Genomic DNA, 91,142 nt, shown 5'->3' on the forward strand with positions numbered 1-91,142 from the left:
CACTTCAAGATGAGATTTCCCATCACTTCGAGTGAGTAAGATTCCTTGTAGACGACAAGGTTGATAGGTCGGAGGTGGAAGCGTGGTGACACGTGCAGCTGACCGATACTAATAAATCGAGGGCTTAACTAACAAAAACGCAAGCGACTGCCCAGACCCGTACGGATAAGACAGATTTTCGGAAAAGGCGATTAGCCTTTGGAGAAAAGATGACTTATACGCTAGGGTCTAGGAGCTGGAGTTAGACGTGATCAGGCACGATGTCTTAATTCTTATCTAGTTTTGAAGGTACTCCTTCAAACAAAACAATAGTATGGCGGTTTTGGCGAAGAGGTCACACCTGTTCCCATGCCGAACACAGAAGTTAAGCTCTTCAGCGCCGATGGTAGTCGGGGTTTCACCCCCGCAAGAGTAGGACGCCGCCATGCACTTAAAAAATAAACCCAGAAGATTTAATCTTCTGGGTTTATTTTTCGTCTAAAGACTTAATTTTAATTTTGTTCCGTTTTCCTTCTTCTTGAATCATACGATGTAGTTGGATAACGACAATGCCATTGCGGTAAGTTGCCTGCATGCGATCTCCTCGTACAGGGTAAGGAAGCTCTACTTTTCGTTCAAACGTGCCCTGGAGGATTTCTTCTTGTATACACTGTTTCTGAGAAGTTTGTAGAGAAATGAGGCCCTTAATTTCTAGTATAGAGTAATCAACAAAGATATCTAGGTCATCTAGGTTTTCTAATCCTGGCACATTAACCAGTAGCAAAAGTTCATTGTCCGATTTGTACATATTGATTTGAGGTATGGTTGGTTTTAGAATGCCTTCAAATTCTCCCCAAAAATCTTCACCAAAAAATCGGTCCATGTTCTGACGCCAGTTAATCATGTTTTGGAAAGGGTCCATCTTAACTCGCTCCTTTTGGATATACTAATGATGCTTTACGTGCTCCTTCTCTGTCCTTTTTCCATTTATAACAAAAAGAAAGTAGAAATTAATTGAGAATTATTAATGGATTGCGCTATAGTGTATGCATAAGATGTAATGTGGGTGAATGTCCCGTATTTGGGGAATAAACAATTATTAGTTCCAAGAGAGGAGTCGGTCTCGTTTTTATGGAGAATCTATTAGAGAACAGCTGGGCAATGGTGTTGATTATTTTAGTAGTCAATATCGTATATGTATCGTTTTTAACGATTCGAACGATTTTTACTCTAAAAGGTCAGCGTTATTGGGCAGCCTTTATTAGTGTATTTGAAATTACAGTTTATATTGTAGGACTTGGTCTTGTGCTTGATAACCTCGACCAAATTCAAAATGTCGTTGCCTATGCTTTAGGATTTGGTTTAGGTGTTATTGTAGGAATGAAAATTGAAGAAAAGCTTGCTCTGGGGTATATTACGGTAAATGTCATTTCATCTAATCCGGATATTGAGTTTACTAAACAATTGAGAGACAAAGGATATGGTGTAACGAGTTGGTTTGCTTACGGTATGGAAGGCGATCGTCTGGCCATGCAAATCCTTACACCTCGTAAGTATGAATTGTCCTTATATGAAACCATTAAAAATATTGACTCTAAAGCCTTTATTGTCGCTTACGAACCAAAGCAAATTCGGGGCGGTTTCTGGGTGAAACAAGTAAGGAAAGGAAAGCTGAACAAAGATGGGTAAACAAAAGAAACGGTTTACAGTAGAAGAAGGCGATACTATTGATTCTGTGCTCAATACAATGAAAGAAGAAGGCTATACACCTATTCGCCGTGTAGAAGAGCCGATCTTTCAGGAACATATTGAAAATGGTGAGAAGAAAGTAGAGCCGATCGGAAGCAAGATCGTGTTCGATGCTGTAAAACAAAACTAATGCGAACAATAAAACAACAATTGAATAAAACGTTCGGGAAATGTTGCTTTTTTCCCTGACTATTGGTACTATACGAATAGACAGTCATGGTTTGTCCGGGAGGTAGGACAAGCTGAGAACGTGACAAGTGAGCCTATTATCTTTTTATCTATGGATAATAGGCGCTTTTATTTAATGGGAGGATGATGATTGTGATCGAACGTTATACACGACCTGAAATGGGTGCCATTTGGACGGATGAAAATAAGTATAAAGCATGGTTAGAAGTAGAAATCTTAGCATGTGAAGCATGGAGTGAACTAGGGTACATACCATCAGAAGATGTTCAACGACTTCGAGAAAATGCCTCATTTGATACGAACCGTATACTAGAAATTGAACAGGAAACTCGTCACGATGTTGTGGCCTTTACACGTGCTGTTTCCGAGACTCTTGGCGAAGAGCGTAAATGGGTTCATTATGGTCTAACTTCGACGGATGTTGTTGATACCGCCTTATCTTATTTGTTAAAACAGGCGAATGATATTATACGTCATGATCTACAGACTTTTATTGATATCTTAGCTGATAAAGCGAAAGAGCATAAGTATACTGTTATGATGGGACGAACTCACGGGGTTCATGCAGAGCCTACTACATTTGGATTAAAGCTTGCTCTATGGTACGAAGAGATGAAACGCAATCTAGAACGCTTTGAGATGGCTGCTCATAATATTGAATTTGGGAAGCTCTCAGGTGCTGTTGGAACTTATGCGAACATTGACCCATTTGTTGAGGAATACGTTTGTGAGAAGCTTGGATTGACGCCTGCCCCTGTCTCAACTCAAACACTTCAGCGAGATCGTCATGCACACTATCTATCTACGCTATCCTTAATTGCGACATCTATTGAGAAATTTGCAGTCGAAATACGTGGTTTACAAAAATCTGAAACCCGAGAAGTTGAGGAGTTCTTTGCTAAAGGACAAAAAGGATCCTCTGCAATGCCTCACAAGCGAAATCCAATTGGTTCTGAGAACATGACGGGCCTTGCAAGAGTAGTGAGAGGTCATATGCTTACAGCTTACGAGAACGTTCCTCTTTGGCACGAAAGAGATATCTCGCATTCATCAGCTGAGCGCATTATCCTTCCTGATTCTACAATCGCACTTAATTATATGTTGAATCGTTTTAGTAAGATCGTGAAGAACCTAACCGTTTATGAAGACAATATGAAAAAGAACATGGACAAGACATACGGGTTAATCTTCTCTCAACGAGTCTTGTTATCTCTTATTGATACAGGGATGTCTAGAGAAGAGGCCTATGACATTGTACAACCAAAGGCTATGGATGCTTGGGAAAGAGGTGTGCAGTTCCGTGAACTTGTTGAAGAGGATGAACGGATTACTAGCGCTTTAAGCGAAGAGAAGTTGGATGAGTGTTTTGATGCAACCTATCATTTGAAAAATGTTGACCATGTATTTGAGCGAATTGGCTTAAGCTAAAACTCCATAAAAGCCAAAATAGATACAAAAAAGCTATGGCAGTTGCCATAGCTTTTTTTGTACTTATTTTTTGATTTTGGCTTCTTTTGCATCCTGATTTAAGGCTATCAGTAGGGACCAGCACATAAACAGGAGTATAAAGGCGAACGGGAAGGCGGAAACAATAGCGGCTGTTTGTAGCGCACCGAGGCCTCCTGCTCCTAGTAGTACTGCTGCAGTAGCTGCTTGGATAACACCCCAGCTTAATTTCACAACGTTTGGTGGGTTTAAGCTACCATTTGTTGTTTGCATTCCTAGAACGAATGTTGCTGAGTCAGCAGATGTGATGAAGAATGTGCTGATTAAAAGAATAGCAACGATTGTCAGGATAATACCCATTGGCATTGTTTCAAAAGTACCGAACAGTGCTTGTTCTGTGCTTAAGTCTGTTAAGCCGGTGTTCTGCCCGCTTAGTTCTTGTTTAAGGCTTGTACCACCAAATACTGCGAACCAGAAAGCACTGAAGATACTTGGTCCAAGTAAAACACCCATGATAAATTCACGGATTGTACGTCCTTTTGAAACACGTGCAATAAATGTACCTACGAATGGAGACCAGGAAATAAACCAAGCCCAGTAGAATACGGTCCAACCTTGGATCCACTCATTCTGATCCGTGCTAAGTGGTGCCATTTGGAAAGTCATCATTGGTAAGTTCTGAACGTAAGAACCTAAAGTTGATGTAAATGTATTCATGATAAATACAGTAGGTCCTAATATAAGGGTCATTGCAATTAAACCAATTGCTAGAACGATATTCGTATTACTTAAATACTTAATACCTTTACTTAAGCCACTCCATGCGGAAATCATGAAGAGTACCGTTACAACTGCAATAATGACAAACTGAGTTAATTTATTATTTTCTATTGGTGTGATGAAAGCAAGTCCACCAGCGATTTGTGTTGCTCCAAGTCCAAGAGATGTGGCAACACCGAAAATTGTTGCAAATACAGCGATTACGTCAATCGCGGTACCAAGTGCGCCTTTTGTTGCTTTCTCCCCTAATAAAGGTTCAAAGGTAGCACTGATTACACCTGGTGCTTTACGACGGAATTTGAAGTAACCGATCGCAAGAGCAATTACAGTGTAGATGGCCCATACGTGGAAGCCCCAGTGGAAGAATGCGTAGCGAAGAGCTTTCTTAGCTGCTTCTGCTGTTTCAGCATCCCCTGTAGGCGGAGTTGCATAGTGTGCTAATGGTTCAGCTGATCCCCAGAATACAAGACCAATCCCCATACCAGCACTAAATAACATAGCAAACCATGTAATAGTTTTATATTCTGGCTTTTCGTTCGGTTGCCCTAACTTTAGTTTCCCAAATGGGCTGACTACTAAGTAAATTGAGAAGATGAGAAATATAGCTACAGTTAGTAAGTAGAACCAACCGAATTTGTCGGTAAGAAATCCTTGGATCTCTCCAGAAACAGCTTGTAAGTTACTTGGCGAAATCGTTCCCCAAAGAACAAAGACGGCTGAAATAGCGAGTGATATCCAAAAAACAGGAGTTACCTTATTCATCGAATCCCCTTCCTGATACAAATGTAATTATTTGTTTAGTTTAAACTGTACATTTGGTATAAACGTTTTGTTCCGAATATAAGTGTAACATTTTTTTAAGAATCGTCAATAAATAATTACTTTGCTGGTAGTCTACTATTAAAAATTGAAAGAATTGGAAGTTGCCTTTGCGGGTCAGGGATGGCTGTATGATAAACATACCCCGCCCCAGAGAATGTAAACCCCCACTATCAATATTATTAAACGTTACGCTCAACTAAACCTCACGGATCACAGTGTCTCAGTCTTGAGCATTAAAACCTGTCATATTTTTAACCACAATATAATGAGATAACTAAATAAAGTAAGGATGTAATGAAAGCGAACGAAAAGGTGTTATTTAATTTAAATGTTCGTGTATTGTTGATTTATTTGAGGAGTATTGTTAGAGTATAAGTATAAATGAAAAGAACGACGTACCTCATATAATCTCGGGGATAAGGCCCGTAAGTTTCTACCTGACTACCTTAAATGGTCGGACTATGAGGGAAGATTGGACACAAGTGTACCTATTACATATAGATGTGATTGGACCCATTCGTGCGCCTATTATCTTCTCTCAAGTTGAGATGAGATAATAGGCGCTTTTTTTATAGGTGAAAACTAGAGAGCAGAAGTAATAGTTACTTTTATATAGGAAAGGGAGATTAGAGATGGCTGATGTCGGCGTAGTGATGGGCAGTTTATCAGACTGGGAAACGATGAAACATACTTGCTTCATGTTAGAACATCTTGGTGTGTCGTATGAGAAAGGAATTCTGTCAGCTCACCGTACTCCAGAAGATATGTTCGAATACGCGGAAGGGGCGCGGAGTAAGGGACTAAAGGTTATTATTGCTGGGGCTGGGGGAGCGGCGCATTTGCCAGGCATGGTAGCTTCTAAAACGACCCTGCCGGTTATTGGAGTGCCTGTTCAATCGAAGTTAGATGGTTGGGATTCGTTGTTGTCGATTGTTCAAATGCCAGGAGGAATCCCTGTAGCTACTGTGGCTGTAGGTACGGCTGGAGCAAAAAATGCAGGCATTCTGGCCGCTGAAATATTAGCGGTATTTGACCATGGACTAGCGAACCGATTGAAAGCTTATCGGGATGAATTAAAAGAAAACGTTGAAGAGATGAGGGGGCAACTCTATGAATCAAGCAATCTTACCTAACGCTACTATTGGCATACTTGGAGGAGGACAGCTTGGCCGTATGATGGCTGTGGCTGCAAAGCAAATGGGGTATAGAATTGCGGTGCAAGATCCTGCAAAGAATGGTCCTTGTGCTCAGGTTGCAGATATCCATATTCCTTATGCATTAGATAGTCTTGAAGGAGCAAAGAAGCTTGCTGAAGTGAGTGAGGTTATTACGTATGAATTTGAAAACGTCGACCTTTCGTTAGCCAAGTATTTAGTTGAGCAGGGAAAGCTTCCTCAAGGTGTTGAAGCACTAGAAGTTACACAGAATCGTGGGAGGGAGAAGAAGCGGCTTGAACAAGCAGGCGTTCCTGTAGCTCCGTATCGACTACTTGATGAAACCGATGATCTCCAAGAAGCGGTCGATTCGATTGGTTTTCCTTGTGTAATTAAAACCGTTGAAGGTGGTTACGATGGCAAGGGGCAGTTTCGTATAAGGACCAAGGAAGCCGTGAGTGAAGCACAACGATTCCTTGAAGATCATGGAAGTTGCATATTGGAAAGCTGGTTACCGTTCGATCAAGAAGTTTCTGTCATTATGACAAGAGGGATGGACGGTGGTATTGCCGTATTCCCTATGCCCGCTAATCTTCATGAAGATCATATGCTCAGGGAAAGCATAGTACCTGCGTCTGTCTCAAGCGAAGTGTTGGATAAAGCAAGGACGTACGCGGTGCGTATAGCTGCCTACTTAGGTGTAGTCGGAACGTTTGCTGTCGAGATGTTTGTAGTGGGAGAGGATGTTTACGTTAATGAGATGGCACCTCGCCCTCACAACTCGGGGCACTTTACGATAGAAGCATGTAATGTATCTCAGTTTGAACAACATATTCGGGCTATATGTGGATTGCCTCTTCTAAACATAGACACACCCTATGCGGCAGTGATGAGAAATATTATTGGGACAGAGGCAGAAGGTTATGGGAAGAATACTCATCTCTTTTTAGATTGTCACGTTCATTTGTACGGGAAAGACCAGGTTAAACCGATGCGAAAGATGGGTCACGTGACAGCGATCGGTAAAACGGTTGAAGAAGCTAAAGAAAAATTAGACCAAGACCAGGTTGTTCCTGGCACCAGGGGGTAGCGAAATGAAGGGTTCATTGCTATACGAGGGAAAAGCGAAGAAAGTGTATTCCTTAATCGGAGAAGAGTATGAATTGATTCTAGAGTATAAAGATGAAGCAACGGCATTTAATGGGAAGAAACATCAGACATTTCGAGGAAAAGGTCGTCTCAACAATTTAATATCAGCCCATGTATTTTCCTATTTAAAATTAGCTGGAATTCCGACACATTTTATCCAAACGCTTTCAGACACAGAACAGCTTGTGAAGCAGTCGCAAATTATACCGCTAGAGGTCGTGGTCAGAAATGTTGCAGCTGGTAGCATGACGCGTCGACTTGGTTTAGAGGAAGGGACGGAACTCCCTGAGCCCATTGTAGAATTTTATTATAAAAGTGATGACCTCGATGATCCATTTATAAATGATGAACATGCACGCTTCTTAGCGAAAGTAGACCAAAGTGATTTGGACCATATCAAAGCAGCTGCCCATAAGATTAACAACCATTTGCAAGTCATGTTCGGTGAGATTGAGCTTCGATTAATCGACTTTAAATTGGAGTTTGGCCGCCTGCATGACGGTTCCATTGTGTTATCTGACGAAATTTCGCCTGACACGTGCCGCCTATGGGATCAGGATACGAACCGAAAAATGGATAAAGATGTGTTCCGCAATGATATAGAGGATCTTGTTGAAATCTATGAAATTATTTTAAAGCGTTTGGAGGCGATCGTTCATGTATAAAGTGTATGTTTACGTAACGTTGAAAGAGGGAGTTCTCGATCCGCAGGGGAAGGCAATCCAGGAGTCGATGCATTCATTAGCTTATGATGAAGTTGAGAGCGTTCGAGTTGGGAAGTATTTTGAACTGACAGTAAAGGATACAGGGGAGATAGACAAACGTGTAAATGAGCTATGTGATCGATTGCTTGCCAATCCTGTCATTGAAGAATACCGCTATACCTTAGAGGAGGTCGTTCCCAATTGAAGTTCGCCGTAATCGTGTTTCCAGGATCAAACTGTGACCGAGATATGTTTGATGCAGTACGGTCTCATTTAAAAGAAGATGTAGAGATGGTTTCCTCTTCTACAACTGACTTGTCCAACTTCGACGCGATCCTTTTGCCGGGTGGATTCTCTCATGGAGATTACTTACGCTCAGGTGCAATGGCGAGTGTTGCTCCGGTTGTTCGGGCAATTAAAGAAGAAGCAGATAAAGGAACCTTTATTCTAGGCGTATGCAACGGATTTCAGATCCTTTTAGAAGCTGGACTACTTCCTGGAGCCATGCTTCCAAATCGTGACCTAGCTTTCATATGTAAAACAGACCTTGTTCGTGTAGCGAACAACAATACCGTATTCACGAACCTTTATGAAGAAGGAGCGGCTCTGAAACTACCGATTGCTCACGGGGAAGGCAACTATTATTGCGATGAAGCTACTTACCGTTGTCTCGTAGATCATCATCAAATTCTATTTACTTATGAAAACAATCCAAATGGCTCCGCCTATGATATAGCCGGTATTTGCAATGAAAGAGGAAACGTTCTTGGTATGATGCCACACCCGGAGCGTGCGGTTGAAGCACTTCTTGGTTCAGAAGATGGTTTGAAGTTATTTCAATCAATGGTAGCGAATTGGAGGGGATCCCATGTACAACACACTTGATTTGAGTCCATCACGCATTGAAGAAGAACAGCTTTATAAGGAAATGGGACTAAGTGATTCTGAGTTTGCCCTAATGAAAAACGTGCTTGGGCGTGTACCGAACTACACCGAAACAGGTCTTTTCTCTGTCATGTGGTCGGAACATTGCAGTTACAAAAACTCAAAGCCATTATTGAAACACTTCCCAACGAAAGGTCCACACGTTTTACAAGGGCCTGGTGAAGGAGCCGGTGTCGTTGATATTGGTGATAATCAGGCTGTTGTGTTTAAGATGGAAAGCCACAATCACCCTTCTGCTATTGAGCCTTATCAGGGGGCAGCAACAGGTGTTGGTGGTATCTTGCGTGATGTGTTCTCCATGGGAGCTCGTCCGATTGCCCTACTGAATTCTCTCCGGTTCGGAGAACTAACAACAGAGCGGATGAAGTATTTATTTAAGGAAGTTGTGCACGGTATAGCTGGGTATGGAAACTGTGTTGGGGTTCCTACTGTCGGTGGAGAGGTTCAGTTTGATCGCTGTTACGAAGGCAACCCACTTGTGAATGCGATGTGTGTTGGATTAATTGATCAACAAGACGTTCAGAAAGGGATTGCGGCAGGAGTTGGAAATACGGTGATGTACGCCGGTGCGCCAACGGGTCGAGATGGTATTCACGGAGCAACGTTTGCTTCAGAGGAATTATCGGATGCTTCAGCTAGTAAACGCCCATCTGTTCAGGTCGGTGACCCTTTTATGGAAAAGTTACTCATTGAAGCGTGTCTAGACGTCATCCACTGTGATGCTCTTGTCGGTATACAGGATATGGGCGCAGCTGGGTTAACGTCTTCTGCTAGTGAGATGGCTAGTAAAGCTGGTACTGGAATCCGAATGAATTTAGACGACGTTCCACAGCGCGAGGAAAATATGACGGCTTATGAAATGATGCTCTCAGAATCTCAGGAAAGAATGCTTCTCGTCGTTGAGAAGGGACGTGAAGAAGAGATAGCGGAGATCTTTGAACGGTACAGCTTACATGCAGTTTCGATTGGTGAAGTCATTGAAGAGCGTGTGTTACGTCTAGAACATGAAGGTAGAGTCGTAGCTGATGTTCCTGTAGATGCGCTAGCTGAAGAAGCTCCGGTCTATGTGCAAGAAGAGGTTGAGCCTGCTTATATTGAAGAATACAGAAATATCATGTATCGCCCTGAAGTAGAAGATATGGGCGAAACACTAATGACGCTACTCAAGCAGCCTACGATTGCAAGCAAGGAATGGGTGTATGAGCAGTATGACCATATGGTTCAAACGAATACGGTTGTCGCGCCAGGATCTGATGCAGCCGTGGTTCGTGTGAAAGGGACAGGGAAGGCCTTAGCGATGACAACGGACTGTAACTCTCGCTATATTCATTTAGATCCGCACCTTGGAGGACAAATTGCAGTGGCTGAAGCGGCCAGGAATATCATTTGCTCAGGCGGCCGTCCGTTGGCACTAACAGATTGCTTGAATTTCGGCAGTCCAGAGATTCCAGAAACGTACTGGAAGATGAAGCAATCCGTACTTGGTATGAGCGAAGCGTGTACGACGCTCTCTACACCTGTCATTAGCGGAAATGTATCCTTGTACAACGAATCAAATGGCGTATCTGTTTACCCTACTCCTGTTGTTGGAATGGTTGGATTAATTGAAGATCTTTCGCACATTACGCGTCAAAGTTTTCAAGAGCGTGGAGATCTGATCTATGTAATTGGTGAGGCAAATCTAGAGTTTAGCGGAAGCGAACTGCAAAAGGTGTTAGAAGACGATTACTTTGGACCTTGTCCGAAGCTTGATTTAGAAGTGGAGAAGAGAAGGCAAGAAGAAGTGCTATCTGCTATTCAACAAGGACTCATTCGTTCTGCTCATGATGTTGCTGAAGGGGGACTTGGCGTGGCACTTGCTGAATCATTATTTGAACACGACCTTGGTTGTGACGTCTCAATAAATGGAGATCCGCTTACGGAACTCTTTAGTGAAACGCAATCTCGTTACGTCGTATCTGTACCTGGAGAACATCAGAAGGCGTTTGAATCAGTAGTTAGTGATGCAGTCTATCTCGGTGTTGTAACGGATCATCAACATTACTGTGTGAAACGTGAGGGAGAAGACGTGATCTCTTTATTTACGCCTGATCTTAAGAAAGCCTGGAAGGAGGCTATTCCGTGCCAACTGAAATCAAAGGATTAAACGAAGAGTGCGGTGTATTTGGTGTATGGGGCCATGAAGATGCTGCGCATTTGACTTATTACGGCCTTCACAGCCTTCAACACCGTGGACAGGAAGGTGCTGGCATCATTGCTACAGATGGTGAGCAACTTCGTCTCGAGAAAGGGCTTGGCTTGATTACAGAGGTGTTTGAAGAGAAGCAATTCGATCGCCTAGAAGGTCATGGTGCGATTGGCCATGTTCGCTACGCGACACAAGGGGGCGGTGGATATGATAATGTCCAGCCTCTTGTTTTCCGATCTCAGACAGGGAGCCTTGCTTTGGCGCATAATGGCAATCTCGTTAACGCTCATGCTTTAAAGCACCAGCTAGAAGCTCAAGGCAGTATTCTGCAGACGACATCTGATACAGAAGTCGTTGCCCACCTTATTAAGAGGAGCGGTCATTTGCCATTAAAAGAGCGCATCATGCAAGCTCTTGCCATGTTAAAAGGTGCCTATGCGTTCGTGATGATGACTGAAGAGAAGCTATTTGTTGCTCTAGATCCAAAGGGATTGCGACCTTTATCAATAGGCAAACTTGGAGATGCTTATGTTGTGTCTTCTGAAACTTGCGCTCTTGATGTGGTTGGAGCTGAGTATATAAGAGAAGTCGATCCTGGTGAATTGATTACGATTGATAAAGATGGACTTCACTCCGATCGTTTCTCAGAGCCCCTTCAGCGGACGCTTTGTTCAATGGAATATGTCTACTTCTCTCGACCTGACAGCAACTTAGATGGTGTGAATGTACACTCAGCGAGAAAGAGGATGGGCAAGGAACTTGCGAAAGAAGCCCCCATCGAAGCAGATGTTGTGACAGGAGTACCTGATTCTAGTATCTCTGCAGCGATTGGATTTGCTGAACAGTCAGGGATCCCTTATGAACTAGGACTGATCAAGAATCGATACGTAGGTCGCACATTTATTCAACCGTCTCAGGAATTGAGAGAGCAAGGTGTGAAGATGAAACTGTCCCCGGTGAGAGGGATTGTAGAAGGGAAGCGCGTCGTCATGGTGGATGACTCGATCGTGAGAGGAACAACGAGTCGTCGTATCATTCAAATGTTGAAAGACGCAGGCGCTAAAGAGGTCCACGTGCGAATCGGTGCTCCTCCACTTAAGAATCCTTGTTATTACGGCATTGATACGTCCACGAAAGCTGAGCTTATTGCAGGGCACCACAGTGTAGAAGAGATCCGTGAGATGATTGGTGCAGATAGCCTTGCCTTTTTGTCAGTAGAGGGGCTGCAGGAAGCGATTGGATCGCCTAAAGATTCTCTTCGACACGGACAATGTCAGGCGTGCTTTACCGGAAGTTATCCGACTGAGATCTTTCCAAATACGGTTCATCCATATGAGAAAGTATAACGAGGTGATGAAATGAGAGAGTTATACAAAGAAGCGGGCGTTAATGTGGAAGCGGGATATGAGGCTGTAGAAGGAATGAAGCAACATGTAGCCAGAACGAAACGTGCTGGTGTAATGGGAGACGTTGGTGGATTTGGTGGACTGTTTGACTTAGCCAAGACGTCTTATCAGAATCCTGTTCTCGTCTCAGGCACAGACGGAGTGGGCACAAAGTTAAAACTAGCGATAGATTTAAAGCGACATGATACGATAGGAATAGACGCGGTGGCAATGTGTGTAAATGACATTATCGTGCAAGGTGCTGAACCATTATTCTTCTTGGATTATATCGCCTGTGGTAAGAACGTTCCTGAGCGGATTGAGGCTATTGTAAAAGGAATTGCAGATGGGTGCGAACAAGCTGGGTGTGCACTGATTGGCGGTGAGACTGCCGAAATGCCAGGCATGTATAAAGAAGAGGACTATGATGTGGCAGGATTTGTTGTAGGTGCAGTAGAGAAAGAAGAACTTATTACAGGTGAAGCGATTCAAGAGGGGGACCGGATCATTGGCCTTGCTTCGAGTGGAATTCATTCGAATGGTTACTCCCTCATAAGAAAGTGGATCGAGAATCATGACTTAGACCTTTCCGACCACTATGGGGTTTTTCCAGTGTCCCTTGGGGAAACACTGCTTACTCCGACAAAAATCTATGCTAAAGCGATCAAGTCTTTGAACACTGCAATTGAGGTTAAAGGGATGGCTCATATTACAGGTGGAGGCTTTGAAGAGAACATACCAAGAATGCTTCCTGAAGGGTTTGGTGTATCTATTCAAAGAGGATCTTGGACGCCTCCGGTGATTTTTGATTTCCTAATGGATAAGACCTCTGTATCGTCTGAAGAAATGTACAGTGTATTTAATATGGGAATCGGGATGGCTGTTGTAGTAGGTGAGGGTGATGAAGAGACGGCTCTTGCGCAATTAGAGGAAGCCGGAGAAGAAGCTTGGGTGATTGGGAGCGTGACCAAGGGAGAAGGAGTGGCTTACAGATGATGGAGGGACCAATTTCAATAGCAGTATTCGCTTCTGGAAGCGGCTCGAACTTTGAAGCGCTTGTTGAGCGTGCTGGTGAAGACTCTATCTATGAAGTGGGCCTGCTTGTATGTGATCAACCTGAAGCAGCCGTTATCGAGAAAGCTAGACGATTTGGCATAGACGTATTCTCTTTTTGTTCCAAAGATTATCCTGATAAAGCTGCATTTGAATCGGTGATCTTGCAGAAGCTGAGGGGTCAATCGATTGAGTGGTGTGTGTTAGCTGGATATATGAGATTAATTGGACCTACTCTTCTGAGAGCATACGAAGGGAAGATTCTCAACATCCATCCATCACTGCTTCCGGCATTTCCAGGGAAAGATGCGATTGGGCAAGCCCTAGATGCAAAGGTGAAAGTAACCGGTGTAACCGTGCATGTTGTCGATGAAGGGATGGACACGGGCCCGGTTATTGAGCAGATTCCTGTGCGAATAGAGGGTGATCGAACACGGCTTCAACATGATATCCAGCGCGTTGAACACGAATTGTACCCAACCGTCGTCAAACAATGTATTAAAGGGGAGAAAGCAACATGACAGAGAAAAAGCGTGCATTATTAAGTGTATCGAATAAAAAGGGAATCGTAGAATTTGCAAACCAACTTGCAACTATTGGGTATGAACTTGTATCGACAGGAGGCACGAAGCGTGCGTTAGAAGAAGCGGGGCTGTCTGTTCGTTCTATATCCGAAATTACCGATTTCCCTGAAATTATGGATGGAAGAGTGAAAACCCTTCATCCAAATGTCCATGCTGGTCTGTTAGCGAAACGGAACCAACGAGAGCATCTCGAGCAGCTGGATGATTTACATATTGGTTTAATTGATCTTGTCGTTGTGAACCTTTATCCCTTTAAAGAAACGATTTCGAAAGAAGGGATAACAGAAGAAGAGGCGATCGAAAATATTGATATTGGCGGACCAACCATGCTTCGTGCTGCTGCGAAGAATTTCGAAGGGGTTACCGTTCTTGTGAATCCAGATGATTATGTTGAAGTACTGCCTTATCTAAAAGAGGATGAAGTTCCATACAATGTGCGCAAAAGTTTGGCTGCCAAGGTGTTTAATCATACGGCAAGTTACGATACGTACATCGCGAACTATTTCAATGAATTATTGGAAGATGAAACGCCAGCTCAACAAACGAATACGTATGAACTTGTTCAATCGCTTCGATACGGAGAGAACCCTCACCAAGATGCCTCCTTCTATAGAGACCCTCTTTATAAAGGTGCATCCATTGCTAACGCCGAACAGCTGAATGGAAAAGAACTTTCCTACAACAACATACAAGATGCCAATGCTGCATTATCTATGGTTCTCGATTTCACGCAACCGGCTGCCATTGCTGTGAAGCATATGAATCCTTGTGGAGTTGGGGAAGGTGACACCATTTATTCTGCGTTTGAGCGTGCTTATGAAGCAGACCCAATTTCCATTTTCGGTGGAATTATCGCGGTTAACCGTGAAGTTGATCGGGATACAGCGCTACGTATGAAAGAAATCTTCCTCGAAATCATTATCGCTCCTTCTTTCTCGGAAGAAGCACTAGAGGTATTAAAAGAGAAGAAAAACTTACGCTTGTTGAAACTTGATCTTAATCAAGAAAGTGGAGCATCGAAACTTGTCACAAGCGTTCGCGGCGGTGTGCTCGTACAAGATACGGATGAGGGAACTCTTAATGATGTATCCATCTCCATTCCAACTGATCGTCGCCCGACAGATCAAGAATGGGAAGACTTGCAGCTTGCTTGGAAAGTTGTGAAACACGTGAAGTCAAACGCGATTGTTCTTGCCAGAAATCACCGTACCGTTGGTGTTGGAGCGGGTCAGATGAATAGGGTTGGAGCAGCGAACATAGCGATTGAGCAAGCTGGCGAGCACTGTCACGGTGCAGCACTTGGGAGCGATGCATTCTTCCCGATGCCGGATACGGTAGAGGCTGCGGCTAAAGCTGGTGTAACAGCGATTATTCAGCCTGGTGGATCTAAACGAGATCAGGATTCCATTGATGCCTGTAATGAGCATGGCATTACGATGGTCTTAACAGGCATGCGCCATTTCAAACACTAAAGAGGGGTGAGGTCATGAATGTATTGGTTATTGGTCGTGGTGGAAGAGAACATAGTATTGTTCGGAAGTTAGCGGAGAGTGAACGAGTGGATACAATCTTTGCAGCCCCTGGAAATGCCGGGATGACAGAAGCTACGCCTGTATCGATCTCTGAACAAGACAGTGAAGCTCTTATAGCGTTTGCTAAGCAAAATGAAGTAGCTTGGACAATCGTAGGCCCTGAAGTTCCTTTGCTAGAAGGTGTGGTCAACGCTTTTAGGAAAGAGGGGCTTACCATTTTCGGCCCGACGAAAGAGGCGGCGCTTATCGAGGGAAGTAAGGCATTCGCGAAAGAAGTTATGGCGAGTAGCGGTACACCGACTGGAGCTTACCGCACGTTCTCTGATGAAGAGGAAGCCATTTCATATCTTGAGTCAGTAGATTTCCCAATTGTAATTAAAGCCAATGGACTTGCTGCTGGTAAGGGAGTCGTCATTGCAGGAGATGAACAAGAGGCTCAACAAGCCATTCGCGGAATGCTTGGAGGAGAGCAGTTTGGTGATGCTGGGAAAACGGTCGTTATTGAGGAGTTTCTAGAAGGCGAAGAGTTTTCACTAATGGCATTTGTAGATGGTCGAGATGTGTACCCGATGATTCCTGCTCAAGATTATAAGCGGGCATTTGACGATGACCAAGGGCCTAACACAGGTGGAATGGGAGCTTATGCCCCTTCTGAGAACATCCCCGCGAGTGAGGTGGAACGTGCGGTTGAATCCATTCTCAAACCCGTAGCTGAAGCTCTGGTTGACATGGGTCGTTCTTTTACGGGGATCCTTTATGCAGGTTGTATCCTGACCGACGAGGGTGCAAAAGTCATTGAATTTAACGCCAGATTCGGTGATCCTGAAACCCAAGTCGTTTTGCCGCTATTAGAGAATGACTTGATCCAGGTGATGGAGGATGTCGCTGGTGGACGTGATCCAAAGATTCGATGGAAGCAAGCAACTTGTGCTGGAGTGGTTGTAGCGTCTTCTGGGTACCCAGGTTCTTATGAAAAAGGGCATCCTCTGCCAGAATTTAAAGAAGACCCCGCTTCTTTCTCCATTTATGCAGGGGTAAAAGAGGGTCAAGGCAACCTCGTTTCAGATGGGGGACGCGTTATGCTCGTTGGGTCTGTTCAACCTACCCTAGAGGAAGCCGCGGCTCATGTATACAAAAGTCTCAAACCGGTCACAAGTCCGTATTTCTTTTACCGAACAGATATAGCACGACATAAATCTATGTCTTCTTCTTCTTCTTCTGAATATAAATAAAGAGAATGGCGACAATACTGCCGATAATCGTGGCGATTACAAACGTCATATCGGTTAGGTATTCCATGATATTCATGACACTTCATTCCTTTCAATAGTGTATATTGGTTAGCCCAGGCGTCTTTTTAGCCTGGGCTTTTTGTATGAAAAGCGCAGGCGGGGTGGTTAGGGCCGTACGGATAAGACAGCTTTTCGGAAAAGGCGTTTAGCCTTTGGAGAGAAGATGACTTATCTCGCTAGGCCCTCCCCGCCGGAGCTGGATCTGGACGTGAGCGCCTAGGATCTGTCCGTAGTAGAGCAGAATTTGGCCGTTAGGGCTCAGGATTCGGCCGTAGCAGAGCAGAATCTGGCCGTTAGGGCTCAGGATTCGGCTGTAGTAGAGCAGAATCTGGCCGTTAGAGCTCAGGATTGGGCCGTAGTAGAGCAGAATTTGGCCGTTAGGGCTCAGGATTCGGCCGTAGCAGAGCAGAATCTGGCCGTTAGGGCTCAGGATTGGGCCGTAGTAGAGCAGAATCTAGCCGTAAGCACCCCCCTGCGCTTTTCATGAGATCTAGCTCCGGCGGGGAAGGGCTAGCGAGATAAGCAATCTACCTCCAGTCTGCTACGCAGACTTACAGTAGCTTGCTTATCCGGCCCCACACGAGGTGGGGTCGTTCGACGTTGCCACAGGACGTGGCGAACTTAGTCGAACTTCCTCTTTTACTTGACCAACCCGCCTACGCTTTTCATGACGGATTGAAAGTGCTCTCTTCATCTTCTTTATCCTGCTGGTTGTTCTTTGTTTCTTCCATCATGGCTACGACTGGGCAGTAGCGGACGATGCCTTCGGCTACTTTCATGGATGCTAACATGATCATCATCCAGTTGCCGTCTCTCCATGGTTTTCGTACCATTTTTGCAGTGGAGAAAGAGAGTAGTGTTAAGCCGAGAGTGATGCGAATCATTGCGTTGATAATGCCGATGTTTGGACGTACCATTTTTTTACTCATTCCCTTCAAAACGTTAATGCAGTAAATGTTTGCGTGTGTTACGATAGTAAAAAAGATGACAAGCTAATACATTCAAATAGATGGAGTGATGCACGATGAATGAACACCGTTACCGATGGCGCAATCGACAACTCCGTGAACATGTAGCAGTAGTAGATGGTGCGCATGCTCCGTCGATCGTGTTAACCAATGCCACGTATTTAAACGTTTACTTAAAACAATGGATGGAAGCAAATATATGGATTTACGACGATCGCATTGTCTATGTGGGTGATGCACTTCCTGAGTCTGATGAAGCTACCGAAGTCGTGGACTGCACTGGGCAGTATCTCGTTCCGGGCTACATCGAACCACATGCCCATCCTTTTCAGTTATATAATCCCCACCGTTTAGCTCAATATGCATTACAAACTGGAACAACCACGTTAATCAACGATAACTTAGTGTTGCTTTTTTTATTACACAAAAAGAAAGCGTTTTCTTTATTAGAGGACTTGAATGATGTGCCGGCTTCGATGTACTGGTGGAGCCGTTTTGACTCTCAGTCAGCTCTTCAACGAGAGGATCATTTCCTTAGTGATGAGGATGTTCAGGATTGGCTTGAGCATGATGCTGTTATACAGGGCGGCGAACTAACGGGTTGGCCGAGTGTATTAAAAGATGATGATCGTGTATTGCATTGGATGCAAGAGGCCAAGCGCAAACGAAAGCCTATAGAGGGGCATTTTCCTGGAGCATCAGAGAAGACGCTTACGAAAATGAAGCTCCTTGGAACCGATTCCGATCATGAATCAATGACTGGGGAAGAGGTATGGAATCGAATTCGGCTTGGGTATATGACGGCTCTTCGCTATTCTTCCATTCGTCCTGATCTTCCACAGTTGTTAAAAGAAATGAAAGACTGGAACATCCGTGTTTATGACCGTCTTATGATGACAACCGATGGTGCGACGCCATCCTTTTACGAACAAGGAATTATGGATCGCTGTATCGAAATTGCTTTAGAAAACGATGTGCCTGATTATGAAGCCTATAGTATGACTTCCTATAATGCTGCTAAACACTTTGGGATCGATCATCGTGTGGGGAGCATCTCACCTGGGTGTGTGGCTCACATTAATATCCTTAGCGATAAACATACGCCAACCCCAACCTCGGTTATAGCAAAAGGGGCATGGGTAAAGAGGGATGGGCAAACGGTTGAACAGTCTAATCCATTCGATTGGGATAAGCATGACTTAAGTCCTTTAGAGATTGACTGGGATTTAACAGAACGGGATTTACAATTCTCGATTCCTCTTGGTTTGGAGATGGTTAATGAAGTGATTCTGAAGCCATACGCCGTTCAGTCTGAACGATCAGGAGACCGGGCAGGTACGGAAGATGAAGCGTTCTTAATGCTAATGGACAGGGAAGGCAAGTGGAAGGTGAATTCAATGATTAAAGGATTTACGAAGACACTTGGCGGACTTGTGAGTTCTTACTCAAATACAGGGGACTTCATCTTTATAGGAAAGAACAAGCCAGATATGGAGATGGCTTTTAACCGTATGAAAGAGATTGGGGGAGGGATCGTGCTAGCTCACGAAGGTGAAATTGTGTATGAACTTCCTCTACCTGTTGCTGGAATGATGTCTGACGAAGAGATGGGGACAATCATTTCACATGAGCAACAAGTGAAGCGCATTTTAGGGGAACACGGATATCCGTTTCAAGACCCCATCTACACACTATTGTTTCTCTCATCTATGCATCTTCCTTTCATACGAATTACACCTAAAGGAATTATGGACGTTAAGAAGAAAGAGGTACTCTTTCCTGCAATAATGCGTTAAAATGTAAATAGGGTAAAGTAATAAAGCAGTTTAGGAAAAAGGTGTGTATGAACATGCGTAAGTCGTTAGGCTGGGTGTTTTTACTCATGCTCTTTATCGTCTCGGCTTGTTCCGTCGATCAGATTGCGAACAAAGCCAGCGCAGAAAAGCCTGCAGAAGGTGACGTCAAAGAGCATTCAAAGAAAGAAATGGAACAACCAAAGGAAGAAACGCCTGTAGTGGAACAAGAACCGGAATTTAAGAATATGTATCCCTTAACAGGTGAGAAAACGAATGACGATGTCAGTCATCGTATCATGGCCGTTATGGTCAATAACCATTCCTACGCCAGACCGCAATCAGGCTTAAACGATGCGGATCTCGTTTACGAAGTACTGGCTGAAGGAAGCATCACAAGATTTGTAGCGTTTTATCATAGTAACCAACCTGAAGTGGTCGGCCCTGTTAGAAGTGCTCGCGAGTACTACTATACGATTGCAAAAGGGTACAATGCGATTTACTTGTATCACGGAGCTGCTGAGTATATTGAGAATCAGCTAAAAGCAGGCGCAATTGATCATTTGAATGGGATGTACTATGATAATGATCGGAATTTATTTAAACGGGAAAGTTTCCGTAGTGCACCACATAATTCGTATATTCTTCTTGATGCTGTCTATGATATAGCCAAACAGAAAGGCTATGAGGTAACGAACAACCATGAGCCTCTTCCATTTTTAACAGAAGACGAGATCCAATCCTTAGATGGCCAAGAGGCATCGAGCGTAAAGATTACGTATTCGGACACACCACAAGAAACGGTTACGTTCAAGTACAATCCAGAAGAAGAAACCTACGCGAGGTTTAACGACGGAGAAGCAACTGTAGATTATCATACAAAAGAAGCCACTACGGTGGATAATATCTTTATTGTAGAAACAGGTCACCGTGTAATTGATAGTAAGTTACGCCGTGACATCGATTTAAATTCTGGTGGGAACGGGTACTTGATTCAAAAAGGACAAGTACAACAAGTGACATGGAAGAATGAAGATGGCAGAACCTATCCTTTCAAAGATGGCAAAAAGCTAGGCTTCGTTCCAGGGAAAACGTGGGTCAACGTCGTCCCTGAACAACCAGGCATCAGCCAGTCCGTTTCAATCAACCCGCAATAATAAAAGGAGTGTCACACATGCAAATTGATAAACTAAGGGGTAAAGAATTAGATCAGCTATTTAAAGCAATCCTTACAATGGAATCAGTAGAAGAATGCTACAAACTATTTGATGACCTGGCAACCATGAACGAGGTTCAATCCCTTGCCCAGCGCTTAGAAGTAGCCCGCATGCTTCGTGAAGGATTCACGTATCACAAAATCGAAAACGACACAGGCGCATCAACAGCCACAATCTCGCGCGTGAAACGTAGCCTAAACTACGGAAACGACGCCTATGCAATGGCTCTAGATCGCATTCAAGAGTCTGAAAAAGAAGACTAATTTTAAGTGAGAAGACTGCCCTTGTGGGGCGGTCTTTTTTTATGGAATTTTTAGGGGGAGGTCAGGTTGAACTGTAAAACCACTGCTTCTTAATTCTTTGTGGGGGGAGCGCTTGAGTCGCTTTCTTTTAACTTGAGCGAGCCACTTCGGCAGCACTCGAGCCAGTCTCGGCGAACTTGAGCCAGAAAGTCGAGACCCGTTCACATCTAGGAGGGAACTTGAGTCAGTATTTCTGAAACTTGAGTCAGAACCACGTGACTCGAGTCGGTTTTGCTAAACTTGAGCCACTTTCCCATGGACTTGAGCCGTAAATTTGGCCACTTGAGCCAGTAAACGGAAAACTAGAGCCACTTCAGCTAAGACACGAGTCGATTTTCTTTAACTTGAGCCAGTACGCCAGCGCTTGAGCCGGTCCGGGCGCACTTGAGCCAGAAAGCCGGAATCCCTCCACATCCAAGAGGAACTTGAGTCAGTATTTCTGAAACTTGAGTCAGAACCACGCGACTCGAGTCGGTTTTGCTAAACTTGAGCCGCTTTCCCATGGACTTGAGCCGTAAATTTGGCCACTTGAGCCAGTAAACGGAAAACTAGAGCCACTTCAGCTAAGACATGAGTCGATTTTCTTTAACTTGAGCCAGTACGCCAGCGCTTGAGCCGGTCCGGGCGCACTTGAGCCAGAAATTCGAAATCCGGTCGCATCTGGGAGGAACTTGAGTCAAAACCGCGCGACTCGAGTCGGTATTGCTACACTAGAGCCGCTTTCCCACGGACTTGAGCCGTGAATTTGGCCGCTTGAGCCAGTAAACGGAAAACTAGAGTCACTTCAGCTTAGACTTGAGCCGCTTTCCTTTAACTTGAGCCACTCCGGCAGCACTCGAGCCAGTCTGGGTGAACTTGAGCCACTCCGGCAGCACTCGAGCCACTCTTCCAAAACCTCCACCCACTAAGTAGACAACCTACCAACCTAACCCATCTCACTGGAAATTGTTTCACGTGTAACTTTTTTAACATTCAAAATATCAATGAAAGCAAGAAACTAAGAACATTTTGACAAAAATAGTTAATACCTGATCGTATTCGATTATCTAAACAAAAGAAACCCACATGTCGACTTCAATCGTCAGCATGTGGGTTTCTGAATGCATTTTAGTACGTTAATTGATCTTCAATGAAGCTGCGTAGGTCGCTGATGTTTAAGCGAGTCTGTTCCATTGTGTCACGGTTACGTACGGTAACTTGACCGTCTTCTTTGGAATCGAAGTCGTATGTGATACAGAATGGTGTACCGATCTCGTCGTGACGGCGGTAACGTTTACCGATGGAACCAGCGTCGTCATAGTCGACCATGAAGTGCTTGGATAATTCAGCGAATACTTCTTTCGCTTCGTCACCTAGCTTCTTCGAAAGTGGGAAGATCGCTGCTTTGTATGGTGCAACAGAAGGGTGGAACTTCATTACGGTACGGGAAGACCCATCTTCTAATTCTTCTTCTTCGTATGCGTCAGCTAGGAATGCTAGAGCTAAACGGTCTGCACCAAGGGCAGGCTCGATTACATAAGGAATGTAGCGCTCGTTTGTTTCCTGATCGATGTACTTAAAGTCTTCGCCAGAGTGCTCAGCGTGTTGGTTCAGGTCGAAGTCTGTACGGGAAGCGATGCCCCAAAGTTCGCCCCAGCCCATTGGGAACTGATACTCAATGTCTGTTGTTGCATTACTGTAGTGAGACAATTCATCTTCACCGTGCTCACGAAGGCGTAGGTTTTCGCCATCAATGCCAAGTGACATTAACCAGTTGTGGCAGAAGTTCTTCCAGTAATCGTACCATTCTAGTTCTTCGCCAGGCTTACAGAAGAATTCCATTTCCATTTGCTCGAATTCACGCGTACGGAAGATGAAGTTACCAGGTGTGATTTCGTTACGGAAACTCTTACCGATTTGGCCGATTCCGAATGGAAGCTTCTTACGCATAGAGCGTTGAACGTTTTTGAAGTTCACGAAGATTCCTTGTGCCGTTTCAGGGCGAAGGTAGATGTCATCTGTTGCGCCTTCTGTAACACCTTGTTGCGTTTGGAACATAAGGTTGAACTGGCGAATGCCTGTGAAGTTCTTCTCGCCACATGTTGGGCAAGCGATGTCGTGTTGCTCAATTAGTTTTTCCATTTCTTCAAATGGAAGGCCATCAACGACTAGTTCATTTCCTTCCGCTTCTAGCTTGTTCTCGATTAGTTTGTCTGCGCGGTGACGAGACTTACATTCTTTACAGTCGATCATCGGGTCGTTGAAGTTGCCTAGGTGACCAGATGCTTCCCACGTTTTCGGGTTCATTAAGATCGCTGCGTCAAGACCAACGTTAAGCGGGTTTTCTTGGATGAACTTTTGCCACCAAGCGCGCTTTAAGTTGTTCTTTAACTCAACGCCAAGTGGACCGTAATCCCATGTGTTCGCAAGGCCGCCGTAAATTTCAGAACCTTGGAAGATAAAGCCGCGATGCTTTGAGTGTGATACCAATTGATCCATTGTTGCTTTCTTAGACATTTGAATGTCCTCCTTTATCACTTGAACTTTACTAAACAGATTGTGAAGTAGCCCCAAAAGCCATAAAAAAATCTCGCCACTGGGACTATGCCCAGGGACGAGATTATAACCCGCGGTTCCACCCTGATTGATGACTTGCTCGGTTGGCAAGCATCCACTTTATGTGTGCATACTCAGGAACGCCGTTTCTTTAAACCATTCTCTGAGCTCGCACCGTCCTCAGATCGCTAGGGGGAAGGGGGTTTAAATACTATTTTTCCGTCATCATATGATATAAACTTTTTGTTTTCTAATAGTAGCATAGCTTGTTTTTGTTCACAAGTCTACCCGGAAAAAGCCGAACTCCCTTTCGATTTGAAGGGGGTTTTTTGCTATAATGGATAAATGGAATATGGTAAACGGAGGCTAGTGCCATGTACGATATGAAAAAGTGGGAGCATGTGTTTAAGCTCGACCCTAACAAAGAGATTTCAGATGAAGATTTAGAACGAATATGTGAATCGGGAACAGATGCTGTCATTGTAGGTGGGACAGATGGTGTGACGTTAGATCAAGTCTTGTCACTACTTGCAAGCATTCGCCGTTATTCGGTTCCTTGTATTTTAGAGATATCCAATTTAGAAGCCATTACACCTGGATATGACTATTATTTTATTCCGATGGTGTTAAATAGTTCTGAAAAACGCTGGATGATGGATGTTCATCATGAAGCTGTGAAAGAATATGGAGATATAACAGATTGGGATGAGATGCTAGCTGAGGGGTATTGTATCTTAAACCCTGAGTCGAAGGCGTTTCAGGCTACGAACAGTGTCATGCCTGATGAAGAAGACGTGATTGCTTATGCCAGAATGGCTGAGCACTTGTTCCGCCTGCCGATCTTTTACCTTGAATATAGCGGTATATATGGTGATCCAGCGTTAGTTAAGAAAGTTGATCAAACGCTTGATCAAACCTTGTTATTCTACGGAGGCGGTATTGAGACGCCAGAACAAGCCAAGGAAATGAAAGCTTTTGCCGATGTCATTGTTGTAGGGAATGTCATTTACGATAATATGAAACAAGCTTTAAAAACGGTAGCAGCCGTAAAAGAACGAGAATAAAGGAGTGTCGCTCTCTTGAGCCCGTTAACAAACGACTTGCTAAAAGGATTGAACGAACAACAACGTGAAGCTGTAAAAACGACAGATGGTCCCTTGCTTCTAATGGCCGGAGCAGGTAGTGGGAAGACGCGTGTGTTAACCCATCGTATTGCTTACTTATTAGGAGAGAAAGAGATTGCACCGCGTAACGTATTAGCGATTACGTTTACGAATAAAGCAGCGCGTGAGATGAAGGATCGTGTAGGTGACCTAGTGGGTCCGGAAGCACGCGATATGTGGATCTCCACGTTCCACTCGATGTGTGTGCGCATTTTGCGTCGTGATATTGATCGCATTGGGATTAACCGTAACTTCTCCATTTTAGATACCACGGACCAGCTTTCTGTCATTAAGCAAGTACTGAAGGACTTGAACTTAGATCCGAAGAAGTTTGACCCTCGTGCCATGCTTGGAGCTATTAGCACGGCGAAGAACGAACTGAAAACGCCTGAAGATTTTAGTAAAACAACAGGCAACTACTATGAGCAACAAACAGCGGCAGTTTATGAGAAATACCAGAAGACGCTTCGTAAGAACCAGTCTCTAGATTTCGATGACTTAATTATGCAGACACTAACGCTTTTTGATCGTCTCCCTGAAGTATTGGAGTATTACCAGCGCCGTTTCCAATACATTCATGTTGATGAGTATCAGGATACAAACCATGCGCAGTATCAGCTTGTCAAAATGCTTGCGAATCGTTTTGAGAACTTGTGCGTAGTTGGAGACTCTGACCAATCGATTTATCGTTGGCGCGGAGCGGACATTGCGAACATTATGTCATTTGAGAAAGATTATCCAACGGCGAAAGTGATTATGCTTGAACAAAACTATCGTTCCACGAAGCGTATACTAGATGCGGCGAACGAAGTGATCCAGAATAACTCTGGTCGTAAGCCGAAGAACTTATGGACAGACAATGATGATGGCGAGTCGATCTTCTATTACCAGGCACCGACTGAACGTGATGAGGGTCTTTTTGTAACGAACAAGATTGAAGACATGGTGCGTGCAACGAAGTTTAAATATAAAGACTGCGCTGTTCTGTATCGTACGAATGCTCAGTCCCGTACGATTGAGGAAACGTTTGTCAAAGCGAATATTCCGTATCAAATCGTCGGAGGCACGAAGTTCTACGACCGCAAAGAAATTAAAGATATGCTTGCGTACTTGCGCCTTATTGCGAATCCAGATGATGACATTAGCTTTGGGCGAATTGTAAACGAACCGAAGCGAGGCGTAGGCCGTACGTCCCTTGATAACTTACAGATGTATGCCGCTCGTCATGATCTTTCCTTATATGAAGCAGCTGGTGAAGTCGAGCAGGTTGGACTTAGTAAGCGTGCAACGAATGCGATTCGTGATTTCCACAAAATGATCCGTAACTGGACGCAGCAACAAGATTTCCTATCGGCAACAGATCTTGTAGAAGATGTGCTAAAGATTACTGGATATGAGGATATGTTAAAGAACGAGAATAGCTTAGAAGCACAGAGCCGCCTTGAGAACATTAATGAATTCTTATCTGTTACGAAGAACTTTGAAGAACAAAATGAAGACAAGAGTCTGATTGCTTTCTTAACGGACCTCGCGCTTGTTGCGGATATTAACTCGGCTGATGAAGACCCGTTCGCTGATGACAAGGTTACTCTTATGACGCTTCACTCAGCTAAGGGACTTGAATTCCCGGTTGTCTTCTTAATTGGCATGGAGGAGAGTGTCTTCCCTCACAGTCGTTCCCTTCAAGATGAAGAAGAAATGGAAGAGGAACGTCGCCTTGCTTATGTAGGGATTACTCGTGCAGAGCAGCAGTTATTCTTAACAAATGCGAAGATGCGTACGCTGTTTGGGCGTACCAATATGAATCCTGAGAGTCGATTTATTTCTGAGATCCCAGCTGAATTGATTGAAGGGCGAGGGAACCAAGGTGGTGGATCTCCGTTTGGCGGAGGATTCCAGGACCCTGCACCATCTGGATTCAGTACAGGACAACCGAAACCACCGAAGCGTAAAGCGACAACAATGAAACAAAAAGCAGCGTCTGGTGGAGATGGGGCCGATTTTGCCGTAGGTGATAAGGTATCCCATAAGAAATGGGGCGAAGGGACCGTCGTCAAAGTTCAAGGAGAAGGGGATTCCAAAGAGCTAGACATCGCATTCCCTGCGCCAAATGGCATTAAGCGTGTCCTGGCCAAATTTGCTCCTATTACTAAGCAATAGCTTTGAGGTGAACGTATGAATAAGGAAGAAGCAAAGAAAAGAATTGAAGAACTTCGTCGTGAGTTAGAACAGTACAACTATGAGTACCATACACTCGATCAGCCGTCTGTATCTGACTACGAATACGATAAGAAGACGCGGGAGCTCATTGACTTAGAAGAAGAGCACCCAGAACTTGTCACACCAGATTCACCCTCCCAGCGTGTCGGTGGGGCGCCGCTTGATGCATTCCAAAAGGTGCAGCATGAAATTCCAATGCTAAGCTTAGGCAACGCCTTTGATGAACAGGAACTTCGAGATTTTGACCGTCGTGTGCGCGAGGGTGTAGACGGTGAAGATGTGAACTATGTATGTGAACTTAAGATTGATGGACTGGCGATTTCGTTAAAGTATGAAGATGGACTTCTCGTGCGCGGTGCGACACGTGGTGACGGGACAACAGGTGAAGACATTACACAGAACCTGAAAACCATCAAGAGTATCCCTCTTCGTATTGAGCAGCAGGAGCCAATAGAAGTACGAGGAGAAGCCTTTATGCCTCATCGTTCATTCTTAGCTATGAACGAAAAGCGCGAAGCGAACGGGGAAGAACCTTTTGCTAACCCGCGTAATGCGGCAGCAGGTTCTCTTCGTCAGCTTGATCCAAAGATTGCAGCGAAGCGTAATTTAGATATTTTCCTATATGGTGTTGGACAGTGGGAAGCTGGTGAGCTTGAGTCTCATAGCGAGCGACTTGAGTATATGAAGACACTTGGATTTAAAACAAATCCAGAATGGAAAAAGTGTAACGATATTGAGGAAGTCATCGACTATGTTACCAAGTGGACAGAAGAGCGTCCTAATTTGAACTATGAAATTGACGGGATAGTGATTAAAGTAGACAGTCTCGACCAGCAGGAAACGCTTGGCTTTACAGCTAAAAGCCCTCGCTGGGCGACTGCCTTTAAGTTCCCCGCTGAAGAAGCGATTACGAAACTAACGGACATTGAATTAAGTGTAGGACGTACAGGTGCCGTAACTCCAACAGCGATTTTGAATCCTGTTCAGGTAGCGGGCACAACGGTAGGGCGCGCTTCTCTTCATAATGAAGATTTAATCCGTGAGAAAGATATCCGTATCGGGGATACCGTCGTGATTAAGAAAGCGGGAGATATTATCCCGGAAGTAGTACGCGTTGTGACGGATGAGCGCTCAGGAGATGAAGAACCTTTTTATATGCCTGATGTGTGTCCGGAATGTGGAAGTGATTTAGAACGGTTAGAGGAAGAAGTGGCGCTTCGCTGTATTAATCCGAACTGCCCGGCTCAGCTTCGCGAGGGTCTGATCCACTTTGTATCTAGAAATGCGATGAACATTGATGGACTCGGCGAAAAGGTGATTGCTCAACTTTTCCGTGAGAATCTGGTTCATACCATTGCTGATTTGTATAAGTTGGATAAGGATGAATTATTGCAGCTTGAGCGTATGGGGGAGAAGTCAGCAGATAACCTTCTCTCATCCATTAATGTATCGAAAGAAAACTCGTTAGAGCGCTTGTTATTTGGACTTGGTATCCGATTTGTCGGCTCAAAAGGTGCCCAAACGCTTGCTGAAGAGTTTGAAACGATGGAACGCTTAATGAAGGTAACCTATGATGAATTGGTGGCTATTCACGACATTGGGGAAAAGATGGCCGATTCGATTGTTCGTTACTTCGAGAAAGAACCGGTTGTTGAATTAATTGAGGAATTAAGAGACCTCGGTCTGAATATGGAGTATAAAGGCCAGAAGAGAAGCGAGCAGCCTGAAGATTCTCCGTTTGCAGGAAAGACCGTTGTGATTACGGGGAAAATGGAAAACTATAGCCGAGGCGACGTAAAAGCACATGTGGAAGCGTTAGGCGGTAAAGTGACAGGAAGCGTGAGTAAGAACACAGATATGCTAATCGCAGGGGAAGATGCCGGTTCGAAATATGAGAAGGCAGAGAAGCTTGGCATTGATATCTGGGATGAAGCGCGCTTCCAATCTGCGTTACAAGAATAGGGAGAGTGGAGACGGATGAAACGGATCGCATGGATAGTAGGCCTTGCCATTCTATTGGCAGGGTGCGCTCCGGCCTATGATAAGCAGGAAGAAGAATTAATGAAAGAGACGCAGGAGAACACTCAGAAGGAAAAGGCGATTGTGCCGAAGCATAGCATCTCTGATGAGTATTATCGTCCTCTTGTAAATAAGCAGGATAAGTATGAGCCGAGTGAAGCGCGAGGCATCATCGTGCGTCAAGTTGATAATCGCTTGGATATTGAAGAGATGGAAATGGGGTTACGACGTCATTCGAAGGAGGTTTATGATCCTAACGAATACTTCTTTCAGGACGGTCAGTACTTATCAACGGATATTCTGAATGATTGGCTCGATCGAAAAGTGAATGCTGAGGAATCGGATGGAACGCCGAATGGTCTAAATCCTTCCCTTCCTTTAGGGGCAACTGAAGAGCAATATAGAGAGAACCCTGTTTATCTATCTCATATTCTCGAGCAGAATTTCTTTAAGAAGACGGATGAGGACTCTGTTGAATTAAGCGGAATCTCTATAAGTCTTGCGATGAAATCAGAATATGAATTCCAAGTAGAGAAGTGGGGAGCTTCGTACTATGAAGAGATTAGTCGGGATGAAATGCTCACCCAAGGAAAGAAAATGGCCCAAACGGTATTAGAGCGTCTTCGTGGAATGGAGAAGCTTGGGGATATCCCGATTATGATCACGATCTATCAACAAGAAGCCAAGTCTTCTGTAGTGCCAGGTAATTTCTTGGCGAAAACGACCGTTGAGGGAAAAAATAATCAGATTAATGAATGGGAAACCATTGATGAGAAGTACGTACTCTTCCCTTCAGATGAAGCGGAACAGAACTATAAGAAAGAGTCTGAAGACATGGTGGACTTCCAAAACGATGTTGCCAACTACTTCCCGAACTACATTGGGGTTGTTGGAAAAGGGTTCTATAAAGATGATGAATTAGTCAATATGGAAGTTACCATTCCTATTGAATTCAAAGGGAAAGCCGAAATCGTCTCTTTAACTCAGTATGTCTACTCGCTCATTATGGAAAACTTCCCGAACTACTTCGGAATTGAAGTGAAAATTGAATCACACGAAGGGCAGGAAAGTCTCATCGTCCGTAAACCAGGCGAAGACAAACCATACGTCCACATCTACGACAAATAAACAAAAGGACAGCGCTAACTGCGCTGTCCTTTTTTGCGCTTTAAAGGAACAACGCGTGCCAGACACCCTTAAGTGCTGTGCAGTAGAGCAGGGTGCCAGACACCCTTCAGTGCTGTGCAGTAGAGCAGGGTGCCAGACACCCTTCAGTGCTGTGCAGTAGAGCAGGGTGCCAGACACCCTTCAGTGCTGTGCAGTAGAGCAGGGTGCCAGACACCCTTTAGTGCTGTGCTGTAATACAGGGTGTCTGGTACGCTTTACTTCTTTAATTTGGCCACGTCCAGCTGCAGCGCCCGCTTTTGAAATTGGGTGTATGCCCATTTACTTTACTTCTACAAATGTGTTAGAATTTTTTATACAACTAAAACCTGAGTAAACTGATGAGGATTGTCTATTTTAACACCACGAGGTGAAGGGTATGGGAAGAGAGTTTATAGATTTATTTGATGGTTGGGCATCGTCTTATGATCAGACCGTGTCTGGTGAGGACGTTGAATATAAAGAAGTATTTGCGCATTATGACGTGATCTTAAACGCTGTAGTTGATTATACAAAGGGGCCAAATGTTATTGAGTTTGGTGTTGGAACGGGAAATTTAACGAAGAAGTTAATTAACCGTGGGCATTCGGTAATGGGTATTGAGCCTTCGTCAGAAATGCTGAAGATTGCTCAGATTAAAGTGCCAGACGTTAAAGTACATGATGGAGATTTTATTGATTTTCCAAAGCCACAGGTTCCGGTTCAATCGATTGTGAGCAGTTACGCATTTCATCACCTTACAGACGAGGAAAAGGATATGGCGATTGGTAAATATAGCAGTATTCTAGAAAAAGGAGGCCGGATTGTTTTCGCGGATACCGTTTTTGAAACAAAAGCTTCAAAGCGGAGAGCAATTGAAACAGCCATTGCTTCGCACTATAACAATCTAGCTGATGATTTATCAGTAGAATACTATTCCGACATTCCAACCCTGCAAGCAATCTGTAAGAAATATAACTTTGAAGTACTGTTTGAGCAGAAGAATAAATATGTTTGGGTAATGGTAGCAGAGAAAAAATAATTTAAGAAAAAAGGGAGAGGGTTATCCATGCCAATGAACGTAGAAAGTTTTAACTTAGATCACACAAAAGTTGCAGCACCATATGTACGACTGGTTGGAATTACAGAGGGATCAAAGGGAGATAAAGTTTACAAATATGACCTTCGTATTAAACAGCCAAATAAGGATCACATGAACATGCCGGCTCTTCACTCATTAGAGCACATGTTGGCAGAATTCAGCCGTAATCATCACGATCATATCTTAGACATTGGCCCGATGGGATGCCAAACCGGTTTTTACATTGCCGTATTAAATGATGACAGTTACGAAAACATTTTATCTGTTATTGAAAATGCGCTGAAAGATGTCTTAGAAGCGACAGAAGTACCTGCTTGCAATGAAGTGCAATGTGGCTTCGCAGCTAGTCACAGCTTAGAAGGGGCGAAGGAGCTAGCTCAAGAACTGCTAGACAAACGAGACGAATGGACAGAGGTTTTCGCTGAACAACAATAAGGAGCGAACGATATGCAGTACGTGACAAACATTCAGCAACTGATCGGCCACACCCCTCTAATGGAACTCCAGAATGTTGGAGTTCCTGAGGGAGTGCGCCTTTTTGCGAAACTAGAATATTTTAACCCAGGAGGCAGCATTAAAGATCGACTTGGGCAAAAGCTTCTTGACGACGCCATTCAGTCTGGACATTTGAAGCCCGGAGGAACCATTGTTGAGCCAACTGCTGGGAATACAGGAATTGGATTAGCTCTCGCCGCTATAGGTCGAGGGTTTCGAGTGATGTTCGTTGTACCTCAAAAATTCAGCATGGAAAAACAAACACTTATGAAAGCGCTCGGTGCTGAAATTATAAATACCCCCACAGAAGAAGGCATGCAGGGAGCGATTGATAAAGCGACTGACCTTGCCAAAGAGTTAAACGCTTTTTGTCCTCAACAATTTGATAACGAAGCCAATCCACAGACCTATTACGAAACGCTTGGCCCTGAAATCTATGAATCTCTAGAAGGTGGAGTGGATGTGTTCGTAGCAGGTGGCGGAACGGGTGGTACATTTATGGGAACCGCACGCTATCTGAAAGAGAAGAATCCCTCTATTAAAACTGTCATTGTCGAGCCAGAGGGTTCGATTTTAAACGGGGGTGCAGCGGGCCCTCATAAAACAGAAGGTATCGGGATGGAGTTCTTGCCGAAGTATATGGATACGGATTATTTTGATGGGATTCATACCATCTCAGACCAAGATGCGTTCTGTGCGGTAAAGCTTTTAGCGGAGAAAGAAGGATTGCTTGTCGCAAGTTCCTCAGGTGCTGCGTTTGTGGCAGCGATGAAGGAAGCGAAGCAAGCTAAGCCAGGCACAAACATTGTTACCATTTTCCCAGATAGTAGCGAACGATATTTAAGCCAAGGAATCTACGAGGAGTGAAAATATGAGAAGGAAAACACAGCTAATACACGGTGGCATAACAGGTGATGAACAGACTGGAGCGGTTTCTGTCCCGATCTATCAAGTAAGTACTTATAAACAAGATGGTGTTGGTAAGCACAAAGGCTATGAATATTCTAGAACAGGCAATCCAACTCGTCATGCGCTAGAAGAATTGATTAAAGATCTAGAAGGCGGCTATGCTGGCTTTGCCTTTGGATCAGGCATGGCTGCAATTACATCCATTCTCATGATGTATAAGAGTGGTGATCACCTTATCATTACAGATGACGTGTATGGAGGCACCTATCGTCTTCTTTCTGGTGTGCTTAGTCGCTTTAATCTTGATGTAACGTTCGTGGATACGTCTGATGTTGATAACATTGAAGAGGCGATTCGCCCAAATACAAAGGCTGTTTATGTTGAAACGCCTACAAATCCTTTGCTAAAGATCACAGACCTTGAAGCTGTAGCTCGTCTAACGAAAGAAAAAGGATTCACATTTATCGTAGATAACACGTTTAGTACCCCGTATTGGCAAAATCCAATCGAACAAGGAGCTGACATCGTGCTTCACAGTGCGACGAAGTACTTAGGTGGGCATAGTGATGTGGTGGCAGGACTCGTTGTTGTGAACTCACAAAGCTTGGCAGAAGAACTCCACTATGTTCAAAATTCGGCAGGAGCTGTATTAGGACCGCAGGATTCTTGGCTTCTAATGAGAGGGATTAAGACACTTGGGATCCGTATGGAAGAAATCGAATCGAATACTCATTCATTTGTGTCGTTCCTTCAGGAGCATCCGGAAGTCACTACCATCTATTACCCTGGCTTAAACGATCATGCAGGTCACGATATACATGCGTTGCAGGCAAGGGGAGCAGGTGGCATGATCTCCTTTGATGTCGGAAGTGATGAGAATGCAGAGAAACTATTGAAGAATTTAAAGTACTTTACGTTAGCTGAGAGTTTAGGAGCTGTAGAGAGTCTGATTTCAGTTCCGGCGAAAATGACCCATGCTTCAATTCCAAGTGATCGCAGAGCGGAATTAGGGATTACAGAAGGACTTGTCCGAGTATCGATTGGTCTTGAAGACGTAGAAGACCTTAAAGAAGATTTCGTTCAGGCGCTAAAAGGGGAATAAATAGGAAAGAGGCTCAGAGATTTCTCTGGGCTTCTTTGTATATAAAAAGAAGTTTAGTTTTATTTGAAATGGGTAATAAAAATAGTTGTGAGAAATACACATGCTAATGTTAGGATTTTTTTCTAAAAAAAGTTAAAAATGACAAAAGTTCTAGATTTAATTTTATAAATTATGATGAATACATATAGGCGATTCTATTTATATTATTACAAATGCAACATTTTGATGTATAATAATACAAAATAATACGAAGAAATTAAATTACACAATGTTCTGATAATTTCTTTATGTTATAGTACTTGTTGTATATCAAATGCAAATCTTTAATACGTACCATACATAACTTGTCAGAATTATAAGAAAAATGTATGGTATTGTATATATAATGCATCGAAAAGGAGGGGGCGTCGAATGTTAACAACTGCAACATGGATGTGGCTCTTTATTCCCATGCCATTATTAATTATCCTATCAACCATCACTTTATTTACTGGAAGGAGAGAGTAGAACTTAATGAGTATAGCTACGTTAATTACGTTTATCGTTTATTTACTTGGAATGCTTTTAATTGGTGTTATTGCTTCAAGAATGACAAATGACCTATCAGATTATGTGTTAGGTGGTCGACGCTTAGGACCAGGTGTTGCTGCGTTAAGTGCAGGGGCTTCTGATATGAGTGGTTGGCTATTACTTGGTTTACCAGGTGCTGTTTATGCTTCAGGTCTATCTGCAGCATGGATTGGAATCGGGCTAGCGATAGGTGCCTATTTAAACTGGCAATTCGTAGCACGTCGTCTTCGTGTTTACACAGAGGTTGCGAATGATTCCATTACAGTACCAGACTTCTTAGAAAATCGCTTCCATGATACATCACATATTTTACGTGTGATCTCCGCACTTGTAATCTTATTCTTCTTCACCTTCTACACATCCTCAGGTATGGTAGGTGGAGCGAAATTATTCGCGGCATCATTTGATATGGGGTATAACCAAGCCCTTTGGATTGGTGCTATTGTTATTATTTCTTATACATTCCTAGGTGGTTTCCTAGCAGTAAGCTGGACGGACTTCTTCCAAGGAATTCTGATGTTCGTTGCATTACTTGCTGTACCACTCGTTGCGATTAGCGAACTTGGTGGCTGGAATGAAGTCGTTACCATGGTTAGTGAAATCGACGCAACTCGTCTTGATATGGTCAAAGGTGTTGGAGTCTTAAGTGTTATATCATCCCTCGCGTGGGGACTTGGTTACTTCGGACAACCGCACATCCTAACCCGTTTCATGGCGCTTCGTTCTCCGAAAGACGTGCCGAAAGCTCGTTTCATCGGTATGACATGGATGATTCTTGGTCTTTACGGTGCAATCTTCACAGGTCTTGTTGGTGTCGCTTATGTAGCTAACGGCGGTACGGCGGGAGAACTTGCTGACTTAGGTGTGAAGATTGTTCAGCAAGGTGGCTACAATGTAATTCCGGATTCTACAGAAGCTGAGAAGATCTTTATTGCGTTCTCTCAGATTTTGTTCCACCCAATTATTGCAGGTATCTTACTAGCAGCGATTCTATCTGCGATTATGAGTACAATTGACTCTCAGCTACTTGTATCATCTTCTGCAGTAGCGGAGGACTTCTACAAAGCAATCCTACGCAAAAACGCTTCAGAGCGTGAACTTGTATGGGTTGGTCGTTTCTCAGTAGCGGCGATTGCTCTACTAGCGATTGCACTTGCATACGGTGCACAAAGCTCTGTACTTGAACTTGTAAGTTACGCTTGGGCAGGATTTGGTGCCGCATTCGGACCAATCATCATTTTGAGTCTATTCTGGAAACGCCTTAGTCGTAATGGCGCAGTAGCAGGAATTATTGTAGGTGCTGTTACAGTCGTCATTTGGGGCGATCTGTTAAAACCTACAGAAGGTCAAGATTGGACGAATATCTTCGGTTTATATGAAATCGTACCAGGCTTTATCCTTTGTACAATTGCAGCGGTTGTTGTAAGTATGATTGGCAAAGGCCCTTCTAAAGAAATTCAAGCTGAATTTGATAAAGCGAATAGCTAAGATTTGATGAGAGCCTCTTCTTTTACGAAGGGGCTCTTTTGTATAGCTCTTTCCTTTATGGTGGGGGATGTAAACGTTTTGGGCTCACACGAGGTGGGGGCGTTCGACGTTGGCTATTGACGTGGTGAACTTAGTTGAACTTCCTCAACCCACTTGTACTTTTATGAGATCTAGCTCTGGCGGGGAGGGCCTAGCGCGATAAGCAATCTACCTCCAGTCTGCTATGCAGACTTACAGTAGCTTTCTTATCCGTACGGCCCTGGGCACCCCGCCTGCGCTTTTCTTGGTGTCTAGCTCCGGCGGGTAAGGGCTAGCGAGATAAGCAATCTACTTCCAGTCTGCTGCGCAGACTTACAGTAGCTTACTTATCCGTACGGCCCTGGGCACCCCGCCTGCGCTTTTCTTGTCTAGCTCCGGCGGGTAAGGGCTAGCGAGATAAGCAATCTACTTCCAGTCTGCTGCGCAGACTTACAGTAGCTTACTTATCCGTACGCCCTTGACCAACCCGCCTGCGCTTTTCGAGTTGCTTTTCTTTGCACCAACGTTGATTATATCCCTTGTTTTTTGGTATTATCATTATTATGTGATGTTCGATACGAATGGAGGTTAAAGGATGTCTAGAATTAGTGAAGAGCAAGTGAAGCATGTGGCTCATTTGGCGCGTTTGCACGTGTCTGATGAAGAAGCAGAGCGTTTTACGAAACAGTTGGATGATATTATCTCGTTTGCGGAGCAGTTGAACGAGTTGGATACAGAGGGTGTTGAGCCTACGACACACGTTCAGGATCTTAAGAATGTGATGCGTAAGGACGAACCGAAGAAGTGGATTACACAAGAAGATGCGCTTAAGAATGCGCCGGAAACGCAAGATGGTCAAATCCGTGTACCATCTATTTTGGAATAGGAGGGTGACGAATGTCTCTTTTTGATTATAAATTATCAGATCTTCAAGAAATGCTACATAAGAAAGAGATCAGCGTAAATGATCTTTTAGATGAAGCATATAATCGAATCAGCGAAGTAGACGGAGACGTGAAAGCCTTCATTACATTAAATGAAGAAACTGCTCGTGCTCGTGCGAAAGAATTAGATGAACTACGAGGTACGCCTGAAGGACGCGGCCTGTTATTCGGTATGCCAATTGGTGTGAAGGATAATATTGTAACAAAAGGCCTTCGTACAACGGCTGCCAGCCAAATTTTAGACAATCTAACAGATCCGCTATATGACGCAACGGTTGTGCAGAAGCTTGATGCAGCTGAAGCGATCAACGTTGGTAAGTTAAATATGGACGAGTTCGCAATGGGCTCTTCTAACGAAAACTCAAGTTACTATGCAACACGTAACCCGTGGAACACTGACTATGTACCAGGTGGTTCTAGTGGTGGTTCGGCAGCGGCAGTTGCAGCAGGCGAAGTACCGTTCTCATTAGGTTCTGACACAGGTGGTTCCATCCGCCAGCCAGCAGCTTACTGTGGTGTTGTTGGACTAAAACCTACTTATGGTCGTGTATCTCGTTTCGGTCTAATTGCCTTTGCATCTTCTTTAGACCAAATTGGTCCATTAACTCGTACGGTTGAAGATAATGCGTACATCTTAGAGACGATTGCAGGCCTTGATCAGATGGACTCTACATCTGCAGACATTGAAGTGCCGAAATACACAGAAGCTCTTACAGGTGATGTGAAAGGTCTTAAAATCGCTGTGCCGAAAGAATACCTTGCTGAAGGTGTGTCTGACGAAGTAAAAGAAGCCGTTCAGAAGGCTCTTAAAGTATACGAAGATATGGGCGCGACGTGGGATGAAGTAACGCTTCCTCACTCTAAATACGCATTATCAACGTATTACCTACTATCTTCTTCTGAAGCGTCTGCTAACCTTGCACGCTTCGACGGTGTACGCTATGGTCGTCGTTCTCCGAATGCTGAGAACATGCTAGACATGTTCAAGCTATCCCGTAGTGAAGGCTTTGGTGACGAAGTGAAGCGTCGTATTATGCTTGGTACATTTGCGCTTAGCTCTGGTTACTACGATGCGTATTATAAGAAAGCGCAGCAAGCTCGTACACTAATCAAGAAAGACTTTGATGATGTACTAGCGGATTACGATGTGATTATCGGACCAACAACTCCAACTCCTGCCTTTAAAGTAGGCGAGAAGACAGAAGATCCACTAACGATGTATGCGAACGATATCCTGACAATCCCTGTAAACCTTGCAGGAGTGCCAGGAATCTCAGTGCCATGTGGATTCTCAGGAGAAGGACTTCCAATTGGTCTACAGATCATTGGTAAGCACTTTGATGAAGCAACGGTTTACCGTGCAGCACATGCTTACGAACAGGCGACTGATTTCCATACACAAAAGCCAAGCCTGGGAGGTGCGAAGTAATGAACTTTGAAACAGTTATTGGTATTGAGGTACACGTTGAGCTAAAGACGGCGTCTAAAATCTTCAGCCCGAGTCCGAATATGTTCGGTGACCAGCCGAATACGAACGTGAACCCGATCGACTTAGGGTACCCAGGTGTACTACCTGTCCTAAACGAAGAGGTTGTCAATTACGCAATGAAAGCTGCGATGGCACTAAACTGTGACATTGCTACACATACAAAGTTTGACCGTAAGAACTACTTCTACCCGGACAACCCGAAAGCGTATCAAATCTCTCAATTTGACCAGCCAATCGGTGAGAATGGGTATATCGACATTGAAGTAGACGGCAAGACGAAGCGCATTGGAATTACTCGTCTTCACATCGAGGAAGATGCGGGTAAATTAACGCACAGTGACGACGGCTATTCTCTAGTCGACTACAACCGTCAAGGTACGCCACTTGTTGAGATCGTTTCTGAGCCTGACATCGCTTCTCCAGAAGAAGCATACAAATATCTTGAGAAACTGAAGAATATCATTCAGTACACAGGCGTATCTGATTGTAAGATGGAAGAAGGTTCTCTTCGTGCCGATGCGAACATCTCGATCCGTCCAATCGGTCAGGAAGAATTCGGTACGAAAACAGAGCTTAAGAACTTAAACTCCTTCTCCTTCGTTCAAAAGGGGCTAGAGTTTGAAGAGAAGCGCCAGCAAAAAGTACTAGAAGCAGGTGGCGAGATCCTTCAGGAAACGCGTCGTTTCGATGAAGCTACGAAAGAAACGCTTCTTATGCGTGTTAAAGAAGGTTCTGATGACTACCGTTACTTCCCAGAGCCAGATCTTGTACCACTATACGTGAGTGAAGACTGGAAAGAGCGCGTTCGTGCTGAAATTCCAGAGCTTCCAGATGCTCGTAAAGCTCGTTACATTAACGACCTTGGTTTACCTGAGTACGATGCAATGGTTCTTACAAATAACAAAGAGCTATCTGACTTCTTCCAGGAAACAATCGATGCAGGTGCTGATGTGAAGCAGGCATCAAACTGGATGATGGGCGAAGTATCGGCTTACTTGAACAAGCAGCAAAAAGAACTAGCAGACGTTGCGTTAACACCTGCCAATCTTGCAAAAGTGATCAAGCTTATTGAAGACGGTACGATTTCTTCTAAGATTGCGAAGAAAGTATTCGCTGAAACAGTTGAGAATGGTACAGAGCCAGAACAATACGTGAAAGATCAAGGCATGGGTCAGATTTCTGATGAAGGACAGCTTCGTGAGATTATTACAGGCATTCTTGATCAGAACCAACAATCCATCGAAGACTACAAGAACGGTAAAGACCGTGCACTAGGCTTCCTAGTTGGTCAAACGATGAAAGCTACTAAAGGACAAGCGAACCCACCAATGGTAAACAAGATTATCGTTGAAGAAATGGATAAGCGCTAAAGAGATAGAACCTTGCATGAAAGCACGCTGCTACAGCGTGCTTTTGTGTGGGTTATAAAATGGAAAAAGAGCCTAATAGGAAAAACTTTTCAAATGGATGAAAAAGGTTTATGATGATGTAAGGAAAAACAGGCTTGGATGGGGGAAGGACCTATGAAACGTGCTCGAATTATTTACAATCCCACGTCAGGCAGGGAGGCTGTAAGGAAAGAGCTCCCTGATATCATGCAACGCTTTGAACAAGCAGGATATGAAACATCTACACACGCAACGACGTGCGCTGGAGATGCAACCAATGCAGCCAAAATCGCCGTAGAGCGAGAGTTTGATGTGGTGGTTGCAGCAGGTGGGGACGGGACGATTAATGAAGTCATTAATGGTCTCGCCGAACATGAATATCGCCCGAAACTGGGGATTATTCCAGTTGGAACGACGAATGATTTCGCTAGAGCACTTTGCGTGCCGCGGAATGTGAAAAAAGCTGTTGATGTGATTCTGGATGGATTTTCAAAAGAGCTTGATATTGGCCGGGTGAACGACCAGTACTTTATGAATATCGCCGGTGGCGGTAAATTAACGGAACTAACGTATGAAGTTCCGAGTAAATTAAAAACGATGCTGGGCCAGCTTGCTTATTATCTGAAGGGCGTTGAAATGATCCCTTCCATCCGTCCAACGACTGTTGAGATCGAATATGACGGGAAGTATTTTGAAGGCGAAGTGATGGTATTTCTAGTGTCGAACACGAACTCTGTGGGCGGATTAGAGAAGCTAGCACCAGATGCTGAGATGGATGACGGCATGTTTGACCTGCTTATTATTAAGCGCGTCAACTTGGCTGAACTCATTCGTCTTGCTTCACTCGCGATGAAAGGGAATCACATCAGTGACCCAAACGTCATTTATACGAAAGCAAATCGCATCAAGGTTCATACGAACGAGAAGATGCAGTTAAATATTGACGGGGAATATGGCGGATTATTGCCCGGGGAATTTGTCAATTTATATCGCCACCTGGAATTCTTTCTCCCAAGAGATCGATGGGACGAGAAATAAGGAATGAGAACGGCTCGGATTTTGTCACAGAGGCAAGATTCAGAGTCGTTTGTTATTCTGTTTAGGAAATGGCAACACTACTAGAAAAAGAGCTGATTTCACTCAGCAATCTGAACGGCAAAGGAAGATGTGAATGTCTAAGCCAGCACCACCGGTCCAGAAGAATGACACAATTGAAGTGACATTTGAAGACTTAACGCACGAAGGGAACGGCGTCGGTAAAGTCGATGGTTACCCATTATTTGTCCCTTATGCATTACCGGGCGAAACAGGAAAAGTCAAAGTCATTAAGGTAAAGAAGAACTTCGGATTTGGAAAACTACTAGATGTTACAGAAGCAAGCCAAGACCGCGTAGACCCTCCATGCCCTGTTTACGTGCAATGCGGAGGCTGCCAGCTTCAACACATGAGCTACCAAATGCAGCTAGATATGAAACAGAATCAAGTGAAAAACGCCATGCATAAAATCGCCCACTTAAGCGATGTGCCTGTCCACCCGACAATCGGCATGGAAGATCCATGGTACTACCGCAACAAAGTCCAGATCCCAGTCGGACAAGACGGCGATCGCCTGAAGGCCGGATTCTACCGCAAGCGCAGCCATGACATAATTGAGATGGACACGTGCATGATCCAGGACGAGCACAACAACCGCATGGTCGAAGCTGTTCGCCGCATTGCGGAGAAGTACGGCATTGAAGCGTATAATGAAGAAAAACACCGCGGCGTCCTTCGTCACATTATGGTCCGCACTGGTCAAACAACAGGCGACGTTATGGTCGTGATGGTAACCCGTACAAAGCAGTTGCCACACGCCGAACAAATTGTCGAAGAGATACGAGAGACATATCCGAATGTGAAGTCAATCGTCCACAACGTCAATTCAAAGAAAACAAACGTCATCTTAGGTGATAAAACCACCGTTCTTTACGGAGACGACTACATCGTCGACCGCATTGGCGATATCGAGTTCAAGATATCACCAAAATCGTTCTACCAGGTCAACCCTGTTCAGACGAAGAAGCTATACGATCAAGCTCTAGCTTATGCAGATCTAAAAGGTCACGAAACAGTCATCGACGCCTACAGCGGCATCGGCACGATCTCGCTATTTTTAGCCCAACAAGCGAAGAAAGTATATGGCGTTGAGATTGTGGCCCCAGCTGTGACGGACGCGAAGAAAAACGCGAAGCTAAACGGCATGGACAACGCTGAATTCTTCGTCGGTGAAGCTGAAAAAGTATTCCCATGGTGGAAGAGCCAGGGCCTCGACCCTGATGTCATCGTCGTCGACCCTCCACGTAAAGGGTGCGACGAAGAGTTATTGAAGGCTATGATTGAGATGCAACCAGAGAAAATTGTGTATGTATCCTGCAGCCCATCAACGCTAGCCCGCGACCTTCGTATTTTAGAAGACGGCGGTTTTGAGACACAAGAAGTACAGCCAGTGGACATGTTCCCACAAACCGGCCACATTGAGAATGTAGCCTGGTTAAAAAGAAAATAATACAAAAGACAAGAGTCCCGAGAGTTTGTCCTAATTCTCGGGACTTTGCTTTATAAACGAAGGTGGTCCATATAAATGATAAATAACGATCGATTAATCCGATTACGATACGCACTTGATTTAAAGAATGACGAAATGGTCGAGATCTTTGAACTCGGCGGTATGACGGTAACAAAAGAAGAAGTGGGCGAAATGCTCACTAAACCAAATGACAGTTACAGCGATGACCTAGAGGAAGCGGAAGAGACGGTCGATGATGAAACGGTAGAGCGCTTTTTAAATGGATTGATTATTTATAAAAGAGGTAAGCAAGAGCCGAAGCCAGGACAGCCTGAGCGCCCAGAGCTCTCTGGTGATGAGTGGATTAATAATGTCTTGTTGAAGAAGTTGAGGATTGCTCTTAAGTTGACGAGTGAAGATATGCTTGAGGTGTTTGATCAGGCGGGAGTTCATGTGACGAAAGGTCAGTTGAGTGCTTTGCTTAGGAAGAAGGGGCATAAGCATTATAAGGATTGTGGGGATAAGTTTGCTAGGAGTTTTTTGAAGGGGTTGACGGTTAGGTATAGGGGATAGGTTGTGAAATGATGATTCTTTCTCTAACGGCTCATGGAGGAACTTAAGTCCTCTAAGTGTATAAGACAAGACACATCATATTTAAAGGATAATGCAGAGACTCTTTGAGGGTGTCTGCTTTTTTTATGCTTATCAAATCAAACTTTATAAGAGCCTCTCAAAATACAAAACAATGTAAATAGGTGGTAAAATGAAACTAATTATAACAAATTACGTTACAAGGGGCCTATTAGATGAAAAAAATGATAGAGAAGATTATAGAGTTTAGAAACGAAAGAGGTTGGGAGTTATATCATAATGAAAAAGATTTAGCTATTTCTATTTCGCTAGAAGCAAACGAGTTACTAGAGAACTTTCAATGGAAAAGTAGTCAAGAGGCGTTGCTAGATAAGAATCAGAATACCAGTGAAGAAATGGCAGATATCTTGATCTATCTTGTTCAAATGGCTGACAAAATGAATGTTGATTTAGAAGAGGAAGTTTACAGGAAGCTTGATAAAAACGCACTTAAATATCCAGTTAAAGGGGATGGGTAATAACTATGATTATCTATAATGAGACTTCCTCAAGCTTTGTTAATCATATAAAAGAGAATAAAATTGGATATGTCTTAAAGGAAAACGTTTTAAACAGAATGAATAAAGCAGTGTCATCCAACGAGTTAAGATCATGGGAAAACTCTTTGCCTCAAATGGCTAAAGTTATAAGAGACTCTGGATTAGAAAAAGATGCCCATGTTCTATTAGAATATAAGCTTCCCTCTACAGAGAAAAGAATTGACTTTATCATAGCAGGCCGTGATAAAGAGAATAAAAAGAACGCTATGATTATTGAGTTAAAACAATGGCAGAAAGCTAATCTCGCAGATGGCAATGGTATTGTCACAACTTTTTTAGGAGGGCGTGATCGAGAAACGGTTCATCCCTCGTATCAAGCATCTTCTTACAAAAAGTTTTTACTTAATTTCAATGAATCACTCTACACAGATGATTCGATTCAGTTGTCTTCTTGTGCTTACTTACATAATTATATCCAGAACCCAGACAATGAACCTTTGTTAGATCTGCGATACAAAGGGTATTTAGATGAATCTCCTTTGTTTTTTCAATTTAGTGACCGAGACCTTGCTAAGAGAATTAACTATACTGTTTCAGAAGGTGGCGGAGGTGAGATTGCTGAGGCAATCGAACATGGAAAGATAAAACCTTCTAAGAAACTAGTAGAAACAGTAGAATCCTTAATAGATGGTAATGAGGAGTTTGTGTTGTTAGACGAACAAAAGGTCGCTTTTGAGAAAGTATTAAGTATATATAATCGAATCAGTCCAGAAACGAATCAAAAGCATTCAATCCTTATTAAAGGCGGACCCGGTACTGGTAAGTCTGTTATAGGATTGAACCTTATGAGTCAGTTATTAAAGCAAAACGCATACGCCGAGTATATTACACCCAATCAGGCATTCAGAGAAATCCTCCGTAAAAAACTAATTGGTTCAACTAGTCATGTAGAAGTGCGAGATTTATTCAAAGGCTCGGCTTCTTACGTTCACACACCGGTAGATTATTTTGATGTGTTAATTTGCGATGAGGCTCACCGTTTAAAAGAACAAGGCCATATGAAGAAAAAGATTGAAGGGGAGAATCAGGCTACCCAAATTATTCGGTCTTCTAAAGTGAGTGTCTTTTTTGTAGATGACGAGCAAGTAATTTCTAAAAAGGATATTGGAAGTGAAAAGGTCATTAGAGAAGAAGCTGCTAAACAAGGTGCTACAATGCATACCGTAGAACTCGATTCACAGTATCGGTGTTCGGGTTCAGGGAATTACATTGAATGGTTGAATAGTGTATTAGGTTACACCGATGGAGAGGTTGATCTAGAAGGTGATTTTGACTTTAAAGTGGTTTCGAATCCCCATGAATTAACAGAAGAGATTGTCAATAAACGTTCAGGAAGGTTATTGGCAGGATATGCGTGGGATTGGGATAAGAACTCAAAAGGGGGAGAACTTCCACTTGATGTAACGATACCTGAACACAACTTTGCTCTTCCTTGGAACGACCCAAATCGTATCGATTGGGCAATTCACCCTGACTGCGCGGAGCAGGTTGGGTGTATTCATACTGTCCAGGGGTTAGAGATGGATTATGTAGGTGTCATTATTGGAAAAGACCTAGGATATGACCCGGAAACGGACTCCCTTATTGTGCGAAGGGAAGAATTTAAAGATAAAGGCGCCAGACCTCGGAAGCCTAAAAAAGGAGAAGATGATCCCTTGTTTGATTTGGTGCGGAATACGTATAAGACGCTTATGACTCGGGGGATGAAAGGGTGTTACGTTTATTGTTGTGATGAAGAGTTAGGTGATTATCTTAGAAGGAAGTTGTGAAAAGAAAGGGGATTAGGCTGATTACTTAATTTAATCATACAAAAAGAAGCAGCTAAAAGCTGCTTCTTTTTTATTGTATGGCCCATTCCATTCTACTTGTTAATGTACTTCTGTTTAGCTCACCTGTTAGATTAAAGACTTGAAGATTGAACTTTGGATCTTTCATGTTTGAATACTCTGTCCATGTTTCAGCTACGTATTTCAAATCTGCTGCGTGAATAATAGCTACATCAGTATCTTCTTCTGAGAACGCTTTGAGTTTTTGAGCTTTGGATATAGCTTCGTTGGTATAATCAGAAGTTATAATAAGGAATAGTGTTACTCTGGTTTTATCCGACCTAATATATCCTAAGAATTGATCGAAGTGGGAATCAGGGAAATTATAGGGTTTCTCAACACTCTTATTATCCCAGAGAATTGTGTCTTTCTGATTTAAGTATAATTTCCCGTCAGCATGCTTACTGCCATCCATATCAACAAGTTCTAGACCTAGCTTCTTTTCAAAAATATATTGGGTAGCTTCTTCAAAATACTTTTCTATGTCTAAATCTTTATCAATTATTTTATTCACCCTCAGAGGTTTATAGTTTCTTGAAGCTAATTCTTCATAAAAATCATATAGACGAGAACGTGGGTCGGTAGGATCAGAATCATTTACTGATGTAAGATTTTCATAGTAGTCAACGATGTTTCTGATTCTTTCTTCTTTTGTGCCACTTATCCGAGCTCCATCTAAGGAACGAAGCACATCTTTTAGTTCAGAGTTATTCAAAAAGTTTAAAGCCTTTGTGGGTAGAATGTTATGTTTGATAATACGTTCAATTAGTGTGCTTTTGGTACCGCTGATATTGAGGCCAATAGGTTGTAAGATATTCTTTAATTGATTTACATTTAAATCATTCAATAGACTCATGTATGTTTCATTTCGTAATTCACTACCTAATTCGTATCTGATGATGCTTGCGATTTCACCTGGGATAATATAATATGCTTCGTTTTCCTTAAAGCGTAGGATTAGACCTCTGGATTGAAGGTCCTTTAAAGATTTTTCTATCTGTCTTACAGTATGTAGTTTGTTGCCCTTTTGAGGAAAGCGTCCTAAAATACTTTCAAGTAAATAATGGTCTCTATTATTTAATCCTAATTCCTGCCTTAAAACATTCAACATATTAATCTCGTGTGCATTAAGGGAGTCGTCTTTTTTCCAAGCGGCTTTGAGTACTGATGTATAGATTCTATATGCATCTTCAGGAATGGATATCTTGATAAAATCTGCGTCATTACTTTCATCTAAAATTTGCTTCTCCAAACTCTCCACCCAAGTGAAAATATCTTCCTCAGATAAAACATAACCTTCACGTTCCATAAGAGACATTAATATCATTTCATTAACTAATGCAACATCTCGATCAGCTTCTAAAAAGTTCAAGTTACGCTTTACTCTCTCGCTATTTTGAAATTCTTCAATGTTTTTTAGAATTACTTCTCGCATCTCTTCTTCAGTTTTTAACCTCACATCTTTTAAAAAACTTTCTACAACTCTTGATAGATAAAGTTTAGACATCTTTGGAAGGACGTCGGCCATTTTCATATATAGCACTCCCTTATATAGGTGATAACAACTAATCGTTAACTAAATGTAATTTTATAGCAAATTACTCTTATGCGCCATTAATTATTCTAAACTTTCTAAAATCACAATATTGACTATAACCGCATTTGTTATTAGAAACGAATAAAAAGTGAGTAAAAGGTCTGCTATCTAGCTAAGTGATGGTCTAACATGGTTAGAGAAAGTTGTAACGTAAAAATCGATGAGTTTAAGCCACGCTCATTATTGAGAGCATTGTTCTAATACTGTTGCCGAAACATATAGGTATATAAGGGTTTACATAAATTAAAGAGGAATTAAAAATTTATCTAAGGATCTAAATTAATCAGAAATTTTGGACAGATAAAGAGGAGATAAAGAATGGTATTAAAACCTTTACACTATGCTGCTATTATAATGGGTACTATTGTCGTCATTTTTTTGGTGCTTGGATTTGATAAATTGACTCAGTATAATAATCCAAATAGTGATGAATTATTCTCGGTTGATGGTGAGGCAGTAAATGCTTATGTAGGTGGGGACGCTTATAACTATATTATCAATGGGACGAGGGCTACTGCTTATTTTGTAGTAAGTGGCTCAGCGCTTATTGCAATGGTCCTCTTACTGATGCTCCAAGCTCAATTTGATACCCAACAACTAATACGAAAGCGGTTAGAAGATGATGAAAATAAAAGGATAGAAGATATAGTACACTCTTAAAAGTCCTCGATTATTTAGAGGGCTTTTTGGTTTGTGCACTTTCCATACTCAAGGGTCATTTATTATGATGATTTGGAAGCAAACTATATGTGATCTCCCCCTAATTCCAAAAACTCTATTTAACAATTGGGAGGATTTGGTTATAATTAACTATAGTACAAAGAAAAGAATTAACCCAAATTCACCACATAATTAAATACGGGGGAGAAAGTATTGAAAATTTTATATAGTGGTATTACTATTTTGATGATTGTAGCTGTGATGTTTGTCTTTCAGAATCACAAAACTACTAAAGCAAAAGAAGTTGTTGTCTATCAAGCGTCCTCACATAGCAGCAAACCTACTATTTCTTCAAGTCCTCTAACACCAAAACTAGAATCAAAAGTACTCGTAGATGCCCCTCATATTCAACAATTACCAGAGTTACCAAGGGGATGTGAAATGACATCTCTCGCGATGTTACTGCAGTATGCAGATGTTGATGTAGATAAAATGAAGCTAGCTGAAGAAATCCCGAAGGTACCTTACATAGCAAATGGAGTAAACGGGAATCCGAATGACGGGTTTGTGGGTGATATGTATGATTACTCAAATCCTGGTCTTTCTGTCTTTGCAGAGCCTGTTGTAAACTTGGCCGAAACGTATTTGCCAGGTGAGATTCACAATTTAACGGGTGGCTCATTTTATCAAATTCAGATGGCGCTCGATAATCAGAAGCCAGTATGGGTCATTGTAGCGAGTACATTTGGAGACATTGATCCTGAGCACTGGGAAACATGGATCACTAATGAAGGAGAGCTACGTATTACGAACAAGATTCATTCTGTTCTCATTACGGGCTATGATGAAGACCACGTCTATATAAACGATCCACTCTATGAGGAAAAGGATCGTAAACTACCCTTATCAGATTTCGTAGCTGCTTGGGATACATTTGGTAGACAAGCTATTACATTAAACTAATCTCATCACTTATAGATGGGGGCACAGGAGTCTGTCTGTGACCTTTTCATAGATTTGAAACGACAAAAGGTAAGAGATGCGCCTAGTCTCTTACCTTTTGGTAGTTTGAGAGGCCTAAAGGGTAAGAGATACTCTTAATCTGTGCCCTTTTCCTAGTAAAAATTCATCAAAAGGTCAGAGATTCACCGCCTGCACCAGCTCTATTCAAAGTATGTCCACTGATTGTGACTTTTCATTGTAAAATGCTTCTGAAGTACTCTACGAATTCTTTTATCACTTCCAAGCTTCCCACACCACTCATAAACGAGTTGAGTCTTGAGCTTCTCTTCGGGAAACAGCAACTTGAATTCATCAACACTTCGTAGAACCGCGTCGCCATAGGCCTCAATGGCCCCGCAACTTCCGCATAAACAATGGTGACCTTGCACTTGAATAGAAAAGGAGAAGCATTCCAAGCAGTTTATTCCTTTTTTCAAAGAATCAAATGCATAGGTTGGTATTTCAGTTGAGTGGGATTCGGTGAGGTGCAGGGCATTTAACTCCTCTGCTAGTCTTTCATGGTAAGGGGTAAGTGGGAAGGAAGGTTTGAGTTGATCTAGAAACGGCTTAATTTGTGTAGGAAATATGAGCGGAGGTGTCAGCGGAGCCTGATAAAGGTGAAAGTGGGGGTGTATGAAGACGACGTATCCTTCAATCGGTAAAGTGTGTCCCAGGGGTTTCAGTAGTTGACCGAGTAATGCAGTAGCTCGTTCTAATTGATGGAGAGGGTTGAGAATTTCTGTGTTCGGTAATCGATAAAATTTATCTTCTTTGTAGAGGAAATCACCTTCATAGTTTTTGATTTCAAAAAGGTAGATCTTCTCAGATGTGATCATAAGCGTGTCGATTTGAAAAGTTGTATTTTGCTTTTTTAACAACAGGTCGTTAAGGATGTACGATTCTTCGGCGAGTAGCTCGATCAATTGATCAAAGCGTTGTTCTCCTTCATAGCCTTTAAGCCAACGGGTATAATCGTTACTTGATTTCGAGGGGATGAGCATTCGTTTTTGCAGGTTTTCTAGAATGGCTAAGTGGGGCGGCTTTGTTCGAGGTTTGTATAGCGGCATAGCTTCATTCCTTTCTTTTCTTGAGGATAATTAGAGTATAGCATAAGGTTTCGGGTGTGCAATCTGTGACGTTTTGGCTGATTGATACTCCAGAAAGGTAAGAGATCTGGGTGATCTGTGACCTTTTCATAGATAAAATTGTTCAAAACGTAAGAGAACCAGACTATCTCTGACGTTTTACTACATAAAGCCATACAAAAGGTAAGAGAAGACCCTAATCTCTGACCTTTTCCTAGCAAAAAGCAATCAAAATGTCAGAGATCCACTTGCCCCTGCCAACCTTTATAAAAAATTGATCAAACGTTTGATCAAGACGACCTATCCTTTGATTGCAGACGCCGCGCTATTCCGTTATAGTCAAACTAAAGAATCACGAAACATTTCTTACTCTCAATCGTATAGTTAGGTATAGAGAAAAAGGAGGCGTTGGTTTGGATAACGAGACGAGTAACGTCAGAGGGTTTCCCTCTGGTGGAAATAAAAAGATGAAAAAGTATGGAGGATGGTTTGGGAAGATAGGGTTTGTTGTCATTGCCTTGTTGGTTCTCACTCTTTTGTCCTTAAACTGGATTACGGAATACATATGGATGGGGACAGTGGGATACCAGGATTCCTACATGACGATTCTGACGAGCAAGTTTATGCTTGGGATTGTTGGCTTTATCCTCTTCGCCGTTTGTACCTATATTACGTTTAGTTGGGTGCGGAAATCTTATCTAAGACACTTTAATGAAGGGCAGTTACCAACCCTTGTGACGAGTAAGAAGTGGAGTCGATCGTTGGTACTTCTTTTGGCTCTATTCATTGGACTGATCGGAAGTACAATCGTACAAGGAGTGGGCTGGGAGCCATGGCTTAAGTTCTTGAATTATGAGCCTTTCGGTGTAAGTGATCCACACTTTGATCGCGATGTATCCTTCTATATGTTCGTACTACCATTTATAGAGTTCGCGCTATCGACTGTACTAGGTCTTGCGATTTTCTTCTTGTTTGTGGAAATTGGATTGTATTCCGTTTTCACGATGTATCGCACAAGTCGTACGGCACAATTGCATCTAGGTACGACGCTAGCGATTATTGGGATATTATTAGCAGCGCAACATGTACTTGAACCGTTTTATTCACTACTTACCAATCAGGTCAATGTGGCGCAACAAAGTGTTGTACATGGCTTGAGCTATACGGATGATGTGATTAATAACCCAGCCTCATACGTTCTGGCTGGTGTCGCTTTACTCGGTACAATCTGGGTGATCATTTCTTTATTCCGTGGTAATTGGAAGAGCATGATTCTGCCGATTATTCTTTATATTGTCGTGGGGATTGTGGCACAAGGTGCATCCATGATTGTACAAAACTTCGTTGTGTCGCCAAATGAATTTTCTAAAGAACGTCCTTATTTGGAAGAGAACCTCTCTATGACAAGAACTGCCTATGAGCTTGAGGATATGACAGAGGCTCAGCATCCTGGAGCGGATACGCTTGATCGTGAGATGGTAGAACGAAACCAGGATACGATTAATAATGTACGCATTAATGATAGTCGACCAATTCTTGATGTGTACAATCAGCTGCAAACGTTCCGTACGTATTATGAATTTAATGATATTGATATTGATCGTTACAACATTGATGGTGAGTACCAACAAGTCTTCTTGGGAGCTCGTGAATTGAATACGTCTGACTTACCTTCACAAGCACAGACGTGGGTGAACCAGAACCTTCGTTATACGCACGGTTACGGGCTTGCGATGAGTAACGTTCATGAGATTACACCACAAGGACAACCGGAGTATATGGTTCAGAACTTGCCTCCTCAAGGAGAACTGGAGATCACACGACCGCAAGTTTACTTCGGTGAAGAGCAGTATGACACGGTTGTTGTAAATAGTGGAGTCGACGAGTTTGATTATCCTTCTGGGGATGAGAATAAGTCGAACCGTTTTGAAGCGGATACCGGCATTCCGCTATCTGGCATTAACCGGGCACTTTTTGCTCTTGATGAAGGGTCGTTCCGATTATTTGTTTCGGACCAGGTAACGGGGGATAGCCAAATGCTTCAGACACGAAACATTATGGATCGTGTTGAGCGCATTGCGCCATTCCTTTCGTATGACGAAGATCCATATATTTTCGTCAGAGATGATGGTACAATGGCTTGGATGATTGATGCGTATGTAACAGAGAGTAATTATCCTTACTCTGAGGCCTATGAAGGAAATAAAAACTACATCCGCAACTCGGTGAAAGTAACCGTAGATGCGTATACAGGGGAAACAACATTTTATGTGGTAGACCCTGAAGAGCCATTGCTTGGGACGTACCGCAATATCTTCCCGGAACTGTTCACAGAAGAAGTACCTGAAGATGTTCGCAGTCACTTCCGTTATCCGATCGATCTGTTCAAGATCCAGTCTAATCTGTATCAGACGTATCACATGACGAATCTTGAAGTCTTCTATAATCGTGAGGACTACTGGGAGATTCCAACGGAGAAATACTTTAACGACGATGTTACGATGGAACCCTATTATGTGACCATGCGTCTGCCTGAAGCAGAGGAAGAAGAATTCGTCCTCATGACTCCATTCACTCCGCGTAATCGTCAAAATATGATCGCCTGGATGGGCGTTCGAAACGATGGCGACAACTACGGGGAGATGATGGTGTACGAATTCCCTAAACAGGAAAACGTATACGGTCCGCAACAAATCGAGAACCGAATTAACCAGGACAGCGACATTTCGCAGCAATTGAACCTGTGGTCTCAAGGTGGATCTGAGGTTATCCGAGGAAACTTACTCGTTCTTCCTATTGAGGATACGATCCTTTATGCGGAACCAATTTATATTAAATCTTCTAATGAAACATCTTTACCAGAAGTCAAACAGGTCATTGTTGCCTATCAGAACCAGATTGTGATGGAACCGACCTTTGACCGTGCTTTAGAAGTCTTGCTATCCCGCATTGATCCTGATAGCGAAGCGCCAGAAGGAGATGGAGAAGGAGAGCAAGGCGAGACACCTGATACAGGAGAAATGCTTGAATCAAGTCAAGTGCTTCAAGAAGTATCCGATCTATTTGATCAGTATCAGGAACAAACGTCAGAAGGAAACTATCAAGAAGCCGGACGTATTATGGAGGAGATTCAGTCCTTGTTGGAAGAAGCTCAACAAGAACAACAACCTTCCCAGCCGGAGCTTGAAGGGGAAGAGGAGTCTGAAAATTCCTCTTCTGATACTGAAGAATAAATATTAATCTGCCCGCCCTTAATTGGGGCGGGCTTTTTGTTTGTGGGAAGGGGGGACAGGTACCTTGTCCCACTTTTTCGGATAGGGAGAGTACAGGTGACTGTATCTGTGACGTTATGAGGTAGGAGAAATGAAAAAAGGTCACTGATTCAACCGATCAGTGACCTTTTAATAGATTTTTGTACTTAAAAGGTAAGAGAGCGAGGCTATCAGTTACCTTTTTACAAGTTGTAAAGCTTGAAAGGTAAGAGAGTGTCGCTTTCTGTGACCTTTTGCCGTGAGAAAGGATGCAAAAGGTAGTAGATGCCCCCATGGGGACAAGGTACCTGTCCCCCCGGCCCACTAAATACTCCACAAATCTTCCGCGCCCCATTCGTAAGGAGTCTCCTGATAAACGCAGTAATTCAGCCAATTCGAGAACAGCAGATAGGCTTGCGATCGCCAGCGATTGAGAGGTTTCTGGTCAGGGTCATCGTCTGGATAGTAGCCGGATGGAACGTTAACATCGAGTCCTTTTGCTACATCGCGCTCATACTCTTCTGCTAGTGTGGTGGATTCATACTCAATATGACCTGTAATCATTACATGCTTCTCATCGTTAGACATCATCAATAGTGCCCCGGCTTCTTTTGATGAAGCCAGTAGTGTTAATCGGTCGTTCGCAAGAATCTCTTCTTCTGATACATCGGTGTAGCGCGAATGAGGGGCCAGGAACGCATCATCCATTCCGCGAACTAACTTATTCGTCTCATTCATAATACGATGTTGAAAAACACCCGATATTTTTTCAGGCAGTTCATACTTCTCAATCCCGTAATGATGATACAGAGCCGCTTGTGCACCCCAACAAATATGAAGCACAGAGGTGACGTTTGTTTTCGTCCATTCCATAATTTCCGTTAGTTCTTCCCAGTAGGCAACTTCTTCAAATGGCAGCTGCTCAACAGGGGCGCCCGTAATGATCATCCCGTCATAATTTTTTCCTTTTATTTCATCATACGTTTTGTAGAACTGACTTAAGTGAGATTTGCTAATATTTTTCGATTCGTATGTAGACGTATGGATGAATTCTACGTTGACTTGTAATGGTGAATTGCTTAGCAGACGAAGCAATTGGCGTTCGGTTTTCTCTTTCTCTGGCATTAAATTGAGAATGAGGATATTCAGTGGACGAATATCTTGGTTATTGGCGCGCGGATCTTCCATGAGAAAGATGTTTTCTTTCTCCAAAATGTCTTTAGCCGGAAGTTGCTCAGGTATATTAATAGGCATTCACATTCACCCCTTTTAAACTTTTTCAATATTTTATCTATTATAACAAAAGTTTACGATCAAACCACCCGAAAAATTTTAAATATATCCAGGAAAAGGATGATAGGGAGGAGGGATTGATCAAACGTTTGATCAATAAAGAATAAGAAAAAGGATACCAGAGGAGCAGTTAGGGACAAGGTACCTGTCCCCCCAGTCCCACTATAAACTCTCACAAGCTAGTCCGTCTTCATCTGATCCGTCTAAGCGATGGGGATCCTCTTCTGGCCCTCCAGCAGCTTCAAAGAATGCCTGGGCCGTTTCGTGAGAGTCGAAATCGCCACAGTCACGATCGGGTCCATCCGGGTCATAGGGTAAGCCAGTTGTTCGGTTTTGTTCTTTAGTTGTTTCTTGTTGTTGCGTTTGTTCTTCGGCACTTTCTGAAACTAGTACTTCCTGATGGAATCCATCATCTTGAACATAGTTTCCTTCTACACTCCAAATGCCTAGGTTTTGAGATTTGGCCTGATTCTGTGCTTTCATGAACGTCTCGTAATGGGTATAGGGAGGATCATACCTGTAAGCTAATCGGGCATACCCATTTTCAAGTAACGCTTTATTAAAGTTTTGTCCATCTACCCAAATGTAAGCAAGCAGTCGGTCATATTTATCGCGTTTCGGACCGTCAAACTCTAGCTCTACCTTTGTTCCCGGTGTTAACATTTTCTTCGCATAGGTAGATGCCTCTGGCCCGAACTCTTGCACAGGCTTTGATGGGTGTTTCACTTCAGGAGTGTCAACAAGCAATAGGCGTACGTCTTCTGTTGTACCATTGTATGTCACTTCGATGGTGTCTCCGTCCACTACCCTTGAGACCGTTGCTTGTTCATAAGGGGAGTCTTCTTTTTCTTTGGAGTCGTTCTCTTTAGAAGGAGCCTTATCTTCTTCTGAGCTTTTTGGTTCTTTATCGTTTTCTTCTCTACTAGCCACGTTTACTTCTTCAGAGGAGTCCTTACTCTCTGTTTGCTCAGAGTCCTCTGAACTTTTCTTCTCGTTATTCTGATTCTCTTTAGACTCTTCGCCGCTACTAGTAGGCTTTTCTTCTGTCTTTTCAGATGCCTCTTCTTCCACTGTATCCACTTCGTCAGAGACAGCAGGCTGCTCTTTCTCCTCTTCAAGGGGAGGAGCGGTAAGGGCACCCAGAATAAAGCTTATGGCGAAAATGGCTGGATAAATCTTTAATATTTTTTTGCGACTCGCCTGATTCTTGTTCCAGAAGATTGCTAGTTTAGGTGCAATTAAACCTACTATCAATCCAAACAAAGACAAGAGCACGAGTATGATGAATACATTATTCAAAAAAATCCTCCAAACGTTTTTTTACATTAGCATTTATTATAAAACACATGACGTTGACGGATCAAAACCCATTGAGGCAATGGAAGAGTTTCTGAGGACTTAATCGATGACATTTAAAAGAATACATAATAAAAAGGTCACTGATTTAGCAGATCAGTGACCTTTTCTTAGCATGAGCGAGGAAACAACATCAGCTATGTTGCTGTCTCTTGGACACAATGAATAGATACGTACCTACCAATACAAGAGGGAGGATGCCTGAAACGATGAGCTTTGTATTGTCTTCAATACTTGTCATATTAATAAATATCCTTGGCAGGAACAGAAGAATTGGAATAATAATCGTTACCCATGACTTACTCCATAGAGTGATTCCGATAAGGGTAGCTATGGCAAAAGCGACTGCTACCGTGACACCAACGTTTCCAAATTCGATCGAAGGGGTTTGAAAAGAGCGATCTACGTAATAAATAACGATAAATAGGGATGTAGGGACCATTCCAACCAGGGATAATAATAGCCATTGCTTGGTTTCGGATAAGGAGGAGATTGCTAAATATCTAAAAGCGATTCTGAACATAATAAAAAGGTTGATAAAGAAAATGAAGGGATAGCCGATGAGTTCAAGCAAGGAATATTCCATAGTCCCGCGAATCGCGTCATCTATTAAAATAAATGAAAAGGCACCTATTAAGATAATCGGGATATACTTTAACACTCCTTTAAGATCAAGCGGCATTTCATCCGCTACCTGATTCATGTACTCTTTTGGGGATTGACCGATAATATCTTCTACATCTTTTCCGTTTCTCTCAGCCTCATATAAATGATCTTCTAGCTCTTCAACGATTTCATTAATTTCTTGTTCATTCTTCCCGCTGGATAATAAGTAGATTCTTAGGTTATCTAGAAATTGCTGACTTTCTTTAGACACTTTCATTTCATTACCCTTCCTTTCTTAATAAAGAATCAACACTACCTGAAATAGCACTCCATCTCTTCTTAAACTCTTTTAGTTCTTCCTCGCCCTTTGGGGTTAACGAGTAATATTTACGTTTCGGTCCACCTGAGGGCACTTGTTTTTGAGTCGTTGCTACAAGCCCTTCTTTTTTCATTCGGAGTAATAGGGGATAAATGCTACCTTCCTTAACCATAGTGAACCCAGAGGCATGTAGTTTTTCCATCATTTCATAGCCATAAGTTTCTCCTTTACCAATAATCGAGAGAAGACACCCTTCTAGAATGCCTTTTAAAATTTGACTTGAAGACAATCATGTTCCTCCTTTTAACAGGTTAGAATTCGGCAACTAACTTGTAATGCAATATAGTTGGCCAAAAAAATAACCAGAAAACTCAACTACTTTGTTATACAATGTAGTTTAAAGGTAATATACAGTAGATGGAAAATCAAGTGTTTTGTTAATTTATGGGACAAGGGACCTGTCCCTAAGTCCCTTAGTACTTTGAATGTTACAATGTGGATAACAGATGAATAAAAGGGTAGGGGGTGATCTAATTGAAATCAAATGTGGTTTATATAAGGTCTTTTACAATGGAGGATATAGAAAGCTTGCTTCATCTCCAACAAGAAAATCGAGCTTTTTTTGAATCCACCTCGATGGCGAGAGAGCCTGATTTCTATACATATGATCATCAACGTAACAGGATTAAGAAGTTTATAGAATACCAAAAGCAGGATCAAAGTTATAAGTTTGGTATTTTCTTAAGAGAGAATGATGAGCTAATTGGAGAGGTGAGCTTATTTGAGGTGAAGCGTGGTGCCTTACAAAGCGCCATGATCGGTTACTCTTTGGCGCATGCTCATAACGGAAAGGGATATGCAACAGAAGCAGTGGAGTTAGTCGTTGCATATGCGTTTACTGTTTTGGGACTCCATCGTATTGAAGCAGGTGTCATGCCTCGGAACAAAGCTTCTTGTCGTGTGTTAGAGAAAGCAGGTTTTCACAAAGAGGGATTGGCAATTAAAAATGTAAAAATTAATGGGACATGGGAAGATCATCACATGTATGCGGTAATTAATCCGAATGACCCATGATTGAGGTGGGTTCCTTTAAGGGATGTTCTCTGACATTGTAATGTAGTTATGGACTAAAAAGGTCACTGATCCATCTGATCAGTGACCTTTTTCCAGTTTAATGGGTACAAAAGGTAACAGATGCGCCCAGCGGGACAAGGGACCTGTCCCCTAGTCCCGGTTATTTATAAGTGAGGTTCTCTTTCAATAGAAACTCTTCAACCACTTGTGCAACGCCATGGTTCACATTCGTATCTGTTACAAAATCAGCAACCTCTTTAATATCCTCAGGTGCATTTCCCATTGCGACGCCAAGACCTGCGAATTCAATCATTTCCTGGTCGTTATAGCTGTCGCCAACGGCAATAATTTCTTCGCGCTTCACGCCAACTTCTTGAATTAGTTTCTCAATGCTCGTTCCTTTAGTAACGCCTTTATCTGTGAATTCAAGGAAGAATGGCTTAGAGCGCATGACGCTAAATTCGTCCCCTAGTTCTTCTTGGAGTTTCTTTTCAACGACTTTAAGATGCTCAGGTTCTCCCACCATTAGCACTTTCACAACGGGTTCAGTCACACCATCTATAAAGGAATCGACTAGTTTAATCGGAAGACCTGTAAGATCGGATTCGATTGATGTGTAAGGGTTGTCCTCTGCTGTGACAATCTCGTCCCCGACGTACGTGTGGATCTGAACGCCTTCTCGCTGGCTGATTTCGTTTAGTCGACGAACGGCGTCTACACTTAACGTCTGACTAAAGAACTCTTCATTGGTTTGGCAGTTAATAATCTTTCCGCCATTAAAGGAAAGAATGAAGCTTCCGTATTCGGCAAGGGAAAGCTCCTTGGCGAAAGGAACCATGCCATAAGTCGGTCGCCCTGATGCGAGTACTACTTTTCCTCCTTGATCTTGTACTTTCATTAAGGCCTCTTTATTTCGTTCTGATATCTTGTGGTCATTGCCAAGTAATGTATCGTCTAAGTCTAGAATGATCATTTTGTAAGACATGCGTGCATAATCCTCTCTTTATCTAGCTTCTTTTTATATCTATTGTCATTTTACTAGAATTCTTAACAAATGGGGAAGGGTCTTTCATATGAAGTAGAGGGATATTGTGGATAAGGACTTATTTAACAGCTCTGGTTCCCTTAATAAAATATTGAGGTTGGCGATTATTTCGCATTTCGAAACAAATAAATTGACCATACTTTACTAGAAGCGTATCTTTATATGCACGCTCCATTCTTTGAATAATAGAAGCAACGAATCTAGAAAATTTATTAAATAGAATACTCATTTTGATTGAGACTTGATAAAGGAGAATCAATGATGGAAAACTATCAAGAACTAACGCAAAAGCAGAAGTCATTTTTCCGTACTGGGGAGACGAAACATACACAATACCGTATCGATACTTTAAATAAATTGAAAGATCTTATGACAACCCATGAACAGGATATTCTAGACGCTCTTAAAGCGGATCTGAATAAACCAGAAGGGGAAACAAAGCGTGCCGAGATTGGTCTTGTCGTAGCGGAAATCAATTATATGGTTGAGAACCTAGTGAATTGGTCCACACCGGAAGAAGTAGACACGCCATCAACACATGAGGGGGCTACAAGCTTTATAACACCTGAGCCTTATGGTTCCGCCCTAGTCATTGCCCCGTGGAACTATCCGGTTCAGCTTGCGCTTCTTCCGTTAGCAGGGGCAGTGGCGGCTGGAAACACAGCGGTCTTAAAACCATCTGAATTAACGCCAAACACATCCAATCTATTAGCAAATATGATCAATGACAATTTCTCAAGAGAGTATTTATGTGTCGTTGAAGGGGAAGTCGAAACAAGTACAGCTCTCTTAAAAGAGGACTTTGACTATATCTTCTTCACAGGTAGTACAGGTGTAGGGAGAATCGTTGCAGAAGCGGCGGCTAAGAACTTAACCCCTACAACACTTGAGCTAGGAGGAAAAAGCCCTGCCATTGTGCATGAAGATGCGGATCTTAATGAAGCAGCAAAACGTATTGCTGGCGGTAAATTCGCCAATGCGGGTCAGACTTGCGTAGCGCCAGACTATGTTCTTGCTCATAGCCGTATTAAAGATTCATTAATCGCTAAAATCAAAGAAGCAATCACAAACACGTATGGAGAAAATGTCTCTGCAAGTGACTATAATCACGTTGTGAGTGAACGACATTTCGATCGTCTGTACAACTTCTTGGATAATGGAGACATGGCTGTAGGAGGAAGATCAGATCGATCTCAGCTGTTTATTGAGCCAACGGTGTTAGACAATGTTTCTTTTGAAGATCCTGTCATGCAAGATGAAATCTTTGGCCCGATCCTTCCAGTGTTGACGTACGAAGAGACTTCGCAAGCGATTGATACAGTTGCGAATCGTCCAAAACCATTAGCGCTATATCTTTTCTCTGATGATCAAGAGGTGCAAGATGATGTACTGAACAACATTTCCTTTGGTGGTGGTGCGATTAATGACACCATTAATCACATGACGACGCACTACCTGCCATTTGGCGGTGTGGGTGATAGCGGCATGGGCGCTTACCATGGTAAAGCGAGCTTTGACACATTCACACACTTTAAGAGCATTCTTAAGCGTTCAAATAAATAAGGTATAAAAAGGGCTAGGAGATCCTCCGTATCAAGGGGAACTCCTAGCCTTTATTTTTTGAAAAAGTTCTATTCTATTGCTCTTTTGCCATCATCTTATAATACTTATAAAGCGCATGAGTCCCGTCATTGTCCCCGCCAGCTTCACTCAAACGGTCATATAGGTCCTTAGCGAGTTTTAAGCCTGGTACGGGTAACTCCATTTTATCAGCTGAGTCGATGGCAAGGTTCATGTCTTTAATGAAGTGCTTCACGTAGAAGCCCGGTTCAAAGTTTCCGTCGATCATACGAGGGGCTAGATTGGATAGGGAGAAGCTGCCTGCTGCTCCGTATTGAATACTCTCTAGAACCGTTTTGGGATCGAGTCCTGCTTTTTCTGCATACGTAATGGCTTCAACAACGCCCATCATCGTAGAGGCAATAGCAATCTGGTTACACATCTTCGTATGTTGCCCTGAGCCTGCTGGGCCTTGCAAGACAACATTTTGGCCCATCGCTTCAAAAGCCGGGAGAACGTCTTTGAAGTATTTCTTATCTCCGCCAACCATAATCGTTAATTTCCCTTGCTCTGCGTAAATGTCGCTACCTGATACAGGAGCGTCGAACGCGTGAAGGTTATGTTCTTTTGCTGTGTCGGAGATTTGTTGAGCCAGCTGAGGTGAGGAGGTGGTCATATCAATGAGATGAGAACCGGATTTGGCATGTTGGATAATACCGTTGTCCCCAAGATATACTTCTTCCACATCACTTGGGTATCCCACGATTGTGATCATAATATCTGAGCTTTCAGCGAGTTGTGCCACATCGTCTTTCCACGAAGCACCCTCAGCAATTAGGTCTTCTGCCTTCGCTTTTGTCCTGGTATACACGTTGACGGAAAACCCTGTTTTCATTAAGTTTCGTGCCATGCTTTTCCCCATAACGCCCGTTCCGATAAAGCCAATTGTTTTGTTCATATGTATTCACCATCCCACTTTTTAATCTACGTTTAGTATAGCAGGTAGGCGGTGGGGGTTACAGGAAATGGGGCTGTGGCATACGTACTCTACTGTTTTACATAAGACTTCCCATAATCTCTAATTCGAATGTACTTCCGTATTGAAAACATAACCACCGTTAACCAAGCTGCAACAAGAATACCGTAAATCATATAAATTAAAGTTGTATCTAAATCAACCGTTAAGAGTAACGTCCGTAGGTTGGTTAAAACGATAAACCCACCTGCTAACACACCCAAGATTAATGCTGGAATCACTTGAACAAGCCAGGCTGCAAGGGGAGCGGCGATTACGCCTCCAATCACAAAAGCCGTAACCCATAACCAGTTAAATTCCTCCCATCCGAGAAATAAAATAAATCCCAGTGTCGCTGAGGTTGTAATGGCGAACTCTGTTGTGTCGACTGTACCGATTACTTTCCTTGGGGTGGCTCCTTTTTGGGACAATAAGATCGGAGTGTTTACAGGTCCCCAACCACCTCCACCGATGGCATCTAGGAATCCAGCTACGAACCCAAGCGGATAGATGAAACGCTTTTTAGGGGAAAGGGTTGGTCTTGGTTTCGAACGCTCAACATTAAGTAGTAAGAAGCGCACGAGTATATAGACTCCGAGTAGGAGCAGGAAGAATGAGACAAATGGCTTAATAACATCACCAGGGAGACTGCTTAAGAAAGCCGCCCCACAAAAGGCGCTAATCGAGCCAGGTATGATGAGTGGCAGGATTAATGACTTATCAATGTTCTTAAATTTGTAATGGGAATAACCAGATACGGCCGTTGTGGCAATTTCAGACATATGTATAGATGAAGACGCCACTGCAGGAGCTACTCCATAAGCTAGCAAAAGCGAAGAAGAGCTTAATCCGTAAGACATACCTAAAGCACCATCAATTAACTGAGCAAAAAAACCTACAAAAGCAAAGATTAATAGTTTCCTCAAAGTTCGTTCACCCCTAAATGTATTATTCTTATCTTTTTACTCGGGATTAAAATAAAAAAATAAAGCTAAGCGAGTATAGACATAAAAAAATCCCCTTATGTAAGAAGAGGTGAATAGTACCTTCTCCTTATCTTTCAGAACTGTTTCTGCTGGACTGAGCACCTTCTTCATAAGTAAGAGGTTGCTGCGGGATCGTAAGACCAGTTTCCTCCCCCGGCTCTGTATAAGGACTTATTTAAATTTGAATAGTTCCTAATGTAAAATACGCCCAGTAAATTGTCAAGATATTAATAAAATTATAAAAATTTAAATAAATCGTTGACATATTCTTCTATGGAGCATAGTATTTTGGATAATAAAATATTCAGCAAACGATAACCGAATTTCTTATCCTGAGAGGTGGAGGGACTGGCCCTTTGAAGCCTCGGCAACGGGTCTGATCATCAGATACTGTGCCAACTCCAGCAAGTGAAGTACTTGGAAGATAAGAAGATGGGTCACTGTATAGAGTGAACCTCTCTTCTTGTCTTCAAGAAGAGAGGTTTTTGTATCGATTGAAGCAAGGAGGGAGGAGCTTATGACACAAGAAGTCGTAACGTATGAGCAGTTCACAGGCGATCCATTCGCCTCTTATCGGCCAGATAATGAAGTAGAAGGTGCTTTAACCGTGTTGAAATGGGCATATGAAACCTACGGGGATTCGATCGTGTATGCTTGTAGTTTTGGAGCTGAGGGGATCGTGTTGATTGACTTGATTTCCAAAGTAAAACCCGATGCGAAGGTTGTTTTCTTAGATACAGGTATTCATTTTCAAGAAACGTATGAACTAATCGATAAGGTGAAGGCCAGGTACCCTCAGTTGAATATTGAAATGAGAAAGCCAGATTTAACACTAGATGAGCAAGCTGAAGAATATGGATCAGCTTTGTGGAACAAAAATCCGAATCAGTGCTGTTACATTCGAAAGATTAAGCCACTTGAAGATACGCTAAGCGGTGCCACAGCCTGGGTTTCTGGGTTGAGGCGTGAACAATCAGCAAGTCGTAAGAACACAAACTTTGTTAATAAAGATGAACGATTCCAGTCTGTAAAGGTATGTCCTTTAATTTATTGGACGTGGGATTTTGTATGGCAATATATCCGACTAAACGACTTGGATTACAATGTTTTGCATGATCAAGGCTATCCGAGTATTGGATGTATGCCGTGCACATCTCCTGATGAAGGAGACGGACGATCAGGCAGGTGGAAAGGATTTAATAAGACAGAGTGTGGACTTCACACGACAGGAAACCAAGATTAATCAATTTTTGGGAGGAATGAATATGACAGTTATTGCACCGCACGGAGGAACATTAGTGAATCAGTGGAGTACGAAAGAGGATGCCCCAGAAGCAAATGTGAGCATCTCGATCGATAAGATGGCGTTAAGTGACTTGGAGCTATTGGCCAATGGCGCTTATAGTCCGTTAACAGGGTTCTTGAGTAAAGAAGATTATGAATCCGTTGTGGACCGGATGAGGTTATCAGATGGAACACCTTGGAGCATTCCGATTACGCTACCAGTTGATGAGGAGAAAGCAAAACAGTTGAGTAAAGGCGATGTAGCCGAGCTGAATTTAGAAGACACGGTGTATGGCTATATTGAGGTCTCAGAGGTGTACCAGCCGAATAAGACAAAAGAGGCAGAGCAAGTGTACTTAACGACTGAACTTGAGCACCCAGGAGTGAAGAAGCTCTTCGCACGCCCTGATTATTATGTAGCTGGTGAGATTGTTCTTATAGAACGCTCAGAGCGCGAGCACGATGAAGGGTTTTATTTAGATCCAGCCCAGTCTAGACAACGCTTTGAAGAGCTCGGCTGGAGCAAAGTCGTCGGTTTCCAAACGCGTAATCCTGTGCACAGAGCGCATGAATATATTCAAAAGGCGGCACTTGAAACAGTGGATGGCCTTTTCCTAAATCCTTTAGTCGGAGAGACAAAGAGTGATGATGTTCCAGCAGACGTACGGATGGAGAGTTATCAAGTGTTACTGAAGCATTACTATCCTGACAACCGAGTCGTCTTAGCGGTCTTCAGTGCTGCGATGAGATACGCAGGGCCTCGGGAAGCCATATTCCATGCTCTTGTCCGTAAGAACTTTGGCTGCTCTCACTTTATTGTTGGCAGAGATCACGCTGGTGTTGGTGACTATTATGGTACGTACGACGCTCAGAAGATCTTCTCCCATTTTGATGAAGAAGAGTTAGGAATTACACCTTTATTCTTTGAACATAGTTTCTATTGCAAGGCTTGTGAAGCGATGGTATCTGGCAAGACTTGTCCTCATGGAAAAGAAGAACATGTCATTCTTTCTGGAACTAAGGTCCGGGAACTGCTTCGAAATGGAGAGCGACCGCCTAAAACCATTAGTCGTCCAGAAATTGCAGATGTGCTTATAGAAGGACTTAGAGCAGATTCTTCTGTTCAATCTTAAACGGAAAGGGTGATGGATATGGGTTCAAATCTTACATGGCACGACGCCTCCTTGCAGGTTGATCATTACCGAAAGCGAAACGGGCACCATAGTGGAGTGATCTGGTTTACCGGTCTATCTGGTTCTGGAAAGTCGAGTGTGGCTAACCGCGTGAATGAGAAGTTATATGAGAAGCACCTCCAATCGTATTTGCTAGACGGAGATAACGTAAGGCACGGATTAAATCAAGACCTTGGCTTTGCAACTCAAGATCGAGAAGAGAATATTCGTAGAATTGGAGAAGTTGCGAAATTGTTTACGGACAGTGGCACGATCGTGTTAACGGCGTTTATCTCTCCCTATCAGGAGGATCGCGACCGAGTTCGGAATCTGCTTCCTGAAGGGGATTTTATTGAAGTCTTTATCGACTGTCCTTTAGCAGAGTGTGAGAAGCGAGATCCAAAAGGGTTATATGAGAAAGCGAGAAGCGGTGAAATTAAAGGATTCACAGGAATTGATGCCCCCTACGAAGCGCCAACTTCCCCAGAGTTGGTTCTACATACACACGAGCGGGATATTGAAACCTGTGCAAATCAAGTGATCGACTATTTAGAAGAAAAAGGCTGGGTGTAGAAGAAAACGTCCACTACATGAAGGAGTGAGAGCTGATGGCGAAGGTGTATATCGTAGGTGCAGGTCCAGGGGATGCTGAACTTATTACGGTGAAAGGATTACGAGCGATACAAGAAGCAGATGTGGTCTTATATGATCGTCTTATAAATGCAGATTTACTGAAAGAAGCGCGTCCGCATGCGGAACTCATATACTGTGGCAAAAGCCCTGATCATCCTTCTTTATCACAGGAGTCGATTAATGACTTGATGTGCAAGTATGCTTCTAAAGGGAGGACGGTAACCCGGTTAAAAGGGGGAGACCCGTTTATCTTTGGAAGAGGCGGTGAGGAAGCAGAGGCGTTAGCATCTTCACGTATTCCGTATGAAATTGTGCCAGGCATAACGTCAGGGGTGGCTGCTCCTGCCTATGCAGGGATTCCATTAACTCATCGGGATTACAGTTCTTCTGTTTCCTTTATCACAGGCGTCACGAATCTCGAGGAAGATGAGTACTGGGAGCATGTGGCAAAGAGTTCTGATACATTGTGCATTTATATGGGCGTGCGGAATCTTCCAAAGATCTGTAATAAGCTAATCCGTCATGGTCGACCTGCTGATACACCGATCGCTCTCGTGCACTGGGGCACAACAGAAGAGCAGCAAACGGTAACGGGGACGCTTCAAGATATTGTCGACGCGGCTAAAAGTATGCAAAATCCTTCCATGATCGTGGTTGGAGAGGTCGTAAAATTACGAGAAGAGTTGAAATGGCTTGAAAGCCTGCCAGCTATTGAACCTCTTGTTGTGGGATAGAAAGGAAGAAGATGATGGAAGCTGTTCTGTACGTTAGTCACGGAAGTAGAGTAGAGGAAACGAAAGAAGAAGCAGTTTCCTACATTCATCAAGTGCATCAAGAAGTGGCTACTCCGTTATTTGAAATCTGCTTTTTGGAACTAGCCGAACCAACGATGGCTCAAGGGATCAAGCGTCTTGTGGAGAAGGGGGCAACAGACATCACAATTGTCCCTGTCTTATTGCTAAGTGCTGGTCATTACTATCACGATATACCGGATGAAATACAAGCAGGTGTAGCTCTTTATCCGAACATTCGCTTCAAGTACGGGAAGCCCCTTGGCATACAGAAGCGGATAACGAGAGTTCTAGTCGACCGGATTCAGGAGGTCGCATCTTTACAAGAAGATCTTCACCTTGTCCTTGTTGGAAGAGGCAGTCGAAATCCTGAAACAAAGGCATCTATTGAACAGATTGCGAGCTGGCTAGGTGAAGGAATAGGCGGAGCATCTGTTGATGTATGCTATCTGGCTGCCTGTTCTCCTACTTTTGAGGAGGGAATCCGTCGGGCCGTCCTCTCAAATAAGAGAACGGTTGTGATCCCATATTTATGGTTTACTGGGAAGCTCATTCAAACCATGAACAAGAGAGTGGAAAGTCTTCAACAAGAAGGGGTCCCGATTACAATGACACATTACCTCGGTGACCATCCGATTATGATTAAGGCACTGGCAGACCGTGTTCACGAAGCTCTTGTCAGTGAGGAATGGGACCAACAAATGAGAGTGACATAGGAGGGAGCACACGATGAGTCAACTTCCTTTAATGGTCGAAATGACAGGCCTTTGTGCTGTCGTTATTGGGGGAGGAAAAGTCGCTTGGAAACGTGCTAAAGCCCTTGTTGAAAATGGGGCTATGGTTACCATCGTCAGCCCGCACTTGACGGACTCCCTTCAAGAGTTGGTTAGCCTTGGGAAGATTAAGTGGCTTGATAAGCTGTTTGAAGCAAGCGATGCTCGCGAGGCGTTTCTATTGGTTGTGGCGACAGATGACGAAGAGGTGAATGAGAGAGTACTTCAGGTCGCTGCTCATATTCCACTTATTAATGACGCAACAAATGCTGAGCGAGGGAATATCACCTTTCCGGGATTATTTAGGAGAGGGAAGCTCACCATATCCGTCTCAACGGCTGGGGCAAGTCCTGGACTCACCTCATCGATTTTATCAAAAATCAGGGAGCATTATGACGACTACGGACCGTATGTGGATTTTCTATATGAATGCAGGCAACAGATTAAGCATTCCTCTATGGATGAAGGGGAAAAAAGAAGGCTTCTTCGCGAGATTGTAGAGGAACGGTACAAGGATGAAGAAGAACAGCATCAATTTAAAGAAGCAATAGATCGAAGGTGGTGAGAACGTGTCGGGATTAAAGGGTAAGGTCGTTGGCGTCGCAGCTGATCGACAATCAGAAGCAATATGTACGCTCCTTCAAAAGAAAGGAGCGGAAGCGGTGGCTTACCCATCACAAGGGAAGCAGCAGTTAAACCAAGATATTAGCGCGGAAAACGTACGTGATTATATCCAGCTAGAATTTGACTGGGTCATCTTAACGACCGGTATAGGAGCTAAAACGTTAGAAGGTGCTTCGATTGAACATGGTTTCAAACAACACTTTATACAGAAGCTACAGAAAGAATCCCTTGCTATACGTGGGAGTAAAACGTTGCGGTGGTTACAAGAAAAAGAGCTACAACCAGCGCTAGTCTCAGAAGATGGAACGATGGAAAATCTCGTCGCAGCTCTTCCAAGAGGCGAGGAGACTTCACGTGTCTTTCTCCAGGCCTATCATCAAGATGACGCCTTGTGGCAAGAGACGTTAGAGGGGTTAGGGTACGACGTATACGTATCAAAGCCTTATGCTTTTGACCCTCCGGAACAAAGCGTCACGGATCGGCTACGTGAATCCATCATCGCTCAGTCACTTGATGCTGTTGTATTCACTAGTAAAACACAAGTTCTTAACGTTTTCGCTGAGCAAAATCATGAAATGGTGCAATCGTTTAACAGTGGCGTTATAGCGGTGGCAGTTGGTAAGGTCACTGCCGGTCAATTACGAGAGCAAGGAATTACATATGTCGTTGAACCTGAGGTACAGAAGATGGGGGCAATGGTCGTTGAATTAGAACGCTATTATCGAACGTCTCAAGAACAACGTTTGGAGGTGACAACAAGTGTCATTAAAGGTAACGAATAGTCCATTTAACCAGGAACAAATAGATCTACTAAATCGCCTTTTTCCTACGCTTACGGAAAGTCAAAAGATTTGGCTCAGCGGGTACTTAGCCTCAGCTCAAGTCGGCAATCAAGAAGGAACAGTAGAGGCGAAAGATACCACCAAAGGAAACACACCACAAACTCGAAAAGTCACGATTCTTTATGGTTCTCACACAGGAAACTGTGAGGCGCTTGCTAAAGAATTTACGGAACAACTGCAAGCCGTCCATTTAGAGGTAGAATGCTTATCAATGGATGATATAAAACCAAAAAATATCAAGAAAGTAGAAGACCTCCTGATCGTTACAAGTACTCATGGAGACGGAGATCCGCCCGACAACGCTCTTTCTCTGTACGATTTCCTTCATAGTAAGCGAGCGCCAAGCCTTGAAGGTGTTCGTTTCTCTGTCCTTTCTCTAGGTGACAGCTCTTATGAATTCTTCTGTCAGACGGGGAAGGACTTGGATAAACGTTTGGAAGAATTGGGAGCTAGTCGGCTCTATAACCGGGTAGACTGTGATTTAGATTATGAGGAACCAGCGCAAGAATGGATCCAAGCAGTGAAACAGGAATTAGGCCAGGAAGCCGTTTCCTCATCCGCCCCTGCCTCTGCTGTGATTGAAGAGCAAACAACGTATTCTAAGAAAAACCCATTCAAGGCTGAAATTTTAGAGAATCTAGATCTGAACGGTCGAGGTTCCAATAAAGAAACGCGTCATCTTGAACTTGATTTAGAAGGGTCCGGGATTACCTATGAACCTGGGGATAGTCTTGGCATCTATCCTGAGAATGACCCGGCACTCGTAGAGCAGTTGCTTCAAGTTCTGGAGTGGGATGGGGACTTAACTGTTCCAGTTAATAAGCAAGGTGAGGAACTGTCGCTCAGAGAAGCTCTTCGCTCAATCTATGACATTACCACTTTATCAAAACCCCTTCTTGAGAAGACATCTTCCTTAAGTGATTCATTGCAAAAGTGGTTAGAAGAGAATGACTCTAAAGCGATACAAGACTATGTTTATGGAAGAGATTTGGTTGATCTTGTTACCGATTTCGCGCCTTGGAAAGGGGAGGTCAGCGACTTTGTAGCACTACTCCGGAAAATTCCGGTTCGCCTTTATTCTATAGCTAGTAGTCAAAATGCGAATCCTGATGAAGTTCACCTGACAATCGGAGCCCTTCGTTATGAAGCACATGGAAGGAAAAGATCAGGTGTTTGTTCTGTACAGTGCTCGGAGAGATCAAGTATTGGAGATCACCTGCCTGTCTTTGTCCAGAAGAACTCCAACTTTAAGCTGCCTGAACAGAAAGATACGCCTATTATTATGATTGGCGCCGGAACAGGGGTTGCGCCTTATCGGGCTTTCTTGCAAGAGAGAGAAGAAACCGAAGACAAGGGGCCATCATGGCTCTTCTTTGGCGAACAGCATTTCGTTAGTGATTTCTTGTACCAGACAGAATGGCAGAGCTGGTTGAGTGATGGTGTACTAACCAAGATGGATGTCGCCTTCTCAAGAGATACCGAGGAGAAAGTGTACGTTCAGCATCGCTTACTAGAGAACAGTAAGGAAGTCTATGAATGGTTAAAAGGTGGCGCATATGTATACGTATGTGGGGATGAGACGTATATGGCGAAAGATGTTCAAAATGCCCTTTTAGAAATCATTCAAAAAGAAGGAAACTATACGGCTGAAGAAGCAGAAACGTACTTAAATCAGCTTCGTAAGGAAAAGCGATACCAGCGAGATGTCTATTAATAGAAGAGAAAGGGGAGGAGATCATGGGAAGAGATGAAGGGAAGCAGTCAGGAGGCGCCCCTAGTGCAATGGAACGGATTAAGCAGGATAGTAACTTCTTAAGGGGATCTCTAGTTGAAGAGTTCGGTAATCGGATTACAGCCAGTATCCCAGAAGAAGAAACGAAGATCCTTAAGTTTCATGGTAGCTATATGCAGGATGATCGAGATGTTCGTCAGGAACGAAAGCATAAGAAATTAGAACCCGCCTATCAATTTATGATACGCGTTCGCTTGCCTGGGGGAGTGGCGACACCAGAACAATGGCTGAAGATGGATGAACTAGCCAATACGAATGGCAATGGAACAATGAAACTGACGACTAGGCAGACATTTCAACTGCACGGCATTTTGAAATGGAATATGAAACAAACGATTCAAGAAATGGATCAGGCGTTAATGGATTCCATTGCAGCGTGTGGAGATGTGAACCGGAATGTCATGTCGACAGCGAACCCTTATCAGTCATCTGTACATAGCCAAGTCTATGATACAGCTAATCGAGTGAGCGAGCACTTGTTACCAAAGACAAAAGCTTATCATGAAATTTGGCTAGATGAAGAGATGGTGTTAGACGGACGTGATGAGGACGAACCGATTTACGGCCCATTCTACTTACCGCGGAAGTTTAAGATTGGCGTAGCAGTACCTCCTTCGAATGATGTGGATGTCTTCAGCCAAGACTTAGGTTTCATTGGAATTGTCGAAGATGGGGAGCTTGTTGGTTACAACGTGTCTGTTGGCGGAGGTATGGGCATGACCCATGGAGATACTACTACGTATCCTCAACTTGGACGCGTAATAGGATTCTGTAAAGTGGACCAAGCGACAGATGTTGCTGAGAAGGTCGTTACGATTCAACGGGACTACGGAAATCGATCTGAGCGTAAGAATGCCAGGTTTAAATACACAATCGATAAGAGAGGACTCGATTGGTTAAAGAACGAGTTAAACGATCGACTAGGATGGTCTTTAGAAGAAGCTCGCTCTTATTCATTTGATCATAACGGCGACCGGTACGGCTGGGTTAAAGGAGATGGGAAGTGGCACCTGACTCTATTTGTGGAAAACGGTAGAATCAAGGATGAAGAGAACCATCAGCTTATGACAGGGTTAAGAGAGATTGCTAATGTGCATAAAGGTGAATTCCGCCTCACTGCAAGTCAGAACTTAATTATTTCTGGTGTAGAAGAGAATGAGAAAGAAACGATTGAGCAACTTGTGGAGCAATACGGATTGTCTGATGGACGGTATAATTCTGCGCTTAGAAGGAATTCGATGGCGTGCGTGGCCTTCCCTACATGTGGCTTAGCGATGGCCGAGTCTGAACGCTACCTTCCGTCTCTTGTGGATCGGCTTGAGGATATTATAGAAGATGCGGGATTAAGAGATGAAGAGATTGTGATACGGATGTCTGGCTGCCCGAATGGATGCTCTCGCCCTGCGCTAAGTGAAATCGGATTTATTGGCAAAGCCCCTGGTAAGTACAATATGTATTTAGGAGGCGGGTTTAAGGGAGAACGTTTAAATAAGCTGTATAAGGAAAATATCGGTGAGGATGAGATTTTAGCATCGCTTAAACCAATCATTCACAGCTATGCAAAAGAACGCTTAGAAGGGGAGCATTTCGGAGACTATGTCGTTCGAGCGGGATACATTGCTCCTGTCGAATCAGGGCTTGATTTTCATAATTAGTACAACGTGCGGAAGGGGCCAAGTAGCGTCCCTTCCGCTATTTATATGGGTTAAAGGGCGGGGGAATAAAGACTTATGAGATCGGCCTCATGTAAAATTATGTCGAAAAAATTCACTTGAAAGGATCGGAATCTATGATACTATTAAAGCAATTAGAAACCGCTTTCATAGTTATTAATTCGAAACCGCTTTCGAATGTTCGGTTTGCTTTAATGAATCCATTGAAAGTATTTTTTATGCGAAAAACGAAACCGGTTTCGTAATCGAATGCGAGTGGTTTTCAAAATCTATAGGAGGCTGAATGTATGAAGAAACTTTTCGTGTTTTGTCTATTGGTAGCTTTAGTAGTAAGCGGTACAGTTCAAGTAGAAGCAGCCAAAAGCAAAGACGTTGAGGTAGAGTGGCTGGAGCAAAAAGACTTTCACCCTACTAACGTTGAAGCAGCAACATCAAGACTAGCTTTTGCAAATGTGTTAAACCAAATGGTCGGTTATTCTGATGAAGAAGAGGAGATCTTGAACCTAGCAGGAAAACTAGGCTATTGGCAAGATGATGAGGGAGATGCGGATTCAGCTATTAAGCACGGGGAAGCTGTGAAATTATTAGCGTATTTCTTCCCAAATCAAACATGGGATGAGAACGATAAGTCTAACAAGCCTGTGAAATGGGGACAAGCCGTTACTTACATTCAGTCTCTTGCAGATACGGTGTTTACCTCAGGTACATACGCCGACGAGACGGTTGAGGGCTCAGCTCTAATTACTCAATCGGACGTTACTCTTGAGAATGTCACGATTAAAGGGGACTTACTCTTAACAAAAGGCGCTAGTGATGCGGAACTGAACAATACGAAAGTAGAAGGCAACGTTTATATCGAAGCGTCTATACAAAATACCGTCAAATTTATTGAGTCTGATATTAATAAAGCGATTGTCTATACTTTCGGACAAGAAGCATCTGACTGGACGCTTGTTTGGAACGATGAGTTCTTAACAGACGATATAGATCCAGACAAATGGACGTACGACATTGGGAACTGGATTGTGGATGAGGATGGAGAAGGAATTGCTGCTGGTTGGGGCAACAATGAGAAAGAGTACTATACCGATTCTTCAGAGAACTCTTATATTGAAGATGGAAATCTAGTTATAGAAGCTAAGAAAGAAGAGGAGCCTATTACAGACCAATTTGGCTCTTACGACTATACGTCAGCTAAGTTAAAAACAAAAGGCTTATTTAGCAAGAAGTACGGCAAATTTGAAGCGCGTATGAAGCTTCCTGAAGGACAGGGCTATTGGCCAGCATTTTGGATGATGCCAGAAGATAGCGTTTATGGCAACTGGCCTGTTTCAGGTGAAATTGACATTATGGAAGCAGCAGGTAATGACACAAGTACGGTTGGCGGAACGATTCACTATGGTGAAGAATGGCCGAACAATACGTATACGGGTGATGAATATCACTTCCCAGAAGGGGAGGATTACACTGGTTACCACACTTACTCTCTAGAATGGGAGCCTGGTGAACTGCGCTGGTATGTAGATGGTGAACTGTACCAGACGTTAAACAAGTGGTTTAGTAAAGGGACAAACGAAGCAGCGAACTACACATTCCCTGCACCATTTGATCAGGAATTCTACATGATCCTAAATCTGGCTGTTGGTGGCTGGTATGGCGGTGACCCGGATGAGACAACAGAATTCCCTGGCCAGATGGAAGTAGACTATGTGAGGGTGTATGAACTCACAGGCCGTGATTATAAGGAAGCTGTAGAACCAAGCGTTGACATTGAGCCACTTCCTGAAGATGCGAAGCAACCGCAAGAAGATGGAAACCTTATTTATGATCAGGCGTATGAAAAAGAGATTACAATTGTTGATGAAGTTACAGATGCAATGGATGAAACGTACTGGAACTTCCTTACTCTCCCAGACTTTGCTGGAGAAGGTAATATTTCAAAAGAAACCTTAGATGGTACAACCTTTGCCAAGACAGATATAAAGAATGCTGGTAATGCACTATGGGCTATCCAATTGATTCAAAAACTATCAATTGGAGAAGGTCGAACCTATAAGGTGAGCTTTGATGCTAAATCGAATGCGAATCGTACAATGATGACGAAAGTATCTGGTGGTGCTGAACGAGGATATGCGAACTATTCAGGTGAAAAGACGATGGACTTGACTGATGAAGTTCAATCATACGAATATACGTTTACTCACAACCAAGATACAGATCTTGCGGCACGATTAGAATTCAATCTGGGTGCTGCGTCAGCAAACCCTGTTTGGATTGGTAATGTAAGAGTAGAAGACATTACAGGACAAGTTGATGAATCAAATCAAAAAGAACCGCTAGCCGATGGAAACCATGTGTATAATGGAACATTTGACCAAGGCGACTTCAGCCGACTTGTTTACTGGGAAACCGTAACGCAAAACGGTGCAGAAGCTGAAGCTTATGTTACAGAAGAAGAGCGTTTTATGCATATGAATATTGCAGATGGCGGATCTGATATGAAAGATATTCAGTTTAAGCAAAACGGTCTCCAATTCTTGAAAGGAAGTACCTATGACCTCACATTCCGAGCGAAGGCTGATCAAGATAGAGAAATGTCCGTTAGCTTTGTGAATGAGGATGGATCAATGGTCTATCAAGAAGCTGAGGAGGTATCCTTAGGAAGTGATTGGAATACGTATACCGTTTCCTTTGAAATGACGAAAGATATGGCTGATTTAAATGGCCAGCTAATCTTTAACATCGGTGGAGCTGCGGCAAACGTTTATATGGATGACGTTCGTCTAGATCAAACTTCTACTTATGTTGATTACAGCGATGTTGATTTGAGTCCGTTAACGAATGGAGATTTCTCAGAGGGTATGGATGGATGGGGAGCTTACATTCACTTTGATGCTACTGCAACTGCAGAGGTAGTAAATGAAGCATTACTTGTTGATATTGAAAATGCAGGTAATGAAACATGGAGTGTCCTTCCAGAATATGCAGGGTTGGAATTAATTAAAGGTCTAAAGTACGAGCTGTCCTTTGATGCTAAATCCTCTGTACCACGCGATATCGAGGTTACGTTAGAGAATGGCGGTTATTACCGTTATCTTAGTGAGAAAGTTTCGTTAACGGAAGACTATAACACTTTTACGTATCAATTTGAAATGACAGCTGATGACACAGTTTCTCTAAAATATTTAATGGGCCAATTCGCTGAGGCTCATGCCATTGAAATTGATAACGTAAGTCTAGAAGTCGTTATACCAGAAGACGCAAATTAATAATAAGACATCCCATGATATTAGGGTGAGAATCAAAAAAGGCAGGAATCGCAAATCGATTCCTGCCTGTTTTTTTATGTCTACTGTTAATTGTTATACATTAACTAGAACAGTTTTGTTATAATAGTAGTAGAACAGAATGGAGGTGGGAGGATGTATATTCAGATTGAGCCAGACTCGGATATACCGATCTATTCCCAGGTGAGCACTCAGGTAATGGAAGGGATCATTCGCGGAGAGCTAGAAGCTGGTGAAGTGTTGCCTTCTGTACGTGGCCTCGCTTCAGACCTTGGTGTGAACATGCATACAATTAATAAGAGTTATCATGATTTGGAGGCAAAAGGGGTTATTACGATCGTTCCGAAATCAGGTGCTGTTATAAGCGTAGACCCATCAAAAGGTGTCCCTAAAGAGCAAACAGATCTATTGTCTGAGAAGCTACGACCTACTGTTGTTGAGGCTATGGTTTCAGGGATGGATGATGATCATATTCACGCGCTTGTTGACTCAATTATGAGAAATGTAAGGGAGATGAAGTAAATGGAAGGGATCATTTTATTCTTATCGACGCTGATCGTGAGTGTGATTCAAGTTTCTATTCCTTTCTTGGTTAAACGGACTGTTGTGTTTGGTGTGACGGTACCGATGGAACATACGAATCACGCGGTGATTAAGCGATCGAAAAAATTATATTCTATTATTACCGGGGTTTTGGTCCTTGGTGTTCTCATAACATTCTTAGTCTGGAGCATGAGAACCACACCAACGGATGTCCAAATGGCTCTTATGGGGCTGATGCTGCCGCTTCTTGTTATTGTTACCTCACTTGTCCTTTACTTCTATTTCCACATTAAGATCTCTAAATTGAAGAAGGAACAGCGCTGGTTTGAGGGGAAAAAGCAAGTGAAAATCTCTGACCTTAACATCAGGGCCAAAGACGAAATGCTACCTTGGTATGTGGTCTCTTTACCAATCCTATTAACGATCGGATTAATGGTTTTTACAGTAGCGAACTATAGTCAGTTCCCAGATCAAATACCGGTCCATTGGGGAGCAGATGGAAAGCCAGATGCTTATACAGATAAAAGTGCCTTGTCTGTATTATCTCTTCCGCTCATATTGCTCGTCCTTCAGGGCATGTTTCTTGGTATCATAGAACTAACGAAACGTTCAGGTTTTAAGATCCGTCCAACGAACACACAAGCCTCCAAAAAGAGGCAAATGAACTTACGTAAATACACAAGCTGGTTACTGCTGCTCGTCTCTTTGTTACTGACCATGCTATTCTCGTTTCTGCAAGTCATGACGCTGTACGGAAACATGTTTAGTGACATGATGGTTATGCTGGTACCTCTAATCTTTATGTTTCTTACATTAGCAGGGGCTGTAGTCTTTGCCATTAAGGTTGGGAAAGTAGATTCTGACTTAGATGAAGTTGTGGTGACGGATCAAGATGATAAAGTAGAGGAGTATGATGAAGACAGGTACTGGATCGGTGGCATGATCTACTTTAATAAACAAGATCCTTCTGTCTTAGTAGAGAAGCGGTTTGGTATAGGAATGACGGTAAACTTTGCTCGTCCAATGGCCTACATGGTTTTAGTGGTTCCAATTCTGCTGATTTTATTACTATCTTTCCTTTAAGAGTATCTCATCAATACTCTCTAAAACCCCTTGATATCGAAGGTGATGAGCCATTGATCAAACGTTTGATCAATAAGATATCGCTAAAAAATAAGACAGGGACCTAGAGCCCTGTCTTATTTTTGTATATTTCAACTCTTAATTAGATGTCGCATCCTTCATCTGTGCATACTTCTGTGTCTTTACCACTGATCGATTCGAAAGCAGGTGCTTGTTTCTCTTCTTCATAAGCTTTCTGCAAGCCTTGTAAGAAGACCTCTTTCGGCTGGGCGCCTGATATAGCAAATTTGCGGTTGAATACGAAGAATGGAACGCCTTGAACACCGATTTGTCCCGCTTCTTGTTCATCGCTTCTTACAGCTGTTGCATATTTCTCATCCGTAAAGGCAGCTTTTACGTCTTCTTCTGATAGACCAGCTTCAAGGGCGATCTCTTTCAAGATGGAACGGTCGCCGACGTGTTTGCCTGCTTCAAAGTAAGCGTGGAATAAGTGCTCAGATACTTTGTTGCCGATTCCTTTTTCAGAAGCACGTTGGAATAAGCGATGAGCATCGAACGTATTTGTTGGAATCGTGCGATCGAAGTCAAAATCAAGTCCCTCTGCAGCAGCTTGCTGAGTCATATTGGCTGTCATTTCTTTTGCTTCATCTAACGTCTTACCGTATTTTTCAGCGAGTTTTTCATTTGTGGTCTGATTGCTATTTACAGGAGCATTCGGATCTAATTCAAAGCTTTTAAACTGTATATCAATCTCTACTTGATCCGCTTGTTCAAATTCTTTAAGAGCCGACTCTAAGCGACGTTTTCCAATATAGCAAAACGGGCAGACTACATCTGACCATACTTCAATTCTCATGATACATACCTCCATGTCTCTTTCGTGCCTCTATTATAACATCGGAAAGACTTGTAGGCATGTGAGGTGATTAGGGCTAACTTAATTCCCCCCAAGGAGAAATTACACTTATCTAGAAATAAGGTATACATAAGGTAAAATAAAACCTCATCTAGGAGGAACGCGCATGGGTGTAGAACTGATCGTAGATTCAAAATCAAGGTTAGGAGAAGGACCAAGCTGGGATCGTGAAAAGGGAGTCCTTTATTGGGTGGATATTTTGCAGCAACAACTCCATTGTTATAATCCTGTCGAGCATAAGAATATAACGGTAGAGCTTGACCAAGCCCCTGGAGCGGTTGCGCCAAAAAGCTCTGATGAAGTCGTGCTTGCGCTTGAGAATGGGTTTTACTTTTATAATTGGAAGCTAAATAAACTGGATCCGATTATGAATCCAGAGGAACATTTACCTCGTAACCGTTTTAATGACGGGAAGTGCGATCCTGCGGGAAGATTCTTTGCAGGAACGATGGATAAGGAAGAGGAAGAGAGAAGTGGAACACTCTATTGCCTTGAGGAGAACTTGTCTGTAAAAGAGAAAGTGACGGGTGTTGGGATTTCTAATGGGATCGCTTGGTCAGTAGACCATACACACATGTACTATATTGATACCTTTGAAAATCAGGTCTATCGGTATGACTACAATCGAGACACAGGGGACATTAGTCACCCTGCTTCTGTCATTTTCTTTTGAAAATGAAGAGGGGGCTCCTGATGGGATGACGATTGATGACGAAGGGATGCTTTGGATTGCGCACTTTGGAGGTGCGAAAGTGTCTAGATGGAATCCTGATACAGGTGAAAAAGTAGAAGAAATCCCGGTCCCCGCCCTGAATGTAACATGCTGTGTCTTTGGCGGCGTAAACATGAATGAATTATTCATTACCACAGCTAGGAAAGATATGAGTGAAGAAGACTTGCAGCGCTATCCACATGCAGGCGGCCTCTTTAAGGTAACAATGAACGTTAGCGGATGTGAATCATACCGTTTTAATGGAACGTTTAAATAAAAAAGCTTACATTAAATAAACTAGTAACATATAAATGATAGGCGAAAAAGCAAATGAGAAAGGAATGAACCGTGTGAGAGTTAACCTTCAAACCATTGCAGACAATGCTGAAATAAACGATGGGGATTGGAATATATACCTCGACAAGGAAACAGGACAGATCATCACAATTACTCATGATGAGATCCGCGATGCAAAAGAAGGAAAACCGATTGGTGACTTACCAACCAGGCAGAAAGAAAACCGTAAATGGGCCGATCTATTTGTCGCGGATGAGAGTAGTCGTTTCGTGGAATTGCCAACGCCACGCGACTTGGACGAGTATAGAGTAATGGAATCATTCGCTCATTCGTTAGAGGATGAAGAAAAGGGAAATAAGTTACTCCGGGCGATCCGGGGACGAGGAGCTTTCCGCCGTTTTAAAGATATGGTGGGAGACTTGGGTCTCGCAGAAGATTGGTACGCTTATCGAGAAACTCAATTTCTTAAAGTCGCCAAGAGATGGTGCGAGGATAAAGAAATTCCTTACGAATCATAAATTGATCAAACGTTTGATCAAGGAAAAGAGGGAGACCGTTAATGGTCTCCCTCTTCTTCATTTTCTTCTGCTTTTGTGGCACCGCCAAAGGCTTCAGGCAACATCTTAAAGCCTTCGATCTCCGCGTCTTCTTCTAGCTCAATCATAAGATAACGTCTGCCGTCGAAATTAACTTGTTTGACGTGTTCTAAGTCTTGCGGGCTAATCGAAATGTTGGCGAGCTTCGTGTTGATCTTAATGGATTTTGACTTATATTTCGGTACGATACTACTTGCTTTTAGTTCGTAATTATCGTTTTCTGTGTACCTTTTAAAGGATTCTTTGATTTTCTCGGAATCAATTTTCTCCTGTTCTACACCGCTCATTGTCAGTACACGTTCAACGTCTCTGTAATCAAGCTTCGGCGGTTCTTCGCCTTCTTCATGGTCCTCGACAACTTGATTGACCTCACGATAGACGTTACCGAGTGTTGAGGGGTTCATTTGGTCACCTACAACATCCCGAATCACTTCTTCAAAAACGGCTTTATCTTCCATAGCTGTCATTGGCTCTTCACCGTTCAGCACTTCTTCTACAAAATGAAGGTCTGGCTCATGGGCTTTCCCAGAGGCGTAAAGAATATGGTTCACATCGGCTGAGTGATTGGTGAACGTAGGGAAAAGGAAGCCGCCCATTGGCGTATTCAGATCTACAACAGGGTCGACTTCAATGTTGTATTTAAACTCTTTCTGCACATAATCGAATTGATATTCCTTCTTCGGATCTTGTGTTTTATTCACGCTGCAGAGAATGAAGGGGTGGGAGTAAACGGTATCCCGGTCGCTTTCTTCACATTCTGAACTTCCTCTACGCGTTGGTTTCAGATATTCTGCGCGGACGAATGTAATAACGACATCGTGTTCATAAGGGCGTTCTGCAATCATTTTCTCCGTCATATAGAGCATTTCTTGCATCCAGTCCTGAACATTATTGGTTAACAGGCCTTTATGTAAAATAAGCTGCGTGTGATTCTCGGCCTCTCGTTGGAACTTTAGTTCAAATAACTTCTCATCGAGCTTTCCTGTTAGCAATTTCTTGAAGTTGTTCATAAACAGTTCTTGCTGTTCTCGTTCAAGCAATTCAAATGGCTGGCTCTGATGGTGGTAGATCTCTGTTGTTTCTTTCATGATATAGACGTTAAAGATGTTCTGGATTTTTAATAGATCGTTATCAACTTTTAGCTGCCGGCGAATTCCGGCGATATCCTTCTTATCCATCGGTCGTTCACTCCTACGTGGTTGTGCTTATAATAGTTTATTTTAACATAGCTTTCCATCTTAAAAGAGGTAGAATATCATAGAGATAGAAGATATAATACGAGTAGGACACAGGCAGAGTCATGTCATGAAAGAAGAATAGATGGAAGAGGGGTGCTCGGACCTTCTTCCATCTATTTTTGTTCTGTCGATCGATAAGGAAAGGGAGAGGCTTTAATGGATTTCTTTACAAGAATGGAAGAGGCGACAGGGGTTCGGTTGAATGAGGTGCAGCAACAGGCTGTGTTGCATACGGATGGGCCGCTCTTGTTGCTAGCTTCACCGGGTTCAGGGAAGACCACAACACTTAATATGAAGATCGGATACTTGTTGTTAGAGAAGAAGGTTAGACCGGATCGTATTATGGCGATTACCTTTAGTAAGCAATCTGCTCAAGATATGTCCGAGAGGTTTGATGAATTCTTCTCTGACCTCACGAGTGATAAAGTTCATTTCTCAACCATTCACAGCTTTGCCTTTAAGGTTGTTCGTGAGGCTTTAAGGAAAGAAGGCCAAGACTTTCAGCTCATCGAAGGACAAATTAATGAGGATGAGTGGAAGAAAGGATTCCAGGGGGAGCATGTGCCTCTTCACAAGAAGTTTATTTTAAAGAAGCTCTTTGAAGATGAGAACGGGACGCAAATCTCAGATGATGAGATGGACGAACTGATGACGTATATCAGTTTCGTGAAGAACCGGATGCTTAGTGGGAAAGAGCTTCATAAAGTGAAGGCGAATGTAAAGAATGCAGCATCAATTTATCAGTCCTATGAACGTTTTAAGAAAGAGTATACCAACTCTTTACTGCTCGATTTTGACGATATGTTGACCTATTGCCATCAGAGCTTGTTGGATGACCCTCAAATTCTGCATCGATATCAGCAGCAGTTTGAGTATATATTAACGGATGAGAGTCAAGACAACTCCGTCGTTCAGCATGAGATTGTTGAGCTTCTTGCTAAGCCTCAGAATAATTTGTGTGTCGTAGCCGATGATGACCAGTCGATCTTTATGTGGCGCGGCTCTGATGTGACGAAGCTTCTTAAGTTTGAGGGTACGTACCCGGACGCGACTGTCCTCACAATGTCGCAGAATTACCGGTCCTCAGTTGAGATTGTTGAAGTCTCCAATCAGTTTATTAAGCGAAACCAGAACCGATTTCATAAGGAAATGTTCACCGAAAATCCCTCATCCAATCCGATCGCCATTAAAGCTATGCGAAGCTATGAGGATCAGTTAAAGTACGTGACGGATCAGGTGAAGCAAAGTGGTCCAAAGGAAGAGGTAGCTGTTCTGTACCGGAATAATGCCTCAGCCGTGCCGCTTGCGGATAAGCTCAGTAAAGCAGGAATTGACTTTTACATGAAAGATATTGATGCAAAGTTCTTCAAACACTGGATTGTTGAGGATGTTTTGAATTTTATGAGGCTCACTTACAATGATCGGCGCGTGGATATATTAGAGAGAATTCATACGAAGTTTAATGCGTATATCACGAAAAGTCAGATCGCGTTTCTAAGAAGTCGTCCATCTCAAGAATCAGTCTTTGATCTTCTCCTTGAAACCGATCTTCCTTCTTATCAGAAGAAAAACGTGACTCAGGCAAAGAAGCTATTCGCTGAGATGAATAAGATGGAACCAGCGAGAGCGATCCGTGTCATACGAGATCGGCTTGGATACGACAAAGCAATTCAGAAGATGGTAGAGAAATTCGGCTTTAATGGTGAACATTTGTTTACAGTTTTAAACACACTTGAAGAGATTGCAGAAGGACTCGGTTCGTTAAAAGGTTTTGCAGACCGGCTGAAGGAACTTGAGCAATTGGTTCAAACGTCTAAATATAACAAGCAATCGTGTTCCCTTACCTTAACAACGTTCCACAGCGCCAAAGGCCTTGAGTATGACAAGGTATATATGATTGATCTAATCAATGGTGTTGTGCCTTCGAAGGAAGACATGGACAGTTATCGGAAGAAAGAATATGGCCCGATGGAAGAAGCGGTGCGCCTCTTTTACGTAGGGATGACTCGGGCGCGCACTCATTTAGAACTGTTGACTTATGGATACAAAGGGGATGAACGTGTGTCTGAGTCACAGTTCGTCACGAATGTGCGCAGAATTGCCAAGTTCCCTGATGAGAAGAGAGCCGTAACACGACGTAAACGGCCGGCTCCCGATTTATCTGATGAGAGTTTGCTCGGATGGGATGAGATTGAGGTTGGACGAGAAGTGGAGCATCAAAAGTTTGGTGTTGGCGTTATTAAAGAGTATGGGGGCGCAGCGATCGCCATCGAGTTTGAAGAAGTGGGTTATAAAGAGTTTAATGCGGAGATCTGTATTGATAATGGGATCTTGCGTAAGAAAGAGTAGGACTTCCTTATGAGGAAGTCCTTTTTTTAGTTTTGTTCAGGATTCTTGGATTTGCGAGCGCGTTTAGCTGATTCTTTGTGCGCTTTGTTCGCAGCGGCACTTCCGAATTCGCCTGTTACTTCTTGTCCAAATTCAACGTCCATCTTCTTTGGATCAAATCCTTTTTTGTGCTTTTGTTCTGCGTCGTTTTTCTTTGTTTTCTTTGCCATGTGAATCCCTCCTTCTTATCAAGTTTAGTATGTTTCTGCTCGGAAACATTTATTCCATTTCCATTTCGTTATCCGAGCTTGGAAAGGCTTGATGTTTTTCATATCAATAATTAGCTTACGTATTGCTTAAGATTATTCATTTCGGGGTATGAGTTTATTAGAAACGATTGACTGGAAATGATTTAACGGAGGGTGAAGAGATGAAGAAAATGAATCGAGGCATTCTAACAGCTTTAACATCAATAGGAATCGCACAAGGACTAAAGATCTTAACCCATAAGAAACTTTCAGGTAATTGGGACTGGAAGCAGGTTGCGACGACAGGCGGTATGCCAAGTTCGCACTCCGCTGGTGTATGTGCATTAGCTACATACTTAGCCTCTCATAAGGGAGCGCGTCACACAGAAACAGCGCTCGCTACGGTTTTTGGAGCTATTGTGATGTATGATGCTCAAGGCATAAGGCGTCATACCGGTGAGATCGCACGACTTGTAAATGAGTTAGAAGACAGTTTTGCCTCTTTAGCTGGTGATTTCCCAAGTTTTGAATTTGTGGAACGGGAGAAAGAATTAAAGGAACTACTTGGACACCAGCCAGTGGAAGTATTAGGCGGAGCCATATTTGGTTGTGCTCTAGGGTTTGCTTCAGCGAAGCTCGAGAATAACTAAGGAGTATCCATTGTTTAGAAACCCCTCTTGAATTAAGAGGGGTTTCTTTACTGGTAAGAACCTTATTACATCATGTTGTCAACTTAAATTTAGAACGTAAACGTTACCAATTTCTATATATTACAAATTAGTGATAAAGGTTGCGATCCTTCCAAGACAGGCATATGATTAAATGTGAAAAGGTTCACAAAAGAGGACGGATGGTGATTAAGTTGGAGGAAAACACAATAAACCAAACTGTACAAAAAGCTTTAGGGAAGAAGGAAATGGTTGAAGCGAACCCAGGCCATTACCTGATTCGAGCTGCTTTAGCTGGGATTTATATTGGATTTGCTATTATATTATCTTTTAAACTTGCACAACCTTTTTACGAGCAACATGCAGTGTCAACCTATCTCTTGAATGCTTTGTTCTTTGGAGTTGCCTTTTGTTTAATTATTTATGGTGGATCTGAACTCTTTACGTCAAACACGATGTATTTGACTGTATCCTCTTTAAGGAAAGAGACAACCTGGTTGGATACCGTGAAGGTATGGAGCTATTGCTATGCAGGTAATGTAGTAGGAATCTTATTTTTTACAGGAATCATTTATCTCACCGGTCTTCTTCAAGCCATTATTCCTGAAGAGTCGTTTCTTATTGCTGCTGCGGAGAAAAAGATGAATGTGCCGACTTCACAGCTTTTCTTTCGAGCCATCCTAGCAAACTGGCTCGTATGTTTGGCAGTATGGATTCCTATGCAAGTGAAGGAGGATATCTCGAAGATCATGCTAATGATGCTTCTTGTGTTCACATTCTTCATTTCAGGCTATGAACATAGTATTGCAAACGTCGCTTTGTTCTCACTAGCATTATCCTCGCCTCACACAGCTTTAGTGAGTCTGGAAGGATTCATGCACAACATCATTCCTGTTACACTTGGCAATATTATCGGCGGAGGCTTCTTTGTAGGAGCTGTCTATGTTTACTTAAACCAGAAAAAGCAAGCTTCACCTGTTTCAGTGAAAGGACTAAAGCCATTGAAAGGTCAATCCTCTAAGACTTCTCAAATATAAGTGTGACTTTTGATTTCGGACTAACTCAAAATAACGGAAACATTTAACATTATTATTTAAAAATAATGTCAGACGCGTTATAATTACCGTGGGATAGATGAATAAACTTCTTTCCTACAATAGAAACCACAATTACTGTCTACCGAAGCCATCGAAGGTCAGCCTTCTTTGGCTTTTTTGAACGCTTCTTAAACGATTTGTTTAGCTTGTTTTCTTAAGTGGTAAGTATATCTATCAGATGATAGTAGAAACTGCGAGAGAAAAGGGTTGAGAGATATGGAAGAGAAGTCCGTTCAAGCTGAATTAGCGAGTTATACAGGAAAGCTTTTACGAGAGCATTATGGCAAAGGGCCAGCTTCTGTCTATGTGTCGATTAAGCATCCGTTTATAACATTTTATCTTCGTGATTTCCTCACACCCACAGAGAGTGTCCTTCGTAGCCAAGGTCACGATCAGAAGGTGGAAGAGACACGGGACCTTTTAATGAAAGACGTTTTACATGAACTGAAGGCCACGTTAACGGTTGTGGCGGACCTTCAAGTTGATAACTTATATTATGACTGGTCGTTAGAAAACCGTACGGGTATCATTCTCGGCGTCCTGTCAGAAGATCAAGCAAACAAGGATGAACAATTTTATGAATATCCGGCCAAAGGGAAGCTGCATGAAGAGATTAACCGTGTAAGCCGACAGGTGGAGAAAGAGCCGGAAGAAACGAATTCACTTTATTTGAATGATCGAACCCTCGTTATTCAGCGTAAAGGAATCCTAGTTGATATTGAGAAAGAACTGATTCGATCAGGGTATGAGCAACCGCTGCGCTTAAGTAAGCGAAGGTTAGAGAAAGACATGCTCGACCGTCGACTCTATGAATCTATATTAGGTGTCTCGATTACCGATCTTTTTGTAGACTGGGATTTTCAGTTGGATCAGAGTTTTATAGTATTAATAATTCAAAAGAATAAACCGATGTAGGTGGAAATGGGCTAGACTATAGAGCTAGACATAAGCCGAAAAGACGTCATGTGACGTCTTTTCGGCTTTTTTTTGTGGATAAAAGCGAAATGAAAGAAAAGGAGAAAGAAAACATGTTTGGATTTGCAGGTGTAATTAAACTTATTCTATCAGCATTTATCATATTGCCCGTTGTATCCATTATAAGGGAAGGGGGCTATTTAATTGCGAGTCATTTATTGGGGGCTAGCAGTTCTAAGGTAACAGTAGGATGTGGTCCGAAGGTATTTAATATAGGAGTCTTTGAAGTGCGACGTTATTATTTTATGTACAGCTGGTGTAGTTACGATTCTTTAAAGTTTGATAAGAAATGGGCTCATATCATCATATATTCTGCGCCCATATTAAGTAATATCATCGTAGCAATTGGAGTCAATGCGCTTCTTGCCGTAGATGGTATTCCTATGGAATCGTTTTGGACCCAATTTATCTTCTATGCGTTTTACTTTGTCTTATTTGATTTTCTTCCTGTGTATTACCCTGATGGTCAGCCTAGCAATGGAAGGGTAATCTATGACCTGGTTCGTCATAATAAATTCCCCGATTTCGAAAAAGAAGGGGAATAAGACATTTTTTCAATGGACGACCTCTAATCCTCACTTCTTGGGCATATCATGTATAGATGAGTTGAGATAGGAGGGACATCAATGTGGAATCAGAATGGATATCATATGTATCCTTATTATCCTTTTCAAACTCCTTATTACGATGATGCCCGATTTGCTGGACAGGGAGGCTATGGAAACGAGCAGCAACCTGTATATTATGATGCGGCGCAAGTTCCATTATCATATGCCGATCAGCCTATAGTACAAGATGGGATTGAACCAGCCTATCGAGCCAGTTGGAAGTCATGGGAAGACCTTGACTCTCCACCGGGGGGAATGAAGGGAGCGCCAGCAGTGGCTTCTTGGCAGGCCAATCGATTGGATTGTTTCGTACGTGGGGACGATAACGCGATGTGGCATAAATGGTGGGATGGTTCCCGATGGAGAGAGTGGGAGAATCTTGGTGCACCGCGAGGAGGTCTTAGAAGCTATCCAGCTGCTGTTTCATGGGGGCAGAATCGCATTGACTGTTTTGTTCGGGGCCGTAATGAGCGAATGTGGCATAAGTGGTGGGACGGTTCACGCTGGAGCAACTGGGAGGACCTTGGGACGCCACCAAGAGGCATGAAAGGTGCTCCGGCTGTAGCATCATGGCAATCGAACCGATTAGATTGTTTTGTTCAAGGTGAAGACAACAACATGTGGCATAAGTGGTGGGATGGTTCTAGGTGGAGTGGGTGGGAAGATCTTGGTTCTCCTCAAGGCGGCCTACGCGATGCCCCTGGTGCTGTGTCATGGGGGCCAAATCGAATTGACTGTTTCGTACGTGGTCGCACGGATCAGCTATGGCATAAATGGTGGGATGGTTCCCGCTGGAGCAATTGGGAGAACCTTGGTGCTCCTCGTGGTGGATTTGAAAATGCACCAGCAGCTTCATCATGGTCTCCTAACCGAATCGATTGCTTCGTTCGAGGTGATAACAATAGTTTATGGAAGAAAACATGGAAAGGGACGAAGTGGAGTAATTGGAAAGACCTTGGTGCCCCCCAAGGTGGTGTCCGCTCAAGCCCGGCGGCCGTCTCCTGGGCAAGGAAGCGGGTGGATTGTTTCGTAAGAGGGCGAAACGACAACATGTGGCATAAGTGGTATTCATAGAAAAAGCCTGCATCTCTTATAAGAGGTGCAGGCTTTTCGTTGTTGTAATTTGGCCATAGGTCAATAGGGATGAGCATTGCTCAAAAGCAGATGCGGACGGGTAGAAAGTGAGCGAGCACGGCTAGGAAGCCATTGAGCACGGCCAGAAAATGAGCGAGCACGGCTCAAAAGCGTGCGGGCACGGCCAGAAAGCGATCGATCACGGCTCAAAAGCGATTGAGCACGGCTAGAAAGCGATCGAGCACGGCTAGAAAATGAGCGAGCATGGCTCAAAAGCAGATACGCACGGCCAGAAAACTTATTTTGCTTTTCTAGATCTGCCTCAAATCGTCTATGGATGATTAGTTATCATGTATAGGGATGATTTGTCCCCTGATCTCACCTGCAAGGTTTTGTTCTGTATGCACATTTACATACGTTAATTCCTTTTTCATGCAATCGAGAAGGTCAGCAATGGAGTGAATGCCGACGTCGTTCTTCACAATGTCTTCATCTCTTAGAATGCCAGTTACTACACCTTTATGAGTTGAGATACCGTTTTGGTTTGGTAATGTATCAAGATCTGCTCCGAACAAGAAAGCTACAACAGGACCATTCTGGTCACGATTGCCAAAGTGGATATGGGCTTGAACGAAATTTTCGATATCTTCCACTTTTAGTACGAATTTAATTTTAGTGTCATGCTTATTTGCAACAAATTTTGCGAAGCCAGATGCTTGAGATTCAACTGGTGGAACTTCGTTTTTTCCTTTTAAGCGTGCTTTAAAATACTTTTCCATATCATCGCCTCCTGTAGTGAACGCTCTTATCTTATTCACTGGGCTCTGAATGGTGTTTGTATATTTAAGTGGATGTGAGAGTTAGTGTGAAGGGGCCATTACCATATGGGGTTTAGGGCTTGCTCGGGGACAACTCGCTTTCCTGCGGATAGCTGGAAAGCCTCCTCGTTCGCTTTCGCTCTACAGGCCCGCCTTACGCCCAAACTAAATTAAAGGAACCTTGACATCTCGCCCTTGGAAAGCGAATCGTCCCCTAGAAACATTAACTACTCAACATATGTAACGGCTCCATTTACACACAAAGTCTACTAACTTCGTCTCTTCTTATAGTAAGATCTTTTTGAGTTTATATACTCTGTAAAAGCAGATCCACTTCTTCTCGTACGGCTGCCCATGCTTCTGTTTTTGTGTCGATCAACATAAAGTGTTCGGCTTCTGTAAGTTCTACAAACTTCACAAACTCAGCCAGTTCTTCAGCGATGCGCTGGTAACGTGAGCTGATTCCAATAGGGACATGTATATCAAGTGCCCCGTGAATGAGGACGTGTGGAACGTTAAAAGGAAGCAGTTCAAGTGGTGAGGCAGCTTTTAGTCGTTCGGCTACATCTTGAGGGCTGCCTTTTAATAAATCGGCAACTGGGTTGTTTGGTTCTGCTCCTATAGACGTATCTCTGAAATGGTGAACGTCGTGCATCGTTTCAAGATCGACTACACCTGCAAGGCTCATAGCTCCTGCTACAGAATGGGGATGTTCTATATAAAGATCGCTTGTCGCCTGAATCTTATGACGGCCTGCGAGCCACATTGCTAAATGGCCGCCGGCTGAATGACCAATGGTAATGGTTTTGGTGGTATCTAGATTATATTCTTTGGAAAGCTCAAGTACGTAATCGAAAGCGGCCCCTACGTCTAAGAGGGTATTGGGCCAAGCACCATCTTCTTGTCCAACGCGACGATATTCTATATTCCAAGTAGCGAAGCCTTGAGCTGTTAGATCTTCTGCAACATCATGCATAAGATCCAACTGGAACTGTTCTTTCCAGAATCCTCCGTGTATAACAACCGCAACGGGATGAGGTCCTTCTCCTTCTGGGAGTCTTATTTCTCCAAATTGGTCTTTTTTGTCTCCGTAAAAAATCTTCTTCATCGTAACACCTCATTACTCTTTTTCTATAAAGGTATTATCTCATAGATGAATAAGCAAAAGGAAAAGTGTGTCCGGTTTAAAAGATTTAATTTTCTGATTACTTGTTGACTTTCCTTTTCTTTCAAGATAAGTTAGTAAGTAGATGATATAACGATAAAAATAAATCCGATAATTTAGTGCAATACGTTTTGGTTCTGTCTGCCTGGTTTTAGGAATGATTCTAAGCGAAAATGGGGGAAGATGTATGATTTTGCACAAAAATGAAAGCGCTTCAAAAAGTGATATGGAACAAGTGCAGCTAGCGGGTCTTAAGGATACAGTGAAGCGGGTGTACGACCATGTTCCGTTTTACCGGGATCAATTTGATGCAATGGGCCTGAAGCCGAGTGATATACAAACCGTTGAGGATGTCCAGAAGTTACCTTTTTTGCAGAAGAAGGATCTTCGTGCTCATTATCCGTTTGGTTTATTTGCAGTAGATCGAAGTGAACTTGTACGTCTACACGCTTCTTCTGGGACAAGCGGAAAGCCGACGGTTGTCGGATATACAAAAAAGGATATACAAATGTGGTCTGATCTTGTCGCTCGTGCCATCTCTTTAGCGGGTGGGAAGAAGGGGGAGATCCTCCACAATGCTTATGGGTACGGTTTATTTACAGGTGGACTTGGTCTCCACTTTGGGAGTGAAGAGTTAGGGATGGCTACCGTTCCTGTCTCAGGGGGCAATACCGAACGTCAGATTACGTTAATTGAGGACTTCAAGCCGACGGTGATCTGTGGTACTCCTTCTTATATGTTGAATATTGCAGAGCGCATGGAGCTTATGGGTAAAGATCCAAGAGCTACGTCCTTAAAATACGGCATTTTCGGAGCCGAGCCATGGTCTGAAGAGATGAGGCGCACTCTTGAAGAGAAATTTGATATTAAAGCGTGTGATATTTACGGTCTAAGTGAAGTGTTGGGGCCTGGGGTGGCTATGGAATGTCATGAAGCTCAAGATGGCCTTCATGTTGCTGAAGACCATTTCCTTGTTGAGGTCATTAATCCTGAAACGATGGAGCCAGTGGCAGATGGGGAAGACGGAGAGCTTGTTTTTACTAGCTTAACGAAAGAGGCCTTTCCTGTTCTTCGTTACCGTACAGGTGACATCGCTTCGATTACACGTGAACCTTGTGCTTGTGGACGTACGACAACGCGCATGTCCAGGGTGAAAGGTCGAATCGATGACATGCTTATTATAAGGGGAGTAAACGTATTTCCTTCTGAGATTGAACATTTTCTATTACAGGTAAAGGGGATTGTTCCTCATTATCAGCTTCATTTAATGCGTAAAGGAAGTATGCAACAAGTTGAATTGCAGGTCGAAGTCGATGAAGCGTTCTATGGAAGTATCGGAGAGAATCTAAAGCATGAGAAGTGTGACACCTTATCAAAGCAGATCAGAACCATCATGAAGAATAACTGTCTCGTTTCTGTAGATGTTCGTGTGAACAAACCAAATTCCATCCCTCGTTCTGAGGGGAAAGCGGTTCGGGTTGTAGAGCAGATGATGAGTTAGGAGTAGATTCTATTAAAAAGCCTAAATCGTTATTACGATTTAGGCTTTTTGGATGTGTGCCCGACATGGGCGCAAGCTTTAGGGTTAGAGTCCCGAACGGTGAAGGTCGTTGTAGCCGTTAGCCAAGGGCAAGGGTGTCCGGGGTGACCCGGAATCTGAAGGAAGCCGGAGGCAAATT

The 91,142-nt window shown here is 43.1% G+C and carries 78 protein-coding genes, 2 rRNA genes, 1 pseudogene and 3 riboswitches; of the genes and pseudogenes, 62 read left to right on the plus strand and 19 right to left on the minus strand.

Annotation, left to right across the window (positions count from 1 at the left end; genetic code table 11):
- Together IEW76_RS15925 and rrf are read left to right on the plus strand one after the other, a co-directional pair.
- A 23S ribosomal RNA gene (locus IEW76_RS15925) occupies positions 1-132 on the plus strand; the annotation flags it as partial.
- 180 nt (positions 133-312) lie between these two features.
- Positions 313-428 (plus strand): 5S ribosomal RNA (gene rrf / locus IEW76_RS15930).
- Positions 429-466: 38 nt separating this feature from the next.
- Here the strand turns inward: rrf and IEW76_RS15935 are convergent.
- Entirely contained in the window at positions 467-901 is a 435-nt protein-coding gene (locus IEW76_RS15935; RefSeq protein WP_188655429.1) for an Hsp20/alpha crystallin family protein, read from the minus strand.
- Between the two features lie 209 nt (positions 902-1,110).
- On the opposite strand from IEW76_RS15935, the gene IEW76_RS15940 reads away from it, so the two are divergent.
- The 3 genes from IEW76_RS15940 (at position 1,111) to purB (ending at position 3,345) form a co-directional block, all read left to right on the plus strand.
- Positions 1,111-1,668 (plus strand): DUF2179 domain-containing protein, encoded by a 558-nt coding sequence (locus IEW76_RS15940; protein ID WP_188655430.1) that lies wholly within the window; start codon positions 1,111-1,113, stop codon positions 1,666-1,668.
- Positions 1,661-1,858, plus strand: coding sequence for an NETI motif-containing protein (locus IEW76_RS15945; RefSeq protein ID WP_188655431.1), 198 nt, complete (start codon positions 1,661-1,663; stop codon positions 1,856-1,858). Before IEW76_RS15940 ends, IEW76_RS15945 begins: the two co-directional genes overlap by 8 nt.
- 191 nt (positions 1,859-2,049) lie before the next feature.
- A complete protein-coding gene (purB, locus tag IEW76_RS15950; RefSeq protein ID WP_188655432.1) occupies positions 2,050-3,345 on the plus strand; it encodes an adenylosuccinate lyase in 1,296 nt (431 codons plus the stop codon).
- 63 nt (positions 3,346-3,408) lie between these two features.
- Here the strand turns inward: purB and IEW76_RS15955 are convergent, their stop codons facing one another.
- On the minus strand, positions 3,409-4,905 hold the full coding sequence (locus IEW76_RS15955; protein ID WP_188655433.1) for a glycine betaine uptake BCCT transporter: 1,497 nt from the start codon (positions 4,903-4,905) through the stop codon (positions 3,409-3,411).
- 440 nt (positions 4,906-5,345) lie between these two features.
- Positions 5,346-5,447, plus strand: a riboswitch (purine riboswitch).
- Between the two features lie 150 nt (positions 5,448-5,597).
- Between IEW76_RS15955 and purE the strand changes: the two genes are divergently transcribed.
- From purE to purD, 11 genes are read left to right on the plus strand one after another with little or no spacing between them, the layout of a single operon-like run.
- Positions 5,598-6,098 carry a 5-(carboxyamino)imidazole ribonucleotide mutase gene (purE, locus tag IEW76_RS15960; RefSeq protein ID WP_188655434.1) on the plus strand — a complete coding sequence of 167 codons (501 nt, stop codon included), beginning with the start codon at positions 5,598-5,600 and terminating at the stop codon, positions 6,096-6,098.
- Positions 6,076-7,209, plus strand: coding sequence for a 5-(carboxyamino)imidazole ribonucleotide synthase (gene purK, locus IEW76_RS15965; RefSeq protein ID WP_188655435.1), 1,134 nt, complete (start codon positions 6,076-6,078; stop codon positions 7,207-7,209). Before purE ends, purK begins: the two co-directional genes overlap by 23 nt.
- 4 nt (positions 7,210-7,213) lie before the next feature.
- Positions 7,214-7,933, plus strand: a complete 720-nt coding sequence (gene purC, locus IEW76_RS15970) for a phosphoribosylaminoimidazolesuccinocarboxamide synthase (RefSeq protein WP_188655436.1) — start codon at positions 7,214-7,216, stop codon at positions 7,931-7,933.
- On the plus strand, positions 7,926-8,177 hold the full coding sequence (gene purS / locus IEW76_RS15975; protein WP_036787815.1) for a phosphoribosylformylglycinamidine synthase subunit PurS: 252 nt from the start codon (positions 7,926-7,928) through the stop codon (positions 8,175-8,177). Before purC ends, purS begins: the two co-directional genes overlap by 8 nt.
- A complete protein-coding gene (purQ, locus tag IEW76_RS15980) occupies positions 8,174-8,857 on the plus strand; it encodes a phosphoribosylformylglycinamidine synthase subunit PurQ (RefSeq protein ID WP_188655437.1) in 684 nt (227 codons plus the stop codon). Before purS ends, purQ begins: the two co-directional genes overlap by 4 nt.
- Positions 8,841-11,063, plus strand: a complete 2,223-nt coding sequence (gene purL, locus IEW76_RS15985; RefSeq protein WP_188655438.1) for a phosphoribosylformylglycinamidine synthase subunit PurL — start codon at positions 8,841-8,843, stop codon at positions 11,061-11,063. Before purQ ends, purL begins: the two co-directional genes overlap by 17 nt.
- Complete coding sequence (gene purF, locus IEW76_RS15990; RefSeq protein WP_188655439.1) at positions 11,039-12,451, plus strand: amidophosphoribosyltransferase; 1,413 nt, start codon at positions 11,039-11,041, stop codon at positions 12,449-12,451. Before purL ends, purF begins: the two co-directional genes overlap by 25 nt.
- 12 nt (positions 12,452-12,463) lie before the next feature.
- Positions 12,464-13,486, plus strand: coding sequence for a phosphoribosylformylglycinamidine cyclo-ligase (gene purM, locus IEW76_RS15995; RefSeq protein WP_188655440.1), 1,023 nt, complete (start codon positions 12,464-12,466; stop codon positions 13,484-13,486).
- Positions 13,486-14,064, plus strand: coding sequence for a phosphoribosylglycinamide formyltransferase (gene purN / locus IEW76_RS16000; RefSeq protein ID WP_188655497.1), 579 nt, complete (start codon positions 13,486-13,488; stop codon positions 14,062-14,064). Before purM ends, purN begins: the two co-directional genes overlap by 1 nt.
- Positions 14,061-15,599: a bifunctional phosphoribosylaminoimidazolecarboxamide formyltransferase/IMP cyclohydrolase gene (gene purH, locus IEW76_RS16005; RefSeq protein ID WP_188655441.1), complete on the plus strand. Its 1,539-nt coding sequence runs from the start codon at positions 14,061-14,063 to the stop codon at positions 15,597-15,599. The genes purN and purH overlap by 4 nt, the downstream gene beginning before the upstream one ends.
- 14 nt (positions 15,600-15,613) lie before the next feature.
- The gene (gene purD / locus IEW76_RS16010) at positions 15,614-16,891 is read left to right on the plus strand and encodes a phosphoribosylamine--glycine ligase (protein ID WP_188655442.1); all 1,278 of its coding nucleotides are present in this window, start codon (positions 15,614-15,616) and stop codon (positions 16,889-16,891) included.
- Here the strand turns inward: purD and IEW76_RS21095 are convergent.
- Together IEW76_RS21095 and IEW76_RS16015 are read right to left on the minus strand one after the other, a co-directional pair.
- On the minus strand, positions 16,857-16,967 hold the full coding sequence (locus IEW76_RS21095) for an EYxxD motif small membrane protein (RefSeq protein ID WP_373286011.1): 111 nt from the start codon (positions 16,965-16,967) through the stop codon (positions 16,857-16,859). The two genes, purD and IEW76_RS21095, sit on opposite strands and share 35 nt — an antisense overlap.
- A 649-nt stretch (positions 16,968-17,616) precedes the next feature.
- The gene (locus IEW76_RS16015) at positions 17,617-17,868 is read right to left on the minus strand and encodes a YgaP family membrane protein (protein WP_188655443.1); all 252 of its coding nucleotides are present in this window, start codon (positions 17,866-17,868) and stop codon (positions 17,617-17,619) included.
- Between the two features lie 107 nt (positions 17,869-17,975).
- On the opposite strand from IEW76_RS16015, the gene IEW76_RS16020 reads away from it, so the two are divergent.
- The 3 genes from IEW76_RS16020 to IEW76_RS16030 are packed head-to-tail and all read left to right on the plus strand — an operon-like array spanning position 17,976 to position 21,192.
- Positions 17,976-19,715, plus strand: a complete 1,740-nt coding sequence (locus tag IEW76_RS16020; RefSeq protein ID WP_188655444.1) for an adenine deaminase C-terminal domain-containing protein — start codon at positions 17,976-17,978, stop codon at positions 19,713-19,715.
- 53 nt (positions 19,716-19,768) lie between these two features.
- Positions 19,769-20,869: a DUF3048 domain-containing protein gene (locus IEW76_RS16025; RefSeq protein ID WP_188655445.1), complete on the plus strand. Its 1,101-nt coding sequence runs from the start codon at positions 19,769-19,771 to the stop codon at positions 20,867-20,869.
- Positions 20,870-20,886: 17 nt separating this feature from the next.
- Entirely contained in the window at positions 20,887-21,192 is a 306-nt protein-coding gene (locus IEW76_RS16030) for a YerC/YecD family TrpR-related protein (RefSeq protein ID WP_188655446.1), read from the plus strand.
- 1,146 nt (positions 21,193-22,338) lie between these two features.
- Here IEW76_RS16030 and IEW76_RS16035 read toward each other — a convergent pair.
- The gene (locus IEW76_RS16035; RefSeq protein WP_188655447.1) at positions 22,339-23,727 is read right to left on the minus strand and encodes a glycine--tRNA ligase; all 1,389 of its coding nucleotides are present in this window, start codon (positions 23,725-23,727) and stop codon (positions 22,339-22,341) included.
- 413 nt (positions 23,728-24,140) lie between these two features.
- Here IEW76_RS16035 and pcrB point away from each other — a divergent pair, with 413 nt between their 5' ends.
- The 17 genes from pcrB (at position 24,141) to IEW76_RS16120 (ending at position 45,320) form a co-directional block, all read left to right on the plus strand.
- A complete protein-coding gene (pcrB, locus tag IEW76_RS16040; protein WP_188655448.1) occupies positions 24,141-24,830 on the plus strand; it encodes a heptaprenylglyceryl phosphate synthase in 690 nt (229 codons plus the stop codon).
- Between the two features lie 15 nt (positions 24,831-24,845).
- Positions 24,846-27,089 (plus strand): DNA helicase PcrA, encoded by a 2,244-nt coding sequence (gene pcrA / locus IEW76_RS16045; protein ID WP_036784269.1) that lies wholly within the window; start codon positions 24,846-24,848, stop codon positions 27,087-27,089.
- Positions 27,090-27,104: 15 nt separating this feature from the next.
- Entirely contained in the window at positions 27,105-29,111 is a 2,007-nt protein-coding gene (gene ligA, locus IEW76_RS16050; protein ID WP_188655449.1) for an NAD-dependent DNA ligase LigA, read from the plus strand.
- 15 nt (positions 29,112-29,126) lie between these two features.
- Complete coding sequence (locus tag IEW76_RS16055) at positions 29,127-30,296, plus strand: CamS family sex pheromone protein (protein ID WP_188655450.1); 1,170 nt, start codon at positions 29,127-29,129, stop codon at positions 30,294-30,296.
- A 415-nt stretch (positions 30,297-30,711) separates the two neighbouring features.
- A complete protein-coding gene (locus IEW76_RS16060) occupies positions 30,712-31,353 on the plus strand; it encodes a class I SAM-dependent DNA methyltransferase (RefSeq protein ID WP_188655451.1) in 642 nt (213 codons plus the stop codon).
- A gap of 27 nt (positions 31,354-31,380) precedes the next feature.
- Complete coding sequence (locus tag IEW76_RS16065) at positions 31,381-31,848, plus strand: S-ribosylhomocysteine lyase (protein WP_188655452.1); 468 nt, start codon at positions 31,381-31,383, stop codon at positions 31,846-31,848.
- 12 nt (positions 31,849-31,860) lie between these two features.
- Entirely contained in the window at positions 31,861-32,775 is a 915-nt protein-coding gene (locus IEW76_RS16070) for a PLP-dependent cysteine synthase family protein (protein WP_188655453.1), read from the plus strand.
- 4 nt (positions 32,776-32,779) lie between these two features.
- Positions 32,780-33,919: a bifunctional cystathionine gamma-lyase/homocysteine desulfhydrase gene (locus tag IEW76_RS16075; RefSeq protein WP_188655454.1), complete on the plus strand. Its 1,140-nt coding sequence runs from the start codon at positions 32,780-32,782 to the stop codon at positions 33,917-33,919.
- A 513-nt stretch (positions 33,920-34,432) separates the two neighbouring features.
- Positions 34,433-35,977: a sodium/proline symporter PutP gene (gene putP / locus IEW76_RS16080; RefSeq protein ID WP_188655455.1), complete on the plus strand. Its 1,545-nt coding sequence runs from the start codon at positions 34,433-34,435 to the stop codon at positions 35,975-35,977.
- A gap of 613 nt (positions 35,978-36,590) precedes the next feature.
- Positions 36,591-36,881, plus strand: a complete 291-nt coding sequence (gatC, locus tag IEW76_RS16085) for an Asp-tRNA(Asn)/Glu-tRNA(Gln) amidotransferase subunit GatC (RefSeq protein WP_036784246.1) — start codon at positions 36,591-36,593, stop codon at positions 36,879-36,881.
- A gap of 11 nt (positions 36,882-36,892) precedes the next feature.
- The gene (gatA, locus tag IEW76_RS16090; RefSeq protein WP_188655456.1) at positions 36,893-38,368 is read left to right on the plus strand and encodes an Asp-tRNA(Asn)/Glu-tRNA(Gln) amidotransferase subunit GatA; all 1,476 of its coding nucleotides are present in this window, start codon (positions 36,893-36,895) and stop codon (positions 38,366-38,368) included.
- Positions 38,368-39,798 (plus strand): Asp-tRNA(Asn)/Glu-tRNA(Gln) amidotransferase subunit GatB, encoded by a 1,431-nt coding sequence (gene gatB, locus IEW76_RS16095; RefSeq protein ID WP_188655457.1) that lies wholly within the window; start codon positions 38,368-38,370, stop codon positions 39,796-39,798. Before gatA ends, gatB begins: the two co-directional genes overlap by 1 nt.
- A 153-nt stretch (positions 39,799-39,951) precedes the next feature.
- Positions 39,952-40,854 (plus strand): diacylglycerol kinase, encoded by a 903-nt coding sequence (locus IEW76_RS16100; RefSeq protein WP_188655458.1) that lies wholly within the window; start codon positions 39,952-39,954, stop codon positions 40,852-40,854.
- A 133-nt stretch (positions 40,855-40,987) separates the two neighbouring features.
- Positions 40,988-42,361: a 23S rRNA (uracil(1939)-C(5))-methyltransferase RlmD gene (gene rlmD / locus IEW76_RS16105; protein ID WP_188655459.1), complete on the plus strand. Its 1,374-nt coding sequence runs from the start codon at positions 40,988-40,990 to the stop codon at positions 42,359-42,361.
- A gap of 75 nt (positions 42,362-42,436) precedes the next feature.
- Entirely contained in the window at positions 42,437-42,934 is a 498-nt protein-coding gene (locus tag IEW76_RS16110; RefSeq protein ID WP_188655460.1) for a YehS family protein, read from the plus strand.
- A 233-nt stretch (positions 42,935-43,167) separates the two neighbouring features.
- Positions 43,168-43,470: a nucleotide pyrophosphohydrolase gene (locus IEW76_RS16115; RefSeq protein ID WP_188655461.1), complete on the plus strand. Its 303-nt coding sequence runs from the start codon at positions 43,168-43,170 to the stop codon at positions 43,468-43,470.
- Between the two features lie 5 nt (positions 43,471-43,475).
- Positions 43,476-45,320 carry a DUF2075 domain-containing protein gene (locus IEW76_RS16120; protein WP_188655462.1) on the plus strand — a complete coding sequence of 615 codons (1,845 nt, stop codon included), beginning with the start codon at positions 43,476-43,478 and terminating at the stop codon, positions 45,318-45,320.
- 70 nt (positions 45,321-45,390) lie between these two features.
- Here the strand turns inward: IEW76_RS16120 and IEW76_RS16125 are convergent, their stop codons facing one another.
- Positions 45,391-46,911 (minus strand): SAP domain-containing protein, encoded by a 1,521-nt coding sequence (locus IEW76_RS16125; protein ID WP_188655463.1) that lies wholly within the window; start codon positions 46,909-46,911, stop codon positions 45,391-45,393.
- Between the two features lie 381 nt (positions 46,912-47,292).
- Between IEW76_RS16125 and IEW76_RS16130 the strand changes: the two genes are divergently transcribed.
- Positions 47,293-47,634: a hypothetical protein gene (locus tag IEW76_RS16130; RefSeq protein WP_188655464.1), complete on the plus strand. Its 342-nt coding sequence runs from the start codon at positions 47,293-47,295 to the stop codon at positions 47,632-47,634.
- A 213-nt stretch (positions 47,635-47,847) separates the two neighbouring features.
- On the plus strand, positions 47,848-48,597 hold the full coding sequence (locus tag IEW76_RS16135) for a C39 family peptidase (RefSeq protein ID WP_188655465.1): 750 nt from the start codon (positions 47,848-47,850) through the stop codon (positions 48,595-48,597).
- A gap of 200 nt (positions 48,598-48,797) precedes the next feature.
- Here IEW76_RS16135 and IEW76_RS16140 read toward each other — a convergent pair whose 3' ends face one another.
- On the minus strand, positions 48,798-49,703 hold the full coding sequence (locus IEW76_RS16140; protein WP_188655466.1) for a nuclease-related domain-containing protein: 906 nt from the start codon (positions 49,701-49,703) through the stop codon (positions 48,798-48,800).
- Between the two features lie 431 nt (positions 49,704-50,134).
- On the opposite strand from IEW76_RS16140, the gene IEW76_RS16145 reads away from it, so the two are divergent.
- Positions 50,135-52,954, plus strand: a complete 2,820-nt coding sequence (locus tag IEW76_RS16145; RefSeq protein WP_308422087.1) for a UPF0182 family membrane protein — start codon at positions 50,135-50,137, stop codon at positions 52,952-52,954.
- A gap of 342 nt (positions 52,955-53,296) precedes the next feature.
- On the opposite strand, the gene metA is transcribed toward IEW76_RS16145, so the two are convergent.
- The 4 genes from metA to IEW76_RS16165 all read right to left on the minus strand — a co-directional run bounded on the left by metA (position 53,297) and on the right by IEW76_RS16165 (position 56,835).
- A complete protein-coding gene (gene metA, locus IEW76_RS16150; protein ID WP_188655467.1) occupies positions 53,297-54,226 on the minus strand; it encodes a homoserine O-acetyltransferase MetA in 930 nt (309 codons plus the stop codon).
- A 201-nt stretch (positions 54,227-54,427) separates the two neighbouring features.
- On the minus strand, positions 54,428-55,564 hold the full coding sequence (locus IEW76_RS16155; protein ID WP_229721272.1) for a thermonuclease family protein: 1,137 nt from the start codon (positions 55,562-55,564) through the stop codon (positions 54,428-54,430).
- A 190-nt stretch (positions 55,565-55,754) separates the two neighbouring features.
- Positions 55,755-56,504 (minus strand): HAAS domain-containing protein, encoded by a 750-nt coding sequence (locus IEW76_RS16160; RefSeq protein WP_188655468.1) that lies wholly within the window; start codon positions 56,502-56,504, stop codon positions 55,755-55,757.
- A 4-nt stretch (positions 56,505-56,508) separates the two neighbouring features.
- Complete coding sequence (locus IEW76_RS16165; protein ID WP_188655469.1) at positions 56,509-56,835, minus strand: PadR family transcriptional regulator; 327 nt, start codon at positions 56,833-56,835, stop codon at positions 56,509-56,511.
- A gap of 245 nt (positions 56,836-57,080) precedes the next feature.
- On the opposite strand from IEW76_RS16165, the gene IEW76_RS16170 reads away from it, so the two are divergent.
- Entirely contained in the window at positions 57,081-57,620 is a 540-nt protein-coding gene (locus tag IEW76_RS16170; RefSeq protein ID WP_188655470.1) for a GNAT family N-acetyltransferase, read from the plus strand.
- Positions 57,621-57,780: 160 nt separating this feature from the next.
- Here IEW76_RS16170 and IEW76_RS16175 read toward each other — a convergent pair whose 3' ends face one another.
- On the minus strand, positions 57,781-58,605 hold the full coding sequence (locus IEW76_RS16175) for a Cof-type HAD-IIB family hydrolase (protein ID WP_188655471.1): 825 nt from the start codon (positions 58,603-58,605) through the stop codon (positions 57,781-57,783).
- Positions 58,606-58,923: 318 nt separating this feature from the next.
- Between IEW76_RS16175 and IEW76_RS16180 the strand changes: the two genes are divergently transcribed.
- Entirely contained in the window at positions 58,924-60,228 is a 1,305-nt protein-coding gene (locus IEW76_RS16180) for an aldehyde dehydrogenase (RefSeq protein ID WP_229721273.1), read from the plus strand.
- Between the two features lie 73 nt (positions 60,229-60,301).
- Here the strand turns inward: IEW76_RS16180 and IEW76_RS16185 are convergent, their stop codons facing one another.
- Together IEW76_RS16185 and IEW76_RS16190 are read right to left on the minus strand one after the other, a co-directional pair.
- A complete protein-coding gene (locus IEW76_RS16185) occupies positions 60,302-61,183 on the minus strand; it encodes an NAD(P)-dependent oxidoreductase (protein WP_188655472.1) in 882 nt (293 codons plus the stop codon).
- An 89-nt stretch (positions 61,184-61,272) separates the two neighbouring features.
- On the minus strand, positions 61,273-62,166 hold the full coding sequence (locus IEW76_RS16190; RefSeq protein ID WP_188655473.1) for a sulfite exporter TauE/SafE family protein: 894 nt from the start codon (positions 62,164-62,166) through the stop codon (positions 61,273-61,275).
- Positions 62,167-62,290: 124 nt separating this feature from the next.
- Positions 62,291-62,396: riboswitch (SAM riboswitch) on the minus strand.
- Between the two features lie 154 nt (positions 62,397-62,550).
- Positions 62,551-62,657: riboswitch (SAM riboswitch) on the plus strand.
- A gap of 86 nt (positions 62,658-62,743) precedes the next feature.
- Between IEW76_RS16190 and IEW76_RS16195 the strand changes: the two genes are divergently transcribed.
- The 12 genes from IEW76_RS16195 (at position 62,744) to IEW76_RS16250 (ending at position 76,723) form a co-directional block, all read left to right on the plus strand.
- The gene (locus tag IEW76_RS16195; protein ID WP_188655474.1) at positions 62,744-63,469 is read left to right on the plus strand and encodes a phosphoadenylyl-sulfate reductase; all 726 of its coding nucleotides are present in this window, start codon (positions 62,744-62,746) and stop codon (positions 63,467-63,469) included.
- A gap of 22 nt (positions 63,470-63,491) precedes the next feature.
- Complete coding sequence (sat, locus tag IEW76_RS16200) at positions 63,492-64,643, plus strand: sulfate adenylyltransferase (protein ID WP_188655475.1); 1,152 nt, start codon at positions 63,492-63,494, stop codon at positions 64,641-64,643.
- A gap of 18 nt (positions 64,644-64,661) precedes the next feature.
- Positions 64,662-65,255 (plus strand): adenylyl-sulfate kinase, encoded by a 594-nt coding sequence (cysC, locus tag IEW76_RS16205; protein ID WP_188655476.1) that lies wholly within the window; start codon positions 64,662-64,664, stop codon positions 65,253-65,255.
- Positions 65,256-65,290: 35 nt separating this feature from the next.
- Positions 65,291-66,049 (plus strand): uroporphyrinogen-III C-methyltransferase, encoded by a 759-nt coding sequence (cobA, locus tag IEW76_RS16210; protein WP_188655477.1) that lies wholly within the window; start codon positions 65,291-65,293, stop codon positions 66,047-66,049.
- 11 nt (positions 66,050-66,060) lie between these two features.
- Positions 66,061-66,822, plus strand: a complete 762-nt coding sequence (locus tag IEW76_RS16215) for a sirohydrochlorin chelatase (RefSeq protein ID WP_229721274.1) — start codon at positions 66,061-66,063, stop codon at positions 66,820-66,822.
- A gap of 13 nt (positions 66,823-66,835) precedes the next feature.
- The gene (locus IEW76_RS16220) at positions 66,836-67,444 is read left to right on the plus strand and encodes an NAD(P)-binding protein (protein ID WP_188655478.1); all 609 of its coding nucleotides are present in this window, start codon (positions 66,836-66,838) and stop codon (positions 67,442-67,444) included.
- Positions 67,445-67,448: 4 nt separating this feature from the next.
- Positions 67,449-68,285, plus strand: coding sequence for a uroporphyrinogen-III synthase (locus IEW76_RS16225; protein ID WP_188655479.1), 837 nt, complete (start codon positions 67,449-67,451; stop codon positions 68,283-68,285).
- Positions 68,263-70,059 (plus strand): assimilatory sulfite reductase (NADPH) flavoprotein subunit, encoded by a 1,797-nt coding sequence (locus IEW76_RS16230; RefSeq protein ID WP_188655480.1) that lies wholly within the window; start codon positions 68,263-68,265, stop codon positions 70,057-70,059. The genes IEW76_RS16225 and IEW76_RS16230 overlap by 23 nt, the downstream gene beginning before the upstream one ends.
- A 23-nt stretch (positions 70,060-70,082) precedes the next feature.
- Positions 70,083-71,792, plus strand: a complete 1,710-nt coding sequence (cysI, locus tag IEW76_RS16235) for an assimilatory sulfite reductase (NADPH) hemoprotein subunit (protein ID WP_188655481.1) — start codon at positions 70,083-70,085, stop codon at positions 71,790-71,792.
- A gap of 305 nt (positions 71,793-72,097) precedes the next feature.
- A complete protein-coding gene (locus IEW76_RS16240) occupies positions 72,098-75,079 on the plus strand; it encodes a carbohydrate binding domain-containing protein (RefSeq protein ID WP_188655482.1) in 2,982 nt (993 codons plus the stop codon).
- Positions 75,080-75,232: 153 nt separating this feature from the next.
- Positions 75,233-75,619 carry a GntR family transcriptional regulator gene (locus tag IEW76_RS16245; RefSeq protein ID WP_188655483.1) on the plus strand — a complete coding sequence of 129 codons (387 nt, stop codon included), beginning with the start codon at positions 75,233-75,235 and terminating at the stop codon, positions 75,617-75,619.
- Entirely contained in the window at positions 75,620-76,723 is a 1,104-nt protein-coding gene (locus IEW76_RS16250) for a DUF1648 domain-containing protein (protein WP_188655484.1), read from the plus strand.
- A 142-nt stretch (positions 76,724-76,865) separates the two neighbouring features.
- Here IEW76_RS16250 and IEW76_RS16255 read toward each other — a convergent pair whose 3' ends face one another.
- A complete protein-coding gene (locus IEW76_RS16255) occupies positions 76,866-77,579 on the minus strand; it encodes a DsbA family oxidoreductase (protein WP_188655485.1) in 714 nt (237 codons plus the stop codon).
- Positions 77,580-77,745: 166 nt separating this feature from the next.
- Between IEW76_RS16255 and IEW76_RS16260 the strand changes: the two are divergent.
- Both IEW76_RS16260 and IEW76_RS16265 read left to right on the plus strand, forming a co-directional pair.
- Positions 77,746-78,628, plus strand: a pseudogene (locus tag IEW76_RS16260) (SMP-30/gluconolactonase/LRE family protein).
- A gap of 64 nt (positions 78,629-78,692) precedes the next feature.
- Entirely contained in the window at positions 78,693-79,166 is a 474-nt protein-coding gene (locus tag IEW76_RS16265; RefSeq protein WP_188655486.1) for a UPF0158 family protein, read from the plus strand.
- A gap of 38 nt (positions 79,167-79,204) precedes the next feature.
- Here IEW76_RS16265 and IEW76_RS16270 read toward each other — a convergent pair whose 3' ends face one another.
- Positions 79,205-80,422: a DUF4317 domain-containing protein gene (locus IEW76_RS16270; protein WP_188655487.1), complete on the minus strand. Its 1,218-nt coding sequence runs from the start codon at positions 80,420-80,422 to the stop codon at positions 79,205-79,207.
- A 216-nt stretch (positions 80,423-80,638) separates the two neighbouring features.
- Here IEW76_RS16270 and IEW76_RS16275 point away from each other — a divergent pair, with 216 nt between their 5' ends.
- Complete coding sequence (locus IEW76_RS16275; RefSeq protein ID WP_188655488.1) at positions 80,639-82,831, plus strand: ATP-dependent helicase; 2,193 nt, start codon at positions 80,639-80,641, stop codon at positions 82,829-82,831.
- Between the two features lie 26 nt (positions 82,832-82,857).
- Here IEW76_RS16275 and IEW76_RS16280 read toward each other — a convergent pair whose 3' ends face one another.
- The gene (locus tag IEW76_RS16280) at positions 82,858-83,040 is read right to left on the minus strand and encodes a hypothetical protein (protein WP_188655489.1); all 183 of its coding nucleotides are present in this window, start codon (positions 83,038-83,040) and stop codon (positions 82,858-82,860) included.
- A 200-nt stretch (positions 83,041-83,240) separates the two neighbouring features.
- On the opposite strand from IEW76_RS16280, the gene IEW76_RS16285 reads away from it, so the two are divergent.
- The 5 genes from IEW76_RS16285 to IEW76_RS16305 all read left to right on the plus strand — a co-directional run bounded on the left by IEW76_RS16285 (position 83,241) and on the right by IEW76_RS16305 (position 87,480).
- Positions 83,241-83,708, plus strand: a complete 468-nt coding sequence (locus IEW76_RS16285) for a divergent PAP2 family protein (RefSeq protein ID WP_188655490.1) — start codon at positions 83,241-83,243, stop codon at positions 83,706-83,708.
- 200 nt (positions 83,709-83,908) lie between these two features.
- Positions 83,909-84,763, plus strand: a complete 855-nt coding sequence (locus tag IEW76_RS16290; RefSeq protein ID WP_188655491.1) for a formate/nitrite transporter family protein — start codon at positions 83,909-83,911, stop codon at positions 84,761-84,763.
- Between the two features lie 276 nt (positions 84,764-85,039).
- Positions 85,040-85,738 (plus strand): Na-translocating system protein MpsC family protein, encoded by a 699-nt coding sequence (locus IEW76_RS16295; RefSeq protein WP_188655502.1) that lies wholly within the window; start codon positions 85,040-85,042, stop codon positions 85,736-85,738.
- Positions 85,739-85,851: 113 nt separating this feature from the next.
- The gene (locus tag IEW76_RS16300) at positions 85,852-86,343 is read left to right on the plus strand and encodes a hypothetical protein (RefSeq protein ID WP_188655492.1); all 492 of its coding nucleotides are present in this window, start codon (positions 85,852-85,854) and stop codon (positions 86,341-86,343) included.
- Between the two features lie 81 nt (positions 86,344-86,424).
- Complete coding sequence (locus IEW76_RS16305) at positions 86,425-87,480, plus strand: PLL family lectin (RefSeq protein ID WP_188655493.1); 1,056 nt, start codon at positions 86,425-86,427, stop codon at positions 87,478-87,480.
- Positions 87,481-87,821: 341 nt separating this feature from the next.
- Here the strand turns inward: IEW76_RS16305 and IEW76_RS16310 are convergent, their stop codons facing one another.
- Positions 87,822-88,259: a CHRD domain-containing protein gene (locus IEW76_RS16310; protein ID WP_188655494.1), complete on the minus strand. Its 438-nt coding sequence runs from the start codon at positions 88,257-88,259 to the stop codon at positions 87,822-87,824.
- Between the two features lie 346 nt (positions 88,260-88,605).
- Positions 88,606-89,406, minus strand: coding sequence for an alpha/beta hydrolase (locus tag IEW76_RS16315; protein ID WP_188655495.1), 801 nt, complete (start codon positions 89,404-89,406; stop codon positions 88,606-88,608).
- 244 nt (positions 89,407-89,650) lie between these two features.
- Here IEW76_RS16315 and IEW76_RS16320 point away from each other — a divergent pair, with 244 nt between their 5' ends.
- Positions 89,651-90,964, plus strand: a complete 1,314-nt coding sequence (locus IEW76_RS16320) for a phenylacetate--CoA ligase family protein (RefSeq protein ID WP_188655496.1) — start codon at positions 89,651-89,653, stop codon at positions 90,962-90,964.
- Positions 90,965-91,142: the final 178 nt, after the last annotated feature.

Source organism: Pontibacillus salipaludis, assembly GCF_014642405.1.
Classification (GTDB): domain Bacteria; phylum Bacillota; class Bacilli; order Bacillales; family BH030062; genus Pontibacillus; species Pontibacillus salipaludis.

Coding starts and splice junctions, on each gene's coding strand:
- IEW76_RS15935 (WP_188655429.1), bottom strand. CDS start 901: ATGGACCCTTTCCAAAACATGATTAACTGGCGTCAGAACATGGACCGA.
- IEW76_RS15940 (WP_188655430.1), top strand. CDS start 1,111: ATGGAGAATCTATTAGAGAACAGCTGGGCAATGGTGTTGATTATTTTA.
- IEW76_RS15945 (WP_188655431.1), top strand. CDS start 1,661: ATGGGTAAACAAAAGAAACGGTTTACAGTAGAAGAAGGCGATACTATT.
- IEW76_RS15955 (WP_188655433.1), bottom strand. CDS start 4,905: ATGAATAAGGTAACTCCTGTTTTTTGGATATCACTCGCTATTTCAGCC.
- purE (WP_188655434.1), top strand. CDS start 5,598: ATGGCTGATGTCGGCGTAGTGATGGGCAGTTTATCAGACTGGGAAACG.
- purK (WP_188655435.1), top strand. CDS start 6,076: ATGAATCAAGCAATCTTACCTAACGCTACTATTGGCATACTTGGAGGA.
- purC (WP_188655436.1), top strand. CDS start 7,214: ATGAAGGGTTCATTGCTATACGAGGGAAAAGCGAAGAAAGTGTATTCC.
- purS (WP_036787815.1), top strand. CDS start 7,926: ATGTATAAAGTGTATGTTTACGTAACGTTGAAAGAGGGAGTTCTCGAT.
- purL (WP_188655438.1), top strand. CDS start 8,841: ATGTACAACACACTTGATTTGAGTCCATCACGCATTGAAGAAGAACAG.
- purM (WP_188655440.1), top strand. CDS start 12,464: ATGAGAGAGTTATACAAAGAAGCGGGCGTTAATGTGGAAGCGGGATAT.
- purN (WP_188655497.1), top strand. CDS start 13,486: ATGGAGGGACCAATTTCAATAGCAGTATTCGCTTCTGGAAGCGGCTCG.
- purH (WP_188655441.1), top strand. CDS start 14,061: ATGACAGAGAAAAAGCGTGCATTATTAAGTGTATCGAATAAAAAGGGA.
- purD (WP_188655442.1), top strand. CDS start 15,614: ATGAATGTATTGGTTATTGGTCGTGGTGGAAGAGAACATAGTATTGTT.
- IEW76_RS21095 (WP_373286011.1), bottom strand. CDS start 16,967: ATGAATATCATGGAATACCTAACCGATATGACGTTTGTAATCGCCACG.
- IEW76_RS16015 (WP_188655443.1), bottom strand. CDS start 17,868: ATGGTACGTCCAAACATCGGCATTATCAACGCAATGATTCGCATCACT.
- IEW76_RS16020 (WP_188655444.1), top strand. CDS start 17,976: ATGAATGAACACCGTTACCGATGGCGCAATCGACAACTCCGTGAACAT.
- IEW76_RS16025 (WP_188655445.1), top strand. CDS start 19,769: ATGCGTAAGTCGTTAGGCTGGGTGTTTTTACTCATGCTCTTTATCGTC.
- IEW76_RS16030 (WP_188655446.1), top strand. CDS start 20,887: ATGCAAATTGATAAACTAAGGGGTAAAGAATTAGATCAGCTATTTAAA.
- IEW76_RS16035 (WP_188655447.1), bottom strand. CDS start 23,727: ATGTCTAAGAAAGCAACAATGGATCAATTGGTATCACACTCAAAGCAT.
- pcrB (WP_188655448.1), top strand. CDS start 24,141: ATGTACGATATGAAAAAGTGGGAGCATGTGTTTAAGCTCGACCCTAAC.
- ligA (WP_188655449.1), top strand. CDS start 27,105: ATGAATAAGGAAGAAGCAAAGAAAAGAATTGAAGAACTTCGTCGTGAG.
- IEW76_RS16055 (WP_188655450.1), top strand. CDS start 29,127: ATGAAACGGATCGCATGGATAGTAGGCCTTGCCATTCTATTGGCAGGG.
- IEW76_RS16060 (WP_188655451.1), top strand. CDS start 30,712: ATGGGAAGAGAGTTTATAGATTTATTTGATGGTTGGGCATCGTCTTAT.
- IEW76_RS16065 (WP_188655452.1), top strand. CDS start 31,381: ATGCCAATGAACGTAGAAAGTTTTAACTTAGATCACACAAAAGTTGCA.
- IEW76_RS16070 (WP_188655453.1), top strand. CDS start 31,861: ATGCAGTACGTGACAAACATTCAGCAACTGATCGGCCACACCCCTCTA.
- IEW76_RS16075 (WP_188655454.1), top strand. CDS start 32,780: ATGAGAAGGAAAACACAGCTAATACACGGTGGCATAACAGGTGATGAA.
- putP (WP_188655455.1), top strand. CDS start 34,433: ATGAGTATAGCTACGTTAATTACGTTTATCGTTTATTTACTTGGAATG.
- gatC (WP_036784246.1), top strand. CDS start 36,591: ATGTCTAGAATTAGTGAAGAGCAAGTGAAGCATGTGGCTCATTTGGCG.
- gatA (WP_188655456.1), top strand. CDS start 36,893: ATGTCTCTTTTTGATTATAAATTATCAGATCTTCAAGAAATGCTACAT.
- gatB (WP_188655457.1), top strand. CDS start 38,368: ATGAACTTTGAAACAGTTATTGGTATTGAGGTACACGTTGAGCTAAAG.
- IEW76_RS16100 (WP_188655458.1), top strand. CDS start 39,952: ATGAAACGTGCTCGAATTATTTACAATCCCACGTCAGGCAGGGAGGCT.
- rlmD (WP_188655459.1), top strand. CDS start 40,988: ATGTCTAAGCCAGCACCACCGGTCCAGAAGAATGACACAATTGAAGTG.
- IEW76_RS16110 (WP_188655460.1), top strand. CDS start 42,437: ATGATAAATAACGATCGATTAATCCGATTACGATACGCACTTGATTTA.
- IEW76_RS16115 (WP_188655461.1), top strand. CDS start 43,168: ATGAAAAAAATGATAGAGAAGATTATAGAGTTTAGAAACGAAAGAGGT.
- IEW76_RS16120 (WP_188655462.1), top strand. CDS start 43,476: ATGATTATCTATAATGAGACTTCCTCAAGCTTTGTTAATCATATAAAA.
- IEW76_RS16125 (WP_188655463.1), bottom strand. CDS start 46,911: ATGAAAATGGCCGACGTCCTTCCAAAGATGTCTAAACTTTATCTATCA.
- IEW76_RS16130 (WP_188655464.1), top strand. CDS start 47,293: ATGGTATTAAAACCTTTACACTATGCTGCTATTATAATGGGTACTATT.
- IEW76_RS16140 (WP_188655466.1), bottom strand. CDS start 49,703: ATGCCGCTATACAAACCTCGAACAAAGCCGCCCCACTTAGCCATTCTA.
- metA (WP_188655467.1), bottom strand. CDS start 54,226: ATGCCTATTAATATACCTGAGCAACTTCCGGCTAAAGACATTTTGGAG.
- IEW76_RS16160 (WP_188655468.1), bottom strand. CDS start 56,504: ATGAAAGTGTCTAAAGAAAGTCAGCAATTTCTAGATAACCTAAGAATC.
- IEW76_RS16175 (WP_188655471.1), bottom strand. CDS start 58,605: ATGTCTTACAAAATGATCATTCTAGACTTAGACGATACATTACTTGGC.
- IEW76_RS16180 (WP_229721273.1), top strand. CDS start 58,924: ATGATGGAAAACTATCAAGAACTAACGCAAAAGCAGAAGTCATTTTTC.
- IEW76_RS16185 (WP_188655472.1), bottom strand. CDS start 61,183: ATGAACAAAACAATTGGCTTTATCGGAACGGGCGTTATGGGGAAAAGC.
- IEW76_RS16195 (WP_188655474.1), top strand. CDS start 62,744: ATGACACAAGAAGTCGTAACGTATGAGCAGTTCACAGGCGATCCATTC.
- sat (WP_188655475.1), top strand. CDS start 63,492: ATGACAGTTATTGCACCGCACGGAGGAACATTAGTGAATCAGTGGAGT.
- cysC (WP_188655476.1), top strand. CDS start 64,662: ATGGGTTCAAATCTTACATGGCACGACGCCTCCTTGCAGGTTGATCAT.
- cobA (WP_188655477.1), top strand. CDS start 65,291: ATGGCGAAGGTGTATATCGTAGGTGCAGGTCCAGGGGATGCTGAACTT.
- IEW76_RS16215 (WP_229721274.1), top strand. CDS start 66,061: ATGATGGAAGCTGTTCTGTACGTTAGTCACGGAAGTAGAGTAGAGGAA.
- IEW76_RS16220 (WP_188655478.1), top strand. CDS start 66,836: ATGAGTCAACTTCCTTTAATGGTCGAAATGACAGGCCTTTGTGCTGTC.
- cysI (WP_188655481.1), top strand. CDS start 70,083: ATGGGAAGAGATGAAGGGAAGCAGTCAGGAGGCGCCCCTAGTGCAATG.
- IEW76_RS16240 (WP_188655482.1), top strand. CDS start 72,098: ATGAAGAAACTTTTCGTGTTTTGTCTATTGGTAGCTTTAGTAGTAAGC.
- IEW76_RS16245 (WP_188655483.1), top strand. CDS start 75,233: ATGTATATTCAGATTGAGCCAGACTCGGATATACCGATCTATTCCCAG.
- IEW76_RS16250 (WP_188655484.1), top strand. CDS start 75,620: ATGGAAGGGATCATTTTATTCTTATCGACGCTGATCGTGAGTGTGATT.
- IEW76_RS16255 (WP_188655485.1), bottom strand. CDS start 77,579: ATGAGAATTGAAGTATGGTCAGATGTAGTCTGCCCGTTTTGCTATATT.
- IEW76_RS16265 (WP_188655486.1), top strand. CDS start 78,693: ATGAACCGTGTGAGAGTTAACCTTCAAACCATTGCAGACAATGCTGAA.
- IEW76_RS16270 (WP_188655487.1), bottom strand. CDS start 80,422: ATGGATAAGAAGGATATCGCCGGAATTCGCCGGCAGCTAAAAGTTGAT.
- IEW76_RS16275 (WP_188655488.1), top strand. CDS start 80,639: ATGGATTTCTTTACAAGAATGGAAGAGGCGACAGGGGTTCGGTTGAAT.
- IEW76_RS16280 (WP_188655489.1), bottom strand. CDS start 83,040: ATGGCAAAGAAAACAAAGAAAAACGACGCAGAACAAAAGCACAAAAAA.
- IEW76_RS16285 (WP_188655490.1), top strand. CDS start 83,241: ATGAAGAAAATGAATCGAGGCATTCTAACAGCTTTAACATCAATAGGA.
- IEW76_RS16290 (WP_188655491.1), top strand. CDS start 83,909: ATGGTGATTAAGTTGGAGGAAAACACAATAAACCAAACTGTACAAAAA.
- IEW76_RS16295 (WP_188655502.1), top strand. CDS start 85,040: ATGGAAGAGAAGTCCGTTCAAGCTGAATTAGCGAGTTATACAGGAAAG.
- IEW76_RS16300 (WP_188655492.1), top strand. CDS start 85,852: ATGTTTGGATTTGCAGGTGTAATTAAACTTATTCTATCAGCATTTATC.
- IEW76_RS16305 (WP_188655493.1), top strand. CDS start 86,425: ATGTGGAATCAGAATGGATATCATATGTATCCTTATTATCCTTTTCAA.
- IEW76_RS16310 (WP_188655494.1), bottom strand. CDS start 88,259: ATGGAAAAGTATTTTAAAGCACGCTTAAAAGGAAAAAACGAAGTTCCA.
- IEW76_RS16315 (WP_188655495.1), bottom strand. CDS start 89,406: ATGAAGAAGATTTTTTACGGAGACAAAAAAGACCAATTTGGAGAAATA.
- IEW76_RS16320 (WP_188655496.1), top strand. CDS start 89,651: ATGATTTTGCACAAAAATGAAAGCGCTTCAAAAAGTGATATGGAACAA.